Below are 112,491 nucleotides of genomic sequence, written 5' to 3'. Positions count from 1 at the left end.
GGTGCTCGGTGCCACCCAGCGATGACGTGGTGCTACGGGTCGAGAACCTGGTCAAGCACTTCCCCGTCAAGGGACGGGTCCCCTTCGTCTCCGGCGGGGTGGTCAAGGCCGTCGACGGGGTCTCCTTCGACCTGCGCCGGGGCGAGACCCTCGGTGTGGTCGGGGAGTCCGGCTGCGGCAAGAGCACCCTGGCCCGGATGCTCGTCGGGCTGGAGCAGCCCACCTCCGGGGCGGTGCGCTTCGGCAAGTCCGTGGTGCACCAGGCCAAGGGGCGGGAGCTGCGGGCCCTGCGCCGCCGGATCCAGATCGTGCTCCAGGACCCGTACACCTCGCTGAACCCCCGGCGCACCATCCGGGAGATCCTGCTCCAGCCCTTCGAGATCCACCCCGACGTGCTGGACCGGCGTCGCCGCATCGAGCGGATCAAGGAGCTGTTGGAGCTGGTCGGTCTGGACGCCAGCCTGCACCTGGACCGCTACCCGCACCAGTTCTCCGGCGGGCAGCGTCAACGGATCGGCATCGCCCGGGCCCTGGCCCTGAACCCGGACGTGATCGTCTGCGACGAGCCGGTCTCCGCACTGGACGTCTCCGTCCAGGCCCAGGTGGTCAACCTGCTGGAACGCATCCAGGAGGAACTGGGTGTGGCGTACGTCTTCATCGCCCACGACCTGTCGGTGGTGCGGCACATCTCCGACCGGGTCGCCGTGATGTACCTCGGCAAGCTGGTGGAGACCGGTCCGGAGATCGACCTGTACGACTCGCCCCGGCACCCGTACACCAGGGCCCTGCTCTCCGCGGTGCCGGTGCCCGACCCGGCCGGTCGTCAGCAGCGCCAGCGGATCCTGCTGGCCGGCGATCCGCCCAGCCCGGTCAACCCGCCCTCGGGCTGCCGGTTCCGGACCCGTTGCTGGCAGGCGACCGACACCTGCGCCACCACCGAACCCCCGCTGGCCGCCGGTAACCACCCGGTCGCCTGTCACTATCCGCTGGCCGCGTGACGGCCGGCCATCCGTCCTGACAAGGAGAAGGTCTTGCTGCTAGATCCCGCCCCCCGATACCAGGGCCACAGGTCGTACTCCTACCTGGAGCCGCACTCGGACTACCGGGTGTTCACACTGGCCAAGGAAGTCGGTCGGGTGCCGGAGCACGACCTCGGCCTGACCGACACCCAGCGTGCCCGGGTGACCCGGCTGCTCACCGAGCACACCGCCATCTCGCTGCACGAGCACCCGGTGATCCTGCCCGAGGACGTCCGCGAGCTGCGGGCCTACAACCGGACCGCCCGCCAGCGCACCGGCTACGAGGGCCTGGCCCGGTCCGGCCTGACCGCGGTCTTCGACAACTTCATGGCCGGTGCCTCCTGCGTGACCAGCGAGAACGGCTGGAAGTGGAACGACCTCATCTACGCCCTCGGGATGCGGATGAGTGACCTCTACAAGCAGGACCACGTCTTCCTGGCCACCTCGCTGGCCGACATCCACGCGGCCAAGCGGGACGGCCGGTTGGCCCTGGTCGCCGGGCTGGAGTGCAGCAGCCCGATCGAGAACGAACTGGACCGCATCGACATCCTGTACGGCTTCGGGGTCCGCCAGCTCGGCATCGCCTACAGCCAGGCGAACATGCTCGGCGGGGGCCTGTCGGAGAAGCACGACGGCGGCCTGACCCACTTCGGGCGGCGCGCGGTGGACCGGATGAACAAGCTCGGTATCGCCATCGACATCTCGCACTCCGGCGACCAGACCTGCCTGGACGTCATCGAGGCCAGCCGGGTGCCGGTGTTCATCACCCACGCCGGTGCCCGGGCGGTGTGGGACACCTCCCGGATGAAGCCGGACGAGGTGATCCGGGCCTGCGCCGAGCGGGGTGGGGTGATCGGCATCGAGGCCGCCCCGCACACCACCCTGTCCGAGGCGCACAAGCACCACTCGATCGAGTCCGTGATGGACCACTTCACCTACTGCGTCGACCTGGTCGGCATCGACCATGTCACCTTCGGCCCGGACACCATGTTCGGCGACCACGTAGGGGTGCACAACACCTACGCCGGCAACTACGCCCACGACGCCGGCAACCGGCCGGAACACCCGCGGGTGGAGTACGTGTCCGGACTGGAGAACCCCGGTGAGGCCTTCGGCAACATCGTCGGCTGGCTGGTCAAGCACGACTACTCCGACGACGAGATCGCCAAGGTGATCGGTGGCAACACCATGCGGGTGCTCGAACAGGTCTGGTGACCTGTCGGCCGATCGGCCCGGCGGGCCCGGACGAACTACACTCCCTAGGCCGTTGACGGCGAAACGATGAGGTGAGGGCGGATGGCTCGGCGCGAGACCGCGCTACAGGCTGCGCACGGCCGACTCCGGGAGTTGATCGGCAGCGAGTTCCACTCGGGCGACAAACTGCCCAACGAGCGGGACCTGGCCGAACGGTTGGAGGTCAGCCGGGCCACCGTGCGCGAGGTGCTGGGCCAGCTAGCCGCCGAGGGAGTGGTGACCCGTACCTGGGGGATCGGCACCTTCGTGCACGACGGTGCCGACCGGGTGCCGGTGTCCATCAGCGACGTCACCGCCCTGCGGGACCGGATCACCGCCTCCGGCCACCGACCCACCCTGCAGGATGCCGCAGTCAGCCGGGCCACCTGCCCGGCTGACTGCGCGAAGGTGCTCGGGTTGGCGCCGGAGGCACCGGTGTGGCGGGTCGACCGCCTCTTCGCGGTGGACGGCGCACCGGCCGCCTGGATCCGCGACCACCTGCCGCTGAGCTTCGACGGCCGGGACCTGGACCCCTCCGGCCTGGTCAGCATCGACCTGGACATGTTCGAGTTCCTGGCCAGCGCCACCGGCATGCCGGTGTGCCGGGCCGAGATCGAACTAGCCGCCGTCCTGGCCGACGAGGAGGCGACCGCCCGGCTCGGCGTGGCGCTCGGCCATCCGCTGATCACCGCCACCCAGATCGGGTACGGCAGCAACGGCGCCGCCCTCTTCCACGGGCACTTCACGGTCCGCACGGACGTGCTGACCCTCAAGATCAGCCGAGGCGGAGACCCGCAGCCCAACCGGTGACCGGCCGACCGCCCCCTGGCAGGCTCAGGGGGCGGTGCTGGTCGAGACCTCCGGGTCGGGCTCCTCGGTCGGCACGTCCGCTGCCGGCTCGTACGGCAGGGCACTGCCCTTGACGTACTCCTCCCAGCTGACGTTCCAGTCCGTCCAGCCGTTGCCGAGCTGAAGCTTGCGCTCGGTGCCCTTGACGACGATCGGGTCGCCGACCCTGGTGTTGTTGAACAGCCAGGCACCGTTGGTCATCGAGACGTTCACGCAGCCGTGGGAGACGTTCGTGGTGCCCTGCTGCCCCTCCGACCAGGGTGCGGCGTGGATGAACTCGCCACCCCAGGTCAACCGCTGGGCGTAGTCGATCTTCGTGCGGTACCCGTCCTCCGGGCCCAACTCGTCGAAGGTGTCGAAGACCGTCTTGCGCAGCTTCTCCATCACCACCATGGTGCCGCTGGAGGAGGGGGTGCTCTTCTTGCCCAGGCTCACCGGGATCGTCTTGATCTTCTCGCCGTCGCGGGTCACCACCATCCGCTTGGTGCTGTTGTCCACCGTCATCACCAGCTTGGGGCCGATCTTGATGTCGACGGTCAGGTCAGCCCGGCCGTACCAGCCGTCGCCCAGGGGCAACCCACCGGCCTGCACCCGGTACGACACCTTGCTCCCGGCCTGCCAGAACTCCTTGGGCCGGTAGCGGACCTCGGTGGGGCTGACCCAGTGCCAGATGCCCTCCTGGGCCGGCGTCGAGGTCACCGTCATCCGCCGCTGCAACTCGGCCCGGTGCTTCTCCGGGATGGCCCGACCGAACTTCACGATCAGGGGCATGGCCACCCCGACGGTCTGGTCGTCACCGAGGAAACTGGTGATCCGGACCTGCTTGCTCGGCTGCTTCATCACCGTGAAGGCGCTGGTGGCGGTCACTGGCACCCCGTCGTCCCCGGTCGCGGTGACCGTGGCGGTGTACGACTCGCCGTACGACAACGCCTTCGACGGCAGCCAGCTCCTACCGTCCTGCGCCAGGGTGCCCTTGACCTTCTTCCCGGCGGAGTCGGTCAACTCCACCGAGGTCTCCTCGGCCTGCTCGGCGGCGAAGGTGATGGCCGTCGAGGCCGGCACGTTCTTCGCCTCGGCGGCCGGGGCGCTGATGGTCACCGACGCCTTGGCGGCCGGCTGATCGGCCCCGCCCTGCCAGCCCGGCGCCGTGCCGCCGCCCTTACCGCCGCCCGTGCAGGCGGAGGTCAGCGCCAACGCCACGGCGAGCATCCCCGCAGCGAGGCTCGCCCGTCGCCGGTTGCGTTGGTCCCGAACTCGCATGGTGTCCTCACAGTCGTGGTCCGCTGCCCGTCCCCTTCACTGACGCATCAGCTCACGTACCCGTTGCAGAGGGTGAACCGAAACACGTGAAGCGGGATGTCCGGATAGTGACACATCTGGCCCGGTCACACCGCCGGACCAGCACCACCCTCCGGCACCGGCAGGGCGCTGCCCTTGACGAACTCCGCCCAGCTCAGGTCCCACGCGGTCCACCCGTTGCCGGGCGCCAACTGACGCTCGGTGCCGGTGATGGTGATCGGATCGCCGATCTTCGTACGCTCGAAAAGCCACCTGGCGTTCGCCAAGGAGACGTTCACGCAGCCGTGGGAGACATTCTGCCGTCCCTGCACGTGCTCCGACCAGGGGGCGGCGTGGATGTACTCGCCACCCCAGGTCAGCCGCTGGGCGAACTGGATGTCGGTGACGTAGCGGTTCTCCGGGTCGGGGTCGTCCATGGTGTCGAAGACCGTGGCCTCCTTCTTCTCCATCACCACCAGGGTGCCGCTGGAGGAGGGAGTCTTCTTCTTGCCGAGACTCACCGGCAGGGTCTTGATCAGCTTGCCGTTCTCGTACACCCGCATCTGCTTGTCGGAGTTCGTCACCTTCATCTCGAAGGCAGAGCCGATCTTCGCGGTGGCGGTGCGGTCGACATTGCCGTACCGGCCGTTGCTCAGGGGGATGCCGGCCAGCGCGATGCGTACGGAGATCTTCGTGCCCGGCTTCCAGAACTCCGGCGCCCGGTAGTACGCCTGGGTGCCGTTGCCCACCCAGTGCCAGGCACCCGGCTGCGGCGGATCCGTCTGCACGAACATCCGCTTCTGCACCTTCGCCCGGTCCTTCTTGGCGATCCCCGGGTGGAACTCCGCCACCACCGGCATCGCCACCCCGTAGGTCCGGTCGTCGAACAGGTACAACCCGGAATTGATCACCGAGGCGGGCTTGGCCATCGTGGTGAAGGTGCTGGTGCCCTCGCTGACCGAGCCGTCCGGCTGGGTGGCGGTGACCGCGGCGGTGTAGCGGGTGGACCACTTCAACGGCGCCGACGGCACCCAGGAGGAGCCGTCCGTACGCAGCTTGCCCTTGACCTTCTTACCGTTCTCCGTGGTCAAGGTCACCTGCGTGACCTTGCCCCCCTCCGGCAGCTTCGCCCCGATCTCCGCGCTGACCGGACGGTCCTTCGCGCCGTCGGCCGGGCTCACCGTCAACGGCGGCCCACTGGACACCTCCGGGGTGCCCGGCGCCGCCGAACCGGTAGCTGTCGGCTGACCGCCCTCCACGAACTGGGCACCACCGGAATCGCCACTACAACCCGACAGCGCCAGCGACGCCACCAGGCCAAGAGCACCCAGTAACCCCCCGGCCCGCGCGAACCTGCCCATCCCCACCCCTGTCTCACGCACCTGGCGGACATCGTGCCGTACCCGAGCCATCCGGCATCAGCCCGTCCCAAGCCTTGTGCGTGGTTGGCACCAAATGTCCGCAGGAAGTCGGCCGAAGGGACGACCCGGGGATCGGATTGGAACCCCGCTCACGGGCCATGCTAGTGTTCTCCCCGTTGCCAACGAGCGCCGCTAGCTCAACTGGCAGAGCAGCGGACTCTTAATCCGCGGGTTCGGGGTTCGAGTCCCTGGCGGCGCACCAACGAGCAAGGCCCTGACCTGGCAGATCTCTGCCGGTCAGGGCCTTCTTCGTGTACGCCGGTGGTGGGTGGTCGCTCGGTGGGTGCTCGGGAGCCGTTGGACCGGGGCGGTGTCGGTGGGACGCGGTGTGATGTCAGCGGTCAGGCTCGAAGATCGAATGGGTGTTGCCGCCAGTGCATCCCGTCGGGTGTGGATAGGGGTCGGTCGTGCGTCGGATCGTGCGTAGGTCGGTGCGGGCCATTCCTGTGGACGAGAACGACCGCCTCGTGCTGATCAAGCGGATCAAGCCCGGTCAGGCGCCGTACTGGACAACGCCGGGCGGCGGCGTGGAGTCGACCGATGTCTCCCTGGAGGCTGCGCTTCGTCGGGAGTTGCACGAAGAACTCGGTGCCTCGGCCGATCGGTTCGCCCAGGTGTTCCTGTTCACCGCTCCCGTTGGGGATGGTGTTTCCGTGCAGCACTTCTACGTCTGTCGGCTACTTGAGCTGCGGGAGGATGCTCGAACCGGGCCGGAGTTCGATGATCCGTCGCGTGGTGACTACCAGCTAGACCGAGTGACGATCGAGAAGCTGCCTGCAGTGGATCTCAAGCCGGCAGGGCTGACCGAGTTCATCGCTTCCAACAAGGAGGCACTGCTCTCGGTGTAGGGCATTTTGGCCAGACCATCGCTGGGCCGAGTCTGAACTTGATCGGCTACGGCAAGGTGCGGGTCTGGCCGCCGCTTTGGGCGGCCAGCCGCAGGACGCGGGGAGCAAGGGTCGCGCGCTGGTCCAGGCGCCGCCCGGCCAAGTCATCGGGCCTCGTCGCCCCCGACTGGGGCGTCAGGCGAGTGCTTCCGGAGCGCGCCGCCGCCACCAGGCGCTGAAGAGGGTTATGACGTGCTCGTTGATTTCGTTCGTGATGATCTCGTGCGCGTCACCCATGAGCGGCCTGACGGCGTGCTTGTAGACCTCCGGGTGGTGTTCGACAGAGGGGCAGGTGAAGATGGCCAGCATCCGAAGGGCGCGCAGGGTGTCTGTTCCCAAGAGGGGAAAGTGAGCTTCCAGCAGCCTCACCAGGGCTGACCATACTTTGTCTACGACGATGCGGATGACGGCGTCGGTCACCAGCCGGGGCAGCCCTGAATCGAACCGCCGCGACAACGCGTCCTTGATGAACTGCTTGGCGGTATCTGTGAGCAGGTCGAGGGTCTTGTTGATCTTCTCGATCAACTGGATCAAGGCCACCAGTAGACTGCACCAGGTGTGATCGGCCAAGCGCTTCTTGACCTCCCTGGCGTCAGACTCATTCCGGACGAGGCTGTCCACGTCGGCTGAGATCTCGGACCACGTGTCCTTCATGACGGTTCGGCCGAGGATGTCGATCCGGCCAAGATCGGATGACACCGATGCTGGTTCAGCGTCGCGTGGCAGTCGGCCGTTGGCCTTCGGCCGACTGTCGGTGGCCCACAAGAAATTGGCAATGTCCAGGCGTGCGAGGTCGAAGTAGATTTGCCGGTTGTTGGCGTTGAATTTCTGGCGTCCGGTTCGTTGGTCTGCTTCTACTTCGTCCTTGAGTTCGCGCCGCCGGTCGTCGCGTCTCTCTGGCCGGTCGGCGGCGAGGTCCGTCCATCCTTGCCAGCCGTGTTGCGAGCCCCCGCAGCCGGAGCATGTACAGCCCGGCCGTTGGGCGTTGGCGCAGTTAGCCCTGTGGGTGTTGGTCATCATCCGCAAGTCGCCGCCCGGTCCGTTGCGCTTAACGTGACTGAACGATCACTCTACGTTGGGCGATGATGGGTGCCAATGGTTGTACGACAGGACCTGGTGGTTCAACTTCCGGCAATCCGGGCTCCGTGGGGGCGCAGTTCCTGGTGAGCGCCCATCGGTTCACTTTGACGCTAAGCCCTGTCGGATGGCTGATAGACGTACCTTCTCGCTTCTGCGGTCACCTCGACCAAGCGGGTTGTGGCAGGGCGTGTCAGAGCTTCCTTGCGATTTAACCGCAGCTGCCGGTCTGGAGTCTGAGTCAGGTCTGTGTCAGCTTGGATCGCAGCAACGTGCCTGTTTGGTGCATTATTCATGCCGCGCGGTTCTCCGGCATTTCGACTCGGAACGGGTGCGGGTACTCAATGCCGCAGTCGGAGCACCAAGCGCGGAACAGGGGCTGGTGGGTGTGAGGGCCAGCGCTGGAACGACCTTGTAGCGGATGCCGGACATGACGGTGAACAACTTTTCCAGGAATGTCTAAATTGGCATGCTGCCGGTTCTGGGTTCATTTTGCGGCCCGGTCAGTTGCGGCCGGGCGCGCCACTCGCGGGGCTTGGCACCGGTCGTCTCCGCTACGGCGGCGACGTCTTGGTGGTCGTACACCGTGCGAGTGCCGGAGATCGACATCCCGGCGGCGTTAGCGAGGTCGCCGAGTGTGTACGGGCGGGGTTGCACGAACTCGCGGCCGTAGGCGACGAGCTGGCGGATCTGTTCTTCAGCCTGCTCCTTGGCGCGGCGGGCGGTGTTCAGTGCTCCGATCAGTGGGTCCTGGTCGCCGTGCTCCCACGACAGGCGCAGGTTTTCGGCGGTTCGCTGCTGAGCATCGAACGCCTCGGCCGCGGCCGCTTGGAAGCCATCGTCGTGCTCGTCGCCTGGGCGAGTAGGCCGCGGGAGGGGGTGCAGGATCGCGGCCACGTCTTCGAAGATGTCTCGTCGATTCATGCCTACCTTTGTCGCACATCTTTGCGATGATCGCAAGCCTATGCCCCGATCGCAAACCGGGTCGGTGGCGGTGACCGGGACAGGCAGGCCGTGTCTCCGGAGTCTGGTGCTTGATCTCATGCGGGACATCATGAGGGTCCATCGTGGGTGTTCCGGATGCTGCTGCGTTCGCCGACTCTGGGGTGGGTGCCGTCAACTCGACCGCCTTTGACTTGATGTGACGGCGTGGATGCGCTGTGCTGACAAGCGGTCGTCGTTCGATCGGGGGTGATCGTGGCCGCGCAGGTGGATCCCGAGTGGTGGAACTCGGGACTTTGGAACGGCCGCCCGATCAGTGAGTTTCTACGGCGGCGCGATATCACTGCGGTTTTCCGCTTCCTTCACGCGCGAGGCGTGTCGTACGGCGGGATCGCAGGTCTTGTCGGTGTCTCGGCCAACCGCGCTGCTGAAATAGCCAAGGGCGCCCGGCAGGTCACGGCCTACGAGGTGTTGGAACGGATCGCGGACGGTCTGAACATTCCGCGTCCGGCTATGGGGCTCGGCCGCGACGAGGATGCCATTGCGTCTCGCGCCCCCGGCACCGTGGCCGTTGAGGGCGGAGGGGACCGATCGCTCGCCGGCGTGGAGGCCAGCAATCTGGTGAGACTCCGTCTGGGATTGGACGAGGCTCTGGCGGCGTCGAGTGTTGCTCCTCGGCAACTTGAGTTGATCGAGGAGGCCGCCAGCGAGCACATGAGGGTCTATCCCTCGGCTTCGCCCCAGGTCATGCTGTCGTTGTTGGCTGCCGACTGCCGGGAGGTCCAGGTGCTGTCGCTGCGGCGGCAGCCGGCGGCGGTCCAGGCCCGGCTTTCCGGGGTGGCGGCGTTGCTGGCGACGATGTGCGCTGACGCGTTGATGCGGCTCGGGGACGTGGCCGAGGCTCGACGGTGGTACGGCACGGCGATCCACGCGGCGGACGACAGCGGGGAGCCTCGTTTCAGGGTGCTCGTGCGGGCCCAAGCGGCGATGCTGCCGTACTACTTCGGCGATCCCGCCCAAACTGTGGCCTTGGCTGATGCGGCTCTGGCGGTCACATCGATCGCATCGTCGCCGGCCGCCCTGGCAGCCGCAGGCCGGGCGCGTGCCCTGGCCCGAATCGGCGCCGCCGAGCAGGCACGGTCGGCCATCGATCGGGCGCGTCGGCTGTTCGATCAGGCTGGCGACGAGGACAGCGACGTCGCCTTCAGGTTTCCGGCGAAACGGCTGCTGTTCTACCTCTCCGGCGCGTACACCTGGCTCGGTGACACGGGTGAGGCGTACCGGGTCCAGGACGAGGCGTTGCGGCTCTACGGCGCGGCTCCGGCCGTACCGATCGATGCGGCGCTCATCGCCCTGGACCGGTCGATGTGCCTCGCCCGGGAGCGGCGGGCGACCGAAGCGGCAGCGACCGCGCGTGATGCTGTCGCGGACCTGCCCGAGACGCAACGGACGGAGATCATCCTGACCAGGGCCACCGACGTGGCAACGGCGATCCCTGACGAGAGCCAGCGTGGTGAGGTTGCCGTCTTGACGGACTACGTGCGAGCGTGCCGCGAGAGCGCCCGTAGGCTTGGGACCACAGCCGCACTCGGTCCCTAGGAGCCCCATGTTCGTCGAGGCGCGCACCCGGCCGGTGCTCGCCGAGGTATGTCGTCTCCTCGGCTACCCCGACTCGAACGCGATGCTGCTGCGGCACCACACCAACGCCGTCTACGCACTAGGTGACGTGGTCATCAAGATCGCCCCCGGCGACCATGACCTGGAACGGGTGCGCGGGATGGTGGCCGTGGTCGACTGGCTGGGGGCCCATGATTTCCCCACGGTGGGCCTTTACCCAGGACTGTCCCAACCCTTGCGGGTGGGCGGGCACGCCGTCACGGTCTGGCAGCGTCTGGACCCGGCACACGACAACCCCATCACCGTCTCCGAGCTCGGTACGCTTCTCCGAGGCCTGCACGCCCTGTCGGCTCCGCCGGTGCCGCTGCCGGTCCTGCGACCGCTCCACAGCATCGAGCGGTCCGTCGCCCGTGCGGAGATCCTGAGTGACAAGGAACAGGATCTGTTGATGGGCCGGCTCGAAACACTGGCGGCCACATGGGAAGCGATGCGGTTTCCCCGCGGTACCAGCCTGATCCAGTCTGATCCGCAGATCCGCAACGCACTGCGGCGTTTCGACGGCAGGCCCGTACTTTCCGATTGGGACGGTGCCGCTCTCGGGCCCCGGGAGTGGGACATCGCCACGGTCGCTGTCCACTGCCGCCGCTTTGACCCGCCCGGCCCGGGAGCCTTCGCCGATTTCACCGCCGCCTACGGCTGGGATGCCACCTCCTGGTCCCAGTTCGAGGAACTGTGCCAGCTACGCGAGCTGCAGATGATCGCGACCAACGCCCGAAAGTCCCGACCTGGGACCGAGGCCGCCGACGAGGTGCACCACCGGATCGCGGGCCTCGTTGACGACGGGGCCGAACTCCGCCGCTGGCACATCCTCTGAACCGAGTTTCGTAGCGACAGGCGCCGCCTGTTCTCTTCGCATCGACCCAGCCAGCCATGGTGAGACCCACCGTGGCCCACCACGCTGGGTCTACTTCCGGCCGGTGCCGACAGCGATCGTGGACGTCAGGAACACGTCGGCGGACCGGTCCAGGACCATCCTGACCCTCATGGCGCGTCGGCGGGCCAGCGGCAATGTCACGCCAGGGAGACCAAGATGGATGTGCCTCACGGCGGCAGGTCGGATCGCGACCCGACGCACCGGCAAGTGCTCGCGCCGGGCACTCCGTCGACCGTACGGATGACTCCTCGTTCGCGTACCGCCATCGGGGCTGCGTGGGCGGGCGACCGGTGGTCTGTTTCCTGCCGTTGGCCGACGGCGGTGGGCTTGCCGGCAGGTCGGCAAGCCCACCGCGTACAAGCAGTGGGTCCAAGTGGGGGTCGGCGGTGACTGTGTACATCTCGCGTAACGCGAAGATGGGCGATCTGCCGCGAGACCGGTCGACATCGGCTTCGCCGATACAGCCGGGACCGGCCGATCCGCCGTTGCTGACGTACGTCTGGCGGATCGTGTTCGAGCGGCAGGAACGGGAGCGCGATCCCCGATGAACAGCGACGAAGACCGCCTCGCGGACGGTGAGTCGCCCGCACCATCGGAGCATCTGCCGTTACGGCCGCTTGCGCTGCCAGGGCGGCCGGTCGAGGCAGTCCGCGCCGAACCGCCCCGACCGCACTTGCCCATGCGGCCGCTGTGGCTGTGTCGCCGATGCGGCCAGCCGTGGCCCTGCGGCGCGGCGAAGGTCGCCCTTCTGGCGGAGTACCGGGACAGCCGGGTCAGCCTCTTTCTCTACCTGGCCAGCTGCCTGCACGACGCGATCGATGATCTGCACCAGCTCCACCCCAACAACACCGGTAGCACCGCCAGCGTCTTCGACCGATTCCTCGGCTGGCCCACCCAGCACCGCAGCCGACGCCCGCCTACGGCCGTCCCGCAGACCCCAGAGGGGCCTCGTCCGGCAAGACACACCGACTGCGCCTCAACCGAGGAGGCGATCGTCAGGCCAACGCCGCGCTGTACCGCGCGGTGCTAATCCGCCTGAGATGGCACCTTCCGACGAGGGCCTACCTACAACGACGCACCGCTGAGGGTCGAACCAAGCGTGAAGTCATCCGCTGCTTGAAGCGATACCTCGCCCGCACGATCTACAAGATCATCGCTGCCGCTCAGTCCCCTCAACGAGTTGACATTCATAGGGCATCAAACACAAGCGGCACGGCGTGAACGTGCAGGTCATCGCCGACGCGGCCGGGCGTCTCGTCTGGGCCTCGGCCGCGCTGCCCGGCTCGACGCACGACCTGACCGCCGCCCGCACCCACGGCATCATCGACGCCCTGACCAGCGCCGACGTGATGACCTTCGCGGACAAGGGCTATCAAGGTGCCCCCAGCGGCACGCGCACCCCGTTCAAGCGGCGCCGCTTCCGGCCGAAGCTGTCACGCCGGCAGAAGGCCGTCAACCGGGCCCACGCGAAGATCCGCGCCCGCGGCGAACGCGCGATCGCCACACCAAGACCTGGAAAGTCCTGGTCAAGCTGCGCTGCTGCCCATGCCGAGCGACCGCGATCGTGCAGGCCATCCTCGTCCTGCACCACGTCGAGAACCCGACCTACGGAGGATGAAAATGGCTGTCATAGTCAGCCTCCTTTGTCCGGCGGAGCACCAAAATCGGCCCGCAGAGCGTGTGCTCTGCGGGCCGATCGCGTCGCCTTATCGGGAATAAGGCAGGGAAAGGCCCCCTGTCGAACAACGGGGACCCCGGGTAGGGGCCTCGTCTGTGAGTCGGAACGGATAGCCGGTGACCATGGTTCGCAGCTCCGCCCAGGGTGACATTTCAAACTTCATTGACACCATTGCATGAAATCTGGCGATTCGGCCGGAAGGGTTGTGAACCCGCAGCCTTCCCGCCTTCGCTGCCGAGGAACCTGCCCTGCCTGCTACGGGTCGAGGCGGAGTTCGGTCAAAGTGGCGGTGTTGCGGGTGCGCCGACAGCGTTGAGGCATTGACATTGATCACGCTGTCCGGCAAACTTTCCGCAGTCGCCTCGGTGCAGGCGCTGGACCCCTTGTTGCAAGTTCGTTTCCGAGTAGTAAACGTAGACGGGTCCGCGTCCCCACAATGATGGAGGGGATTGCGTAGATCCTCGTAACAGTTTTGGGACGTCGATGGCTCCGTCGCACTGCCGGGGTTCTCGCGTGCCTGCGGGCGGATTTATGCCGCTCGTACGTCGCGGTGCCGACTCGTCTTCGAAGGCCGGGTGTCGTAATCGTGCCCAATATGGTCGATCCCGGCCCAGATCTGAGTCGGCTTGTTCGTTTTCCCATGGATCGGAGACCTAGTGCGCATCGTCTTTCTCACCACCACTCAGCATGGTCACCTCAACCCGTACATTCCGGTGGTCAATGCGCTCCAAGCCACCGGCAATGAGGTTGTGCTGCTGTTGTTGTCAGCGGACGGTGGCGCGCTCGGCGAACAGCGTCGCCAGGCCCTGGGTCCGGCGGAGGTCCATATGGTCGGGCAGGTCCAGATGGCGCCGTGGAGCGACGATCCGGCAAAGATCGGTCCGATGCTCGAATCGTCACCGCTGGCGGACCAGGTGGCTGATGCGCTGCGGGCGACGGCGCCGGACTTCGCGCTGCTCGATTCGCTGCCGGTATTGGCGGCGGCGATGGCCGGGGCGCAGGCGTCCGGTGTGCCGTACGGGATGATCTGGGCAAACCTAGGCGGAGTATGCCCAAAGGAACGTCGGCGAGGTCGCTGGCTGTACGACGAACAGGTTGGCGACTATCTGACCAGGCACGGGGTGTTGTGGTCGACCCGAACTCATTCGGCGCGTTCGCCGATTCTCAATCTGATGCCGACGATTCCCTCGCTCGTCGGGGATGAAGCGGTCACCGACGACGGTGTGCAACTGGTCGGGTTGCCGGGAGCGGCCGGAAAGCGCGGCGACGAGGTCGCCTTTCCCGGCCTGGAGGAGATCGACCCCGGTCGTCCGCTGGTGTTCGTCTCCTTCGGCACGATCTTCTTCCGGCGGCCCGACCTCCTCCGCACGGTGATCATGGGGGCGGTGAAGACCGGTGCACAGGTGATCGCCGCGGTGGGAGATCTCGCTGAGGAACTCGCGCTGCCCGCCGACGTGCTCACCGCCCCGTACGTGCCACAACGTGAGGTCCTTGCGCGCGCCGATGTGTTCATCACCCATGGCGGCTACAACTCGGTGGCGGAGTCGATCCGGGCGGCGACACCGATGCTGGTGATCCCGCTGGCGGTGGATCAGCCTATCCAGGCGTACTTCGTGGAAACCGCGGGCTTCGGGACGGCAATTGAGCCGGCCGACGTCACAGAACGGGCGGTCGCTGACGCGGTCACCGATCTGCTTGATCCCGGCCGGGACTACCGGGCGCGGCTGCGCGCGGCGCAGCCCGAGTGCGGCGATTCCGCCGCGCGCACGGCGGAAATGGTTCTCAGCATGGGCGAGAAGCTACCGCGAAAGGGGGAGCAGTGACGATAGAACTACAGCGGCCGGTGGGCGACCGGATCGTGTTCGATGATCTTGAGAATTTCTCATTCCGGGTCGACCACCGGGCCTACACCGACGAGGACGTGGCCGCACAGGAGATGACCAAGATCTTCGATCGCTGCTGGTTGTACGTCGGGCACGAGTCGGAGGTACCCGCGCCGGGCTCCTACGTGTCACGAGACGTCGGAGGGCGCCCGGTGGTCATGGCGCGCGGCTCCGACGGGGTGATTCGAGTGTTCGCCAACAGCTGCCCGCACCGGGGGGCCCTGATCTGCTCGCAGCCAGCCGGGCAGGCCAGATCGTTCCGGTGCCCGTACCACGACTGGACATTCTCCAACCAGGGTGACCTGGTCGGAGTTCCGCTCCCGGACGGGTACGGTCCAGGCTTCCGCAAATCCGACTTCGGCCTGGCGCGGCACCGCAGCGACAGTTACCGGGGTTTCGTGTTCGCGACCTTCGATCCTGAGCAGCCACGCACCTTGACCGAGTATCTGGCGGGCGCGACGGAGTACCTCGATCTGATCGCCGATCAGTCCGAAGTGGGAATGGAGGTGATCCAAGGTGCGCAATTGCACGGGGCCCGGGCCAACTGGAAGCTCATGATGGAGAACAGCGTCGACATCTACCACTTCCGCGCCCTGCACAAGCGTTACGTCAGCTACATCGAGTCGCTCGGCACAACGGCACCGCGACGACGAGGCGGCTTCGCCCGCGCTCTCGGGCGGGGGCATGGCGCCAACGAGCTGGTACCGGCGGCAGCCCGACCGCTCGCCTACTGGACGCCGATGTTCCCCCCCGAGGTCAGGTCACGGATGGAGGCGACGGCCGCACGGTTCGTCGAACGGTTCGGCGCCGAACGCGCCCAACGGATCACCGGTGCCAATCGGGCGTTGATGATCTTCCCCAATCTGATGATCATCGACGCGATCGGAATCACCATCCGCAAGATCGACCCGGTCAGCGCCGGCCAGATGTCCATCACCTCGGTCGCACTGGCCCCCAAGGACGAGGATCCGGACATCCGGGAACTGCGTAAGAGTCACTACCTGACCTTCCTCGGTCCCGCCGGTTTCGCCACCCCCGACGACATCGAGATCGTCGAGTCCTGTCAACGGGGCTACCTCAATCGCACGCTCCGCTTCTCGGACCTGTCACGCGGAATGGCCAAAGAGGTCCCCGAGACCACCGACGAGCTCCCCGCCCGCGAGTTCTGGCGGCAGTGGGACCGGCTGATGCACGACGGCGACGACGACCACGAGGAAGCTCAAGACGTCACTCAGCGGGCCGAGAGGCAAGGGGCGCAACGGCGATGACCACCGACACGATAAACACCGATCCGGCGGTCGACGAGACGGCCCAGCTGCGGTTGTGGCACCGGGTGAGCCAGTTCCTCTTCCGTGAGGCGCGACTGCTCGACGAGTGGCGCCTGCGCGAGTGGTACGACGAGATGCTGACCGACGACATCCGCTACCTGGTGCCGGCCACCGACGTCCGGAGCGAGTCGGCCACCGCGCTCGGGCTGATCGACGACAACGCCGCCCGACTACGCCAGCGGATCGAGCAACTCCTCAACGGCGAGGTGTGGTGCGAGAATCCCCTGTCGCGAACGAATCGGATGATCACCAACGTGGAGATCCTGGCTGATCGGGGCACGCACATCGAGGTGGCGGCGAATGTCGTCGTGTACCGGTTCGGACACGGGCGCTCTGACTCATACGTCGGAAAATATCGGCTCGAACTCGCCGTCGAGGGCGAGTCGTTCCGGGTCCGGAGACGTCTCGTGGTGCTCGACCACGAGAGTCTTCGCGAACACGGAAAGCTCAGCATCATCCTCTGAGATCTGACCGAGACACGGCCCTCCGCACAGCTCCGGCGCAGGGGTGGGTCTGGTTCAGGCTGCCCCGCGCCGCTGCTCGCCGCCTTCGTGGCGTCGTAGGAATTCACCACTGTCCGACAGGCCACCTGGCAACACGAAGGAGTGATCGATGAACCAGCCGCTTGCCCGACATGAGCGGGGTGAGGCCATGTTCAAGCACGTCTTCGGCCGCGAACCCCGCCCAGGCTCCTACCCCGATTTCCTCCAGCTCACCATCGACCACTTGTTCGGTGAGATCTGGACCCGCCCGCACCTGAGCGTCGAGGAGCGCGAATTGATCGCGCTGACCGCGGTCACCCTGGCCCGGACCGACTGGGAGCTGCGTGGCCACATCGGCGCCGCCCTGCACCTGGGGATGTCACAAGAGAAGATCGTCGAAATCATCATCCAGCTCGCCTACTACGGGGGATGGCCGGTCGCCAACAACGGGCTGCGCATCGCCCAGGAGGTATTCGCCGAGCTCGCCACCGGCAAGGACGCCGACCATGACCAATGACCCTGCTGCCCTCGACCCCGCCGTCAAGGTCGATCTCTGGCGCCAGCGGTTCTTCGAGGCCCAGGCGGCGGCCGAAGAGTTCATTCTGGGCGTGCACGGCGATGAGGGCTTGTCCGCGTGGATCCAGGCGAACTCACGCATCACCGCGGACCTGCTGCAGTCGCAGCGACCCGCCGGAGAGTCAGCCACCGTGCACTTCATGAATCGGCTGCAGCGCCAACTGCTGCTTTACGACTCGGCGGTGACCAGCACGCCCCAGCCTTCTGGCACCGTCCTGCGCAACGCGGAGTGCGGGATCCTGCGGTACCGCAAACAGGCCGCCGGTGCCGGCGTCAAACTGACTTTCGCGTCACCATGTCCGTACTGTCAGGAACTCAACACGGCCATCGCCGCCCGCTACGTCGAATCGGACGTCACGGTGTCGTGCGAACAGGCAGGCGACGGATGCACCTGGCGCGCGGAATCCCGTCACGCCTCAGAGGGCGATGCGGCCGGGCCACCTGACCGCGGCGGAACCGTAGATTAACCGACAGTGGGGCGTCGGTCGTCGGCTGTCGGTTCGACATCGAACTTGCAAGAACGTGATGCGGGGCTTCCCACGTCGGGAACCCGGCTTCTGCTCTGGAACGGAGACCGTCCGTCGATGAAGGCATCAGTGGTTGTGCCGACATTCAACTCGTTCGTGTTGCTGGACAGATGCCTTCGCACGTTCCGTGCACAGAATCTGGCTGTCTCCGATTCTCTCGAAGTGCTTGTCGTCGATGATGGATCGACCGACCCGACAGCGGAGACCGTGCGGCGTCACGTGATGGCGGACTCCCGGTTCCGCTACCTGTATCTGCCTCGGTCTGCAACGTCGTCCAGAAGCGCCGCAAGAAATCGCGGTGCAGAAGAAGCGACCGGCGACATCCTGATCTTCGTCGATGGTGATCAACTGGTTCCGCCCACTTTTGTCGAACAGCATCTTCGGCACTACCAAGGCATTTCCGCGAAGAAGGCCGTCATCGGCTTCAGAAAATATCTGCGGACTCCGGAGGCGTTCGACGACCGCTTCATGGAGTACGGCGGCGAGGAATTCCTCGGCGGCGTGATCAAGAGCGACATCAGGCTGGACCTGCTGAGTCGCCTGAGCGATATCGGCGGTGATCTGAAGACATCGTGGCATCTGTTTTTCACCTGCAACGTATCTGTTCCACGCGTCGACTTCACGCGCGTCGGTGGATTCAACGAGGAATTCCGGGGATGGGGCCTGGAGGATTCCGAGTTGGGGTACAGACTGGAGCGCTCCGGCACGCAGCTCGTCTTCGACGAAGATAGCTTCGCCTATCATCAAGGGCCGCCGCTGAGCCCCGACAAGACTGTCTACGAGGGCTGGCTGAAGAACCTGAGCCTATTCATCGCGCTACACGAGGGAGCTCCCGAGGTGATCCTGCAGGCCATGCTTGCGCCGATATTCAACCCTGCGGTCGGCGCCAACTGGGTCGCTCTCTACGAGCAGTTCGAAATGTGCGCAAGGTCCACCCCCACGGCCTCTCCTGGGTCACCTGCCGAGGTTGAGGAAAGCGGATTTTCCGTTCCTGTCGCGTAGGCAGAGTTGGGGGACGGCACGCCCATATCTCCCTACCTCATTCACGGCCGCACGGGAGGCGCCTGGTGGTGACGACGCACGAAAGGTCTGTGTGGGCGGAACTTGTTCGCGGCCACAGATCGCGCCTCGACGGGCGAATGAGAATCCTGCACCTGGTGCCCAACGCCGGCTGGTCGCTGGTTTCGTCTGCCGTGATGATCCAGATCGCCGCGGGGATCCTGCCGGTCGCGTTCATCCTCGCCACCTCAGCCGTGGTCGCCCGAGTGCCGGACGCGGTAGCCGGCGGGCTCGGGTCGGCGGCCTGGAGCGATCTTCGGACCAACTTGATCCTCGCGGCGGCCGCGTTCTTCGGAGTGCAGCTGCTGCTGCCGGTACAGGAACTGCTCGGCAACCTGATCCGCCGTCGCCTCGACGATCTCGTCCGTGACCGGTTGATGGCGGCCTCCCAAGCGAGCGGCGGCGTGGCCGTGATGGAGGATCCGGAGCTGCTCGATCACGTCGCCGACGCCAAGGACCGGCTGCGGACCGAGATGTGGTCGCCTGGTGCCGCGGGTGCCGGTCAGATCGCGCTGATCTCGCGGTACCTGCAGACCGTTCTCGCTGCCGGGGTCACGTCGGTTGCCTTCGTGTGGTGGGCGGGGCCGGCTCTGCTCCTCGCGGCCTTGACGATCCGCTTCGGCTACCGGCTCGGCCTGTCGGTGTTCACCGAGGTCTTTCGCAGCACCGCCCGGCTGCGGCGCCGCAGCGAATATCTCCGCACCATGCTGCTCCAGCCCGCGGCGGCGAAGGAGTTGCGGGTCTTCGGCCTTCTACCTTGGTTGAAGCAGGAGTACACGACGGCCGCCATGGACGCCGTGCTCCCGGTCTGGCGGGCCCGACGCAGGCTGTTCTACGGCCCCTACATACTCTATGTTCTTGTCGCCTTCGTGCTGCTGGGCGCGCTGCTGACGGGAGCGGCTCAGGCAACGGCGTCCGGACTGCTCGGCTTGGGCGGGTTGATACTCGTATTCCAGGCGTCCCTGGCCGCCATGAGGATCGGCGGTTTCATCGCCGAGTCCGATGTGGCGACCGAGCAGGGCCTCAATGCCTACCGGTCGGTGGAGCGGATCGAGAGGATGAGCGAAGCCGACGCCCGCACCACCGAGAACGGCAGGGGCGATCCGGCGGGACTGCCCAGGACGCTGTTGCGATTCGACAAGGTGTCCTTCGCCTACCCGGGCGGGCTACCGGTGCTGAACGACCTCGACCTCACCATCGAGGCGGGCCGGTCGCTGGCGATCGTCGGCCTTAACGGCGCAGGCAAGACGACCCTGGTGAAACTGCTGGCCCGGCTCTACGAACCGACGGCCGGGACGATCACCGCTGACGGCGTCGACATTCGGACCTTCCCGGCCACGGCGTGGCAGCGCCGGGTTGCCGCCATCTTCCAGGACTTCACCCACTTCGAGCTGCCGGTGCGCGACAACGTCGCTTTCGGCGCGATCGAGTTGCTCGCCGAGCCGGAGCGTGCCGACAAGGTGGTCCGGGCCGCCCTGGAAAAGGCCGGCGCGGCGGATTTCGTCAACCAGCTCCCCCGCGGCCTGGAGACTCCACTGTCACGGCGATACGCCGGCGGCGCCGAACTGTCCGGTGGGCAGTGGCAGCGCATCGCGATCGCCCGTGCTCTGGTCGCCGTCGAGGGTGGCGCGAGCATTCTCGTCCTCGACGAGCCGACCGCCAACCTGGACGTGCGGTCGGAGGTGGCGTTCTTCGAGCGGTTCCTCGACCTCACCCGAGGAGTCACCAGCGTGGTCATCTCGCACCGGTTCTCCACGGTGCGCCGTGCCGACCGGATCGTCGTGTTGGAACACGGTCGCGTCGTCGAGGAGGGCACCCACGAAGAGCTGCTCGCCCTCGACGGCCGCTATGCGGAGCTGTTTCGGCTGCAGGCCGCGCGGTTCACCGAGGAAGAGGTGGAAGGCTGTGCATAGAGTCCTGCGCAGTGTCCGCGCGACCCTGGCGTCGGCGTGGCGGCTCAGCCCGGGAAGGCTGATCACCGCCGCCCTGTTGATGATGCTCGGCGCGGTGAGTGGACCCCTGCTGGCGCTCTTTCTGGGTGTGGCGGTCGATGCGGCCCTCGACCGGCGGACCGATGTCGCGGTCTGGACGGCGACGGCCGCCGCCGTGAGTATCCTGCTCAGCTTGACGATGGAGCACTTCGCCCACATCTTCTTCTTCGAGCTCGGTGATCTGCACAAGCAGGACACCGAACGCCAACTCGGCGACCTGGCGCACGGGCCGGTCGGACTGGCGCTGCACGAACGGGGGGACGCCGCGGATCGCTTCGAGTTGCTCCGACAGCAGTCGTGGACGCTGGGTCAGAGCGTGCAGACCGTCCTGACGATCGGGGTGCTGGTCACCCAGTTCACCCTGACCGCCGTGCTCCTCGCCCGCATCGAGCCGTGGCTGCTCCTGTTGCCGATCTTCGGTGTCCCCCCGTTGATCGCCGGGCGGCTGGCCGAGAAGCGGCTGGAACGTGCCGAACTCGTGACCGCCGAGTCGACCCGCATGAGCTGGCACCTGTTCGATCTGGCCCTCAGCTCGATCGCCGCCAAGGAGATTCGGCTCTTCGGGCTCGGCGGAGAGCTCCGCCGCCGCCATGGGACGGTCCGCCGCGAGGTGGACAGCCGATTGCGCCGGGCTGAATGTGCTGGCGCGGCCCTGCGGTTCACCGGTCAGCTGATCTTCGCGCTCGGATACATCGGCTCCATCGTCCTGGTCGTCCGCGCCGCCATCAGCGGCGAGCGCACCGTCGGCGACGTTGTCCTCGCCATCACGCTGGCCGTGCAAACCAACGCGCAGGCCGCCGGAGCCGTCGCGCTCGCCCAGGCGCTGCAACGCAACGCCCGCGCCATCGGCTGGTTGAGCTGGATCCGCGACGCCACGCCGTCGGAACCCGGTCCGCCGGCTGACCAGGCGCCGCCCGCCGTCCTCGCCGACGGCATCGAGCTGCGTGACGTCGCGTTCCGCTACCCGGGCACCGATACCGACGTGCTGCAAGGCCTCAGCCTGCGCATCCCTTCCGGCACGATCGTCGCCATCGTCGGCGACAACGGCTCCGGCAAGTCCACCCTGGTCAAGCTGCTCTGCCAGTTCTACCGGCCCACCGCGGGTGAGATCACCATCGATGGCGCCGACCTGCGGCGGCTCGACCCGCTGGGATGGCGCCAGCGGATCTCCGCCAGCTTCCAGGACTACCTCCGGCTGGAACTGCGGGCCAGAAGCAGTATCGGCCTCGGTGACCTGCCGCGACTCGATGCACCGGGCGCGGTGGAGCGGGCAATCCGGCGTGCAGATGCTGAGGAGGTGATCGACCGGCTGCCGATCGGCCTGGAGACCTACCTTGGCAAGTCCTACGACAACGGCGCTGAACTGTCGGGCGGGCAGTGGCAGCGCATCGCGTTGAGCCGGTCGATGATGCGCAACGATCCGCTGCTGCTGTTGCTCGACGAGCCCGCCGCCGCCTTGGACCCGCTGACCGAGCACGCCTTGTTCGACCGGTACTCCGACGCGGCGCGTGACGTGGGGATCCGTACCGGCGGCGTCACCGTCTTCGTGTCACACCGGTTCTCGACCGTCCGGATGGCGGACTTGATCCTGGTCGTGTCGGACGGGCGGATCGCAGAGTCCGGCAGCCACGAAGAGCTTCTGGCGCTCAACGGGATGTACGCCGAGTTCTTCAGCCTGCAGGCGGCCGCGTATCGCTGATCACCAGGGCAATGAGCAAGGCCTGACCTGGAGTTCACTACCGTGTCCGCCCGGCCGGGCCGCTCAACGGCACCGCCGTCGTCCAAGGCGCGACGAACGCCGCACTGCCTATGATCGGCGCCGCGCTGCTCGCCCGACGCGGTCAGACGGTGCTGCGTAACGTCCCCGCGATCACCGACGTCCAGCGTGCCGTCGACCTCGCCCGGCTCCTCGGCGCCCACGTCGAGTACCACCCGAACGACCGACTGCTCGTCATCGACGCCACCGACATCACCAGCTCACGACTACTGGCCGATCTCACCCGCCTGTTCCGGTGACCAGGCAACGCATGATCAGCGCAGGACTGGGATGTCGTCGAGCTGATCCGCACGGAGGCTTTCCCTGAGGATGCCGGAAGGGCGCCCCCGGTCAGGTGTGCATGCGACCACCTCGTCGGGGGTGATCGCGTAGTCGACGCTGAAGTCGTGATCGGCGTCAGGTAGTTCCTCGTCAAGAAGTTGGCTCTGGTGGATCGTGGTGGCGATGACGGTGTCCATGGTCACGAGCCCAGCTTCGGTCAGGAGCGCGATCTCCAGGTCGGAGTAGCCGGCTCCCTTGCCGACCCGTACGCCGTTGCGTCGGCTGACCGCGACGCTGCCGCACACGATCATGTCCACCGGTCGCATGTCGTCGGGGCCGACTCTGGGGGCGATCTCGGCCGCACCCGTGCTCGTGGCCGCAGTCTCGAAGGGGACTTCCAAGTCATCCGGGTCTAGCAGGTAGAAGGGCTTCGGTGTGGCGAGTCGTGGGACCGCCATGTAAAGCAGTTTGCCCTCCTGAAGGGCGCGGACCCGGACGGGCAGTTGGGCCCGGTCGGGATTGCATTTGATGACCCGTGCCTGCTTCCAGGCATCCAGTTCTGTGAGCCGGGCTGCTGCGGCTTCCTTGCCCACGAAGTCGGGAATGTGGCCGTGCACCCCGGGCGGTGCGGCACCTTCGCGTTCGAGAAGGTCCCAGACCCGTCGCCGGACAGACTGCTTGGCGTCGTCGATGCTTGTCACGCTGTTGCTCCTATGGAGTGATGAGGGTGAGGAGTCGGTCGTGGACATCCTGAACCGGCGGCTGATCGCTCCAGGGACGCAGTTGGCGGGCGGCGGAGAAGGCGAGAGTAAGGCCACCTCCAGCGCGGGTCCGCTCGATGACATCGATGTTCAGATGCAGGTAGGAGACGGCGGCCTCGAGGTCGCGGTGGCGGATGTTGGCCAGGGCGAGATTGCCGAGGATGACGGCGGTCGACTTGCGGCGTGCGGCGACGAGTTGATGAGCCTCTTCCAACGCCTTGACTGCCGCAGTCGGCTTGTTCAACGACAACCAGCAGGAGCCCGCGAGTCGCGCGTGATGGCTGGGAACAGTAGAGGGCTGAGGCCGGATCTTGCGGGCTCACCGAAGCGAAGTGATCCTCGGCGACGCCAAGGGCCTCAGCGCACTCTCGTACCTGGCCGAGCATCGCGTGTGCCTCGGCGCGGTGTAGTTGGGCGAGGCCAGCGAGCACGCGGCTGTCGCGGCGGCTCACCGCAGCGGCCTGCGCGGTCAGTGCGACGGCAGCGGTTGGCTGCCTGGTGCCGTAGAGCGCTAGGAAACTCTTGCGAAGTATGGCGTTGGCCTCGGTGACGGTGTCGCGGGCTTCTCTCGCGGCCTTGATCGCCTGGTCGAAGTAGGCGGCGCTGGCGGCGTGGTCGTGTCGCTGGGTGGCGTCCCATACCAGTTGGCCCATCAGGGTGGCCGCTTCGGCGACCGCCGCAGCCAGTTCACGCTGAACGGAGCCGGCGTCGGCGTACTGACGGAGGAAGACCGCCTGAGCGTGCAACTGTGCCGCTTCGGCGAGCAGGAGGGTCGAAGGGGTCCGGTCGTAGCGCTCGTCGAGATGCCGTACGCGATCCCGCAGGTATGCCGCGGCTACCAGGTCGACGCGACCGGGCTGCCGCAGCGCGTGGTTGAGACGTCCATCGGGCGGGGCGGGCGGCCGACGAGTGTCGGCCAACAGGTCGGCCAGTTCCTCTACGGACACGTTGAGCGCCGTGGCCAGGTGTGGGCGGTGCCAGGGCTGCGGGTCGGTCTCTGCCCGTTCCCACCGCACGACGGTGGAGCGATCGACGCCGAGGACTTCGGCTAGGCGCTCCTGGCTGAGGCCGATCGCCTTGCGGCGCTGCGCCAGCCGATACCGGCGCGAGCCTCGCCGTCCATTGCCGCCACTGTGCGTCACAGCTCCATTCATCCAGTTCACGGCATTCATCGCAATAGGGATGCATCGGTTCTGCGTCATTGCCGCCCTGGGATCTGCCGGTCGACAGCGGTTGGCTGGAAGGCGGGGCGATCAAGCCGACCTACTGAGCTGGGGGTTCGAGGTGCGTTGTCCGAAGCGGAGTAGACCCGGGGATGGGTATCGGCTGCTGTCACCAGGTACTTCCGCTCACGGACGGAGGACTCCCCGCCCGCGTACCGCCAACGGGGCTGCGTGGGTGGGTGATCGGCGGCATTCCCCAGGCCGCCGTGCGGCGGCGGTGGGCTCGTCATTCCCCCGGTGGGCCCACCGCCGACCGTCTCGACTGTTCGAGCAGCAGGCCAGAGAAGGCGATCGGCGGTGACCGGTCAGTCAGGTCGTCTCTCGGGAGGTCGGAACCTCTCAGGTGAAGGTGAGCATCTGCCGGTACGTCCGCTGTGGATCTGCCGTCGATGTGGGCAACCGTGGCCGTGTGGGGCGGCGAAGCTGGCTCTCGTGACCGAGTACCGGGAAATGCCGGTGAACCTGTTCCTCTATCTGGCCAGTTGCCTGCACGACGCCATCGAGGACCTGCACCGGCTCAGCCCCAGCGTGACGGGCGACGCGGCTGACATGTTCGATCGCTTCCTCGGCTGGCCGGTCCGGAAAGCCGGCCGTCGCCCCTCAGGGAAGGCATGAGCATTCGCCTTGGACCGCGGCTATCACGTCGTGTTAGAGGGCATTCTGCATACCGGCCGGCACCGGAGCATGTTGACCTCCCTGCGGGAGGGGTACCGCAGCCGGCCCTGGCCGCCGCCGGGAGTCGGCGGCGGCCAGCATCTCTGGTGGGTCGTCGTGCTCAGCCGTTGTCGATCAGGCTGGCGATCTCGTTGTAGATCAGGTGGGCCTTGGCGCCCTGGTTGGACGGGCAGCCGCCGAGGTGGTGCAGGGCGATCACCCGGTGGCTGCTGTTCAGCACCGGCGAGCCGGAGTTGCCGCCGGAGGTGTCGCAGCTGTAGCTGATGTTCCAGGTGTTGTAGTTCGCGCTCCGTACGGTGCAGCGGGCGCCGTTCTGGGCGTTCTCGAAGATCGACAGGCGCTTGGGGCTGCCGTCGCCGTGGCCCGGGATGTACATCTGGGTGCCGTTGGTGGTGGCGGTCGTCGCCAGGTACAGGGTGCCGAAGCCCTGGATGGCGGCGAAGTTGTTGACCGAGAACAGGGCGTAGTCCAGTTGGCTGGAGCCGCCGCTGCTGACCCGGTAGAGGGTGGCGCCGCTGACCTTGGTGCCGGGGCCGGGGTTCGAGCCGCCGCAGGTGGCGCACTGGTAGTTGAACTGCATCTCGCTGCCACTGACCGCGGCCTGGGTGGAGAAGCAGTGCTTGTTGGTCAGCATGCGGTTGGTGTTGCCCACCCGCCAGGTGGTGCACATGCCGCCGCCGCTGATCAGTAGTCGTGCCACCGCGTTGCTGCGGGCGAACTCGGTGGGGTGGCTGTTCTGGTAGCAGACCACGTCGCGGCGGGCGTCGGTGCTGCACACGGACTGGGTGGAGAAGTTGTACTGCGCGACTTCCGTGCGGTCGTAGCCGCGCCAGAACCGGTCGATGGTGGCGGCGGTGGCACGCGAGGTTCGGTTGCTGTGCAGGGTGACCACCGCGGTGTCGCCCTCCACGGACATGGCCCAGAAGCCCGGTCGGCCGTCGGTGGTGTAGTCCGAGCCGGTCGCTCGGTTCAGGTTGCGGTCGTACCGGTAGCTTTCCCGCCCGTCCGGGCTGGACACGGTGACGTACTCGCCGGGGGCCAGGCGCAGCGAGCTGAAGTGCACCTTGACGTAGGTGGCGCCGGGGTGCCGGATGACCTGGGTGCGGCCGTCGCGGAGGTACGACAGGGCGCTGTCGACCGTGCGCAGTTCACCGACGGTCGTGACCCCCTCGGCCTCGAACTGCTCCGATTCGGGTGCCCGCTCGGAATGTGGAGCGAGAACGGAAACTGAGGACGCTTCGGCGGGTGCCGACAGCAGGCTCAGCCCGAGTGTGCAGGCGCCGAGTGCGGCCACCAACCTACGTAGATGGCGCGAGGCGTTCTTCATCGCCGCTCCTCCCAGGAACCGGGCCTTAACGAGTGTTAAGCATTCATACCGGAGCTCCGTTAATGCATGCAAGGATGTCAATATTCTGCCCTCGAATTGCCCGGCGGGTGAAGGGGTGTTCGGGGCGATGGTGGGCCGCTCTCCGATGGGCGCGGTGTGGATCAACGGCCCTCGTAGAGTTATCGCTCACCAGCGTGGTGGGCCCCGCTCCGGTGGGGCAGGCAAGGCGTTCAGAAGTTGACGATCATGATTGGATGCATCGCCCTGGGCTGGGCTTCTTGAGCCAGGGGAAACTTTATGGCAATCTCAGCTTCATCGACGTGTGACGTTCTCTTGCCCCTGTGTCGCCCCCGCGCGCAGCCCGACTTGGCCGGTGATGTTAGCGCTCACTCGTCTAGGTGATTCCACTCGAAGAAGGGTTGCGGGCACATGAAGACACTCCTACCACGGCGGCGACTGTGGTCCTCCACGGCGATCCTGCGCACGCTGGCGGCCGGGGCGCTGGCGGCCGGCTTTGTCCTGGCACCGGTCAGTGCCGCCAACGCGGCCAGCACCCTCGGTGCCTCGGCGGCCGAGAAGGGCCGGTACTTCGGCGCGGCCGTCGGGACGTACAAGTTCAACGACAGCACCTACATGTCGGTGCTGAACCGCGAGTTCAACAGCCTGGTCGCCGAGAACGAGATGAAGTGGGACGCCACCGAGCCCCAGCGCGGCGTGTTCAACTACAGCGCCGGTGACCGCATCGTCAACCACGCCCGATCCCAGGGCATGAAGGTACGCGGACACACCCTGCTGTGGCACGCCCAGCAGCCCGGCTGGGCACAGGGCCTGTCCGGCGGTGACCTGCGCAACGCCGCGATCAACCATGTCACCCAGGTGGCCAGCCACTTCCGGGGGCAGATCTACTCCTGGGACGTGGTGAACGAGGCGTTCGCCGACGGCGGCAGTGGCGCCCGACGGGACTCCAACCTCCAGCGCACCGGCAACGACTGGATCGAGGCGGCGTTCCGTGCCGCCCGGGCGGCCGATCCCAACGCCAAGCTCTGCTACAACGACTACAACACCGACGGGATCAACGCGAAGTCCACCGGCATCTACAACATGGTGCGCGACTTCAAGTCCCGCGGGGTGCCGATCGACTGCGTGGGCTTCCAGTCCCACCTGGGCACCACCCTCCCCGGTGACTACCAGGCCAACCTCCAGCGCTTCGCCGACCTGGGCGTCGACGTGGAGATCACCGAACTGGACATCACCCAGGGGGGCAACCAGGCCAACATGTACGGCGCCGTCACCCGCGCCTGCCTGGCGATCTCGCGCTGCACCGGCATCACCGTGTGGGGGGTACGGGACTGCGACTCCTGGCGTGGTGGGGACAACGCGCTGCTGTTCGACTGCGCCGGTAACAAGAAGCCCGCGTACACGGCCGTCCTCGACGCCCTCAACAGCGGCTCGAACCCCAACCCGAACCCGACCGGCAACCGGCTGCGCAACGAGGCCTCCGGCCGATGCCTGGACGTCAACGGGGCAAGCTCCGCCAACGGGTCACAAATGATCATCTGGGATTGCCACAACAACGCCAACCAGCAGTTCACCCAGAACGGGCGGGCCCTCCAGGTGATGGGCAAGTGCCTGGACGTGCCCAGCAACGCCGGCACCGGGACCCGGGTGCAGATCTGGGACTGCAATGGTGCCGCGAACCAGCAGTGGGTCTTCAACGGCAACGGCACGATCAGCAGCGCGCAGACCGGGTTGTGCCTGGACGTCAACGGCGCTGCCACCGCCAACGGCACGGCGGTGATCGTGTGGAGCTGCCACGGCGGCGGCAACCAGCGTTGGGCCAGGGCCTGATATGCGGAGTGTCGGCAGGAGCTCGTTGCTGGCGGTCGCGGTGCTCGTCTCCGGCGTGCTGCCGGCCCTGGTCGCCGATCAGCAACCGGCTTCGGCCGCAGCCCAGGCGACGTACTACGTGGCTCCGGACGGCAGCGACAGCAACCCGGGCACGATCACCGCACCGTTCCGGAGCCTGCAACGGGCCCGGGACGTCGTACGGACGACGAATGCGAGCATGACCGGCGACATCCAGGTCTACCTGCGCGGCGGAACCTATCCGGTGGGCAGCACGATCGAGTTCGGGGCGAGCGACTCCGGCACCAACGGTTACCGGATCAGCTATGCCGCCTACCCGGGTGAGACCCCGGTGCTTCAGGGCGGTGTGCAGGTCACTGGCTGGACCCAGCACAGCGGCAACATCTGGAAGGCCCCGCTGGACCGGGCCAACAAGCTGCGGTCGCTCTACGTCAACGGCAAGCGGGCCTTCATGGCCGCCAAGACCATCAACTCGGCCGGATGCCACGGGTCGTACACCATCAATGCCGGACAGGCCGACTGGGCCTGGGAATCCGGATCACAGTGCGCCGGCGCCAGATACAGCCTTTCTGACTTTCCGGCCGTGGCCGGAAACCAGGAGGACATCGAGATCGAGACGGCGACCACCTGGACCACCGCCATCGTGGGGGTCCGACAGGTGATCACCGAGGGGTCGAACCGGGTGGCCCTGTTCCAGCAACCCGGGGCGGCCATCGCCCAGGGGGCCTTCAACGGCAACGCCCAGATCAACGGCAGCCACAAGGTCATGAACGCGTACGAGTTCCTGGACGCGCCGGGCGAGTTCTATTTCGACAAGTCCAGCCGGACGGTCTACTACTACAAGGCCGGCAGCGAGAACATGGCCACCGCCTCGGTCTTCGCGCCGAACAACGTGGCCACCGTGCTGCGGATCGCCGGCACCTCGACCAGCAACCGGGCCCGCAATCTCACCTTCTCCGGGCTGACCGTGGAGCATTCCGACTGGAACCTGGTCAATGTCGCCGGGTCGGTGTTCAAGCAGGCGCAGCAGGGCAACCTCAGTGCCTTCGCGTACGCCCGGGGCAACTTCCACGTCTACCACTACCGCAATGTCGACCTGACCCCCGGCATGGTCCACCTCCAGAACGCCGACGGCATCCTGCTGGAACGCAACCGGGTCCAGCACACCGGTGCCGACGGGATCACCCTGGTCAACGATGTGATCAACACCCGGCTGATCGGCAACTACACGAACGACATCGCGGGGACCGCGGTCAGTGTGGGGCATCCGCAGCACGTCTACATCGGGGACCACACGTCGAACAACCGGGAGAAGTATCCGCCCCAGGTCGAGGGGGCACCGAGGAACATCGAGATCAAGAACAACTACATCCATGACAGTGCGGTGTTGTTCAACGGGCACGGCGCGGTCGCGGCCTACTTCGTCGATGCCCTGACGGTGCAGCACAACCGCATCGAGAAGGCCCCCTGGGCGGGCATCACCATGGGGTGGGGGTGGTGGAACTTCGACGGCTCATCGGGCTCGATCGTGCCGAACCGGCCCACCACGACGGCGAAGAACAACACCATCAGCCACAACCACATCATCGACACCGTCCAGCGGCTGAGCGACACCGCCCCGATCTACACCCTGGGCAGTCAGCCGGGCACGGTCGTCAGCGACAACTACCTCCAGGGGGTTCCGGCCGGTCACAAGTACGGGCTCCACCCGGACGAGGGCTCGGCGTACATGACCTTCCGGGACAACGTGCTGAGCGTCGACAAGAACATCACCTGGATGATCAACTCGGATGACTTCGGGCGTAAGCACGACCTGACCATCACCCGCACCTACGGCCCGATCAACAAGGTCTCCCAGAAGAACCTGCCCAACAGCACCATCGACGACATCATCGTCTCCTCCGACTACGTGTGGCCGGCCGCGGCGTACCAGATCGCGGTGAACTCCGGGCCGCAGGAGTCCTTCCGGGACGTCGTTCAGGCCGGTGGGGTTCCGATGCAGGACCACGTCCTGCCGGCCAGCACGACCGCCGCGAGCGGCGTGACCTCGATTCCGATCCGTAGCACCGGGGACCCGGCCAGAAGCCTCTGGCTGGCCCCCTCCGGCACCACCACCTTCGCCGTCGGACCGACGATGACCAGGGCGGACGGCACCGCCACCAGCATCGCCGTACCCACGACATCGGGTGACTACCGGCTCTACGTCCTGGACGCCCAGGGCAACCGGTCGGCCGAATCCGCGTCGATCGTCCGGCGACAGGGCACCAGCAGCGGGCAGGGCGTACAACTCGTGGGCGGCCAGTCGGGTCGGTGCATCGAGGTCCCCGGCGCGGCCACCGCCAACGGCACCCAGCTGCAACTCTGGGACTGCGGCGGCGGCACCCACCAACGGTGGACCTACACCGCGAGCAAGCAGCTGACGGTGTACGGCAACAAGTGCCTGGACGCCTCCGGTAACGGCACGACCAACGGCACGGCAGTCATCATCTGGGACTGTCACGGTGGTCTCAACCAGCAGTGGAACCTCAACGCCAACGGCACCATCACCAGCGTCCAGTCCGGGCTGTGTGTGGATGCCAACGGTGCCGCCACCGCCAACGGCACGAAGATCATTCTTTGGTCCTGCAACGGCGGCACCAACCAGCAGTGGAGCCGACGCAACTGAGAGAACGGCTCCGGGGCCAGGCATCCTCGCCTGGCCCCGGGGCCTGGGTCGGCGGGCCGGCGATCTGCGCCGGCCCGCCGAATCGGGGCTACTCGGACTTGCCGAAGGCGTCGACGCCGGTCAACTCGGCCGAGAGGGCCCAGAGCCGCTCGGCGGCCTCCCGGTCCTCGGGGCCGTCGAAGGTCTTGGCGACCTTGCAGGCCTGGAGGTAACTGCCGCCCTCGGTCTCCAGACCGGGTGCGGTCGCGGCCCAGACCTGGGTGGCGGCACCCTGCTCGGGAGCCCGGAACTCCGGCAGCAGGGCGTTGCCCTCCTCGTCGATCCAGCCGGCACCGACCATCTCCTCCTTGGCGAGGTGCCGCTGCAACGGAGTGAGGATGTAGCCGGGGTTCACCGAGAAGGCCCGCACCCCCGCGTCCCGACCCAACCGGTCCAACTCGGCGGCGAAGAGGATGTTCGCCGACTTCGACTGGCTGTACGCCGCCCACTTGTCGTAGCCCTCGGCGAAGTGCACGTCGTCCCAGTTGATCCGGGGGGTCTCCCCGGCACCGGACGACAGCACGACGACCCGCGCGCCACCCTCGGCGGTCAGGGCCGGCCAGAGCCGGTTGACCAGGGCGTAGTGCCCCAGGTGGTTGGTGGCGAACTGGGCCTCCCAGCCCGGGCCCACCCGGGTCAGGGGAGTGGCCATGATGCCGGCGTTGTTGATCAGGATGTCGATGCTGCGGCCGGAGGCGAGGAACCGGTCGGCGAAGGCCCGTACGCTGTCGAGGTCGGCCAGGTCGAGCTCCTCGACCTCCACCCCCTCGATCCCGGCGACAGCCTCCCGGGCGACATCCGTACGCCGGGCCGGGACGACGACCCGGGCGCCGGCGGCGGCCAGGGCGCGGGTGGCCGCCAGACCCAGGCCGGAGTAGCCGCCGGTGACGATGGCTAGCTTGCCGGTGAGGTCGATGCCGGCGAGCACCTCGGTGGCCGTGCTGTCGATCCCGAAGCCCAGGTCGTCGGACTGGTCAGAAAGAGTCATCTTCAACTTCCGGTCAGGCACCACTGCTAATGCTGGCGCGTGGGAGGGGTCAGGCGGGCGTCTCGACGCGGTAGAGCCGCTGGGTCATGCTCGGGTACAGCAGGCCCTGCAGGATGCCGATGCTGGCTGCCACCGCAGACGTGAGCGTCACCAACAGATGGAGCACCGTGAATTGTAGGCCAAAGATGACCCCGTGGTGACGGAAGGCGTACGCGTAGGTGCGCTTGTCCAGGGCGATGCCGATCCCGGTGAACACCGCGGCGGCCAGCAGCGCCCAGGGGCCCAGCAGCACCGTCGAGATCAGCGCGAACACCGCCGCGAGGATGAAGGCGCTGCCCAGCGCCCGGTAGCCGGTGCCCGCGCCGCCGGGGAGCTTGTTCAGCCGCAGCCAGTTCGGGGCGCCGAGCCGGGTGCGGTTGAACACCTTGGTCAGCATCACCCGCATGGTGCCGTCGTGGTCGTGGCGTCCCCGGATGGTCGGGACGGCCTTGACCTCGTAGCGGGCGTTGAGCCGGAAGCCGTAGTCCTGCTCCTCGGTCCACCGGAGCCGGTCGTTGAACTCGCCGATCTCCAGGAAGGTCTCCTTCTTCATCGCGAACAGCGCCGAGTGCAGACCGGGGATGGCCCCCTCGACCTCGCAGAACCAGACGTACTGCTGGATGGCGCGGTAGCGCTTGACCAGGCTGTCGGGGAACATCGGCTCGGCCCGGTACATGCCGCAGATCGCGCCGAGCCCCGGCTCGGTCTGGAGGTACTCGACCGCGCGGGCGACCGCGTCCGGGTCGAGGGCCACATCGGAGTCGACGAAGAACAACACCTCACCCTTGGCGTGCCGGGCACCCAGGTTCCGGGCGGTGGAGACCCCACTGTTGACCGGCACCTGCAACACGGTGACGTCCAGGGCTCGGGCGATCGCCACGGAGTCGTCCGTGCTGGCGTCGTCGGCCACGATCACCTCGACGGACGGGTAGGTCTGGTTCTTCGCCGCCTTGATGCACTCGCCGATGGTGCTGGCGTAGTTGTAGTTCGGAATGATCACTGAGACCAGCGGTTGTTCGTTCATCGGACTCCAACCTCTCCCTTGTTTCATCGGTATTGCCGTGCTGCCGTACGCCCGCGAAGGGTGCTGAAGAGAACCTCGTGCGCGTCCAGTGAGGTGGCCACGGAGAAGCGGGCCCGGGCCGCCCGGGCCTTGCGCTCCCGCCAGTCCCGCGGCACGGTCGCCATTTCGGAGATGGCCTGTTCCAGCGCCTGCGGGTCCCGGGGCGGCACCACCAGGCCGAACCCGGTAGCGGTGACCGGGTACCGGCTGCCGGGCAGATCGGTGGTCACCGACGGAATCCCGCTCATCATCGCCTCGGCCAGCACGGTGCCGAAGGATCCGGCGACCGCCGGGAGCGCGAACACGTCGACGGAGGCGTAGAAGTCGTTGACCTCCCGGCCGCGCAACTCGCCGAGGATCCGGACCCGACTGTCGCGGTCGATCTCCGCCTGCACGGCGGCCAGATTGCTGCCCCCGGCGATGGTGTGGTAGTTGCCCGCGATCAGCAGCCGGGCGTCGGGGTCGGGGATCCGGTGGAACGCCCGTACCAGGTAGGCGATGCCCTTGTCCGCCACGATCCTTCCGAGGAATCCGACATGCAGGCCACGGGTCTCCCGGTATCGGGGCTCGCCGCCGCGCCGATCCAGGCAGGGTGGCGCGATCGGGGTGAAGGTGCGGTCCTGGATGTCCGGCCAGAACCGGGAGGCGTGGGCCTGGTCCCGGCTGGAGGCCACGACGACGGCGGAGCGGCGGATGACCGCTCGGGAGGCGGCGTCCGAGGCCGCCATGACCGCCCGGCAGAACCACTTCGACGGCGGCTGGGGGTCGCTGTGCAGCATGCTCACCACCGGTACCCGCGGCGCCGGGGGCATCAGCAGTCCCGCTGCCGGCATCGGCAGGTTGAGGTGCAGCACCGAGGACTGCCGCGCCAGCTGCCCGACCAGCATCGGATAGCGGGGGGCGAGTGGCGATCGGCTGGCTCGCGTCAGCATGGGGGAGCGGTAGACGTCCACCCCACCGACGGCGTCGCGCAGCGGCAGCTCGGCATCGTGCTGGGCGGTGACGACCGCGACCCGCCAACCCCGATTGGCCATGCCCTCGGCAATGCTGCGCGCGGTCTGCGCGTGGCCACTGACGTACGGCTCGTAGTGGGGGGCCGCAATCGTCAGATCGTATTTCCTGTCCGGCATCAGTACCGCATTCTCTGAGGTAGCTCTACGGCAGAATTTCCTGATCCCTGAACACATTAGCGGTCCGCCTGTGGCAGGCTTCTTGGTGAATTCTTGGAGGCCGGTGGGATGGAATTCCCATCGACACCCTCCGTTGCTGCGGCAGGCGATCCGGCCGTAGCGCGTCGCATGATCGCCGCAGTGACGAGCAGGCCGATTCCGGCGGTAGCAAGCTCACTGACCGTGACGACCACTCGGCTGACCAGTGCCACCACTCCGGCCACCGGCACCGGCAGGATGACACTGAGTGCGGCCGTCACCACCACCTCCCGGACCCCGATGCCGTCCGGGGCGAAGACGGCGATCACCCCGGCCACCGCGCCGAGTCCGAAGGCGCCGAGGCAGAGCGGCAGCGCCTGCAGTGGCGGAGCACCCATCGCCACGGCCAGCAGCCACAGGTGGGCCCCGCCGATCAGCCAGGCCAGCAGTTGGGCGACGACCGCCTGCCGGATGCCGGTCCCGGACATCGCCGTCGTCGGCTCCGGGCGCCGGCGCAACCGGGCCACCAGGGTCGCGGCCCAGCCGACCAGCTCGGGGCGGACCAGGACCGCAGCCACCGGCAGGACGGCCAGCAGCAGCCAGGCGGAGGAGGCCCCGAAGACCTCCGGGCCGGCCGCCAGCCCCACGGTGGCGCCGGTCAGCAGGCTCACCACGAGGGCCAGCAGCCAGGCCGCCCCCATCCGGGCCGCCGGCACCCCGATGCGCCGGCCCATCTCGACGCTGACCAGGAAGCCGGCCACCTTGCCGGGCACGTACTTGACGAACTGGCCCAGGTAGAAGATCCGGGCCGCGTCCACGGCGGCCACCCGTTCGCCGACGCCGACCAACATGGCCCGCCAGGAGATCATCGTGGCGACCAGACCGAGGGCGTTGGCCAGTACGGCCAGCGCCACCATGGTCGCGACGAAACCGGGCCGTTGGCCACGCAGGGTGGCGGCCACGGTGGACCAGTCCTGACCACGGAGGGTGATCACTATGAAGAACGCGGTCACCACCAGCAGGAGACCCATGGCGACCTTGCGGGCTACCCCCCACCATCGCTTCCGGGGCGCCGTGGTGATTGTTTCGGCGATTTCCGGGAAGGTCTGCTCGGCGTCCAGTTCTTTTGTCGACACGGGCCACCTTCTCCGATCATGGAAAGGAATCGACCTGGGTGACCAACGCTAACCGTGAACCGCTTGCTTCTTCCTTGTCAGACCGTCTCGCCGGTCATTTCTCCTGGAGCCCGGCGAAGCGTTCCCGGGCGTACAGCCGCAGGAGTTCGCCCATCCGGTAACTGCCCGGCGCCGAGGTCTCCAGAAGCTGCACGTCGACCAGCCGCTCCAGGATGCGTTCGGTGTGTGCCTCGGAACGGGCGAGCAGCCGGGCGGCCGTGGACCGGCTGAGTTCCGTCATCGTCGAGGTCCCCAGCAGCTTGAAGGCCTCGGCGATGGCCCGCTCCGAGCGGTCCGCGCTGCCGCAGAGCCGGTCGTAGGAGCCGGCCATGCTGGCTCGCAGGCCGACCCCGTCGAACTCCAGATTGTCCAGCCGGCGCCGCTCGTCGGCGAGCCGGTCGCGCAGCTCGGCCAGCGGCCAGCCGGGGCGGGCCACCAGGCGGGCCCCGACGATGCGCAGCGCCAGTGGCAGGCATTCGCACCACTCGGCGATCGCGGCCGCGGCCTCCGGCTCGGCGGCCACCCGTTCCGCTCCCACCCAGTGGCTGAGCAGCGCGATGGCGTCGGCGATGGTCAGCGGCCCGACCCGCAGCTGGCTGACGTCACCGAGACCCGCCAGCGGCTGGCGGCTGGTCACCAGGGTTCCGCAGCCGGCGCCGCTGGGCAGCAGGGGTCGCACCTGGGCGGCGTCGACGGCATTGTCCAGCACCAGCAGCAGCCGCCGTCCGGCCACCACCGACCGGAACTGGGCGGCGGCCTCGTCGACCTGCTCCGGGGCGCAGGTGAAGCTGCTGACCCCGAGGGTGCGCAGCAGCCGGGCGAGGGCGTCGACCGGGGTCAGCGGCTCCGCGTCCACGCTGGTGCCGCGCAGGTCGATGTAGAGCTGGCCGTCCGGGTACCGGTTGGCCAGCTTGTGCGCGGCGTGGATGGCCAGGGTGGACTTGCCCACCCCGGCGGCTCCGTAGATCGACACCACCGGGGCGGAGTCGGTCGTGCCGGCGGGGTTCAGACAGTTCAGCAGGGGGGCCAGGTCGTCGTGACGGCCGGAGAAGCGGGCGATGTCGGCGGGCAGTTGCCGTGGCACCTGCCGTACCGGCGCGGAGACCGTCGCGACCGTGCCGGAGTGCGGCTCATCGAGTTCGCCGCGCAGGATGGCGACATGCAGGTTCCGCAGTTCCGGCCCGGGTTCGGCGCCGAACTGATCGACGATCTGGGCCCGGATGTCGACATAGGACTGCAAGGCCTCCGGGGTACGCCCCATCGAGCACAGGGCCCGCATCTGCAAGGCCACCAGCGGTTCGGCCAGGGGGTACGAGCCGAGGATCCGACCCAGCCGGTCGACCACCGCCTCCGGGTTGCCCAGTCGCAGTTCCTCCATGCTCCAGGCGGCGGCCAGGCTGATCAATTGGGAGGCCACGCTGCGCCGGACCCGGTTGGCCCAGTCGCCGGCGAGGGTGGCCAGTGGGTCCCCCCGCCACAGGTCCATCGCCTCCCGCAGGGCGCCGATCCGTTCGACGTCGCTGGTGCGTACTCCGGCCCGACCGGTGTCGATGAGCTGGTTCAGTCGATGCAGGTCGACCTGCTGGCGGTCGACGTTGAGGACGTACCCGTCCCCGTGGCGGCTCAGGCTGACCGGTCGACCGGAGTCGTCCTGGACCTGGGCGAGAGCCCGGCGCAGCCGCGCGACATGCGCGTAGAGCGCGCTACGGGGCGCATCCGGAGCCGCCGGGCCCCACACTCGCTCGGTCAGGGTGTCGATGGACACCGGGGTGCCGGCGTCCATGGCCAGGGCCGCCAGGACGGCACGCCGTTGACGTGGTCCCACGTCCAACGGGCCGTCGGCCGCCTCCACCTCGACGGGCCCCAGTAGTCGGATCCTCACACGCTCTCCCCCTGATCACGCCGAACCCGACCGCAGTCCCTAATGGACTTCGGCCGGTGTCCGGTACCTCTGTCGAAAGCGCGCGTCGAGCACGTAGCGCAGGCCACCGCTCAACGCACCCGCGGAAATCGCGAGACTGTACAGAAAGCTGAGAAACGCGCTGGGCGGAACCATCCGCCAGCCCGCAGTGCGCCGCACGTAGTTGAAGAGCGGCAGGTCGACGCTGATGAACCAGGCCAGAAAAGCGAGAGGTACGGCCGCCAGGTAGGGAGAGACCAACACCAGGGGGAGGCTGGCGGTGGCCAGAGAGGCGGCTGCGACCTCGGCGGGCCGGTGGGTTGCTTCCCGCTCGGGCTTGAGCTCGCGTTGCTTGAGCACGAGGGGGACCAGCGAGCCGGCTCGCCGGTAGAGCTTGCGCAGAATCGAGGAGAGCTGGTCGTCGTCGTCGTGGTAACCGATCACGGACAAGGTACGGATGACCGGGTAATGCTCGGCGATGCGGAGGCTGAACTCGTGGTCCTCGTTGGCGTACTGGCCCAGCAGGCGCTCGTCGAAGGCCCCGATCTCATCGATGACCCAGCGGGGGATGGCCCCGCTGGCGAAGTGGCCGGTGCGGGCCGCCCCCAGCTTGCGGGTGGCCCGGTAGTGGCCGTACAACACCTGCACCCACTCCACCACCCCGTCGTCGACCAGGGGACGGTCGCCGTAGACGCCCCACACCGCGCCGTAGGAGGGGTTCTCCTGGAAGATCTTCACGGCGTTGGCGACCGCCTCGGGGGCCAGGGCGACGTCGGAGTCGAGGAAGAACAGGATGTCGCCCCGGCTCGCCGCTATGCCACGGTTGCGAGCCGGACCCGCGCCCACATTCTCGGTCAGCGCGATCAGGGTGCAATCGAGTTTTCCGACAATATCCCGGGTGTTGTCGGTGCTTGCGTCGTCAACGACAATGACCTCGACCGACGGGTGGGTCTGGTGCAATGCCGAGAGCACACTCAGAGCTATGGTCTTGGCGCTGTTGTGGCAGGGTATTACCACCGACACCAGTGGCGTATTTCCGGAATTCATTGATGCTCCTCGGGCAGGATTTCGACTGCGCTGGGAGGTGGGCGACGCGCCTACTCATCGGTAATCTCTCGTCGCTGAGAAGACCCGTCGATCACCCTAGTACACAACCAACAGCCGTTGACAGTCGTAGATCACCTGGTGGGCGCTAAAACGTCCGGAATTGGTGTCTTCGCCTGCTCGGCGTCAATGTGACGATCATCTCTATTTGGGGGCAGAGATGACAAACTGTTGCGCCTTGTGGTCGGACAACCCCCGGGGCATGGTCAACTCGTAACGGTGCACGGTGATGTCCGGGGTGGTGAACAGCCAGTCGATGCGCCACAGCCGCGGCTTGTCGCCCACCGGCCAGGTGACCGGGTAGAGCGAGGTGAGCACCTTGGTCTGGTCGACCAGCCGGTCGGAGACCATGTCGAGCAGGTTCATCGAGGGCGAGGTGTTCAGGTCGCCGGCCATCACCGCCCGGTTCGGGTTGTTCTCCAGATCGGCCGCGATGGCTTGGTAGCTGGCCTGGCGGATCTCGAAGTTGAACCGGTCGATCTCGAACATGTTCCGGTCCTCGTCGCTGCGCAGCAGCAGGATCCGCACCGGCGGCTGGAAGATGTGCGCGTTGTAGAAGGAGACGACCTGACCGTTGACCTCGATGTCGGTGCGCAGCCCCTGCGAGGTGTAGAACAGCGGCCGGTCGATCAGGGCCGACGGCACCGGCTTCAGGTCGTCCGGCAGGTACGGCGTCGAGTCCAGCCAGGCGTGCCCGACCACCGGCAACCGGGTGATCGTCATGTTGCGACCCTCGCGGACGATCGTGTACCCGGGGAAGGCGGCCGCCAGCTCCGCCGCCTGATCGATCTCGTACGCCTGGGCGAAGATGTCCACCAGGGAGTCGTCGACATGGGCGTACTCGTGCAGCATGTAGACGTCGGCGTCCATGTCCCGCAGGAAGCTGTAGAACTGCTCCGTGGTGGTGCGCTGCTCACCGCCGTTGCGCCGGTCCTGGTCCCAGTACTCGGTGTTCCAGGTGACCACCTTGATGGCGTCGGCCGGTGCCGGCGGCGGGGTGTGGAAGATCGTCGCGAAGTTGATCCCGCTGTAGCCGACCCCCAGGACCAGGGCCAGCAGCGCCGCCCCGACCAGCTTCCAGCGCATCGAGCGGGCCAGCCAGGCCACCGGCAGCAGCACCACCGGGACCGCCGCCCAGACGATCGGCGGCAGGAGGTCGATCGGACCCCACACGTAGGTCCGGGCGCTGAGCAGGTGGTGCAGCGCGACGACGACCAGCCAGCCGAAGCAGGCCACGGCGGCGAGACGTAGCCCCCACCGACGCCCACGGGAACGGGTACGGGGTTCCGGCGACGGCGCTGGTTCCTTTTCGTCCATTGTCGCGGTCGTGCTTGCCGCCGCTTCCGTCATGGCAACTCCTTTACGTCACCCCGGTTCCTGCCGAGAGCGGTACCGGCCTCGGAAAAGGTATCGACGTAGACCTTGCTGGAAGCTTGTTCCGCACACCAAGGAGGGGGCAATCGTCGGTCGCTAGCGTCACGAGTGCCAATACCGGATTCTGTCGACCTGGAAGGAGCGCGGATGGCGTACGCCCAGCTTATCGGTGCCGACCGGGTGTGGTGTCGGGCCTGGCCCGATGTGCGAATTGCACGGTATCCGGTGGCCGGTCCCGATTGGTCGGCGCGGCTCGCCGCGTATGACTCACCGGTGAATTACTTGATAGCGCGAATGTTTGAAACCTGGTCGTCGTTGAGACGTCACATCGTCGTCAAGAAAACGGCATTTTTCGACACGGGAGGCGGAAGTGCACGCAGTGGTGACCGGAGCCGCCGGCATGTTGGGCACCGCGTTGTTGGCCAGACCCTGGCCGGGAGTGACCTGGACCGGGGTGGACATCCGGCCGCTGGCGCCGAGGGTCGAGGGCAAGGCCGCCTTCATCCGGGCCGACGTCCGTGACGTGGACGCGCTGACCCGCGCCTTCCGCTCCGCCGACGTGGTCATCCACTCCGCGGCGGCCCTGCCCAGCCACCGGTCGGCGGACATCCGCTCGGTCGACGTGGACGGCACCGAGGCGGCCCTGGAGGCGGCCCGCCGGGCCGGGGTGGACCGCTTCGTGCACATCTCCTCCACCGCGGTCTACGGACTGCCCAGGGACTGCCCCACCCCGGAGGACTACCCCTGCGAGCCGGTCGACCCGTACTCGGCGGCCAAGCTCGGTGCCGAGACCGCCGTGCTGCGGCAACGTGAACGAGGGCTCTGCGCCCCGATCGTGCGGCCCAAGACCTTCCTCGGCGAGGAGCGTCTCGGCCTGTTCGCCATGCTCTTCGAGTGGGCCGACGAAGGCCGGCACTTTCCGCTGATCGGCGGCGGCGACGTCGCCACCCAGATGCTCGACGTCGAGGATCTCTGCACGGCCATCCAGTTGATCTGCGAGGCCCCCGACGACGTCGCCAACGACACCTTCAACATCGGCGCCCGGGAGTTCCGCACCCTGCGGGAGGACTTCCAGGCGGTGCTCGACGCCGCCGACCACGGCAAGCGGGTGCTGGCCATGCCGGTGGGGCCCGCCGTCGCCGTGCTGCGGGTCCTGGCCGCCACCGGGCTGTCCCCGGTCTACAAGCGACTGGTGCACAAGCTGACCCGGGACTCGTACGTCTCGATCGACCGGGCCACCCAGCAGCTCGGATTCGATCCGAAGTTCAGCAACGAGCAGGCCCTGCTGAAGACGTACCACTGGTGGCGGGCCAACGCCGCCGGAACGCGGCGCAGCGCCGGACGTACCCACCGCGACCCCTGGAAGCAGGGCGCCCTGAGCCTGGCGAAGGCGCTGTTCTGACACTCCCCGGAGCAAGGAGAGGTCCGCCATGAAGCACGCCCTGGAAGCCCCGAGCGCCGCGTCACCGGAGGTGCCCGTGGTCACCGTCGACCCGGTGGCCGCGGTGCAGGCGCTCAGACCCCTGGCCCGCCTCGGCGGGATGTTCGCCCTGCTGCGCCCCCGCCAGTGGCTCAAGGGCGTGCTGGTGCTGATGGCGCCGCTGGTGGCGTCCCCGGAAGCCGCGGTGACCCAGGTGATGCCGCTGCTCGGCACCCTGCTGGCCTTCCTGGCCGCCTCCTCGGCCGTCTACATCTTCAACGATCTGCGTGACCGGGAGCGGGACCGCCTGCATCCGGTCAAACGCAACCGTCCCCTGGCCAGTGGACTGGTGAGCACCAGCGCCGCGCTGACCCTGCTGTTCCTCCTGCTGGCCGGCACCGCTGCCCTGTTGATGCTGCTCCCGATCCTGGTCGGGGTCATCGTCGCCGGCTACCTGGCCATCAACCTGTGGTACTGCCTGGCGCTCAAGCACCAGCCCCTGGTCGACGTGTCCGTGGTCTCCGTGGGCTTCGTGCTGCGGGTGCTGGCCGGCACGATCGCGGTCGGCATCGCCGTCCAACCGGCTCTGCTGATCGGGGTCTACTGCGCCTGCCTGGCGCTCTCCCTCGGCAAGCGGCGCCACGAACTCGCCGCCCTGTCGGCCGCCGGTGGCGAGGCGGGCGACCATCGTCCGGCGCTGCGGTCGTACTCGGTGCCCTTCCTGGACCAGGTCGTGCTGGTGAACCTGGTGGCGGCCCTGGTCGGCTATGTGGCCTTCATCTGGGCCCAGACCCCGCCGTACGGGCCGGTCACCGCCGGGCTGACCTTCCCGTTCGCGGCCTTCGCGGTGCATCGTTACCTACAGATGATCGCCATGGGCGGTTCCGGCGGGGACCCGGTCGAGGACCTCTTCCGGGACCGCGCGATGGTGGTCAACGTCGGTCTGTGGGCCGCGGTGCTGGCGCAGGCGATGCTGACCAGCTTCTGGCACCCCTGGTAACCGAACGACATCCTGGAGAAGCCCGTGAGCAGCAAAGACTCCCCTGAATACGACCTCTGTGTCGCGGTCAACTACTACTCGCCCTACGTCAGCGGGTTGACCGAGGTGGCCAGGGTGCTCGCCGAAGGTCTGGCCGAGCGGGGCTGGCGGGTGGCCGTGGTCGCCGTCCGGCACGACCCGTCCCTGCCACTGCGGGAGAGCCGCAACGGCGTGGACGTCTACCGCAGCCCGGTGGTCGCCTCCATCAGCCGAGGCCCGGTCAGTCCCGGCTTCGCGCCTCTGGTGCGCCGGATCGCCCGCCGCTCGCAGGTGGTCAACCTGCACCTGCCGATGCTGGAGGGGGCGCTGATCACCGCCCTGCCCCTGGGGGTGCCGGTGGTCAGCACGTACCACATCGATCTGTGGTTGCCGCCCACCCTGGTGACCCGGGCGGCGATGGCGGCCGTGCGGGTGTCGTCGCGGATCACCCTGCGCCGTTCGAACGCCGTCGTGGTCAACAGCGACGACCAGGCCCAGTACTCCGAACTCTGGTCGATCCTGCGGGCCAGCCAACGCTCGGCGATCCCCGCCCCCTGCCTGGACCGCCGGGGCGGCCGGCCGAACTTCCGGGAGACCGAGGGCCCGCACATCGGCTTCCTCGGCCGGATCGTGCCGGACAAGGGCCTGGACTACCTGGTCGCCGCCTTCGCCGAGATCACCGACCCGCAGGCGCGGCTGCTGCTCGGTGGGGACTACCTGACGGTCGCCGGCGGCAGTGTGATCGACCGGATCCGGGCCGCCGCCCAACGGGATCCCCGGATCCGGATCCTGGGGCTGCTGCGCGGTCAGCAGATCAATGACTTCTACGCCTCGATCGACGCCTTCGCCCTGCCCTCCGTAGCGGAGTCCTTCGGCATCGCCCAGGCTGAGGCGATGATGTGCGGCATCCCCTCGGTCACCACCGACCTGCCCGGCGGGCGGTACCCGGTGCTGGCGACCGGGATGGGCCGGATCGTCCAGCCACGCGACCCGGTCGAGTTGCGTGCGGCGCTGCTGGACGTGCTCGGCTGGGACGCCGACACCCGGCGCGAGGGCGCGAAGCGGGCCATCGAGGAGTTCAGCGTCCAGGGCTGTCTGGACCGGTATGCGACCCTGTTCCGGGCTCAGGGTGCACGGGCCAGCGCATTGATGTAGACCATCGTCCCGTCCGGACGCCGGGCGGGAATCTGTCGCGGAGGTAGGCATGCAGAGCAGGGATTTCGGTCGTCTCGGCAGCGTCAGCGCGCTGACCCTGGGTGGGGGCGGGATCGGCGGGGTCTGGGGGCAGACCGATCACGCCGAGGCGGTGGCGACCGTGCAGGCCGCCATCGAGGGTGGGATCACCATGCTCGACCTGGCGCCGACCTACGGTGACGGCTACGCGTCCGAGCAGGTGGCCGGCGCCGCCCTGCGCGCCATGCCGGCCTCCGACGTCCTGGTCACCAGCAAGATCGAGCTACCCGAGCAGGACGGGGGCGATCTGCCGGAGAAGATGATCCGCAGCCTGCACGCGACCCTGGACCGCATCGGTCGCGAGCACCTGGACCTGTTCCTGCTCCACTCTCAACTGCATCCGCACGGCTGGGCCGGCCCCACCCCCCGGACCCTGGGCTGGGATCTGTACCTGGATCAGGTGGTCCCGACCTTCGAACGACTGCGGGAAGAGGGCAGGATCCGGGCCTGGGGGCTGACCGGGGTGGGTCACCCCCAGACCGTCATCGAGGCCATGCAGCGGCAGCCCCGCCCGGACGCGGTCCAGGCGGTGGTGAACGCCCTGGACCTCAGCGGCGACATGTGGCTGCTCGGCTCCTCGGCCGAGCCCTGCAACGACGAGATCCGGCAGGCCGCAGTCGACACCGGGGTCTCCGTGATCGGGATCCGGGCCGTGGCGGCCGGGGCCCTCACCGAGGGCATCGACCGGCCGGTGGACGACGACTCCCCGGTCGCCCTCGACTTCGCCCGGGCGCAGCGGTTCCGGGCCCTGGCGGCGGAGTTCGGTGAGTCCCCGGCCTCCCTGGCCCACCGGTACGCCCTGAGCGTCCCCGGGGTGGCGACCGTGGTGCTCGGCGTGAAGAACCGCATCGAGCTGGCCGAGTGCCTGGCCGCCGAGGCCCGTGGTCCACTGACCGAACAGGAGCGAAAGGCCCTGCACGACCTGCGGGCCTGACCCCAGCGGCCCTTGGCTCGGCCTCACGATCAGGAGTGGACAGCATGACTTCGCGCTTCGGCTATGGCCCCGAGCACGACTCCGGCCTGGGTTTCGGTCTGCACCACGTCCAGTTAGCCATCGCCCCCGGCAGCGAGGACGCCTGCCGGGGGTTCTACTGCGGCGTACTGGGCCTGGTCGAGGTGCAGAAGCCGCCGGTGCTCGCCGCCCGTGGTGGCCTGTGGGTACGGGGCGATCGGTTGGAGATCCACCTCGGGGTGGAGCAGGACTTCCAGCCGGCCCGTAAGGCCCACCCGGGCATCGTGGTGGGTGACCTGGACGCCTTGGCCGCCCGGCTGGAGGCGCACGGGGTCGAGGTGACCTGGGACGACAACTTCCCCGGACACCGTCGTCTGTACGCGTACGACAATCTCGGCAACCGGCTGGAGTTTCTCCAGCCGGATCCGGAGAACCCAGCGCAGTGGTGATCTCGGCGCGGTGACCTGGTGGTGACGACCGGCGGGCGCGGCCAGCAACGACCCGGTCCGGGCCAGCCCCGGGCCGGGTCGTCTTTGTTCAACTTATTCATGACGGGCGTCAGAATTTCTTGACTTCCGGTGCTGGGTGACTGACCATGGCCAACACAGCGAAGTGACCTCTCCCACAGTGGAAGGTCACCGGCAACTCCGTGGCATCCGCCGATTTCTGACGCACCCCACCACCCCCGCCCAGGAAGGGCCCCGTCCATGAAGAAGGTCATCGCCCTCGGGCTGATCGCCGCCACCGCGATCGCCCTCACCGGATGTACTGATTCCGATGCCTCCTCCCCGTCCGACTCCACCGACGGCGACCTGCGCCAGGTCCGGGTCGCGGCGCTGCCCATCACCGAGACCGCCGCGCTGTGGGGCGGCATCAAGGCGGGCATCTTCGCCAAGCGCGGCCTCAATGTGGAGGTGCTGCCCGCCCAGGGTGGCGCGCAGGCCATTCCGGCGCTGCTCAACGGCGACATCGACTTCGCGATCGGCCAGCCCTTCGGCCCCTTCCGCGCCGACCTCCAGGACCTCGGGGTCGTCGTGATCGGCAACTACGCCTCCTCGTACGCCGAGGGCGACGACATCAACGCCGTGGTGGCCTCGGCCAAGTCCGGCATCACCCGCCCGGCCGAGCTGGCGGGCCGCCGGGTGGCGGTGAACAGCCTGGGTGCCGCCGGCGACGTGACGATCATGGCGGCGGTCGAGAAGGACGGCGGTGACCCCTCCACCATCAAGTTCGTCGAGGTGGCCTTCCCGGACGCCCCGGCGCAACTGGAGGCCGGCAACATCGACGCCGCCTGGGTGCCGGAGCCCTTCGTCACCCAGCTGCGCAGCCGGGGGGACACCTTCATCGTGGCGCCCTACCAGGCCGTCGTGCCGGGTCTGACCACCCTGACCACGATCACCACCAAGGAGCGTACGGAGTCCGACGCCAAGCTGGTCGACGACTTCGCGGCGGCGATGAAGGAGACCCTCCAGTGGGCCCAGGACCCCGCCAACGAGGCGGCCGTCCGGCAGGCCATCAAGGACAACCTCCAGCTGCCGGAGCCCGTGGCGGATTCGGTGAAGCTGCCGGAGTTCGGCTGGGACCTGGACCGCACCAGCCTCCAGACCCTGGCCGAGCTGGCCCAGAAGTACAAGGTGCTCGACAAGCAGCCGAACCTCGACCGGCTCATCCAGCAGAAGTAGCTGTCGCCGCCAGGCCCTCCCCGGCACCCGAGGCCGGGGAGGGCCTGACCGGGCGTCCCCGATTCCGGGAGTGACATGGCCGTCCCCTCCACCCGACGCCTGCGCGGGCTGCGCAAGGCGCTGCTGGGCCTCGTCGGCCTGGCCGGATTCCTCGTCGTCTGGCAGTTGGTCCCGACCCTGGGTCTGATCAATCCGCAGTACCTGCCGTACGTGACGGACGTGTTCGCCCGGTTGGCCGAGGAGTCCGTCGACCTGGCCTTCTGGCGCCGGTTGGGCGCCACCATGAAGTCCTGGGCGATCGGTCTGACGGTGGCCACGGTCGCCGCCGTGGTCCTCGGCACGATCGTCGGCCTGGTGTCCTTCCTGCGCCGGGCCACCCACACGGTGGTCGAGTTCCTGCGGCCGATCCCTTCGGTGGCGCTGATTCCGCTGGCCGTGCTGATGTTCGGCATCCAGATGGAAGCCGCCCTGGTCATCATCATCTACGCCTCCTTCTGGCAGGTGTTCGTGCAGGTGATCTACGGGGTGGCCGATGTCGACGCGGTGGCCCGGGACACCGCCCGCAGCTTCGGTTTGACCCGTCGCGAGCAGTTGACCCGCCTGGTACTGCCGACCGCCCTGCCGTACCTGATGACCGGGGTGCGGCTGGCGGCGGCGGTCGCCCTGATCCTGGCCATCACCGCGGAGATGGTGATCGGCAACCCCGGCCTGGGCACCCTGATCGAGTTGTCCCGCTCCGCCGGGGACTCCGTCGGCCTGTACGCCTTCGTGGTGGTCACCGGTCTGCTGGGGTTGGCGGTCAACCTGGTCTTCCGGTTCGTCGAGCGGCGCACCCTGTTCTGGCACCAGTCCATCCGAGGGGAACAGGCCCGGTGATCAAGCAATCCGACCAGACCCCGGTCGTCGTCGGCGAGCCGGCGACCAGACCCGCAGTCGTACGCAGACGGGGTGTCGGCACCCGGATCGCGGCCGGCTTCGGGTACTCCCTGGGGTTGCCGATGCTGCTGCTGGTGATCTGGGGCCTGGTGGCCACCCGGTCGACCAACCGGTTCTTCCCCGGCCCGCTGACCATCTACGACGCCTTCGTGGAGACCTGGGTCGGTTCCGCCTTCATCGAGGACGTGCTGCCCAGCCTGTACCGCCTGGGTCTCGGCATCACCGCCTCGGTGCTGATCGGCATCGCCGCCGGCACCATCATCGGTCTGGTCCAGTGGCTGCGTGAGCTGCTCGAACCCCTGCTGGAGTTCTTCCGGGCCATCCCGCCGCCGGTGCTGATCCCGGTGGTGATGCTGCTGCTCGGCATCACGGACACCATGAAGGTGGTCGTGATCGTCTCCGGGGCGATCTGGCCCATCCTGTTGAACACCATCGAGGGGGTCCGGTCCACCGACAGCGTGATGACCGAGACTGCGGACTCCTTCCAGATCACCTGGTGGGAGCGGCTGTGGTTCCTGGTGCTGCCGGCGGCCAGCCCGCGCATCATGGCCGGGGTCCGGCAGGGCCTGTCGGTGGCCCTCATCCTGATGGTGATCTCGGAGATGTTCGCCTCCTCCGCCGGCCTCGGCTACCGCATCTCCTACTTCCAGCGCAACTACCTCATCGCCGAGATGTGGAGCGGAATCCTCCTGCTCGGTCTCGTCGGCGTCTTCCTCGCCGTCGTCTTCGGAATCGTCGAGCGGCGCGTGCTGCGCTGGTACCACGGAATCAGGGAGGTCAACCGTGTCTGACCGGAGCACCCTGCTGCGGGTGGAGCATCTGCGCAAGGTCTACGAATCGGCCACCGGCAACGTCGAGGCGATCGGGGACATCAGCTTCACGATGGCGGCCGGTGAACTGGTCTGCATCGTCGGGCCCTCCGGCTGCGGCAAGACCACCCTGCTGAAGTGCCTGGCCGGTCTGCTGCGCCCGACCAGCGGGTTGGTGGAGATGGAGGGCGCCCCGGTCACCGGACCCAGCCCGGCCATGGCGGTGGTGTTCCAGGAGTACGGCCGCAGTCTCTACCCCTGGCTGACCGTACGGGGCAATGTCGAACTGCCCTTGCGGCACAAGAAGCTCAGCCGCGCCGAGCGGAACAAACTGGTCACGGACGCCCTGACCGTGGTGGGCCTGGATCATGCCGCCCGCAGCCACCCCTGGCAGTTGTCCGGGGGGATGCAGCAGCGGGTGGCGATCGCCCGGGCCATCGCGTACCAGCCCGAGGTCATGATCATGGACGAGCCCTTCGCCGCGGTCGACGCCCAGACCCGGGCGGACCTGGAGGACCTGGTGCGGGAGCTGCACACCAGCCGCAACATGTCCATCCTGTTCGTCACCCACGACATCGACGAGTCGGTTTACCTGGGAGAACGGGTACTAGTATTGTCCAAGTCGCCGACCTGGGTACAAGAGGATCTCGCGATCGATCTGCCGCCTGTGCGTGATCAGATCACCACCCGCGCCCTGCCCCGGTTCACGGAACTGCGGACCCACGTCTACGACCAGATCCAGCGGGCCAAGCGCGGGCAGGTCGTCGCCCCACAAGCGGTGCGGTGACCGCCGCTGCCGCGACGAGGGATACGCCGAAAGGGAGGGCTGTGCGCAGTCGTCAGCCGAAGCAACTGCTGCTCGCCTTCTTCGGCGAGCACGTGGTCGACGCCGCCACCGGGCCGATCCGGGCCAGTGCTCTGATCAGTGTGCTGGAGCCGGCCGGTGTAGCCGCGCCGGCCACCCGCGCCACCCTCGACCGCCTGGTGGGCAGCGGCATCCTGGCCCGGACCAGAAACGGCCGGGAGACCCTGTTCTCGCTGACCGAGCACGGGGCGGCGGTGCTGCGTGAGGCCACCGACCGGGTCCGGGGCCCTAGGCCCTTCGACCCGCAGGGCCACGGGTGGACCCTGGTCACCTTCTCCATCCCGGAGGGGCAGCGGATGCTGCGGCACCGGCTGCGCTCGACCCTGACCTGGGAGGGCTTCGCGCCGCTGCGCGACGGGCTGTGGCTGGCCCCCGGTGAGGTCGACCTGGCCGGGTCGTTGGAGCCGTTGCGGCAGGATCTGCCACCGCACACCGTGATCGCCTTCCACGCCCGGGAGCTGGCGGGCTTCCCGATCGGGGAGAGCGTGCGCGCCGCCTGGGACATCGAGGCGATCCGCCGTGAGCACCTGGCCTTCATCGAGATGTGGGAGGATCCGGCCGCGGTGGATCTGGCGCCGAGCGCCCTGACCGTACGGACCATGCTGGTGGCGGACTGGCTGGCGTTGCTGCGGGCCGATCCCCGGCTGCCGGCCGAGTTCATGGACGCCCAGTGGCCGGCCACCCGGTCGGCGGAGACCTATCGCCGGATGCACGAGAAGTTGGCCGAGGCCTCCGCCGCCGAGTTCGCCGACCTCATCGAGACCCCGGTCAGGCGCCGAAGCGGGCGCGCAGCTCCGCCTTCCGCACCTTCCCCGACGCGGTCCGGGGCAGGTCGTCCACGATGACCACGTTCTTCGGCAGCTTGTAGCGGGCCAGCCTGCCGTCCAGATGCGCCCGTACGGCCTCCACATCCACGGCCGCCCCCTCCCGTACGGTCACGATCGCCCAGGGCACCTCGCCCCACCGCTCGTCCGGTACCCCGATGACGGCCGCCGCGGTGACCCCCTCCAACTCGCCGAGCAACTGCTCGATCTCGGCGGGGTAGATGTTCTCCCCACCGGAGATGATCATGTCCTTCAGTCGGCCGGAGATGTACAGGTAGCCCTCGGCATCCAGGTAGCCGAGGTCGCCGGAGCGGAACCAGCCGTCCGGGGTGAAGGCGTCCGAGGTCGCCTCGGGCAGCCCGTGGTAGCCCGGGAAGACGTTCGGCCCGGCGATCTGGATCTCCCCGACGCTGCCGGTGGGTGCCGGCTGCCCGGTCACGTCCGTGATCCGGACCTGGGTGAAGAAGTGCGGCAGCCCTACGCTGCCCTGCTTGGCGCGGGTCATGTCCGGGGGCAGCGAGGTGGCCCCCGGTGAGGCCTCGGTCATGCCGTAACCCTGGGAGAAGGACAACCCCCGGGCCTCGTACGCGTTGAGGATGCGCGGCGGCACCGCCGAACCCCCACAGGTCAGCTTCGCCAGGGTGGACAGGTCGGTCGATGCCCAGTGGGGGTGGTCGGCCATCAGTTGATAGGTGGTGGGCACCCCGCTGAGCATGGTCACCCCGTGCCGCTCGATCTGCGCCAGGGCGCGTCCCGGCTCGAAGCCCTTCTCCAGCACCATGGTGGCGCCCTTGAGGATGACCGGGAGGGCACCCATGCCCAGCGAGGCGACATGGAACAGCGGGGAGATCATCAGCGCCACGTCGGTAGAGACGACGTCGTAGTCGACCACGCAGTTGAGCGCCACCCAGGTCAGGTTGCCGTGGGTCAGCACGGCCCCCTTGGCGCGGCCGGTGGTGCCGGAGGTGTAGATGATCGCCGCCGGGTCCTCCGGCCCGGTGGCGACCGGGCCGGCGGGGTCGGGGGCGGTGTCGCGGACCAGTGCCGCGAGCCCCGGGCGCTGCGCCTCGCCCTCACCGGTGACCACGATGTGCGGCGTCTGCTCGGCCGTGCCGGCCGCGGCCACCCGGGGGGCGAACTCGGGGTCGTGGATCAGCACCCGGGCACCGCAGTCGGTGAGCACATGGGCGATCTCCGGCGGCGCCAGGCGGGTGTTGACCGGGACGAAGACCGCACCCAGTTGCGCCGCGCCGAACATCACCTGGAGGAACTCGGGACTGTTCTCACCCAGGTACGCCACGGTGTCGCCCTTGCCGACCCCCAGCCGGCGCAGCACCGCGGAGATCCGGTCGGCGGCGTCGGCGAACTGGGCGTACGTCACCGTGGCCCCCTCGCCGTGGACCAGGGCTACCTTGTCGGGGGACTTGAGTCGGCGCTTGGACATCCAGGCGCCGATTCCGTGCTGGTGCATCAGCAGTCTCCTGGTGGTGGAGGTGGTGTGCCGACAGCGGGTGCTCAGGCGTAGAAGCGGTACAACCCTCGGGCGACGACGGCGGGCTTGCTGCCCCCCTCGACCTCGATGGTCTGGTCGACCGCGATCTGGTAGCCGCCCCGGACCTCGGTGACCTCGGCGATGGTGGCCCGCATCCGGACCCGGGCGCCGACCGGGACCGGGGCCGGGAAGCGCACCTTGTCCAGGCCGTAGTTCACCTTTGTGGTCACCCCCTTGACCTCCAGCAGCTCGGTCCAGAAGGGAACGGCGAGGGAGAGGGTGAGGAAGCCGTGGGCGATCGGCGCGCCGAAGGGCCCGGCCTTGGCCCGCTCCGGGTCGACATGGATCCACTGGTGGTCGTCGGTGGCGTCGGCGAACAGGTTCACCTGGTCCTGGGTGACCGTGCGGTACTCGGTGTGACCGAGGTCGGTGCCGGCCAGGTCGGGCAGCTGCTCGTACGCGATGGTGGTGGTCATGGCGGTTCCTCTCGTCGTCACCGGGCTAGGCGTAGCAGTCGGGCCGCGTTGTCCTTGAGGATGCCCGGGAGCACCTCGGGTTTGAGGTCGGTGGCCGCCACGTCGCGCAGCCAGCGATCGGGGGTGATCAGTGGATAGTCGGTGCCGAACAGCACCCGGTGCTTGAGCATCGAGTTGGCGTAGCGCACCAACTCGGCCGGGAAGTACCTGGGACTCCAGCCGGACAGGTCGATCCAGGTGTTGTGTTTGTGGGTGGCCACCGACAGGGCCTCGTCCTGCCACGGCACCGAGGGGTGGGCCATGATGATCTGAAGGTCGGGGAAGTCGGCGGCGATCGGGTCGAGCAGCATCGGGTTGGACAACCCCAGCCGCAGGCCGTAGCCCCCCGGGGTGCCCGCACCGATCCCGGTCTGTCCGGTGTGGAAGATCGCCGGCACCCCGGCCCGCTCAATCAGCGCCCACAGCGGGGCGTACTGCTCCTGGCTGGGGTCGAAGCCCTGCACGGTGGGGTGGAACTTGAAGCCGCGTACCCCTTCGTCCTCGATCAGCCGGGTGGCCAGTTCCAGGGCGGCCTCGCCGGTGCGCGGGTCCACCGAGCCGAAGGGGATCAGCACGTCGGGGTGCTCCGCCGCGGCCCGGGCGATGTCGGCGCTGGACAGCGGCGGGTGCTTCAGCTGGGTCCGGGCGTCGACCGTGAACACGACCGCGGCCATGTTCCGTTCCCGGTAGTACTGCGCCACCGCCTCGACGGCGGGCCGGGGCCCGTCGGTCCGGAAGTACTTCGACACCGCGGCCACGAGTGGCTCCGGCAGCGAGGCGTGACCGTGGTCGTCGACCTCGATGTGGACATGCATGTCGATCGCCGTGACGGCGGCCAGGTCGATCGCGGGCTGGTACATCAGCGCAAACCTTCCTCGGGTGGGTCAGGAGGCCGCGGGCTTGAACTCCTCGGGGAGTTCGGGGAAGCGTTCGCCGACGCTCTGCATGGCCGGGGCGAACTCGGTGGGCCAGGACTGCACCAGGGCCTCGTAGGTCCAGCCGCCCTCGCAGTAGGCGGAGAGCGCCGCCTCCGGGTGGGTCCAGATCTGGAGCCGGTCACCACCGACGCCGATCACCTGGCCGGTCACCGAGGCGGCCGCGTCGGAGCCGAGGAAGGCGATCAGACCGGCCACGTCGTCGGCCGTGCCGAAGCCCAGGTCGTGCCGGAAGAAGGCCGGCATCGGCTCACCGTTCGCCTCGGCCTGCACCGCCGCGGCGAAGTAGGGCACGGTCGCGGTCATCGCGGTCGCCGCCACCGGTACGACCGTGTTGGCGGTGATGCCGGCCCGCTTGAGTTCCAGGGCCCAGGTGCGGACCATGCCCACGATGCCGGCCTTGGCGGCGGCGTAGTTGGTCTGGCCGAAGGTGCCCCGCTGCCCGGTGGGGGAGCCGATGCAGATGATCCGGCCACCCTCGCCGGCCTGCCGCATGTGCCGCACGGCCTCCCGCACGGTGGTGAAGGTGCCGCGCAGGTGCACGTTGATCACCGTGTCGAAGTCCTCGTCGCTCATCTTCCACAGCACGGTGTCGCGCAGGATCCCCGCGTTGGTGACCAGGATGTCCAGCCGCCCGAACTGTGCGACCGCGGTGCTGACCAGTTCCTGAGCGGTCTCGGTGGGGCCGACCGGGGCGGTCACCGCGACGGCCTTCCCGCCGGAGGCATGGATCGCCGCGACCGCCTCGGCCGTGACCGTGGCGTCGACGTCGTTGACCACGACGGATGCCCCCCGGCGGGCCAGCTCCTTGGCGTAGGCGAGGCCGAGACCCCGACCGGATCCGGTGACGATCGCGACTTTGCCGTCCAGTGACATGGGTGCTGCTCCTTTGCGTCCATCCGATGTGAGCACAAACCATTGAAAAAGTCAATTATTTGTGAAGCTTGCTACCATCGTCGTCATGTCCCCTATCGGAAGGACCCGGCCGACCGGACGCGACCGGCTGCGGGACAGCGTGCTTGCCGGGGACCTGAGCTTTCTGCTGGCCCGCGCCAACGCCCTGACCCTCGCGGCGGCCAACGCGGCCCTGGCCGAACACGGGCTCAAGGCCCGCTCCTACTCGGTGCTCGCCCTCGCCGCCGACGACGTCCGTCCCACCCAGCGGGAGCTGGCCGAATTTCTGCGGCTGGATCCGAGTCAGGTGGTGGCGTTGGTCGACGGGCTGGAGAAGCGGCAGCTCGTCGAGCGCCAGACCGATCCCGCCGACCGCCGGGCCAACGTCCTCGTCGCCACCGAGGCCGGTCGGGCCCTGTTCGCCCGGGCCCAGGAATCCGCCCGGGCGGTGGAGCTGGGCCTGCTGTCGGCCGTGACCCCGCAGGACCATGAGCGGCTGGCCCAACTGCTGCGGCTGCTGGCCTTCCCCGACTGATGCCGTGAACCGGGCGGTGCCCTGCTGGCACCGCCCGGCCCCGGTCATCCGAGCTGCGACTACGGTCCGGCGCAGTCGACGGCCGGGTAGCCCCGGATCTGGGCGGTGGTCACCGCCTGGCCGTCGAGCGAGCCGGTAACCCGGACCGTCGCCGACCCGGTCGGCACCGCCGTCACCCGCGTGGCGAACTGCTGGAAGGCGTTGCCCCCGGCCGCCACCCCGGCGAAGGACCGCTGGCCGTACGCGCTCTCCAGGGTGATGTCCACCGGCGCGTCGTGGTCGTTGCGGACCTGCACCACCAGGTATCCCCGACCGGCGATGCACCGGGCCTGCACCGTGGTCGTCACCGGCAGCACCGGTCGCACCGCGGGCTCGGCAGACCAGCGGATCCAGGTGTCCGCCAGCGGCACCTGCCCGACCCCGGGCCTGGACCAGTCGCAGACCCCGCCGGGGAAGACCGCCTGGAGGCGCTGCCACTGCTCCTCGGTGAAGCTCACCCCGTAGGCGGCCCGGTCCAGCGGCGCCAGCTGGCACTTGAGTACGGCGGAAGTGGTCGGACCGCCGGCGACCACCCGGGGATTGCGGTGGAAGGGGAACAACTGGTTGCACTGGGCGGCCGGATCCAGGGTCAGGGCCTCCACTATCCGGTCACCGTCGGCCGCGATGCAGCCGTCGGCCAGGCCCGCCGGCCGGGACAGTCGGGTCAGGGCCACCTCGTCCAACTCCGGCCGGGCCGCCGCCAGCGCCGTGCGGGCGGTCAGCCAGGCCTCCATCTGCTCCAGCGCCAGGGTCGAGGCGGTGTTGGCGGCGGCCCCCGGGGCGGCGGTGATGCTGATGTGGTTGTCGGCGTTGCCGTTGGCCGCGACGATCCGCTCCCGCATGCTCCAGGACCGGAACCGGTCGTGGAAGTCGCCGGAGGGGTCGGTGTAGCCCCGGGTCTCGATGATCGGGGTCCAGCGCAGTCCGCCGTCGAACTGGTTGATCCGGCCGGTCTCGTAGGCCACCTTGATCGCGTCCACGTCCGCCGAGGTGCGCTGGGGGGTGCGGTTGCCCTGCACGTCCAGGCCGCCGATGCCCTCGTTGAGCCGGACGAACTGCTCCGGGGTGATCGTGCCGGACTCCAGGGTCTGCAGGCCGTACTGCACCCCCACCGTGTCCGGGATGATCGGCCTGCCGAAGCCGGTGGCAGGGTCGACGCCGTACACGTTGGAGATGAAGTCGGCCATCGCGCACCGCAGGCCGGTCGGGTTGGTGACCGGGTGGTACCGCTGCGCGGCCGGGACGTGGCCCGGGCAGTTGGCGGGCCAGTCGACCCCGTCGAAGAACTGGTAGCCGAAGCAGGTGTTCGGGCTGGCGAAGCCGGTCACCGCGGTGTGCTGGGCGGTGGACAGCCCGGCGGCGGAGGCGGCCTGGGAGATGAAGCGGCACTCGTGGCCGCTGACGGTCGTGGACCGCTCGTCCGGGTAGCCGATCTGGCCGATCACCCCGTCGATGATGCCGGGGTACGCGTTGGAGATCAGCAACTGCTGCATGGTGCCGGCCGAACCGCCCCAGCCCATGGTGAAGGCGGGCACCCCGTACGTCTCGATGAAGTGTTCCTTGACCATCAGGGCGGTCTCGGCCGAGGTCACGTCATTGCAGTTGTTGGCGAACACGTTGAAGGTCGAGCTGGCCACCGCGTAGCCCCGGCTGAGCAGGCCGTGGTCCATCACCCCGCCGGTGCTGGTGGCCTGGGTGTAGCCGATGCCACAGGCCCCACCGAAGGTGTAGACCAGCCGCTCGTTCCAACCCTCCGTGCCCGTCCAGGGGTCCGGCACCGGGGTGCCCGGCTCGTGCAGCAGGGCGATCTCGTAGACCGCCCGGTTGATGGTGCCCCGCTCTACCCGCACGATGTACGGGACCGTCCGGCCCTCGATGGTGGTGGTCGTGGCCAGGTTGCCGGGCAGCGGACCTTCGGGCAGGGCGGCGAAGCTGCCGGCGGTGGTGCGGTACTGGTACGTCACCCGGGGGGCGGCCACATGGCAGTTCTCGTCGACCGGCCCCAGGTTCCAGGGGCTGCCGGAGGCGGTGCAGACCAGTGGGATGTGCGGGCCGGAGAGGACCGGGCCCTGCGCGGGGTGGTTGACCAGGGTCAACTCGGCCGTGGGACGGCCGTTGCCGTTGCCGTTGGCGCGGATCTGGAGGGTGTTCTCACCCAGCGGCAGCTCATCGACCAGGCCGAGCAGGGTACGACCGTCGCCGACCGGGCGGAACTGGCTGCTCAGGTTGCGGCCGTCCAGGTGCACCCGCACCTGGTGCGGCGGAACGTTGCGGGGCACCTCGATGCGGACCAGGGCGTCACCGCCGCTGACCAGGTCGGCGCGGGTCGAGACGACCGCCACCTCGAAGGAACGGTCGATACCCGCACCGGGCGGCGGGGCGGCCAGGGCCGGCACCGCTGAGCTGCCGACCAGTGTGGTGGCGGCGAACGCCGTCAGGGCGACTTTCCAGGATCGGTGCGGTTTTCCCCAGGGTCGACGTAGGTGCATGGCAGGGCCCCTTTCAGCCGGGAACGGGCGGCTGGACCTCCTGGTCACATGTGCACGGGGAACCTAATGCGAAATCTGATCGTGCGTCAACGAATCTGCAATCTATCTACTTCAGACGCTACTTCCCGGCCTCCGCGGCCCGCAGGATCTGCTCGAAACGCTGTTGCGCCGGCCGGGCCAGGGCCTGGGAGATGTCCAGGAACAGGGTCCGCGCCTGGGCCCGGGGGAAGGAGGCCGGCAGGAAGGTGGCCGGCAGGTCGGGATCCTCACCCACCAGGGCCCGCCAGTCGTTGACCATCTCGGTCCGCCGCACCAGCGCCTGCGCCGGTGCCACACTGCCCGCGGTGGCCTTCCAGGCCAGCTCCCGGTGTCGCTCCAGAAAGGACTGGTACCCGGCGGCCAGCTCGTCGATCCGCCAGGCAGCCTCCAGCCGGGCCCGGCCACTGGGCAGCAGATCCAGGTCGGTGGCGCGCAGCACCACGGCGTCACTGATGCCGAGTTCGCTCAACTGCTCCCGTACCTCGTCGAAGCGGTCGTGCGGGGTGACCCAGGTGGCGTCGTACAACGGCGAGAAGGTCAACCAGCGCAGCCGGGCCCGCAGTAGTCGGCGCAGGTTGGCGTCGTCGAGCGGCAGGGTGAAGGCGATCAGGGTCCACCGGCCGTCCCAGGTGCTCTCGTCCGTGCCGGCGAAGATCCGCCGGGCCCCCCGCTGGAGCAGGTGCCAGGCCGACTCGGTCAGCCGGTAGCTGGTCCGGCGGCCCTCCTTGGTCCGCTCCAGCACCCCCCGCTGGGTCAACCGGCTCAGGGTCGCCCGGGCGTTGGCGGGTGCGATGTCGAATTCGGCCAGCACGGCGACCAGCCCGCCGGAGGGCAGGGGGGCGTGCCCGGCGTGCCAGTAGTCCCCGAACAGCGTGACCAGCAGCCGTTGAGCGCGGGCCCGTCCGATCGCCGCCGCGCTCTCCGACGGTGTCTCCAGCGCGTGATGGAGCTCGGACATCCAGTTAAATTACTGCGTCTCCGGGCGGGGTGGTGACGGCACCCGGCCCGAGGGCTGCCGGTACGAGGCGCCCAGGGCCCGGGACAGGGTCCGCCCGGCGGCCTGCACCAGCGGCGCCAGGGCCAGGGAGTCGGCCCGGTCGTGGGCGACCACCAGGGAGATCGCGGCCACCACCTGTTCGGGGGTACGGATCGGTGCGGCGACCGAGAGGGCGTCCATGGTGACCTGCCGGTCGCTGACCGCGTACCCGACCCGGCGCACCTCGGCCAGGCAGCGGCGCAGCCGCCGGGGGTCGGTGATGGTCAGCTCGGTGTAGCGCTCCAGGGGTGCGGCCAGCACCTGCTCCTGGACCTCGTTCGGGGCGTAGGCGAGCAGGACCAGCCCGACCCCGGTGGCGTGCAGCGCGAACCGACCCCCGACCCGGGTGAGTACGGGCACCGCGTGCCGTCCGGCGATCCGCTCGATGAAGACGAGTTCCAGCCCCTGCCGGACGGCCAGTTGGACGTTCTCGTGGGTCACCTCGTAGAGGTCTTCCATGATCGGTAGGGCCAGCTCCCGCAGCCCCAGACCCCGGGGGGCCAGCGAGCCCACCTCCCACAGCCGCAGACCGATCCGGTACCGCCCGTCCTCACCCCGCTCCAGCGCCCCCCAGGCGACCAGCTCCGCGGCCCGACGGTGGGCGGTCGGCAACGGCAACCCGGCGCGGCGGGCCAACTCGGTGAGGGTCAGCGCCGGAGCGGCCGGGGTGAAGGCGTCCAGCAGCGCCAGCACCTTGCTGGTGACCGACCGGCCGGGCTGCGCCTGCATCCCGCCATCATCGCGCCTGCGCCGGTCACAGCTCCAGGACCAGCCGGGGGGTACGGGCCCGGGACACACAGATCATCATGGTGTCCCCGGCCGCCCGCTCCTGCTCGGTGAGCAGGCTGTCCCGGTGATCCGGCACTCCGGCCAGCACGGGCGTCTCGCAGGTGCCGCAGGTGCCCTCCCGGCAGGAGGAGAGCACCTGCACCCCGGCCTCCTCCACAGCCTGCAGGATCGGCACCCCCGCCGGCACGGTGAGGGTCCGGCCGGAGAGGGTCAGCTCGACCTCCACGGCGGTGTCGACCTCCCCGACCTTCCCGGCGGAGGTGGCCGGGGTGAACCGCTCGACGTGCAGACTGCCCGGCGGCCAGCCGGAACAGTGCTCCTCCACCGCCTTGATCAGCGTCTCCGGCCCGCAGCAGTAGACCAGCCCGGCCTCCGGAGGACCCAGCAGCCCGGGCAGGTCCAGCAGGCCGGTCTCGTCCTGCGGACACAGGCGTACCCGGTCGCCGTACTTCTCCCGTAGGGAGTCGGCGAAGGCCATGGTGGCGCGGCTGCGTCCCCCGTACACCAGTTGCCAGTCGGCACCGGCGGCGTCGGCGGCGGCGACCATCGGGCCGATCGGGGTGATGCCGATGCCCCCGGCGATGAAGAGGTACCGTCCCGCCGCCACCAGCGGAAAGTTGTTCCGGGGGCCGCGCACCGCGACCGTGGCCCCGGGAGTCAGCCGGTCGTGCACGAGCAGGGACCCGCCCCGCCCCTGAAGCTCCCGCTGCACCGCGATCCGTAGCCCGGACCGGTCCGCCGGATCACCGCAGAGGGAGTACTGGCGGACCAGGTCCGGGCCGAGCAGCAGATCGAGGTGAGCCCCGGGGGTCCACTGCGGCACCGGGCCGCCGTCCGGGCGGGCCAGGGTGATCGCCACGACCTCGTCGGCCACCTGCTCCCGGGCGGTGACCATCAGATACATCTCGGTCATGCCGGCACCGCCATCCGGGTAGGCACCTCGGGCGGAGGCGTCACCGCCTGGTGGCCCTGCGGGTGGGCGAGCAGCCACTCCCACAGCTCCACCGGCTCCTCGGCCACCCGCTCGGCACCGCAGTGGCAGACCCCGCGCAGGATGTCCGTGCCCGGCATCCAGTGGATCCGGTAGACCCGGTCGCCGGTCAGCATGCCAGCCGGGCCGCTCACCGGGTCGCCTCCACCCTCCCCGCGTCGACCAGGCGGGCCAGCAGCCGCCGGGCCGCCAGGCCGCCGGTGTCGATGTTGATGCTCAGCTCCTGGTACTTCTCCGGTTCGGCGGCGATCACCTGCTCCAGGATGTTGAGGGCGGTGACGTCCTGCATGACCACGGTGTGGTTGCTCTGGTGCAGGTACTCGCTGACGGACTCGTCGTCGATCGCGAAGTCCCGGGCCACCGCCCAGAAGTCGTAGGTGGTGTTCTCCGTCGAGGGGGTGATGGCGTACACGATCTCGGCGTGGAAGGCCTCGCTGTCCTCGCCCTGCGCCGGCGGGTACACCCCCTGCGGGGCGATCCGGCTGTGCAGCAGGTAGAGGCAGGGCGGGTGGTACTCGATGTCCTGCCAGCGGGTGATCCGGCCCTGGATGCCGGTAGAGCGGGCGTAGAAGGGCGGGCACTCCGCGTCGTCCATGTGCCGACTGACGTAGACGATGCCGCGCTCGTCGTCCACCTCGGTGGTGATCGGGGTGTTCGCCACCTCCGGGGTGCCGATGTAGCCACCGTGCAGATAGGTCTCGTGGGACAGGTCCAGCAGGTTGTCCACCAGCAGGCCGTACCGGGCGTTCAGCGGGGCCATCCCACGGACCACCGCGTACCGGGGGTCGACCAGCCAGGGGGCCCGGGGAATCGTGGTGGGATCGGCCCGCTCCCGGTCACCGATGAACACCCAGATGAAGGAGTCCTGCTCCACCACCGGATACGCGGCGACCCGGGCGGTACGCGGAATCCGCTGCTGCCCCGGCACGAAGACACAGGAGCCGGTCTGGTCGTAGGTGAAGCCGTGGTAGCCGCAGACGATGGTGTCGCCGTCGAGCCGGCTCTCCGACAACGGGTAGCGCCGGTGCACACACCGGTCGGCCAGCGCCACCGCCTCCCCGGCCTCGGTGCGGTACAGCACCAGCGGCTCACCGAGCACCGTACGGGCCAGCAGGTCGCGCCCTACCTCGCTGCCGTAGGCCGCCACGTACCACTGGTTGCGTGCGAACGCCATGGGGATCCCTCCTCCTCGTCCCGCCAGCCGGATCATGCCGGGGGACAACGGTGATCGGGACCACGTCTTTCATTGAATGAAAGGGGAGGGCCACTCGATCACCGGGCGCGTTCTGGTTAGGGTGTGACGTCGTGCTCGGCGGGGGACTCCACATTGGGGCGGTGCTGGATGGCGATCACTGCGAATGACGTGGAACTCGTCACCGCAGCGCAGTCGGGCGACGGTTCGGCTCGTGACCGACTCATCGCCGCCCATCTGCCGTTGCTCTACAACATCGTCGGTCGGGCCCTGCACGGTCACCCCGACATCGACGACGTGGTCCAGGAGACCCTGATCCGGGTCATCCGGGACCTGCCCGCCCTGCGCGCCCCGGAGAGTTTCCGGTCCTGGCTGGTGGCGATCGCGGTGCGGCAGATCGCCACCCACCGGCAGCGGCTGCGTACCGCCACCCACCGGACCACCATGGTCGACCCGGCCGACCTGTTGTCGGCCGCCGGTGATGTCGAGGACGAGGCGATCCTGCGGCTGCACCTGGCCGACCAGCGCCGTCAGGTGGTGGCCGCGACCCGCTGGCTGGACCCCAACCACCGTCCGATGCTGTCCCTGTGGTGGCAGGAGTGCGCCGGCCAGTTGACCCGCCGGGAGATCGCCGCTGCCTGCGACACCCGGGTGGCACAGGTCGGGGTACGCCTGCAACGGATGCGGGAGCAACTCGAACTGAGCCGGGTCATCGTCGCGGCGCTGGCCGTGCTGCCACGCTGTGCCGGGCTGACCGAGACCCTGGACGGCTGGGACGGGGTCCCCACCTCGGTGTGGCGCAAGCGGATCGCCCGGCACACCCGGGACTGTCCCACCTGCTCCACTCTCACCCAGGGTCAGGTGCCCACGGAACGGCTGCTGCTGAGCATCGCCCCGCTGGTGGTGCCGGCCGGTCTGGCCGCCGCGTTGGCCGCCAAGGGGCTGTTGACCACGACCACCCTGGCCACCCCCGCCCTGGCGGCCTCGGCCACCACGACGGTCACGACCACGGCCACGACGACGGTCGGCGGCGGCACCCCGGGCACCCTGTTCGGCAAGCTGGCCCAGATGGTCAGTGCCCACCCGGTGGCCGGCCTGGCCGCCGGGGCGGCCCTGCTCGTCGCCCCGGTGACCCTGGTGGTGCTGCAACCCGGATCGGCATCGAACCCACCGGCCGCCATCGCGGCACCCACCACGGCGGCCCCGGTGGCGGCCACCCGGACGCCCTCCGCCGAGACCTCGCCGGCCCAACCCTCCCTGGCCCGGCGGTCCCCGGCCCCCTCGCCCTCCTTCGCCACCCCGCCGCCGGTCGCGCCTCCGCCGACCGCGGCCCCCCCGCCGACGAACGGACCGACCATCCCGCCGGGGACCATTGCGCCGGGCACCTGGTCGCTGGAATCGGTGAAGGTGGCCGGTCGCTACCTCAGCCATGACGGCAAGTACGCCCAACTCGCCGAGGTCGACGCGGCCAGCCCTCGGCCGGACCGGCAGCGGGCCACCTTCACGGTCGGTCGCGGACTGGCCGACTCCGACTGCGTCACCCTGCGCCTGGCCGACGGGCGATACCTGCGGCACTGGGGGATGCGGGTGCAGCTGAGCAGCAGGGAGGACACCACCATCTTCCGGGAGGACGCCACCTTCTGCCCGGGCCCGGGCGGCGGCACCGGATCGGTGATCCTCCGGTCGTACAACTACCCCTCGCATGTGGTGCACTACCGCGACGGCGGCTTCTGGTTGGACGTTCCGGACGGCAGCCCGGCCTTCACGGCCGCCAGCTCCTTCGTCGTACGCGATCCCTGGGCCTGACCCGATTTCCGTTATTCACCGGGCGGTCCGGCGGTCTCCTACTGTGTGAGGCACCGACGCATCACCGTTCCGGAGTGGACCTGCCCGGCCGGCATCCCCGCGCATGGAGGACGGGGCGGTCATGGCTGAGGAGGACCAGGCTCCGCTCCCGCATCTGCTGGCCACCGAACCGGTGGAGCATCCGCCGATGCGTCCGCTGTGGATGTGCCGCCAGTGCGGTCAACCCTGGCCGTGTACCCGGGCCAAGCTGGCCCTGCTGGCCGACTACGCGACCGATCCCGTGGGCCTGCGGCTCTATCTGGCCGGCTGCCTGTGCGACGCCATCGACGATCTGCACCGGCTGAGCCCCAGTCTCACCGGCAGCGCCACCGACATCTTCGACCGTTTCCTGGGCTGGCCGGGCCAGCTGGCCCGCGCCTACCGGGTGACCCGGCGTTCCGGCCGATCCCGGGGCGGCGACTCGGCGCCGACCCCCCGGCCGCAAGGGTCAGAAGAGGGTTGTGGGCTCGACCGGGATCGGACTAGGTAGGGGCGCCAGTTCGGGTACCCGGGCGCGTACCTCGTCGTGGAACCGGCGGGCCAGGGTAGGTGCCTGCGCGTTGTCCGGGGTGTGGATGAACAGGGTGGGGGAGCGTCCCTCGCGCAGCCAACCCACGGTGATGTCTATCCACCGCTGCCACCCCTCGACCGTACGGTCCGGGTCGTCGCGGCCCAGATAGCGGACGATCGGCCGGTCGGTCAGCGCCCGGGTACGCAGCGGGGTGCGGGGTTTCTTGGTCCAGGCGTCCCGCTCGGCGTCGCTGGTCGGCGGCTCGGCGAATAAGGTCGTGGTGTCGAAGGGCACCCACTCGGCGTCGGTCTGGGCGAGCACCGCCTCCAGTTTGCGGGCCGCCGAGGGGTCGGTGAAGAACTCGGGGTGGCGAACCTCCACCGCACACCGGTGGGCGGCCGGCATCCGGCGCAGGAACCGGGCCAGGGTGGGCAGGTCCGAGGGGGCGAAGGAACGGGGGAGCTGCACCCAGAGGGCGTGGGCCCGCGGACCCAGGGGCTCGATCGCGTCCAGGAAGGCACGCATCGGCTCGGTCACCTCGGTCAGCCGTCGCTCGTGCGTCACCACCTTGGGCACCTTCGGCACGAACCGGAAGTCCGGGTCGGTCTGCCGGGCCCAGGAGGCCACCGTCTCCCGGGCCGGGGTGGCGTAGAAGGTGGTGTTGCCCTCGACGGCGTCACACCACCCGGCGTAGTGCCGCAGCCGCTCCTCAGCCGGCAGGGGATGTGCCAGCAGCCGTCCCTGCCACGCCTTGTGCGTCCACATGGCGCAGCCGACGTGTAGCCGCATGCTCTCGGTCCCTTCACCACCACCGGCGTACCGCCCGATGGTGCGTACGCCTGCGGCACATACCGTATCCGCGTTCGATCAGCGGTCGGCCTCGGTGCGCTCGACGGTCAGGCCGGAGACTCCGGCGGTGGCGTCGATGTCGTAGCGGTCCGCCGCCTCCGCCCACTGCGGGGCGGTGAAGGTGGTGCCCCCGGCCACCCCGGAGTGGGTGGTGCCGTCGACCGTGACCGTGCCGGCGCCGCCGCCCGCGCGGACCTGGACGGGTGCATCGCCGGCCAGGCGGACGAGGACCTGACTGGCGCCGCCGCCGAGCACGGTGCGCTGGGTTCCGGTGGGGGTGGGCAGGGTCAGCTCGATCCGGTTGGCTCCCGCGGTGAACTCGATCTCGCCCACCTGGGCGTTGCTTAGGTCCAGGTGCTGCTCCTTGGCCCCGCCGTTGAGCCGGATGTGCCAGCGTACGGACTCGTGCAGGGCCACCTCGACGATCGCCGGGCCGGCCTTGCCGGTGTCCCGCAGGCTGGTCATCACCCTTCCCTCAGTGAGTGAGGCGGCCGGGCGCAGCGCGGCGTCGCCCGGGGTGGACACCCGGTAGGCCTCCTCGCCCAGGTCGGCGGTGCGCACCCGGATCACGTCGGCGCCGTCGAGCAGCACGAAGGTGGCCTCCCGCAGGTCACCGACGGCACCGGTGACGACATGCCCGGATCGGCCCTCGCCGCGCACGGTCACCCAGGTCCAGCTGGCCACCAGGACCACCACCACGACCAGCAGGGCCCCGCCGAGCCACCACCAGAGCCGTCGCCCGCCGACCGTCTGCGCGTCGCCCATCTCGCCTCCCGTATCGGTGATTCCGCTGGGCTACTACCCACCGGGGTCCTCACCGACTCTTACGCACCACCGGGCCCCGCGGCTCACCGCTTGATCGTCAACCTGGGGTTGACGGGTGGGCCATCGTCAACCTACGGTTGACGCATGACGAACCCTGTGCAGATGAACAACCCGATCCGGCTCGACGACCTGATCGAGACCATCAAGCAGACCCACACCAACGCCCTCGATCAACTCTCCGGGGCGGTCATGGTCGCCGATCACATCGGTGAAGTGGCCGACCACCTGATCGGCCACTTCGTCGACCAGGCCCGCCGCTCCGGGGCCTCGTGGACCGAGATCGGCCGCAGCATGGGGGTGAGCAAGCAGGCCGCCCAGAAGCGCTTCGTCGCCGGGACCATGGACCCCCGGGAGGGCTTCCAACGCTTCACCCCGCGCGCCCGCAACGTGGTCGCCGCCGCGCACAACGAGGCCAAGGCCGCCGGCAGCGCCCACACCACCCCGGCCCACCTGGTGCTCGGGCTGCTAGCCGAGCCGGAGGCGCTGGCCGCCAGGGCACTGACCGCCGCCGGGGTGTCGGCCGAGGCGGTGCGCCAGGCCGCCACGGCCGCGCTGCCGCCGGCGGCCGAGGAGGTGCCCGACCTGATCCCGTACGACGCCGCCGCCAAGAAGGCCCTTGAGTTGACCTTCCGCGAGGCGCTGCGGCTGGGGCACAACTACATCGGTACGGAGCACATCCTGCTGGCGCTGCTGGAGCAGGAGGACGGCCAGGGGGTGCTGACCGGGCTGGGCCTGGACAAGGCCACCACGGAGGCGCAGATCGTGGCGACCCTGGCCAAGGTCCGGGCCTTCGAATAGCTGATCAGGCGGTGGGGAAGCCGTACCGGGCGGCGTGCTCCGGGTCGGCCGGGTCGATCTGGCGCAGGCCGGCGTCGGCCAGGCGCTTGTTCACCTCGTCGAGGTGTTCGCGGACCAGCCGGGCCTCCTCCTCGGTGACCCGTCCCCGGTGGGGCTTGCCGGCGTGCTCGATGGTGCCGTAGTCGATCTTCTCGGTGGCCCGGCGGGCCTTCGGCGGGCGGACCCGCTCGGCGGTCCTGAGCAGTTGGGCCATCGGCATCTCCGTGGCCAGGGCGTCGAACTCGCTGGCGGTCAGCACCACCCGACGGGGTTCGCCGTCACCATGCCGGTCATGGATCTCCACCACGGCCACATCCAGCGCCGCGTCGTCCAGGCTCTCCACCTCGAGCGCTGTCGCGTCCAGCTGCACGGGCCCGGCCACCAGATCAGGGTGCTCGAGGACGACGACGCGGACCGCCTCGTCGTCGGCGCCCAGCACCGTGCCGCTGAAGTCGGAGACGCGGATCGTCTTCTTGCCCATGAGTGCGCTAGCTCCCGTCGTAACCCGGTCGAAGGACCAGCAGACGTTACCCGACAGGTGTGCGAACGGCGGCGCTGGCTCGCCGTCGGAGTCGGCCCGGACACCCGGCCGGTGACGGGGGAGATCCGGCGGATCAGTGGGTGTTGAGGTGGCAGGCCGAGCCCCCGACCGAGGACCGGTTCAGCGTCTCCCAGGACAGTCGGCCGGTCCGCCGGCTGTGGTGCCGAGGCTGGCCGGGAAGGCGACTCGCCGCCCGGTCGTACGGCCAGATCCGGGTGGGATCCTGCTGGTGACGGTCGTCCGGGTGCATCGGCATGAGCCCACCATTCCAGAGAAAGTTGTACATGTATGGAATTGGCTATGACGCCGGAACGATGACCTTGGTTCCGACGGGGCGCGAAGATCACCTCACCGGGTCCTTCCGGAGGGTCGGCGTCGTGACCCTGGTCCGTCGTAGGGTGGGCGGGCGGCAGCGAGGGCGCGGGAGGTGGACGGTGCGCGACCGGCGACTCCACCTGCACCTGGCCACCTGGCTGGGGCAGTGGCCGGCGGGCAAGGGGCTGCACGTCGTGGGTTCCTGGCGACGCAGCCACCCGGCCTGGGACGGCCGCCTGCGTCCGGCGATCGCGGTCACCACCGGCGAGAGCACGGTGCTGTCCGTGCCACCCGACCGGGTCGCCGGGGTTCGCGAACTGGCCCGGCGGTCCACGGCCCTACTGCCCGCGCTGCCGGCAGCGGTCGGTCGACCCTCGGGGTGGGTGGTGCACGACGACGTGTTCCGGTGGAGCATGGCCCCCGCGCCGCTGCCGGAGATCGGTGAGTGGGTCGCGCCGACCACCCTCGGCCTGCCCTCCTGGCTGCGACTCTTCGACCGGCCCGTGCTGGTGGTCCGCGACGACCAGGGGCGCTACCTGGCCGGAGTCGGGATCAAGCGGCACGACCCGTTCGGGCAGGAACTGGCCGTGGGCACGGTGCCGACCGCCCGGGGGCGGGGACTGGCCCGGTGCCTGGTGGCGCAGGCGGCCCGCCGGGTGCTCGACGAGGGTGCCGTGCCGACCTATCTGCACGACCGAGCCAACGCGGCCTCGGCCCGGGTGGCCGAGGCGGCCGGTTTCCCGGATCGGGGTTGGGGGTCCTACGGGGTCTATCCCGGTTGACCGCCTCGGCAGGGCGCGGACCGTGAATCCCGGGCCGGATCCACGGTCCGCAGCCTCCCCCCAGGTCCGCGTACGACGTCTGCCGATCACGCTACGTATCGGGTCGTCGGCAGGGCAAGCCTCCACCGGCTCCTTCTGCTGTCCAATAGTGGACTTGACCAGGAGAAACGTGTCCCAGTGGAGATCACTGGCGGAGCATGCGCAGCAGGTCGACGATCTGCCGGGTGACCGGGCGCAGGACCCGCAGCCGGGAGAGGGAGACCAGTCGGTCGATCAACGGCACCGCCCCGTTGATGAGCATCCGGGTCCGGGCCTGCCCCGGCGAGCGGTCGTAGACCCAGAAGAGCACTATCCCCATGTACGCCAGCCAGAGCAGTTCGGGCAGGTGGGGACGCAGTTCCGGGTCGACCTTGGTGGTGGAGCCGCTCAGCACCTCGTCGAACAGTTCGATGGATGCCTGGCGCGGGCCGCTCGACTCGGGCGAGAAGGGGCTCAGCGGTGAAGTGGGCTCCGCGGCGAACTTGAAGACGCTCGCCGCGAAGTCGTGCGCGGGGGTCGACACGTCGATGGCCGCGTGCAGCACCCCGGCCAGCCGGGCGGCGAAGGTCGTCTCCCGCGCCAACACCGGTCGCGCCGCGGCCCGGTGCTCCTCCTCGGTCCGGGTGTAGAACTCCTGGATCAGGCGTTCCTTGGAGTCGAAGTAGTAGTAGGCGTTGCCGACCGCCACTCCGGCCTCCTGGGCGATGGCGCGCATGGTGGTGCGGGCGTACCCGCGCTCGCGGAACAGCCGCAGCGCGGTTTCCAGGATCAACTGCCGGGTCTGCTCGCCCCGGGCGGTCGTCGCCTCACCCGCAGCGGTCGTCGGCACAGACTGGTCGGTCATCCGGGCCACCGTATCCGGTCGACCCTCCGGGCGGCACCGACCCCGGTTCCCGGACCATCTCCCTGACCGCCGAGGCGGCGGCCACCACCCCTCGCGCCAGCGGCAGCAGGTGGGGACGGGACAGGCGCTCGGCCGTGGCCCGGTACTCGGCCAGCGCCCACAGGCAGGCGATCCAGGCGCCGTCGCCGATGTAGAGCGCCCCGTCGTCGGCCACCACGGTGATGTCGCGCAGGGTGGCCTCGTGGTCCAGGCCGGGGAAGCGCTGCCGGGCCTCGGCCGAGCCGGCCGGCACGAACTCCAGGGGTACGAGTTGCGCCTGCGAGGCCAGCCACTCGCGGGCCGTCCGGCAGATCGGGCAGTGCGCGTCGTAGAGGACGGTGAGGTACCGGATGCCAGCACCCCCGTGCGTGCTGGCATCCGGTGGCCCACCAGTCGGCTGGCGGGTGTTCATCGGGGCGGTGCCGGCGGCTGCGCGGGGCCCTGGGCCGAGCCCTGGGTGGGGCCGCCCTGAACCGGGCCCTGCGCGGGGCCTTGGGTCGGGGCCTGGGCGGGGGCGGCGGCCGGGTGAGGGTGCTGCCTGGGCAGGTGCCCGGCGGGCGGTGCGGCGGCCGGGTGGGGCTGCTGCCTGGGCAGGTACCCGGCCGGCGGCAGCGGGGGTGCGGTGGCCAGTTGGCGGAGCCGGCTCTTGCGGTAGCGGTTGAGGGTGAAGACGTTGAAGAAGTGCAGGGCACCGAGCACCAGCAGCACCAGCCCGATCTTCCAGGACAGTTCCTCCATGGCCTCGCTCGTCGACTCGATCAGCCCGGAGTGCCGCATCGCCACGGTCACATAGCCGAGGTTCAGCAGGTAGAACCCGACCACCAGCAGGTTGTTCACCGCGTTGGCCAGTCGCTCGTCGGCGAACACCTCCTGAAGGAAGACCAATCCGTTGCGGGCCAGGGTCCGGGCCACCCAGATGGTCAGACCGATGCTGACCACCAGATAGACCAGGTACATCCAGACTTTGATGTCCATGCCGCCACACCTCGATTTGAACGTGTTCAAGTATCGACATCGCTAGTGTAGGAGGCGAGTTGAACGTGTTCAACAGTGGACGGTCGAAGTGGCGTACGCCTCAGCGGATCAGGCCCAGCACCTCGGCGGCGGCCCGGCCGTTGGCGTGGCTGGCGCCGTAGGTGAGCACGAAGGCCCGGCTGCCCACCGGCCGCCACCCGCTCGGCCAACCCATCTCCACCACGGTCACCGGATGGGCGGCGGTCAGCGCGTCGACCAGCTCCGGCCCGCCGGGCAGCCGGTGCAGCCGTCGGCCGACCAGCACGATCGGACGGTCACCGGCCCGCCGCCGAAGCTCATCCGGGTCGGCCTCGGCGGCCACCACCTCGACCAGCTCCGGGCCGTCCAGATGCGGGCCGAGGCCCCACGGCACATGCCCCTGCACGATGGTGGACCGGGCATGCACCTGCACCACCAACGGATCGACCGAGCGGGTCGGCACACCTTCCACCCGAAGGGCTCGGCGGGCCGCCGCGTACCCCAGGTCGGGGGAGGGGACCGGGGTCGGGCCGGTGTGGCGGGTCCACTCGGCCAGTTTCGCAGCACGTCCGGCGGCCTGCTCCACCCGTTCCCGGGCCAGCCGACCATCGCCCACCGCCGCTACGACCTCGGCAACCACCCCTTCGACCAGGGCAGCGTCCACCTTGGCCCCGATGCAGAGCAGATCCGCACCGGCGGCCAGGGCCCGTACCGCCCCGGGGGCGATGCCGCCGGCCGCCAGGGCGGCACCCTTCATCTCCAAGGCGTCGGTGATCACCGCGCCGGTGAAGCCGTACTCCCGGCGCAGCAGGTCGACCAGGACGGCGCGGCTGAAGGTGGCGGGCTGGGTGCCGGTCAGGGCCGGTACCCGGATGTGGGCGGTCATCACCGCCCTGGCCCCGGCCGCGATCGCCGCGGCGAAGGGCGGCAGGTCCCGGCGGCGCAACACCTGCGGGGACACCTCCACGGTGGGCAGTTCGTGGTGGGAGTCGGTCACCGTGGCGCCGTGCCCGGGAAAATGCTTGGCGCAGGCGGCCACCCCGGCGGCCTGAAGACCGCCGACCGCGGCGGCGGAGTGTGCGCCCACCCGCACCGGATCGGTCCCGAAGGACCGGGTGCCGATCACCGGGTTCTCCTCGGTGCTGTTGACGTCGACCGCGGGCGCCAGATTCACGGTGACCCCGACGGCGGCCAACTCCCCGCCGATGGCCCGGTAGACCTCCCGGGTCAACCCCTCGTCGTCGATCGCCCCGAGCGCCGCGTTGCCCGGGTACGGGCTGCCGGTGGCGTGCGCCAACCGGGTGACGTCCCCACCCTCCTCGTCGATCGCCACCAGGACCTCGGCCCGGCCGGTACGCAGGGCGGCCGTGCTGGCCGCCACCTGCGCGGGTGTGTCGATGTTGGTCCCGAACAGGGTGTGCCCGGCCAACCCCTCGGCTACCAGTTCGACCGCCCAGTCCGGCGGGACCGGCCCCGGGTACGCGGCCAGCAGGGTGCCCAGGGCCAGTCGGCGAAGTCCCGGATCCTGGCGCACGCACCCTCCTCTCGATGCCGAGATGTTGATCGTGATGTCGGATCGGCTGAGCGATCCGCTCACCTGCTGCGGATACGCTACGGCTACCCGTTCGAGGCGAAGCTATGGTTAGCGACGCTTACTAAAAATCAAGGACATGGCATGAGCGCGACCCGGCTTCCCGGCACACCACGGCTGTTGCGGGCCCTCAACGACCGCGCGGCGTTGGAACTGCTGCTGGAGCAGGGGCCGTTGACCCGGGCCCGGATCGGTGAGTTGACCGGCCTGTCCAAGGTCACCGCCTCCCAGTTGGTGGAACGGCTGGAGGAGCGGGGCCTGGTGGCCCGGGTGGGTGAGCAGGCCGGCGGGCGGGGGCCGAACGCGCAGCTCTACGCCGTGCGGCCGGGCAGCGCGTACGTCGTCGGGGTGGACGTCGGGGCGGAACGGGTGGTGGCCGCCTGCGCGGACATCACCGGCGCGGTGGTCGGGCGGGTGGAACAGTCCACCAAGGACACCGACGACCCGGTGGGGGTGGTGCACAACGCCGTGGTCCAGGCCGCCAGCAGCGCCGGGGCGCAGTTGGACAGCGTACGCCGGATCGTGCTCGGCACCCCCGGCCTGGTCGATCCGGGCACCGGCGACATCACCTTCGCCTTCGACCTGCCCCGCTGGCACCGTGGCCTGCTGGCCGCCCTCCGCGAGGACCTGGACACCCCGGTGGTCTTCGAGAACGACGTCAACCTGGCCGCGGTGGCCGAGGCCCAGTCCGGCGCGGCCCAGGGGGTGGAGGATTTCGTCCTGGTCTGGATCGGCGCCGGGGTCGGCCTGGCGATCATGCTGAACGGCCGGTTGCACCACGGCAGCAGCGGCGCGGCCGGGGAGATCGGCTACCTGCCGGTGCCCGGGGCGCCGATCCCGCGCGACGTGTCCCGCCGGGCCAAGCCGGCCTTCCAGCAGGTGGCCGGGGCGGACGCGATCCGCGCCCTGGCCCGCGAGCACGGCTACCCCGACGGTGGCGCCGCCGAGGCGGTCAAGGCCGCCATCGTCGCCGGTACGGCCGGCGGGCCGATGCTCGACGAGGTGGCGCGCCGGTTGGCCCTGGGGGTGGCCAGCACCTGCGTGGTGCTGGACCCCCCGCTGGTGGTGCTGGCCGGGGAGGTCGGCCAGGCCGGAGGGGCCGCGCTGGCCGAGCGGGTGCAGCACGAGGTGGCCGCCATCACCCTGGTCCGCCCCCGGGTGGTGCCCACCGGGCTGACCGAGGAACCGATCCTGCACGGCGCGCTGCGCACCGCCCTGAACGCCGTCCGGGACGAGGTCTTCGGCTCCACGGTCGGTTGAGGACCCCGCCGGGTCAGGCCAGGTCCCGCCGGGTCAGGCCAGGTCCCGCCGCCGGAACACCGCGAACGCGGCGATGGTGAGACCGGCGGTGAGCAGCAGCAGTACGACCAGGGCCGGTCGCCAGGTCAGCAGGTAGCTGCCGTCGCAGTAGCCGTAGTAGTCGCTGGTGCAGACACTGTTGTCGTAGAGCCGGACCTCCTTGGTGAGCCAGGCGGCCACATGGGTGCTGAGCATGAGCTGATCCGGCCGGGCCACCTCCAGGATCTGCAGCACGATCCGGCCGCCCAACTCCCACACCACCAGGTACGCCATCACCGCGCCGAGGGCCGCCGCGGTGTGCCGACCGATGGTGGCCAGGGCGAAGCCGACCCCGGTGGCCAGCAGCACCAGCCCGATCCCCCGACCCCACAACTGGGCCAGGGCGGCCCAGAAGGTTGGGTCGGTGGGGCCGGGATAGCCGTCCAGGTGGGCGACGACCCAGAAGGTGACCAGGTACGCCACCGAGGCGAGCACGGACAGCACCACGACCGCGCCGAGCAGGGTGCCCAGTTTCGTACCGAGCACCATCAGTCGGCGGGGCCGCCACAGCAGGAGGTTGACCACCCCGCCGGAGTTCAGGTCGGCGCCGATGTAGGAGGCCCCGACCAGGAAACCGAACATCAGCAGGAAGGCGATCAGGAAGTACAGCAGCGACTCGGCCTGCTGGGTGAAGGTGAAGACCCCCTCCAGAAAGTCGGCCGTGACCGGCAACCGGTCCAACCGGGCGGGATCGACCTCGGCGCAGTCGTGCGGCAGGTAGGCGCCGTCTCGTTGGGCCCACTCCTCACCCCGATCGCGGGCCAGGCAGCGGGCATGTTCCGCCTCCAGGGCCTGTCGACTGGCCGCGGCCTCCTGCTGGGCGGTGGCGAGTTCGTCCCGGGTGGGCGAGTGGGAACCGGCCAGGGTGGTCCCCGCGGTCACCATGAACGCCGCCAGCAGCAACAGGACCATCAGCTGCACGAAGCGGCGGGCGGTCAGCCGCTCCACCTCGGCGCGGAACAGGTTCACCGATCCACCCCCCGGAACTCGTCCAGGTCGATCATCCGGCCGGCGGCGGGGGTCGCCCCACCGGAGCCGGGCCCGGGCCCGGGCCGGGGTCCGCCGTCGGCCTGCCGGGGGAGAGTCGGCTGCGGCCCGGCCCCGGTCAACTCCAGGAAGACGCTCTCCAGATCCGGCCGCACCGGGGTCAGCTCGCGTACCCAGAGGCCCTGCTCGCCCAGGGTCCGGCTGATCAGGGTCGGATCGGTCACCCGGCCGACGATCAGATGGTCGGGGTGCCCGGTGACGGTCAACCCGGCGCCGCGTAGCAGCTCCTCGGCCCGGACCAGGTCGTCGGCGCGTACCAGACACTCGTTGCGGTCGAACCCGGCCAGCACCTCGGCCACCGGCCCGGCCGTCACCCGCCGCCCCCGGGAGATGATCGTGACGTGGTCGCAGATCAGCTGGATCTCGGCCAGGATGTGACTGGAGACCAGCACGGTCACCCCGTTGCCGGCCAGGGTCCGCATCAGGTCCCGCATCTCCCGGATGCCCGCCGGGTCCAGCCCGTTGGCCGGCTCGTCCAGAATCAGCAGCTCGGGCCGTTTGAGCAGAGCCGAGGCCACCGCCAGGCGCTGCTTCATGCCGAGTGAGTACCCCTTGACCCGGTCGTGGCCCCGATCGCGCAGCCCGACCTGCTCCAGCACCTCGTCGACCCGGCTGACCGGCAGACCCCCGGCCACGGCCAGCAGCCGCAGGGTGCGGTGGCCGGTGAAGTTACCGAAGAACTGCGGACTCTCCACGATCGCGCCGACCCGGGCGGCGACCCGGGGCAGAGATTCCGGTGCGTCCGCACCGAGCACCCGCAGGTGTCCCGCGTCGGCGCGGACCAGCCCGAGCAAGGCCCGCAGGGTGGTGGTCTTGCCCGACCCGTTGGGCCCCAGGAACCCGTGCACCTGACCGGCCTCGACCAGCAGGTCGAAGCCGTCCACGGCGACCCGGGAACCCTTACGCAGACTGCGGAAGGTCTTCCGCAGTCCCTCGATCTCGATGACCGCGCTCACGCGGAAGACCCCGGACCACTACTGGGCATGACCGCCGACTCGGCTGAGGTGAGCAACGACACGGCGCTCACCCTACGGCCACCACGCCCGCCCATGGGGGCGGCACGCGTTGCGTGGTTGGATGGGCGGGTGACTGGTGACCTGATCCCTGGCGCCGGTGGCGCCTCGACCGCCCCCGCACCCGTGGACGCGGATCTGGTGGTCAGCCTCGACGGCGTCGGCGTACGCCGATCCGGCACCGCCCTGCTGCACGACGTCGACTGGCGGGTGGAGCTGGACGAACGCTGGGTGGTGCTGGGCCCCAACGGTGCCGGCAAGACCACCCTGCTCAACCTGGCCTCGGGGCGGCTGCACCCGACCGTCGGCACCGCCCACGTGCTGGGGGAGCGGATCGGCCGCACGGACCTCAACGAGCTGCGTACCCGCATCGGCCTGACCACCGCGGCCCTGGCCGCCAGCCTGCCGGCCGACGAGCGGGTCACCGATGTGGTGATGACCGCCGCCTGGTCGGTGGTCGGCCGCTGGCGGGAGAGCTACGACCCGGCCGACGAGGCCCGGGCGCGGGCCCTGCTGAGTCAGCTCGGGGTCGGCGGGCTGGCCGACCGCAGGTTCGGCACCCTGTCGGAGGGCGAACGCAAGCGGACCCAGATCGCCCGGGCGCTGATGACCGACCCGGAGCTGCTGCTGCTCGACGAGCCGGCGGCCGGGCTGGACCTGGGCGGCCGGGAGGACCTGGTGGCCCGGCTGGCCGAGCTGGCCCAGGATCCGGACGCCCCGGCGATGGTCCTGGTCACCCACCACGTGGAGGAGATCCCGCCCGGGTTCACCCACGCCCTGCTGCTGCGCGACGGCGGGGTGGTGGCCCAGGGCCTGCTGGCGGAGACCCTCACCGCGGACAACCTCACCAAGACCTTCGGCCTGCCGCTGCTGGTCGAACGCAACGGCGACCGCTACACCGCCCGCGCCGCCTGAGGTGTAAGGAAGGGCCCCCTCTTAACGCCTGAGGTATAGGAAGGGTCCCTTTCTAACAAGTCGCAAACCCCGCAGGGAGGCTCCCGTGCGTCAGCCTCGCGTCGTCGTGGTGGGCAGCGCGAACATGGATCTGGTCGCCACCGCGGAGGCCCTGCCCCGGCCGGGTGAGACCCGGCTCGGCACGGACTTCGTCATGGTGCCCGGCGGCAAGGGGGCCAACCAGGCCATCGCCGCGACCCGGGCGGGCGCCGACTGCGCCTTCCTCGGTGCGATCGGCTCGGACTCGTTCGGCGTCACCCTGAAGGCCCGGATCACCGCCGCCGGTGTCGACACCGGCCCGCTACGGGTCACCTACGGTCCCTCCGGGGTGGCCCTGGTGATGGTGAACGCCGCGGGCGAGAACGCGATCCTGGTGACCCCGGGGGCCAACGCCTCGCTCACCGACCTGACCGAGGCCGAACTCGACCTGGTACGCGAGGCCGACGTGCTCGTCGCCCAGTTGGAGATCCCGGTAGAGACGGTGACCCAGGCTGCCGTGGCCGCCCGGGAGGCGGGCAGACGGGTGGTGCTCAACGCGGCACCCGCCCTCCCGATGCCGCCGGAACTGCTGGCCGCCGTGGACCTGCTGGTGGTCAACGAGAACGAGGCCCAGGCCTACACCGGCCGGGGCCGGGAGGACCCGCACGCCCTGCTGGATCTGGTGCCGCGAGCGGTGCTGACCCTCGGCGCGGCGGGTGCCTGGTACGGCGATCGGGAGGGCACCGCCGTGCACCTGCCCGCCGTGCCGGTGGCGGCCGTCGACTCCACGGCCGCCGGGGACGCCTTCACCGGTGCCCTGGCGGTCGCCTGGGGCGAGGGCCGGGACCTGGTCGACGCGGTGCGCTGGGCGGTGGCGGCCGGGGCGGCCTGCGTCCGGCGCCTCGGCGCCAGCGTGTCCCTGCCCCACCGGGCCGAGATCGACGAGTTGTACCCGACCCCCTGAACCGGCCCCGCGGACCCGGCCCGGTCAGCTGGCGTCGTCGTTGAGTTTCTCGCCGCGCCGACGCAGCATCGCCAGGCCGGGGATGCCGGCCACGGCTAGCTTGAGGTCCCGGGTGACGTCCAGCAGGTCGTGCAGGTCCGGGCCGACCCGGTCCAGGGTGGCCAGGATCGGCATGACGTCGGCGGTGAGATGCTGCCGCAGCTTCGGCAACTCGTCGATTAGGCGTACCGCCGCGGCCACCTCCTCGTGGCTGAGCTGCTCGATGAAGTGGGTGGCCATCGGCGCGGCCCGGCGCAGCGCCGGCTCGTACGCGGTCAGCAGTTCGGCCGCCGTCGCCGCGGCCTCGGCCGCCACCCCTACCGCCTCGGCTGCCCGGCCGGACACCGTCTGCGCCCGCGTCACCACCTCGGCGGCGGCAGCGGCGACCGTACCGGCGTTGTCCACCGCGGCGGTCGCGGCGGCGCTGATCACGGCTACCTCCCGGACGGCGACCTCGGCGTCGGCCAGCACCTGGTCGGTGCGGTCCAGGGTCTCCTCGATCCGGTCGACCACCCCGTTGATCCGGGTCAGCAGCGCCTCCACCCCGTCGAGGACCGCGAAGGCGCGGCCCGGGATCGCGGCGAAGGAGGCGGCCGAGTCGAGGGCGGTACGGGTCAGGCCGACGACGGCGGTCGGCCGGGGCAGGGGGATCACCATGAACTCCAGTGTGCGCCGGGCGGGCCACCGTCGCCGCGCGGGTGGTCACCAGCGGTCACTCTGCTCCACGGCCCGCTGCACCGCCCGGTAGATCTGCCCGAAGCGCAGGGCGTCCGGGGTGCGCAGCACCATGGCCTCCTGCCCCCGGTACTGCACCCACAGCTCGTGCACCCGGTTGCCGCGTTCGTAGGAGCGGTCCAGCCAGCCCAGCGGGATCTCCAGGAAGGGCACCAGGGCCAGGGCGATGACCAGGCAGGCCACCAGTGCCACCAGGGCCGGCACCCAGCCCCGGTCCTGGGCCGAGAAGAGCAGCGACAGTACGCAGACCACCCCGATGAGCGGGGGCAGGGACAGCAGCAGCACCAGTACGCCCCGCCCGAGCACCCGGCCCCGGACCGCCAGGGTGGTCTGCCCCTTCTGATGCCAGACATAGGTGACCTCGGAGATCGGGATGACGTGTCCGGCGACCCGGATCGACTCTGAGGAGACCTGCACCGCATCGTCCCGGTAATAGAGCGCCATCACTAAGCCTAACCATCTTCCGGCAACTGATGGCGATGGCGCGGTCACCCTGGTGTGGTTAAGCGGGGACCCCTGCTCTACCGGAGGCGTTAACGGGGGGCCCTTCCTTGCATCTGGGCTTCCATGGCGCGTTGGACGGCGCGGTAGATCTGTCCGAAGCGCAGCGCGTCCGGGGTGCGCAGCAGCCGTACCGGGTGGCCCCGCCAGCGGATCCAGACCTCACGGGGGCGGCTGCCTCGGGCGTACGAGCGGTCGAAGTACTCGAAGAGCTGGTCGGCGATCGGCCCGGCGGCCAGTCCGATCAGGATGGAGACCCCGATGATGGCGACCGTGACGGTGGCCGACCCGTCCAGCCAGACGGCCAGCGCGATGCCGAGCACGGCGGCCACCAGTGGGCCGATCATCGCCGCGCCGAGGGCACCCCGGCCGATCAGCACCCGCCAGGACCGGCTGCCCTGGTGGTGCCAGACCTCGCTGATCTCGGCCAGCGGGTAGGCGTCGCCGTTGACGGTGACGGCGGTGGAGGTGACCTGTACGGACTTGTCGTCGTAGTACGTGACCATGGGAACTCCGGGGCGCGGGACTGGCAGCCAGACTACGTGCCGGTGGCGGCTGGTCGTAAGGTTGGCACGCGACTTCGACGAGGAAGTGAGGCTCAGCGTGGGCGAGTTCGTGCGGCTGGAGACCGGGGACGGCATCGGCACCATTCGGCTGGAACGGCCGCCGATGAACGCCCTGAACACCCAGGTCCAGGAGGAGTTGCGGGCCGCGGCGACGGCGGCCACCGCCGACCCCGGAGTCCGCGCGGTCATCGTGTACGGCGGGGAGAAGGTCTTCGCGGCCGGGGCGGACATCAAGGAGATGGCCGACATGTCCTATGTGGACATGGCGGACCGGGCCGCCGACCTGTCCAGCGCCCTCGGCGCGATCGCCCGGATCCCCAAGCCGGTGGTCGCCGCGATCACCGGGTACGCCCTGGGTGGGGGTTGTGAGCTGGCGCTGGCCTGTGACTGGCGGGTGGTGGCCGAGGACGCCAAGCTGGGCCAGCCCGAGATCAAGCTGGGCATCATCCCCGGTGCCGGGGGCACCCAGCGACTGGCCCGGCTGGTCGGCCCGGCCCGCGCCAAGGACCTGATCATGTCGGGTCGGATGGTCGACGCCCAGGAGGCGCTGCGCATCGGCCTGGCCGACCGGGTGGTCCCGGCGGCCGAGGTCTACGCGGCGGCCGTGGCGCTGGTGAAGCCGTACCTCAGCGGGCCGGTGCAGGCGCTGCGGGCGGCCAAGCTGGCGGTCGACGGCGGCCTGGACATGGACCTGAACTCGGGCCTGGCCTGGGAGAGTCAGCTCTTCGCGGCGCTGTTCGCCACGGAGGACCGGCGGGAGGGCATGCGGGCCTTCGTCGAGAAGCGCAAGCCGGACTTCACCGGTCGATGAGGGTGGTTCACATTCCCCCTACCGGCCAGTAGCGTGTGACTCCGGTCAGGCTAGGCGAAGGAGCGGCGATGACGGAGCGGATCGAAGGCCACGGCGGAGACCTGGCCCTGGCGGCGCTGCGGGCGTACGGGGTGCGGGAGATGTTCACCCTCTCCGGCGGTCACGTGTTCCCGCTCTACGACGCCGCCCACAAGGCCGGATTCCCGCTGTACGACGTGCGGCACGAGCAGTCCGCCGTCTTCGCCGCCGAGGCGGTGGCCAAGTTGCAGCGCCGCCCCGGCCTGGCCGTGCTCACCGCCGGTCCCGGGGTGACCAACGGCATCTCCGGCCTGACCAGCGCCTACTTCAACGCCTCCCCGGTGCTGGTGCTGGGCGGGCGGGCCCCGCAGTTCCGGTGGGGTTCCGGCAGCCTCCAGGAGATGGACCACCTGCCGCTGGTCGCCCCGGTCACCAAGCACGCCGAGACGGTGTTCAGCGCCGACGACATCCCCCGGGCGGTCGCCGCGGCGCTGACCACCGCCCTCACCCCGCACCGGGGCCCGGTCTTCCTGGACTTCCCCCTGGAGGCGGTCTTCTCCACCGGCGACGCCGACCTGCCGGCCGGACCGGCCATCGCCGGAATCGAGGCCGACCCCGAGGAGGTCGCCAAGGCCGCCGGCCTGATCGCCTCCGCGCAGCGGCCGGTCATCATCGCCGGGTCGGACGTCTACGCCGGGGACGCCGTGGCGGCCCTGCGCGCCGCCGCCGAGGCCCTGGAAGTGCCGGTCTTCACCAACGGCATGGGCCGGGGGGCCCTGCCCCCGCAGCACCCGCTGGCCTTCGCCAAGGCCCGGCGGGTGGCGCTCAAGGGCGCCGACGTGGTCGTGGTGGTGGGCACCCCGTTGGACTTCCGGCTCTCCTTCGGCGACTTCGGCGACGCCACCGTGGTGCACATCGTCGACGCCCCCAGCCAGCGGGCCACCCATGTGCAGCCCGCCGTGGCCCCCGCCGGTGACCTGCGCGCCATCCTCACCACCCTGGCCGAGTACCCCGGCGACCGGGTCGACCACACCGACTGGGTGGCGCAGTTGCGTACCGCCGAGGACGCCGCCAAGGCCCGCGACGCCGAGGAGATGGCCGCCGAGACGGACCCGATCCGTCCCGCCCGGGTCTACGGCGAGTTGCGTCGGGTGCTGGCCGCGGACGCGATCACCATCGGTGACGGCGGGGACTTCGTCTCGTACGCCGGCCGGTACCTGGAGCCGGCCCAGCCGGGCACCTGGCTGGACCCGGGCCCGTACGGCTGCCTGGGCACCGGCATGGGCTACGCGATGGGGGCCCGGGTGACCCATCCCGACCGGCAGATCTGTGTGCTGATGGGCGACGGGGCGGCCGGCTTCTCGCTGATGGATGTGGAGTCCCTGGTCCGGCAGAAGCTGCCGGTGGTCATCGTGGTCGGCAACAACGGCATCTGGGGGCTGGAGAAGCACCCCATGCGGGCCATGTACGGCTACGACGTGGCCGCCGACCTCCAGCCGGAACTGCGCTACGACCAGGTGGTCACCGCCCTGGGCGGTGCGGGGGAGACGGTCGCCAAGGCCGCCGATCTGGGCCCGGCCCTGCACCGGGCCTTCGAATCCGGGGTGCCCTACCTGGTCAATGTCATCACCGACCCGGCCGACGCCTACCCCCGCTCGTCCAACCTGGCCTGATCCCGGGGCGACCTGCCCCGGGGGTCACACCTCGGGGCGGGGCTCCTCGCGGGGCGGGTCCCCCTCGCGGCGGCGCAGGTCGTCCTCGCGCTTGCGCAGGTCGTCCTCCCAGCGGCGGAAGAGTTCCTGGTCCTCCTGGCGCGAGCGCTCCTCGATCGAGCGCAGGAACTCGGGGTCGTCGTCCGGCGCGAGCGGCCGGGCCGGACGGCGTACCGGGGACTGGACTCCGCCGGAGAACATGCCCCCACCGGCGGCCTTGCGCTTGCGGCCGGCCAGGAACCAGGCGATCGAGCCGATCAGGGGGAAGAACAGGATCATCAGCACCCAGGCGATCCGGGGCAGATGACGAACGTCGTCCTCCTCGGCCGAGAGGCAACTGATCAGGGCGCAGACGGCGAGGACGACCTGTACCAGGAAGAGGAGGATATAGAGCCGGGCCATGCACCCATCATGTCCTACTCTCGGTCGATGCTCACACCCCGTACGCGACCAGCACGACCCCGATCAGGGCGAACCCGGTGATGCACAGCCCGACGGCACCGTAGGTACGACCGCCGGTGCGGGGCACCCCGGTGCCCACGGCCCGGCGCCAGCACAGCTTGATCGCGACGCCCCAGCAGAGGATGGCCAGGACGGCCAGCACCGCCCCGAACCGGTCGGCGAGCAGCGCCAGTCGGACGGTCAGGATCGCCACCACGGTCACCGCCAGCGCGGCACGCCGCCAGGCCAGCCGGGTCCGCTCGGGTTGAAGCCCCGGGTCGCGGGCGGCCGTCATCCGTCGATCGCCCCGGCCACGACCGCGACCACCAGCAGCAGCGCGCCGAGGCCCACCACGACGGCCAGCACCGCCGGGAAGCGGGAGGCCGGCAGCTCCTCGTCCAGCCGGATGGCCCGTTCCACCCGCGCCCAGTGGTCGATGGCGCGGATCGCCACCGCGCCGCCGAGCAGCAGCAGCGCCACGGAGATCGCCTCACGCAGGTGCCGGGGGGACAGGGTGGGCAGGAACTGGGCGGCGGCCAGGCCACCGGCGATCAGCGCCAACCCGGTACGCAGCCAGGCCAGGAAGGTCCGCTCGTTGGCCAGGGAGAAGCGGTAGTCGGGGGTGGTGCCGACCGAACGCATCTCCTGCGGGTCGAACCAGTTCCTGATCCTCTGCCACACGGTGGTGATTATCCGGCGTTAACTGGGCATAACCTGGAAACATGACGGATCTTGACGTGACGACTTTGCGCGCGGCGTACGACGCCCAGCTGCGGCCGGGCCTGCCCGACCCGGTCCCGGAGGGCGCGAGCATCGAGCCGGACGGTCCGTTGTTCCGGATCTGGGGTCTCGACTCTGGTGGTCTGGTGACCTACCGGGACCTCGGTGGGCTGGTCGACGCCGAACTCGACGCCCTGATCGCCCGTCAGGCGGCGGCGTCCCGGGAGCGGGGCGAGCCGGTGGAGTGGAAGCTGCACGGCCACGACGAGCCGGCGGACCTGCCGCAGCGGCTGCAAGCGGCCGGTTTCCTGCCGCAGGCCCAGGAGAGCGTCCTGGTCGGCCCGGTCGCGCCGCTGGCCTCCGCGCTGCCGGTGGTGCCCGAGGGGGTACGCCTGCGGGAGGTCACCACCGGGGCGGACCTGGACCGGATCGCGGCCCTGGAGACCGAGCTGTGGGGCCGTGACCTGGCCGGCCTAGCCGACGGGCTGGAACGCGAGATCGCCGCCGATCCGCAGGCGATCACCGTCGTGGTGGCCGAGGCCGGTGACACCCTGGTCAGCGCGGGCTGGGTCCGCTATCCCGCAGGCACGACCTTCGCCACCCTGTGGGGTGGGTCCACCCGGCCGCAGTGGCGTCGGCAGGGCATCTACCGGGCGCTGGTCACCTACCGGGCCCGGCTGGCCGGCCAACGGGACCGGACCCTGTTGCAGGTCGATGCCGCCGAGGAGAGTCGTGCGCTGCTGGAGAGTCTCGGTCTCGTCCCGGTCACCAGCACCACCCCCTACGTCTACACTCCGTGATCATGGAGCGTCGACTGACGGACGAGGAGATGTCGACCCTCAAGACGGGGGCCTTCGGGGCGGTGTTCCTGGTGTCCGACGCCGACCCGGGGGTGCTGGCGCTGTTCCGGGAGAGCTTCGCCGCCTCCGCGGCCATCGTCAACGCCAGCGGGGTGGTCGAGACGGCCCTGAGCAGCGGGCCCCTGCCTAAGCTGCCCCGCCGCTCGGCGGCGGAAATCGAGGGGGTCGTGCTGCCCGCCCTGCGGGAGGCGGTCCGGATCCTGGCGGAGAAGTCGCCGGAGGATGTCGCGGTCTACCGCTCGGTGGTGCTGGCCGCCGCCGATCGGACGGCGCGGGCCCACAACGGGATCAGTGCGGCGGAGGCGCAGGTCATCGAGCGGATCGCCGAGGCGCTGGCCTGACCGCGCCGGCACCCTCCGGCCGTCGGCGCGTGCCGGTTGGCCGCAGGTGGCCCCGAGCGGGGAGAATGCCGGTGAGCTGAGTCACTCGGGGCGCGTCCGGAAGGTAAGCTACTGGCAGGTAACATTGCCGCGTGGGCAACTGCACCGCAGCCTGAAGTTGACCTAACGGTGGCTAAGGAGCAAGGCTGCGCCCAGCACAGGGCAAGTGATCACACCACCACAGCAGGAGGGTCGTCGAAGCGCGATGAATATCGTCGTACTCGTCAAGCAGGTGCCTGATTCGGGCGCGGACCGCAACCTGCGTCCTGACGACAACACAGTCGACCGCGGTTCGGCGAACAACGTCATCAACGAGATGGACGAATACGCCATCGAAGAGGCGTTGAAGATCAAGGAAGCGCACGGCGGCGAGGTGACCATCCTGACCATGGGTCCGGACCGGGCGACCGAGTCGATCCGTAAGGCGCTGTCGATGGGCCCGGACAAGGCGGTGCACGTGGTGGACGACGCCCTGCACGGGTCGTGCGCCGTGGCCACCTCCAAGGTGCTCGCCGCCGCCCTCGGTCAGCTCAACGCCGACCTGGTGCTCTGCGGGTCGGAGTCGACCGACGGCCGGGTGCAGGTGATGCCGCACATGCTGGCCGAGCGGCTCGGGGTGGCGGCCCTGACCGGGGCCCGCAAGCTCACCGTCGAGGGCGCCACCCTGACGGTGGAGCGGCAGACCGAGGAGGGCTACGAGGTGGTCACCGCCTCGACCCCGGCCATCGTGTCGGTCTGGGACACCATCAACGAGCCCCGGTACCCGTCCTTCAAGGGCATCATGGCCGCCAAGAAGAAGCCGGTGCAGACCCTGTCCCTGGCCGACCTGGGGGTGGCCGCGGACGAGGTCGGCCTCGCCGGGGCGACCAGCGTGGTCGTCGAGCACAGCAAGCGTCCGCCGCGCTCCGGTGGCGCGAAGGTCACCGACGAGGGTTCCGGCGGCGTGCAGCTGGTCGAGTTCCTCGCCACCGAGAAGTTCGTGTGAGGGGTGTGGGACATGTCTGAGGTTCTCGTCGTCGTCGAAGCCACTGGCGAGTTCGGCGTCAAGAAGGTCACCCTGGAAATGCTCACCCTGGCCCGTGAGCTGGGCAGCCCCTCGGCCGTGGTGCTCGGTGGCACCGGTGCCGCCGAGGCGCTGTCGGCCAAGCTGGGCGAGTACGGCGCGGAGAAGATCTACGCCGCCGAGGGTGAGCAGATCGACGGTTACCTGGTGGCCCCGAAAGCCACCGTGGTCGCCGATCTGGTCAAGCGGGTACAGCCGGCCGCCGTCCTGCTCGCCTCCTCCCAGGAGGGCAAGGAGATCGCCGCCCGACTGGCGGTCAAGCTGGACAACGGCATCCTGACCGACGTGGTCGCCCTGGCCGCCGACGGCACCGCCACCCAGGTGGCCTTCGCCGGCTCCACCATCGTCACCGCCAAGGTGACCCGGGGCCTGCCGCTGGTCACCGTCCGGCCGAACTCGGTGACCCCGACCCCGGCCGCCGCCACCCCGGCGGTCGAGCAGCTCACCGTCGCCGTCAGCGACACCGACAAGCTGGCCAAGGTGGTCGACCGGGTGGCCGAGCAGAAGGGCTCCCGGCCCGAGCTCACCGAGGCCGGCGTGGTCGTGGCCGGTGGCCGTGGGGTCGGCAACGCGGACAACTTCAAGCTGGTCGAGGAGATCGCCGACCTGCTCGGCGGCGCCGTCGGCGCCTCCCGGGCGGCGGTGGACTCCGGCTTCTACCCCCACCAGTACCAGATCGGGCAGACCGGCAAGACGGTCTCCCCGCAGCTGTACATCGCGCTGGGCATCTCCGGTGCGATCCAGCACCGGGCCGGTATGCAGACCTCGAAGACCATCGTCGCGGTCAACAAGGACGGCGAGGCGCCGATCTTCGAGCTGGCCGACTTCGGTGTGGTCGGTGACCTGTTCAAGGTGGTCCCGCAGGCCGCCGAGGAGATCCGCAAGCGCAAGTGAGCCGTACCGCGACAGCCGCCGCCCGGAATCCCGGACGGCGGCTGTCGCGTGAACAAGGGAGCTGATCGGCGGGCCGGGGAGCTGAACCGGCCCGCCGATCAGCCCGTCAGAGCGCCCCTCAACAGGCTGTCGCCGGAGTGGGCGGTGTCGTTGTCGAACTGCTCGGCGGAGACGTCCACGACAGAGTATTGCCGCAGGTCCACGTTCGGCGGCAGCGGCAGCAGCACCTCAGAGCCAGTGCCCAGCACCCCGACCGAGAACATCTCCATGTTCTGCGGGTTGATCAGCCACACCTCGTAATACCCCGGTACGGGCGGGAGATTCGCCACGTGCAGGTGCAGTTCTCCGCTGCCGAGCACCCGGGCGTCACCCCGGGCCTGTGGCGGGGTCGAGCCGTACGCGGCCAGTTGGGCACTGGCCGTCACGGACGGCTGCGGCGGAGTGCCCTCCCGCAGCACCGCAGCCGTGCCGACCACCCCCAGGGCGGCGGCGGCAACCGCGGTGACCGCGTACCGGACCCAACGGCGGGGCCGGCGGGACACCGGCGGTACGGCCGGGTCCGGGTGATCCTCCGGCCGTGGCCGGGTCAGGGTGGGCAGCTGTTGGGCCGCCGCGATCTCGGCGGTGATGTTCTGCCAGAGGTGCTCCGGCGGATCGGGCAGGTCGCGCAGGGACTGGGTGGCCTTGCCCAGGCCGGCGACCTCGCGCAGACCCGCCAACTCGGTGCGGCAGTGCGAGCAGGCGTCCAGATGGCTGCGGTCGGCATTGTCCGCCTCGGTCTCACCGAGCGCCAGAAATATCAGCCGGTCGTGCTCCAGATGCTGCACCGTCCACCTCCCATCTGCGCTTGAGACTCGCCATGCCCCGCCGGATGTGACTCTTCACCGTGCCCAGCGGCACTCCGGTGACCGCCGCGATCTGCTGGTGGGTCAGATCGTCGAAGAAGGCCAATTCCAACATCCGTCGCTGCTCGTCCGGCAGCCGCGCCAACTCCTCGGCCACCACCAGCCGGTCGACCACGGTGTCCGGGTCGTCGCCAGGGGGCACCGGTTCGGGCAGTTGGCGTACGGTCTCGACCACCCGGTTCTCCCGGGCGAAGGAGCGCAGCCGGTCGATCACCTTGCGTCGGCCGATCCCCAGCAGCCAGCCGACCAGCGACCCCTTGGTCGGATCGAAGGTGTCCCGGCCCAGCCAGGCGGCGACGAAGGTGGCCTGGGTCGCGTCCTCCGCGTCGCTGCGGTTGATCAGGGTGCTGGTGGCCAGGTGGAGCACGGCCCGTCCGTAGCGGTCGTACGCCTCGCGTAGCGCCCGCTCGTCACCGGCCCGGAAGCGTCGGGCCAACTCGTCGTCGGAGGTCTCCGGCTCCTGCCGGATCTCCGTCACGAGACGGCTCGCCTGGTTGGAGGCATACCCGACTGTAGCGCGCACCGGTGCCGTCCTCTCTGTCCGTCCGACGTGGCCTGGCGATCCGTTCGCCCCAGGGGCTCCTCGACCTCTCTTCGTCCGGGCGGTGCTGGTCGGATGCGCTTTCGGCGAAGAAAAGAAAGTCGCCTCCGGCCGCATCCGGATGGCGTGGACCCGGCGTAACTCGGGGTGCACAGCAAGCCTGACGAACCAGTACGAAACAGCAGGAGGCAGACATGCAGTTCGCGTACCTTCGCCGGGTCGCCGCGGGTGGCGCGGTCGCCGCGCTGACCTTCGTCGGCGCCGGCCTCGCGACGGCGACCCCGGCCTACGCCGCCGACTCGAAGGTCTCCGTCGTGCACGGGATCCCGGACACCCCGGTCGACGTCTACGTCAACGGGGAGAAGACCCTGGAGAACTTCAAGCCCGGCGACGTGGCCGGCCCGCTGGACCTGCCGGAGGGGTCGTACGACATCGCCCTGACCAAGCCCGGTGAGCCCATCGGACAGGCGATCCTGACCGCGGACGACGCCGAGGTGCCCGGCGGGGCGAACATCAGCATCGCCGCCCACCTGAACGCCGAGGGGGAGCCCACCATCACCCCCTTCGTCAACGACACCGCCAAGGTCGACGCCGGCAAGGCCCGGCTGATCGTCCGGCACACCGCCGCCGCCCCGGGGGTGGACGTACGGGCCGGTGGCAGCCCGGTCTTCGAGGGGCTGACCAATCCGAACGAGGCCAAGGCCGATGTGGACGCCGGCAGTGTCTCCGCCGACGTGGTGCTCGCCGGCACCGACACGGTGGTGATCGGGCCGGCCGATCTGAACCTGCGCGAGGGCACGGCCACGGTCGTCTACGCCATCGGCTCCGCGGAGGCGGAGAACCTGACCGTGGTGGCGCAGACCATCACCGGCCTGCACTCGGCCCCCTCCGGGGTGCCCAGCGGCACCGGCGGCCAGGCCGACACCGGCCTGGGATCGTGGTGGTACGCCCTGGCGGGCACCGGGCTCCTGCTGCTGGTAGCCGGTGGGGCGCGGGTGGCCGTACTCCGGTCGGGTCGCCGGTGACCGTGGTCAACCGTGGGGCGCTGGCGGCGGTGGCCGCCGGCGCCGCCGCGCTGACCGTGGCGGCCGTGCTGGCCGTGCTGTCCCGACCGGACGGGCCGGTCGGCGCCGAGCAGGCCGCGGCCCTGGCCGACCCGACCCCCTCGGCCGCCCGGTCGTCGACCGGTGGCCCCCCGGTGGTCCCGGGGGCCCTGCCGGACGATCCCGCGGTGGTGCCCCCGGTCCGCCTGCGGATCCCGGCGATCGAGGTCACCGCCCGGGTCAACCCCGTAGGGGTCGACAAGGGCACCGGGGAGTTCGACGTGCCGCCCAGTGTCGACCGGGTCGGCTGGTACCGCTACGGACCCGGGTTGGCGGCCGAGACCGGTTCGGTGGTGATCGCCGGGCATGTCGACAGCGCCGAGCAGGGCCGGGGGGCCTTCTACCGACTGCGCGACCTGGCACCGGGCGACACCCTGACGGCCACCGGTGAGGACGGGATCGAGCGGACCTACCGGGTGGTGGCCCGGGAGGAGTACGACAAGACGAAGATCCCGCTGGAGCGTTACTTCGCCCGCGACGGTCGGCCCCGCCTGACCCTGATCACCTGCGGCGGGCCCTTCGACGCCGAGGCCCGCCGGTACCGCGACAACATCGTGGTGACCGCGGTGCCGGTCTGATGTCCAGGTCGGGTCATCCAGCCTGCGGTCGGGGCGCACCCGGTCGTTAGGCTGAGTCGTGATGGCTTACCTGGATCATGCTGCGACGACCCCGGTGCTCCCCGAGGCACTTGAGGCGTACGTCGCGGCCGCCCGCGAGGTCGGCAACGCGTCCTCACTGCACGCCTCCGGTCGGCGTGCCCGGCGGCAGGTGGAGGAGTCGCGGGAGCGGGTGGCCGCCGCACTGGGTGCCCGGCCCTCCGAGGTGATCTTCACCGGTGGCGGTACGGAGAGCGACAACCTGGCGGTCAAGGGCATCTTCTGGGCCCGCCGGGACGCCGACCCGGCCCGCCGCCGGGTGGTCTCCAGCGCGGTCGAGCACCACGCCGTACTGGACGCGGTGGACTGGCTGGGCCGACACGAGCAGGCACAGTTGGGGTTGCTGCCGGTCGACGAGGTCGGCCGGCTGCACCCCGACGCGTTGCGCGCGGAGCTGGCCGAGCACGGCGACCAGGTGGCCCTGATCACCGCGATGTGGGCGAACAACGAGGTCGGTACGGTGCAGCGGATCAGCGAGCTGGCCGCCGTGGCGACGGAGTTCGGGGTGCCGATCCACACGGACGCGATCCAGGCGGTCGGCCAGATACCGGTCGACTTCGCCGCCAGCGGGGTCGCCGCCCTCACCGTGACCGGGCACAAGCTGGGCGGCCCGGTCGGGGTGGGTGCCCTGCTGCTGGCCCGGGAGGTGGCCGCCGTCCCCCTGCTGCACGGGGGTGGGCAGGAACGGGACGTACGCTCCGGCACCCTGGACACCGCCGGCATCGTCGCCTTCGCCGTCGCGGTCGAGGCCGCCGTCAAGGGCCAGCAGGAGTACGCCGTCCGGGTGGCCGCCCTCCGCGACGACCTGGTGCGGCGGGTCCGGCAGGCGGTGCCCGAGGTGGTCTACAACGGCGACCCGGCCGACCGGCTGCCCGGCAACGCGCACTTCTCCTTCCCCGGCTGTGAGGGGGACGCCCTGCTGCTGCTGCTGGACGCCCAGGGCATCTACTGCTCGACCGGTTCGGCCTGCTCGGCGGGGGTGGCCCAGCCCTCGCACGTGCTGCTGGCGATGGGCGCGGACGACGACCGGGCCCGCTCCTCGCTGCGCTTCTCCCTCGGCCACACCAGCACCTCCGCCGACGTGGACGCCCTGATCGCCGCGCTGCCCGGTGCGGTCGAACGGGCCCGCCGCGCCGCCCAACGCAGCCCCCGCTGACGGCGAAGGAAGGGCCCCTTCTTAACGCCTGCGGTAGAGCAGGGGCCCCCGGTTAACACCTGCCCCACCGAGCGCCGACCGGCGCCGGGGCGGGGGATAGGCTCGACGGGAAGGGAGCGTGGTCCGGGTGAGGGTGTTGGCGGCGATGTCCGGCGGCGTGGATTCCGCCGTGGCGGCGGCGCGGGCGGTGCAGGCCGGTCACGACGTCACCGGCGTACACCTGGCTCTGGCGCGCAACCCGCAGACCTACCGCACCGGCGCCCGGGGCTGCTGCACCCTGGAGGACTCCCGGGACGCCCGGCGCGCGGCCGACGTGCTCGGCATCCCGTTCTACGTGTGGGACATGGCCGACCGCTTCCACGCCGACGTGGTCGACGACTTCGTCGCCGAGTACGCGGCCGGGCGTACCCCCAATCCCTGCCTGCGCTGCAACGAGAAGATCAAGTTCGCCGCGGTGCTGGACCGGGCGGTAGCCCTGGGGTTCGACGCGGTGGTCACCGGCCATCACGCCCGGCTGGGTCCGGACGGTCTGCTGCGCCGCAGTGTCGACCTGGCCAAGGACCAGTCCTACGTGCTGGCCGTGCTCACCCGGGAGCAGTTGGACCGGTCGATGTTCCCGCTCGGCGACTCGACCAAGGCCCAGGTGCGGCAGGAGGCCGCCGACCGTGGTCTGGCCGTCGCCGACAAGCCGGATTCGCACGACATCTGCTTCATCGCCGACGGCGACACCCGGGGTTTCCTGGCCCAGCGGCTCGGCGAGTCGCCCGGCGACGTGGTCGACGCCACCACCGGCTCCGTGGTCGGCCGGCACACCGGGGCGTACGCGTACACCGTCGGGCAGCGGCGTGGTCTGCACCTGGACCGGCCGGCCCCGGACGGTCGGCCCCGGTACGTGCTCTCCATCACCCCCAAGACCAACACGGTGACGGTGGGCCCGGCCGAGGCCTTGGAGGTGTCCACCGTCTCCGCCACCCGTCCGGTCTGGACCGGCGGCCCGATTCCGGATCAGCCGATCGAGTGCGAGGTGCAGTTGCGGGCGCACGGTGACGTCGTACCTGCCGCCGTCACGGTCGACGGCGACCGGCTGCGTGCCGACCTGCGTCGTCCGCTGCGGGGGGTGGCGGCCGGTCAGGCCATCGTCGCCTACCGCCCGGACCGGGCCGGGGACATCGTCCTGGGCTCGGCCACCATCACCGACTGATCGCCCACCCCTGGCGCTAGCCCGGCTGCCTGGCCGGGGCCGAGGGGTCCGGTGCCGGGCCGGGGGAGCGGTGGTTGGGGCGGGTCGGGGTACGCCAGCGGGTAGGGTGCTGCCGTGACTGATCGGGATTGGCCCTGGCCGGTGGGCGCGGCGACCGGGATCGGGTCGCTGCCCGGCACTGACATCGCCGAGGCACAGCGGATCGTGCTCGGTGAACTTCCCGCCCTGCCACATCTGCCCGAGTTGCCGGCCCGGGGGCCGGGCGCCGACCTGATCGGGCGCACCGCCGGCCTGCTGGCCGAATTGCCGGTGGAGCTGTACGCCGCCCGCTGGCGAATCGCCTCCCGCCCCGGCAAGGACCTGCGCCGGGCCCGTGACCTGATGGAACGGGACCTGGACCAGTTGGCCGAGCAGGCCGAGGAGTACGCCGGCACGATCAAGATCCAGGCGGGCGGTCCACTGACCCTGGCCGCCTCCCTGGAGTTGCCGATCGGCGGCCGGATGCTGCGCGACCCCGGTGCGGTACGCGATCTCGCCGGTTCCCTGGCCGAAGGGCTGCGCAATCACGTCGAGGCGGTGGCCCGCCGGGTGCCCAGGGCCAGGGTGCTGCTCCAGTTGGACGAGCCATCGTTGCCGACCGTGCTGGCCGGTCGGGTACCTACCGAGAGTGGCCTCGGTACCTACCGGGTCATGGAGTCGGAGGTGGCCCGGGCCCTGCTGGGCGGGGTGATCGAGGCGGCGGGGGTACCGACCGTGGTGCACTGCTGCGCCCCGGAGGTGCCGCTGGAGTTGATCCGGTCCGCCGGTGCGGTCGGGGTGGCCCTCAACCTGAGCCTGGTGACCGACCTGGACCCGTTGGGTGAGGCGCTGGACGCCGGCCTGGGCCTGCTGGCCGGGGCCGCCCCGAGCGCGCCGCCCTCATCGCCGTCCGGCGCTGCGGCGGCGTCCCCGACAGGTGGGGCGCCGACCTCGGCCCAGGTGGCCGATCGGGTACGCGGACTCTGGGACCGCCTGGGCTTCCCCCGGGCCCACCTCGCCGAGCAGGTGGTGGTCACTCCCACCTGCGGGCTGGCCGGGGCGACCCCGGCGTACCTCCGGGGGGTCCTGGCCGCCTGCCGGGACGCGGGTCGTCGGCTCGCCGAGGTGTGAGTTTCCTGTCGTACCCGGTGGGCAGGATGACCGACATGATTGGACGACTACGCTCCACGGTCATCGACTGCCCCGACCCTCGGGCCCTGGCGGGCTTCTACGCAGAGCTGCTAGGCCTGCCGCTGGTGGAGGACGACTCCGAGGGCAACGACTGGGTGGTGCTCGGGGGTCCACCCGGCCATCAGCCCCGGTTGGCCTTCCAACGGGCACCGGATCTGCGTCCGCCGGCCTGGCCCGATCCGGACCGCCCCCAACAGCTCCATCTGGATGTGACGGTCGAGGACATCGAGACCGCGGAGCAGGCGGTGCTGGCGCTGGGCGCCCGGCGACTGCCCGGTGGGGGTGAGGGGTTCCGGGTCTACGCCGACCCGTTCGGGCATCCCTTCTGTCTCTGCTGGCCCTGACCGCCTCCGGCGGGCCGGGGCTTGCCGACTGACGGCATGATCTTCTCCATGACCACCGCCGTGTCACATCGAGTCGCCGGTTCGCTCTTCGGGCTCGCCTACGGCGACGCCCTGGGCAAGCCCACCGAGTTCCTCAGCGTCGCCGAGATCGAGAATCGGTACGGGCCGACCGGCCCTAGGGACCTGGTCGGCGACCCCGCGCTGGTCACCGACGACACCCAGATGGCGCTGGCGGTGGCCTGGGCGCTGCACGACGCCCCGGAGTTCACCCCCGAGGCGGTGCAGCCCCTGCTGCGGCAACGCTTCCTGACCTGGGCCGGCAGCCCGGACAACAACCGGGCACCGGGAATGACCTGCCTGCGGGCCTGTGCCGAGCTGTCCCGGGGACTGCCCTGGCAGCAGGCCACCGTGATCGACTCCAAGGGCTGCGGGGCCAACATGCGGGTGACCCCGGTCGGGCTGCTGGACATCGACCCGGACACCCTGGCCGGGCTGGCCCAACTCCAGGCCGGCCTGACCCACGGTCACCCGACCGGCCTGGCCGCCAGCGAGCTGACCGCGTACGCCGTCTGGTTGTTGCGGGCCGGGGTGGCCCTGGCGGAGCTGCCCGGTCTGCTCACCGAGCGGGTGGACGAGCAGCGGAAGGTCTATCGGGACGACTGGCTCGGCGACCTGTGGCGGCGAGCCGGGGCCGCGACGGCGCAGGAGTTCATCGCGGCCGGTTGGGACGAATGCGGTGCCGCGCTGGGTCGGCTGGACGCGGCCCTGTCCGCACCGGACGAGGGTGGCGACCCGTGCCGGCTGACCGGTGCGGGGTGGATCGCGGAGGAGGCCCTGGCCACCGCCCTCTACTGCGCCCTGCGGCACGCCGAGGACCCGGTCGGCGCCCTGGCCCGGGGTGCCCGGACCGCCGGTGACTCCGATTCCATCGCCGCGCTCGCCGGTGCCTTCGTGGGCGCGGCCCAGGGCATGGCCGCCTGGCCGACCCGGTGGGCCGAGCAAATCGAGTACGCCGACCAGCTGGCCGCCCTCTCCGCCGACCGCGACTGAACGGTTGGGGCCCGGCGTAACGGCTGGTGGCCGCCCTGGTGGGCCGGGTTGTCCGACCCGGGGACTACGGTTCGGAGGTAGCACGATCACGGGAGGTCCGGTGGCCGGAGGCGGCAGCGTGTCCGAAGAAGCGAGCGGTCAGCAGGTCAGCGCGGCGCAGGAGGCGGCGGCGGGAGCCGAGCCGACCCCACAGGCGCGGGAACGTCACGCCACCCTGAGTCAGGAGCTGACCGAGCATCAGTACCGCTACTACGTGCTCGACTCGCCGACCGTCTCCGACGCGGAGTTCGACCGGCAACTGCGTGAGCTGACCGCCCTGGAGGAGGAGTTCCCGGCCCTGCGTACGCCGGACTCGCCGACCCAGCGGGTAGGTGGCACCTTTTCCACGGACTTCACCCCGGTGGACCACGCCGAGCGGATGATGTCGCTGGACAATGCCTTCGCCGACGAGGAACTGGCCGCCTGGGCGGAGCGGGTGGAGCGGGACGCCGGTGGGCCGGTGCCCTACCTGTGCGAGCTGAAGGTCGACGGGCTGGCGATCAACCTGACCTACCAGGGGGGCCGGCTGATCCGGGCGGCCACCCGGGGGGACGGGCGCACCGGCGAGGACGTCACCGCCAACGTACGCAGCATCCGGGACGTGCCCAGCCGGCTGACCGACTCGGAGCAGTACGGCCCGGTCCCCGAGTTCATCGAGGTGCGAGGCGAGATCTACTTCCCGGTCGAGGCCTTCGCCGACCTCAACGCCGGCCTGGTCGAGCAGGGCAAGGCGCCCTTCGCCAACCCCCGCAACGCGGCCGCCGGCAGCCTGCGGCAGAAGGACCCGCGGATCACCGCCTCCCGGCCGTTGCGGCTGGTGGTGCACGGCATCGGGGCCCGGCGTGGTTTCCAGCCGAGCACCCAGTCCGAGTCGTACTCGGCGTTGAAGGCGTGGGGGCTGCCGACCAGTGACCGCTGGCGGGTGCTGCCGGATCTGGCCGGGGTCCGCGACTACATCGCCCACTACGCCGCGCACCGGCACGACGTCGAGCACGAGATCGACGGGGTGGTCGTGAAGGTCGACCCGGTGCCGATCCAGGGACGACTGGGCTCGACCAGCCGGGCACCCCGTTGGGCGATCGCCTTCAAGTACCCCCCGGAGGAGGTCAACACCAAGCTCCTCGACATCGAGGTAGAGGTCGGCCGTACCGGGCGGGCCACCCCCCGGGCCGTGCTGCAACCGGTGAAGGTGGCCGGCTCCACAGTGACGTACGCGACCCTGCACAACGCCCGCGAGGTGCAGCGCAAGGGGGTGCTGATCGGCGACACGGTGGTGATCCGCAAGGCCGGCGACGTGATCCCGGAGGTGCTGGGCCCGGTGGTCGATCTGCGCCCGCCGGACGCCCGGCCCTTCGTCATGCCCACCACCTGCCCGGCCTGCGGCACCCCGCTGGCCCCGGCCAAGGAGGGCGACGTCGACATCCGCTGCCCGAATGCCCGCAGCTGCCCGGCGCAGCTGCGGGAGCGGGTGTTCCACCTGGCCGGGCGCGGCGCCTTCGACATCGAGGCGCTCGGCTACAAGAGCGGGGCCGCCCTGCTCGACGCGCAGATCATCACCGACGAGGGGGACCTGTTCTCCCTGGACGCGGAGCAGTTGGCCCGTTCGCCCTTCTTCGTCAACAAGGACGGCAGCCTGGGCACCAACGCCACGAAGCTGCTCGACAACCTGGCCGTGGCCAGGGAACGTGACCTGTGGCGGGTGCTGGTGGCGCTCTCCATCCGGCATGTCGGGCCGACGGCCGCACAGGCCCTGGCCCGGCACTTCCGCTCGATCGAGGCGATCGACGCCGCCTCCGAGGAGGAACTCTCCTCCGTCGACGGGGTGGGTCCGACCATCGCGGCGAGCATCCGGGAGTGGTTCGCCGTCGACTGGCACCGCGAGGTGGTCCGCAAATGGGCCGAGGCCGGGGTACGGATGGCCGAGGAGGCCGTGGCGGAGGGGCCCCGCCCCCTGGAGGGGACCACCGTGGTGGTCACCGGCACCCTCAGCGGATACTCCCGCGATCAGGCCGCCGAGGCGATCCAGTCCCGGGGCGGCAAGGTCTCCGGCTCGGTCTCCAAGAAGACCGGCTTCGTGGTCGTCGGGGACAATCCCGGGTCCAAGGCGGACAAGGCGGCGACCCTCAAGGTGCCGATCCTCGACGAGGAGGGTTTCCAGGTCCTGCTCGATGCAGGGGTCGAGGCGGCCCGCGAGGTGGCACGAATCGACGCCTGACCCCTTCGGGGCACTCGCGAAGGATACCAACTTAATCACGACTACGCCCGATTCGTGACTGTCGTGGCGGGGAAACCGGCACCGGGGGCGTTTCATTGGGTCACGGCACGTGAGAGCACGTGCCGGGTTCCGTACCGGGAGGTGTGATGGAGCCGCCCGACCCGCGCAACCTGGTCCCGCCCGAACGGGCGGCGCAGTTCACCGCCTTCGTGGCCGGTGTGCTCGCGGTGGCCGTGCTGGTCTCGGCCGGCCCCCTGGTGTCACTGGGCACGTCGGTGTCCACGTTGCCGGTGGCCTTCTGGACGATGGCGGTGCTCGCGGTGGCCTGCGACGCGCGCCCGTTCGTCGCGCCCGGGCGGCGGCAGTCCTCCGCGGTCTACCCCTCCAGCTGCTTCACCTTCGCCATCCTGCTCGGCTGGGGGCTCGGGCCTGCGGTCGCCGTGCAGGCGGTGGCCGTGCTGGTCTCCGGGGTCCGGTCGGGTCACGCCCCCTGGCGTACCGCCTTCAACGCCGCCCAGTACGCCTGCTCCCTGGCCGCCGCGTACGCCATCAGTCGGCTGGCGCCCGGCGCGGCCTTCGACGGCGGGCCCCTGACCTGGGCGGACGTCGCGGCGATCGGCGGCGCCGGGGTGGCCTGGTTCCTGGTCAACTACGGGCTGGTCACCGCCGCCGTCCGGCTGCGTTTCGGCGAGCGGTGGTGGCCGAACGCCTGGCGGGGGCTGCCCTTCGAGTTGCTCTCCACCGGTTCCCTGCTGCTGCTGGCGCCGATCCTGGTGACCGCGGCCCGGGCCAGCGCGGCCCTGGTCCCGCTGGTGCTGGTGCCGCTGTTCGCGGTGTACCGGATGGCGCGGCTCACCGTGGAGCAGCGTCAACTGGCCGCGCTCGACCCGCTGACCGGGCTCCCCAACCGCAAGGCCCTGCTGGCCGAGGTCAACGAGCAGGTGCACCGGCACGCCGAGCGCGCCGCGCGGGGGGAGCCGGACGCCCAGCTGGCCCTGCTGCTGATCGACCTGGACCGCTTCAAGAACGTCAACGACGCCCTGGGACACGCCGTGGGGGACCGGCTGCTGGTCGAGGTTAGTGCCCGGCTGACCGAGGTGGTCGAACCGCCCGGCCTGGTCGCCCGGCTGGGCGGCGACGAGTTCGCCATCGTGATGACCGGGCTGACCGAGGTAGGGCAGGCCCGGGCCTTCGCCGACCAGGTGGTGCAGGTGCTGGCCGAGCCGGTGCAGTTGGACGGGTTGCCGCTGGATGTCGGAGGCTCCATCGGCATCGCCCTCTATCCCGACCACGGCGAGGACTTCGCCACCCTGATGCGGCACGCCGACGTGGCGATGTATGACGCCAAGCACCGCAACGACACCGTGGCCGTCTACACCCCGGAGTCCGACCACAACTCGGCCGAGCGGCTGAGCCTCCTGGCCGACCTGCGTCGGGTGCTGGAGGCGGGACCGACCGGACAGCCCCCGCCGGCCACCTCCCCGGTACGCGGCGGGGACGGCGCCACCCTGCCGGTGGCCGGGGCGGCCGGTGGGCGTACCGGCCAGCGGTGGTGGCCCCGGCGTCGCCGTCGGCTGCCCACCGAGGTCCACCACGACGAGCTGATCAACCACATCGTGACGGCCGCGGACCCGATCCTGCGGCGCAGCACCCAGCCCACCCCACCGGCATCGGACGGCGAACCGGTGTGGGTCGGACCGACCCCCTCCGAGGAGCCGCCGGAGCCGGCTTCGGAGGTGGGCGAGATCATGCTCTATTACCAGCCGCAGATCGAGATCGCCACCGGCGCGGTGGTCGGGGTGGAGGCGCTGCTGCGGTGGCGCCACCCCCGCCGGGGCATGGTCGACCCGGAGGAACTGATCCGGGTGGCCGAGCAGAGCGCGGTGATGCGGTTGCTGACCCGCCGGGTCGTCGACGACGTGGTGGAGCAGCTCGCCAAATGGTCCTCGGCCGGGGTCGGGCTGCGGGCCGCCCTCAACGTCAGCGTGCGGGACCTGCACACCGGTGAGATCGCCGAGCAGATAGCCGACCGGCTGACCCGCTACGGGGTGGCCCCCGAGCGACTGCAACTGGAGATCACCGAAGGCGCCCTGATGGCCGATCCCCGTCGGGTGCTGACCACCATCACCCGGCTGCACCGGATCGGGGTGGGCATCGCCCTGGACGACTTCGGCACCGGCTACTCGTCCCTGCAACACCTGCGTCGGCTACCCCTGTCGGAGGTGAAGGTCGACCGGTCCTTCGTCCTGGGCATGGTCGAGGACAGCGACGACGCGGCGATCGTACGGTCGACCATCGAACTGGCCAAGGCGCTCGGGCTGCGGGTGGTGGCCGAGGGGGTGGAGGACGAGCGGACCTGGCGGATGCTGCACGCGGCCGGCTGCGACGCCGCCCAGGGCTGGTTCTACGCCCGGCCGATGCCGGCCGAGGAACTGGTCGCCTGGCTGGCCCGCTACCGTCCGGTCCGCCCCCTGGCCACCTCCGAGGAGGCCGAGCTGCCCCGGCGGCACCCCCGCTGACCCGCCCGGCCCGGCGGGCGGGAGGCCAGGGCAGGCGATCGGGTGTGTGAACCGGGGGCCGGGGAGCCCCCAGCGGTCGGCCGGGCACGGAACAATAGACTCGCTGGACGTCACCACGGGTCGCAGGACCGGGTGGGCGTTAGGCAGACGCAGGGACAGCCACGAAGGGGGCACTGATGGCCGCCATCTCCCGCGAGGAGGTCGCGCACCTGGCGCGACTGTCGCGGCTCGCCGTGACGGAGGAGGAACTCGACACCTTCGCCGGCCAGCTCGACGTGATCCTCCAGGCGGTAGCCCAGGTGGGCGAGGTCGCCGCCGCCGACATCCCGCCCACCTCGCACTCGGTGCCGCTGACCAACGTGTTCCGCGAGGACGTGGTGACGCCGTGCCTGACCCCGCAGGAGGCGCTGTCGGGCGCACCGGACGCGGAGGAGCAGCGGTTCCGCGTACCGCGGATCCTGGACGAGGATGTGGCATCGTGAGCGAGCGGATCAACGTGCTCGGTGACGGCACGGGTCGAAGCGGAGTGGCGGCATGAGTGACCTGACGAAGTTGAGCGCCGTCGAGATCGCCGGCCTGGTGGCCTCGGGGCAGACCTCCGCGGTCGAGGTGACCCAGGCGCACCTGGACCGGATCGCCGCAGTCGACGGGCGGGTCAACGCCTTCCTGCATGTCGACACCGAGGGCGCTCTGGCCGCCGCCCGGCAGGTGGACGCCCAGCGGGCCGAGGGCGCGCAGTTGGGCCCGCTGGCCGGGGTGCCGGTGGCGGTCAAGGACGTGCTGACCACCAAGGGAGTGCCGACCACGGTCGGCTCGAAGATCCTCGAGGGCTGGCGTCCGCCGTACGACTCGACGATCGTGCAGCGGCTGCGGGCCGCCGGCACGGTGATGCTCGGCAAGACCAACATGGACGAGTTCGCGATGGGCTCCTCCACGGAATACTCCGCGTACGGACCGACCCGCAACCCCTGGGACACCGACCGCATCCCGGGTGGTTCCGGTGGGGGCAGCGCCGCCGCCCTGGCCGCGTACGAGGCACCCCTGGCGATCGGCTCGGACACCGGCGGCTCGATCCGCCAGCCGGGTGCGGTCACCGGCACCGTCGGCGCCAAGCCGACCTACGGCGGCACCTCCCGCTACGGCCTGGTGGCCTTCTCCTCCTCGCTGGACACCCCCGGCCCCTGCGCGCGTACGGTGCTGGACGCCGCGCTGCTGCACGAGGCCATCGGCGGGCACGACCCCCGCGACTCGACCTCCATCGCCGCGCCGGTGCCGGACGTGGTGGCGGCGGCGAAGCTCGGTGCCACCGGCGACCTGACCGGGGTACGGCTGGGCATCGTCACCGAGTTCGCCGGTGAGGGGGCCGAGCCGGGGGTGATGGCCGCCTTCCACGAGGCGGTCGACACCCTGACCAAGCTCGGTGCGGAGATCGTCGAGGTCTCCTGCCCGCACTTCAAGTACGCCCTGCCGGCGTACTACCTGATCGCCCCGAGCGAGTGCTCCTCCAACCTGGCCCGCTTCGACGGGGTCCGGTTCGGGCTGCGGGTCGGCGACGACGGCAACCGGTCGCTGGAGGAGGTCATGTCGCTGACCCGGGAGGCCGGCTTCGGCCCCGAGGTCAAGCGACGGATCATGATCGGCACGTACGCCCTCTCCTCGGGCTACTACGACGCCTACTACGGGCAGGCCCAGAAGGTCCGTACCCTGATCACCCGGGACTTCACGGCCGCCTTCGAGCAGGTCGACGCGCTGATCTCGCCGACCACCCCGTTCGTGGCCTTCCCGCTGGGTGCCCGCACCTCCGACCCGTACCAGATGTACCTGGCCGACCTGTACACCATCCCGACCAACCTGTACGGCGGGCCGGGCATCTCGGTGCCGTGTGGTCTGGCCGACGGGCTGCCGGTGGGTCTCCAGGTGATGGCCCCGACCATGGCCGACGACCGGATGTACCGGGTGGCTGCCGCGCTGGAGAGCGCCGTCGGCACCCTCACCCCGCCGGCCCTGTGACCGAAGGTGCGCGGGCGGTCGACCGCCCGCGCACCTCATCGCCGTACGCACGCCTGTGGTCATCACGACCGCACCGGGCGCGGTCGTTGTGGAATCGACACCCTGGCCACCGCGTGGATGATTGCTCAGCGTCACGCTTGCTGATTGGATTGGTACGAGTCTGCCGGACTCTGGTCGCCGGCCAGACCCGAGCCGTTCTGATCGACGAGTCGTTCTGACCGACCTGGATGTGCGATGAAGACACTGCGCCCGGTCATGGCCCTGACGATGGTGGTCGCCCTGCTGCTGGTCGGCGCTCCACCGGCCGCAGCGGCGACCGTCACCATCACCTCCGGCGCGCCCCAATCGCCGAGGTATCTGGGCCAGACGTACGCGGTCCACACGGTCGAGGCCACCGGTGGTACGGCCCCGTACGCGTTGTCGGTGAGTGCGGGGAGTCTGCCGCCGGGCATGCTCGTGGTCGGCAACTCCCTGGGCGGCTCGCCGACCACGGCCGGCAGCTACACCTTCACCCTGCGGATGACGGACGCGGAGGGTGAGTTCGCCGAGCAGACCGCGACCATCGAGGTACGCGAACCGCAGATCGACATCACCTCGGGTGCGCCCCGGTCGCCGAGGTATCTGGGTCGGACGTACGCGATCCACACGGTCGAGGCCACCGGTGGTACGGCGCCGTATGCGTTGTCGGTGAGTGGGAGTCTGCCGCCGGGCATGTTGGTGGTCGGCAACTCCCTGGGCGGCTCGCCGAACACGGCCGGCACCTACCGCGCCACCCTGCGGATGACCGACAAGAACGGCTTCTTCGGCGAGCAGGACATCACCATCGTCGTGGCTCAGGCGGCGACCGCCTTCACCTCCGGCAACCCGCCCTCCGGCACGGTGGGCCAGCCGTACTCCTTCCCGTTCACCGCCGAGGGCGACGAGAACATCACCTTCTCCCTGGCCGCCGGTGACCTGCCGAACGGGCTGACCCTGGCCACCAACGGCCTGCTCAGCGGCACCCCCAGCAGCGTCGGCACCTTCGACTTCATGGTCCGGGCGGCCGGCGCACAGACCAGCGCCACCACCGAGGTGGCCATGGTCGTCGTCGCGAGGTCGACCCCCACGGCCACCCCTACCGGTCCGACGGCCACCCCTACCGGTCCCACCGTCACCCCCTCTCCGGTCGACCCCACCGCCACCCCGTCCGAGAGTCCGGCGGCACCAGTTCCCTCGCCGTCGAAGACCAGTGGGGCCTGGCTGCCGGTCACCGGATCGAACTCGACGATCGTGCTGCTGCTGCTGAGCGTCCTGGCCTTCTCCATCGGCGGGATCCTGCTGGTGTTGACCGTCAACCACCGTCGACGCTTCAGCGCACCCGAGTGACCCCCCGCCTGGGCCCGCCGCAATGGCACCCCGCCTAGGCCCGCAGGAGTGATGCCCGGCCGAGGCGGGCCAGGTGGAACGGTTAGGCTTGGCGGCGTTGTGTCCGGATGCCGCCGTGGGCCGGCTACCGCCTGCAAAGCTGGAGTTCTCATGACCACGACGCTGCCCGCGTACGACGAGGTCGTCGCGCGATACGAGCCGGTGATCGGCCTGGAGACCCACGTCGAGCTGGGCACGAACACCAAGATGTGGTGCGGCTGCCCGACCGACTTCGGCGGCGAGCCGAACACCCGGGTCTGCCCGGTCTGCCTGGGCCTGCCCGGCTCCCTGCCGGTGGCCAACAAGGCCGCCATCGAGGCGACCATCCGGATCGGCCTGGCGCTGAACTGCTCGATTGCGCAGTGGTGCCGGTTCGCCCGGAAGAACTACTTCTACCCGGACATGCCGAAGAACTTCCAGATCAGCCAGTACGACGAGCCCCTCTGCTTCGACGGCTACCTGGACGTCGAGGTCAACGGCGAGCTGGTGCGCATCGGCATCGAGCGGGTGCACCTGGAGGAGGACACCGGCAAGACGCTGCACGTCGGCGGCGCCACCGGCCGCATCCACGGCGCCACCGAGTCCCTCGTCGACTACAACCGGGCCGGCATCCCCCTGGTCGAGATCGTCACCAAGCCGATCCCCGGCACCGGTGCCCTCGCCCCCGAGGTGGCCCGCGCGTACGTCGCCGAGCTGCGTGACGTGATCCGCTCCCTGGGGGTCTCCGACGTCCGCATGGAGGAAGGTTCGCTGCGGTGTGATGTCAACACCTCGCTGAACCTGCCCGGCGAGGAGTGGGGCACCCGTACCGAGACCAAGAACGTCAACTCGCTGCGCTCGGTCGAGCGGGCGGTCCGCTCGGAGATGCTGCGCCAGGCCTCCGTACTGGATGCCGGCGGTCGGATCACCCAGGAGACCCGGCACTTCCACGAGGACACCGGGGACACCACCCCGGGCCGGTCCAAGGAGACCGCCACCGACTACCGCTACTTCCCGGAGCCGGACCTGGTCCCCATCGCCCCCGACCCGGCCTGGGTGGCCGAGCTGAAGGCCGCCCTGCCGGAGCTGCCCCGGCTGCACCGCCGTCGCCTCCAGGAGGCGTGGGGCCTGTCGGACACGGACATGCAGTCGGTGCTCAACGCCGGTGCGGTCGAGCTGATCGAGCAGACGGTCGCCGCCGGTGCCTCCCCGGCCGCCGCCCGCAAGTGGTGGCTGGGTGAGCTGTCCCGGCGGGCCAACGAGACCGGTGTGGAACTGGCCGACATCGGGGCCACCCCGGCGCAGGTCGCCGAGCTGCAGAGCCTGGTCGACGCCGGCAAGCTCAACGACAAGCTGGCCCGTGCCGTGCTGGAAGGCGTGGTCGCCGGTGAGGGATCGCCCACCGAGATCATGACCGCCCGGAGCCTGGAGGTCGTCTCCGACACCAGCGCCCTCACCGCCGCCGTGGACGAGGCGATCGCCGCCAACCCCGACATCGCCGACAAGATCCGCAGCGGCAAGGTAGCCGCCGCCGGAGCCCTGGTAGGCGCCGTAATGAAGACCACCCGAGGCCAAGCCGACGCCAAAACCGTCCGCGACCTGATCCTCACCCGCCTAACCCCCACCCCCTAACCCCCACCCCCACCCCCACCCCCACCCCCTAACCCCCACCCCACCCCCACCCCCACCCCCGTCTCGCCCCGTTGATCATGAGGTTGGCGGCACCTTGGAGATCAACGGCTGCCGCCAACCTCATGATCAACGGGGGCAGATGGGGGAGTGGGGGAGAGGGGAGAGGGGGGAGGGGGTGGGTCCTGTAGGGCGTCAATGGTGACGTTCGGATGGAGTTCAGCTGTGCAGCAGCACGATGTTGGTGTTCTCGATGAGATTCAGCGGCGGGTGTTGTGGTTGGCCACCCGGATCGTGGATGCGGCCAATCGGGAACGGGTGACCGGGGACGGGGTCAAGGTCGGGGGGCATCAGGCCTCCAGTGCATCGCTGGTCAGTGCGATGACGGCGTTGTGGTTCGCGCATCTGGATGGCGAGGACCGGGTCGCGGTCAAGCCGCACGCCTCCCCGGTTTTCCATGCCATTCAGTACCTGCTGGGCAACCTGGACCGGTCCTACCTGACTCGGCTGCGGGCCCGGGGTGGTCTCCAGTCGTACCCTTCGCGGACGAAGGACCCCGACGGGGTGGACTTCTCCACCGGGTCGGTCGGCCTGGGTGCGGCCGCGCCGCTGTTCGCCGCGGTGACCCGCCGCTACGTGGACGCGCACTTCGGGGCCCGCCCGCACTCGCGGTTCGTCGCGTTGATCGGTGACGCCGAGCTGGACGAGGGCAACATCTGGGAGGCGGTCGCCGACCCGGCCACCACCGGGCTCGGCAACGTGATGTGGGTGGTCGACTTCAACCGGCAGTCGCTGGACCGGGTGGTGCCGGGGGTACGCATCGACCAGTGGCGGGGGCAGTTCGAAGCGGCCGGCTGGCACGTGGTCGAGGTCAAGTACGGCCGCAAGCTGGCCGAGGCGTACGCCCAGCCCGGTGGGGAGGCGCTGCGCGACTGGATCGACGCGATGCCCAACGAGCAGTACCAGTCGCTGTTCGGGCTGACCGGACCGGAGCTGCGCAAGCAGTTCCTCGACGGCGCGCCGAACGCGGTGGCCACCTTCGTCGAGGACATTCCGGACGCCGAACTGGGCCCCCTGGTCACCGACCTGGGCGGGCACGACCTGGCGGCGCTGCTCGACGCGTACGCCCAGTGTGACGCGGTGACCGACCGGCCGAGTGTCGTGTTCGCGTACACCGTCAAGGGTTGGGGTCTGCCGATCGCCGGCAATCCGCGCAACCATTCCGCGCTACTCACCGGCGACCAGATCGAGGCCCTGCGGGCCGCGCACGGCCTGACCCCGGACACCGAGTGGGACCGCCTCGACCCGGCCTCGCCCGCGGGCATCCGGGCCGGGCAGCGTCGGGAGGCGCTGTCCCGCGCGCCCCGTCGGCGGGCGCTGGGAGTCACCGTCCCCCAGACCACGAAGGTACGCGCCACCAAGCCGATCTCCACCCAGGAGGTCTTCGGTCGGGTGCTGGTCGACCTGGCCCGGGATCCGCAGGTGGGCAGGTACCTCGTCACCACCGCGCCGGACGTGGCGACCTCGACCAACCTGGCCGGGTTCATCAACAAGACCGGGGTGTTCGCGCCGACCGCCCAGCGGTCCTGGTCGGAAGACCGGATGCTGCGCTGGACGGAGAGCCCCGAGGGGCAGCACATCGAGCTGGGCATCTCCGAGATGAACCTGTTCCTGCTGCTCGGCCAGCTCGGCCTGGCCTGGGACCTGTCCGGGCAGCCGCTGCTGCCGGTCGGCACGGTGTACGACCCCTTCGTGCTGCGGGGCCTGGACGCCTTCCTCTACGGCACCTACTCCGGCTCCCGGTTCGTGGTCGCCGGAACCCCGTCGGGCATCACCCTGGCTCCGGAGGGCGGCGCCCACCAGTCCACCATCACCGCGAGCGTGGGCCTGGAACTGCCCGGGGTGACCTTCATCGAGCCGGCGTACGCGACCAGCCTGGACTGGCTGCTCTGCGACGCCCTGGGGCAGATCGCCGGCCCGGACCAGCCCGCGGCGACCGCGGCACCGACCGAGGACGGGGCGTACTACTTCCGGCTGAGTACCCGACCGATGGACCAGGCACCCTTCGAGGCGGCCCGCGCCCGCCTCGGTGACGCGGTGCTGCGGCGGCAGGTGCTGGCCGGGGCGTACCGGCTGGTCGACGCCCACCAGGCGTACCCGCACCTGGCCGGGGCCCCGACGGTGCAGCTGGCCGCCTCGGGTGCGGTACTGCCCGAGGTGCTGACCGCCGCGGCGGAACTGGCCGAGGAGGGGGTGGCCGCCCACGTCGTGGACGTCACCAGCCTCGACCGCCTCTACCGGGCCTGGCAGCGCACCCTGCGGCAGGGGGTACGCACGGCGACCGTGCCCAGTGTGCCGGGGGCCCTGCGGTCGGCCTTCGCCGACCGGACCCCGGTGGTCACCGTGCACGACGCCGCCTCGCACGCGATGGCCTGGCTGGGCTCGGCCCTGGCCGCCCCGGCGGTGCCGCTGGGGGTGGACGAGTTCGGCCAGTCCGGCAGCGTCCACGAGCTCTACGACCTGCACGACCTGCTCCCCGGCAGCATCGTCAACGCCGCCCTGGCCGCCCTCTCCCTCCACTGACCCCCTCCCCCTCACCCCCCCACCCCCCACCCACCCCAGCGCCCACCCGCCGCCACCCCTGCACCTCGGCGATCTTGCACTTTTTGACGCCATAAACCTCGCAAACCACCCAAATCAGCGACCAAAAGTGCAAGATCGCCGGGGCGGGGCGGGGCGGGGCGGGGCGGGGCGGGGCGGGGCGGGGTGAGGTGAGGTGAGGTGAGGTGAGAGGGGGGCGGGGTTAGCGGGTGGGGGTGGGGGTTGGGGTGGTGGGGGGAGTGGGGGTGACGGGGGGAGTTATGACGGTGCGTTCCAGGTTGACCTGGGCTTGGCCGGTGCCTCCGACGGTGATGGTGTCGTAGGCCTGGAGCTGCTTGTCCTGGTCGAAGTAGAGCACCGTCATGGTCAGCGGGGTCGGCTCCTCGCCCTCCAGGCCGCGTAGTCCGGCGCCGCCGGTGGAACCCTGCACCATCAGGGTGGTGGGCTGCTGGCCCGGTACCTCCGGCAGCTGTTCGATCTGCCGCCGGTGAGTGTGACCGGCGAGCACCAGCGGGGTGGTGCCGGACAGGGGGCCGGCGATGACGGGGTCGTGCACCAGGGCGAGGTTCACCGGCTTGGGGGAGCTGCGGATGGTGGCGGCCAGGGTCTGACCGGTGGTGACCAGTTCGTCCGCGGTGGGCGGGACCGGGCTGCCGGCGGCCGGGGAGGTGCTCTTGTCCGGGGTGAAGCGGGGGTCGCCGATGCCGGCGATGGTCAGTCCGGCGACCGTGGTGGTCGCGTTGTCCAGCACGATCGCGTTCGGTTGGCGGGCCACCGCCGCCGCCGTACGACCGGAGTCGTGGTTGCCCCGGATGTAGACGTACGGCTTGCGCAGCAGGCTGATCGAGCCGACGTAGGAGGCCTCCGGCTCGCTGCCCCAGTCGGTGATGTCCCCGGTGTCGATGACCACGTCGATGCCGAACTGCTCCACCACGGTGCGGATGAGCTGCCAGGCGGCCGGGTTGAGGTGCATGTCGGAGATGTGCAGGACCCGGGTGGTGCCGGGATCCTGCTCGTACACCGGCAGCGCCGACACGGTGGTGTAGAGCTGGGTGACGTTGCCGATGAGGCGTTGGAGCTGCTCGGCGTACCGGGTGTAGTCGTTGGCGATCTTGCGTACGTCGCCGACGATCGCGGGGGCGTTGACCAGCAGCCCCTCGTAGGTCGGCTCCTCGATGGCCTGGGGTCGCAGGGTGCTCGCGGCGGTGCCCAGGCTGCCCGCGGCGATCAGCAGGGCCAGCCCGCCCGCCCAGGCGGCCCGGCGGGTGTCCCGGAACACCAGCAGGGCCAGCAGCACGGTGGCCAGCACGGTGGCCCCGAGGGTACGCAGCCCTAGCCGCAGTACCCCGTCGTGGACCTCGTCGACCGCCGACTGGGTGGCCCGGTTGAGACTCGCCGGGTCGTCCAGCAAGGCCTCGACCCGGCTCTGGTCCAGCGCACCCAGCTCCACGGTCAACTGGGTGGGCCCGTCATGGCTGTTGAGCAGGAGAGCGCCCAGCGGCGGGATCTTGATGGTGGTGCCGCCGACCGTGGTCGGTGAGATGGACAGCTTGGCGCGGAAGGGACCGATGTCCGTCTCGACCTGCCCGCCGGCCAGGGTGCCGAGCAGCACCCCGGCCAGGGTGACGACCAGCACGGCCAGAGCCGTCCCTATTCGGCGTAGGCCGGTGGACCGCCCACGGCGGGGGGACGCCGCATTGCCCCGCCGCAGCGCGGGGAAGCGGCGGGTGCGACGGGTCGGCTCCGCGCCGTGGGGCGGCTGCCCGTGTTCCTGATCGCCCATATCGAGACTCTGACCTGCCCGCCGAAGGATCTTGACAAACCTGAGGGTGCTGTACTAGAGCCTGCCTCAGCTTCGCCCAGCTCCGCCACCTGCGAAAACAAGTCGCAACAGTCGGTCGTCCTCGGCGGCGGGACGGCCCCGCCCGTCATGGTTGGAGGTGCCCACCCAGATCGAGCCGTCCGGGGCGGTGGCCACCGCGCGCAGCCGCCCGTACCGCTCGGTCAGCAGGGCCTGGGGCTGCCCGAGCACCGTCCCGGCGTCGGTCAGCTCGACCAGCCAGAGACGCTGGCCGCGCAGGCAGGCGGTGGCCAGGGTGCGTTCGGTGGCCGCCAGCCCGGAGCAGGAGGCCTCGTCGGTAGACCACTGCACGATCGGGTCGACGTACTTGTCGTCGTCCCCTCGGCCCTCCACCTCGGGCCAGCCGTAGTTCTTGCCCTTGGTGATCTGGTTGATCTCGTCCCAGGTGTTCTGACCGAACTCGACGGCGTACATCCGGTCGCCGTCCCAGGCGATGCCCTGCACGTTGCGGTGGCCCAGGGACCAGACCGGGGAGTCCGGGAAGGGGTTGCCGGGCGCGGGCTTGCCCTCCGGGGTGATCCGCAGGATCTTGCCGCCGAGCTGCTCGGCGTCCTGGGACTGGTCGGTGTCCCCGGCGTCGCCGGTGCTGGCGTAGAGGTGCCCGTCGGGGCCGAAGGCCAGGCCGCCGCCGTTGTGGATGCCGGCCTTGGGGATGCCGGTCAGGATCGGGGTGGGTTTCTCGCCGATCCGCAACCGGGCGATCCGGTTGTCCTGTTCGGCGGTGTAGTAGACGAAGACCGTCCTGTCCTGCGCGTACTGCGGTGACACCGCGATGCCCAGCAGGCCACCCTCGCCCGAGGCGACCACCTCGTCGATGGTCTGCACCTCGGTGACCCGCAGACCGTCCGTGGTCGACTCCGGGCCGACCTGGACTATCCGGCCGCTGTCCCGTTCGGTGACCAGGGCCCCGCCGTCGGGCAGGAAGGCGATGCCCCACGGCACCCGCAGCCCCTGGGCGAGCACGGTGGCGACGACCTCCCGGTCGCCCTCGCCCGCCCCGGCGGAGGGGGTGGGCAGGTTCGGCGGTTCACCGGCGGGATCCGGCTCCGGTTCGCCGAGGCTGCAACCGGTGGCGACCAGCAGGAGTGTCGCGCAGGACACCCCCAGGAGGGTACGGAGCTTACGGGCACGGGGGAGTGGCAGACGGGCGCTCACGCGGCCCAGGGTAGCCCGCCGTGGACGCCCGCGCCGGTGCCCGCATCCGCCGACCCGCCGTGGCGCTGGCCGTCGCCGGGGCTATCGTCAGCCAGCGTGAAGGTATGGATTCCGCACGAGACCGGTCACGACCTGCTGGGTGAGCTGCCGCCGGAGGTCATCGTCGAGACGATGAGCGATCCGGACCGGCTGCCCTCCTCGACCGCCGGTGTCCGGTTCTGGGTGCCGCCCTTCCTGGCCCCGGCGGCGGCCACCACCCTGCTGCGGGAACTGCCCGACCTGGCGGTGGTCCAGCTGCTCTCGGCCGGGGCGGATCCGTGGATCGGGCGGATCCCGCCGGGGGTCCTGCTCTGCGATGCCCGGGGGGTGCACGATCCCTCGACCGCCGAGTGGGTGGTCACCGCCATCCTGTCCCAGCTGCGTGGCTTCCCGGCCCTGGCCCGCGCCCAGCCCCAGCGTCGGTGGGCGTACGACGAGGTGGCCCCGACCGACGAGCTGACCGGCAAACGTGTGCTGATCGTCGGTGCCGGTTCGATCGGTACCGCCGTGCGGAACCGGCTGGCCCCCTTCGAGGTGCAGTTCGACCTGGTGGCCCGGACGGCGCGACCGGGGGTGCACGAGGTGGAGGCCCTGCCCACCCTGCTGCCGCAGGCCGACATCGTGGTGCTGCTGGTGCCGCTGACCGAGCAGACCCGGGGCCTGGTCGACGAAGCCTTCCTGGCCGCGATGCCGGACGGCGCCCTGCTGGTGAACGCCGCCCGGGGACCGGTCGTGGACACGAAGGCGCTGGTGGCCGAGGTGACGACCGGCCGGATCAGCGCGGCCCTGGACGTCACCGACCCGGAACCCCTGCCCGCCGACCATCCGCTCTGGGAGCTGCCGAACGTGCTGATCACCCCGCATGTGGCCGGGTCGGTACGCGGGCTGCTGCCTCGGGCGTACGACCTGGTGGGGCGACAGATCCGGCGCTTCGTCGCCGGGGAGCAGCCCGACAACGTGGTGGTGGACGGCTACTGAGCCGCCTGGACCTCGCCCTGTCCGGCCGCGGCGACCAGCAGCGGCAGGTCCCGCTGGCGTACCGCGGGCAGGACGAGTCGAGAGCCGTCGTCGAGTTGGGCCACCGCCCGGCCGCGGGCGTCGCCGCCCAGCTCGACGATCTGGTCCCAGCGGATCCGGCGGTCGCCGACCAGGGCCCGTAGCCGCAGCCCGTCGCGGTCCGCGTCCGTACCGGCCCGCCAGGCCCAGACCCCCACGGCCAGGGGCACCAGCAACACCGGCAGCAGGTACGCGCTGGCGCTGGCCAGGGGCAGGGCACCGATGGTGCCGATGATCGCCCCCACCAGGAGGGCCTGATGGTGTCGGAATCGGGTGCTCTCGGTGCGGCTCACCCCTCGATGATTCCACCCGCAGGGCGGCGGACGGCACCGGGTGGCGGACGAGGGCCCTGCTGCGTGTGCTCAACCGAGCGCGTACAGTGATCTGGCTCACCGGGCGTCACTGCTTGCGCGCTGGCTCGTTTACGGGGACGAGTGGCCGACTAGCTGTTCGCCCCTCGCACCGCCGCACCGCCCCCGTGCCCCCTCACGAAGGCGAATGTCGTGCCCGTCGCGTCCGTGTTCCGCGCCACCCTCCGACGTACCCCCCTGCCGGAGCTCTGCGTTGTCGCGGTGGCGGCCGTTCTCGTCCTGGTCAGCGCCGCCGGAGCGATGCCGGGGCTGGCGGTGGTGGCGCTGGCCGGCGCGGCCGGTTCGACCCTGGCCGGGGTGCGGCTGTCCCGCCTGGCCGCCGGCCCCGAGGTGCCGACCGCCGGTCCGGGTGGCGGGCGGCTGGCCCGTCGCCGTGCGGCCCGCCCCCGTCGGGCCGCCGCCCTGCTGCACGCGGCCGTGGTGATCGCCGGGCTGTCCGTGGCGGTGCTGCCGCTGGTCTCCGTCGGTGGCCGCCCGGCGGCCGCCCTCGCCGGACTGGCCGGTACCGCCGGACTGCTGGCCGGTGGCCTGTTCAGCCTGCCCCGCCGGGCGGAACCCTCCGCCCGGATGCCCCGTCGTCGGCTGCTCGACGGGGTGGCGGCCGGAGCCGCCCTGGTGCTCACCGCCTGGTTGCTGCTGCCGTACGCCGGGGTGTCCGCCCAGGTGCGGCTGGTCGCCGCAGTGGCCGTCGGGGTGCTGGCGGTAGCCGTGCTCGCCGCGCTGACCGGGCCGCACCGGCACTCCGGGATAACCCGGTGTCGGGCCGGGGCAGGACTGACCCTGCTGGCCCTGACCCTGCTGGTGGCGCTGCCGACCGAGGTGGGGCGGGCGGCCCTGGTGGCGGTGGCCCCCCTGGTGATCGGGGTGCTGCTGACCGCCGCCGGGGTGCGGCGGGTGGTGGAGACGGACTCGGAGCCGACACCGGCGGCCACGGCGCTCTGGCCACGGGTGGTGGTGCCGGCGGCCGGGGTGGTGCTGGCCACCGTCCACCACCTCCAGTCCGGGCGGCTGCCGGACCGCACCACCGTGCTGCTGGCCCTCGCCGTGGTGCCCGCCCTGGTGGCCCGCGAACTGCTCGACCCCGTCCCGGAGACCACCCCGACCCCGGCAGCGCAGACCACTACGAGCCCGGGAGCCCCGACCCCCGGCGACCCGCAGACCACCCCGGCCTCGGTGACGCCGACCCCCGCCGGCCCGGAGAGCACCCCGGCGACCCTGGCCGTCGAGGAGTCCGTACTCCGTGGCCGTGCCGCCCTGCTGCGGGCCCTGGTGGCCCGGTCGGAGTCGGCGGGCGGCACCCTGCTGGTGGTCGACCTGCACCTCGCGGAGTTGCCCGGGATGACCGTGCGGGACGACATGGTCGCCGAGGCCCTCCGCCGGGCCCGGGCCGTGACCACCCCCGAGGACGAGGTGGTAGACCTGACCGGCAGCGGTTTCGCGGTGGTCACCGGCGCCGCCTCGTTGCTGGCCTACGCCCTGGGCGCCCGGCTGCTGGCCACGTTGAACCGGCCGTACGAGGTGTCCGGGGCGGTGCTGCGCTCACGGGCCAGTATCGGGCTGGCCGAACTGGCCCACGGTCGCCCGGAGGACGTGTTGCGCCAGGCGGAACTGGCCCGCCGACGCGCCACCCAGCTGGGTCGGGACCGGATCGAGTGGTACGACGCGTACCTGGAAGAGCAACTGGTCCGCCGACTGGACCTGGAACGGGAACTGCCCGGCGCGGTCGCCCGAGGCGAGTTGGACCTGGTCTACCAGCCGGTGGTCGGGCTCGGCGACCGGCTGCCGGTCGGTACGGAGGCCCTGCTTCGTTGGCGCAGTCCGGTGCTCGGCACGGTCTTCCCCGCCGAGTTGCTGCCGGTGGCCGAGGATCTCGACATCACCGGCGAGTTGGACGCCTGGGTGTTGGACCGGGCCTGCCGGCAGGTGGCGGAGTGGTCCCTCGGGGGACGACGGCTGCGGATGGGGGTCAATGTCACCGTCCGGGAGCTGACCTCGCCGGATTTCGTGCCCCGGACGGCGGCGGTCCTGGCGGCGTACGGGGTGGCGCCGGATCAGCTGGTGGTCGAGGTGGCCGAGCCACGGGTGGGTGCGGAGTTGTCGACCGTGGTGGCCCGGTTGGCCGGGCTGCGGTCGATGGGCATCCGGACCGCTCTGGACGACTTCCGGGTCGAGCAGGCCTCCCTGGCCCAGCTCCGGCGACTGCCGATCGACCTGCTGAAAGTGGGACCGGAGGTGGCCGGGGCCGACGGGGAGCGCCCTCTGCTGGACGTGGTGGTCACGGTCGCCGACCGGTTGGGGGTGGAGGTGGTCGCCGACAAGCTGGAATCCGCCCACCAGGTCGAGGCGGCCCGCCGGGCCGGGTTCCGCTACGGCCAGGGGTACGAGCTGGCCCGGCCCGCCACGGCCGAGCGGGTGGAGGCGTACTTCGAGGACTTCCCGTACACCTTCCGGTGATCGCTTAACCGGTTCATGCCGCCGGACCGGTGCTGCCACGGGGGCTCAGGTGTGCCTGTTCGTCCTGCAGGTCGGTCGCGGGAGCACCCTCGATGAG

General features: G+C 70.2%; 106 protein-coding genes, 1 tRNA gene and 7 pseudogenes (2 of these 114 only partly in view). 67 read left to right on the top strand and 47 right to left on the bottom strand.

Annotation, left to right across the window (positions count from 1 at the left end):
- The 4 genes from ACGFIK_RS02715 to ACGFIK_RS02700 all read left to right on the top strand — a co-directional run.
- Nucleotides 1-25, top strand: partial view of an ABC transporter ATP-binding protein gene (locus ACGFIK_RS02715; protein WP_327022436.1) — the end only. Its footprint begins 959 nt before the window's first position; only the last 25 of its 984 coding nucleotides appear in the window; the start codon falls outside the window, past its left edge; it ends in the stop codon at nt 23-25.
- The gene (locus ACGFIK_RS02710) at nt 9-998 is read left to right on the top strand and encodes a dipeptide ABC transporter ATP-binding protein (RefSeq protein ID WP_327022435.1); all 990 of its coding nucleotides are present in this window, start codon (nt 9-11) and stop codon (nt 996-998) included. Before ACGFIK_RS02715 ends, ACGFIK_RS02710 begins: the two co-directional genes overlap by 17 nt.
- A gap of 33 nt (nt 999-1,031) precedes the next feature.
- Entirely contained in the window at nt 1,032-2,234 is a 1,203-nt protein-coding gene (locus ACGFIK_RS02705; protein ID WP_327022434.1) for a membrane dipeptidase, read from the top strand.
- Nucleotides 2,235-2,315: 81 nt separating this feature from the next.
- Nucleotides 2,316-3,062, top strand: a complete 747-nt coding sequence (locus ACGFIK_RS02700) for a GntR family transcriptional regulator (RefSeq protein WP_327022433.1) — start codon at nt 2,316-2,318, stop codon at nt 3,060-3,062.
- Between the two features lie 24 nt (nt 3,063-3,086).
- On the opposite strand, the gene ACGFIK_RS02695 is transcribed toward ACGFIK_RS02700, so the two are convergent.
- Together ACGFIK_RS02695 and ACGFIK_RS02690 are read right to left on the bottom strand one after the other, a co-directional pair.
- Complete coding sequence (locus ACGFIK_RS02695) at nt 3,087-4,361, bottom strand: Ig-like domain-containing protein (RefSeq protein WP_393337292.1); 1,275 nt, start codon at nt 4,359-4,361, stop codon at nt 3,087-3,089.
- 125 nt (nt 4,362-4,486) lie between these two features.
- Entirely contained in the window at nt 4,487-5,503 is a 1,017-nt protein-coding gene (locus ACGFIK_RS02690; protein WP_327027243.1) for an Ig-like domain-containing protein, read from the bottom strand.
- Here ACGFIK_RS02690 and ACGFIK_RS02685 point away from each other — a divergent pair.
- The 3 genes from ACGFIK_RS02685 to ACGFIK_RS02675 all read left to right on the top strand — a co-directional run bounded on the left by ACGFIK_RS02685 (nt 5,481) and on the right by ACGFIK_RS02675 (nt 6,648).
- On the top strand, nt 5,481-5,627 hold the full coding sequence (locus ACGFIK_RS02685; protein WP_327027477.1) for a hypothetical protein: 147 nt from the start codon (nt 5,481-5,483) through the stop codon (nt 5,625-5,627). The genes ACGFIK_RS02690 and ACGFIK_RS02685 overlap by 23 nt on opposite strands.
- 299 nt (nt 5,628-5,926) lie before the next feature.
- Nucleotides 5,927-6,002: transfer RNA gene (locus ACGFIK_RS02680), tRNA-Lys, on the top strand.
- Between the two features lie 205 nt (nt 6,003-6,207).
- The gene (locus ACGFIK_RS02675; RefSeq protein ID WP_327022431.1) at nt 6,208-6,648 is read left to right on the top strand and encodes an NUDIX hydrolase; all 441 of its coding nucleotides are present in this window, start codon (nt 6,208-6,210) and stop codon (nt 6,646-6,648) included.
- Nucleotides 6,649-6,822: 174 nt separating this feature from the next.
- Here ACGFIK_RS02675 and ACGFIK_RS02670 read toward each other — a convergent pair whose 3' ends face one another.
- Both ACGFIK_RS02670 and ACGFIK_RS02665 read right to left on the bottom strand, forming a co-directional pair.
- Entirely contained in the window at nt 6,823-7,707 is an 885-nt protein-coding gene (locus tag ACGFIK_RS02670; protein ID WP_327022430.1) for a hypothetical protein, read from the bottom strand.
- Nucleotides 7,708-8,223: 516 nt separating this feature from the next.
- Complete coding sequence (locus ACGFIK_RS02665) at nt 8,224-8,688, bottom strand: hypothetical protein (RefSeq protein WP_327022429.1); 465 nt, start codon at nt 8,686-8,688, stop codon at nt 8,224-8,226.
- Between the two features lie 267 nt (nt 8,689-8,955).
- Between ACGFIK_RS02665 and ACGFIK_RS02660 the strand changes: the two genes are divergently transcribed.
- The 15 genes and pseudogenes from ACGFIK_RS02660 to ACGFIK_RS02590 all read left to right on the top strand — a co-directional run.
- Nucleotides 8,956-10,305: a hypothetical protein gene (locus tag ACGFIK_RS02660; RefSeq protein WP_327022428.1), complete on the top strand. Its 1,350-nt coding sequence runs from the start codon at nt 8,956-8,958 to the stop codon at nt 10,303-10,305.
- 7 nt (nt 10,306-10,312) lie between these two features.
- On the top strand, nt 10,313-11,197 hold the full coding sequence (locus tag ACGFIK_RS02655) for a phosphotransferase (protein WP_327022427.1): 885 nt from the start codon (nt 10,313-10,315) through the stop codon (nt 11,195-11,197).
- 194 nt (nt 11,198-11,391) lie between these two features.
- On the top strand, nt 11,392-11,805 hold the full coding sequence (gene amcA / locus ACGFIK_RS02650) for a multiple cyclophane-containing RiPP AmcA (RefSeq protein ID WP_393337288.1): 414 nt from the start codon (nt 11,392-11,394) through the stop codon (nt 11,803-11,805).
- A 131-nt stretch (nt 11,806-11,936) separates the two neighbouring features.
- Nucleotides 11,937-12,158: pseudogene (locus ACGFIK_RS02645) on the top strand (hypothetical protein); the annotation flags it as partial.
- Between the two features lie 35 nt (nt 12,159-12,193).
- A pseudogene (locus ACGFIK_RS02640) lies at nt 12,194-12,478 on the top strand (transposase); the annotation flags it as partial.
- A pseudogene (locus tag ACGFIK_RS02635) lies at nt 12,457-12,875 on the top strand (transposase family protein); the annotation flags it as partial. The pseudogenes ACGFIK_RS02640 and ACGFIK_RS02635, both read left to right, overlap by 22 nt.
- Nucleotides 12,876-13,591: 716 nt before the next feature.
- Complete coding sequence (locus ACGFIK_RS02630) at nt 13,592-14,758, top strand: glycosyltransferase (RefSeq protein ID WP_327022425.1); 1,167 nt, start codon at nt 13,592-13,594, stop codon at nt 14,756-14,758.
- On the top strand, nt 14,755-16,086 hold the full coding sequence (locus ACGFIK_RS02625; RefSeq protein WP_393337285.1) for an aromatic ring-hydroxylating dioxygenase subunit alpha: 1,332 nt from the start codon (nt 14,755-14,757) through the stop codon (nt 16,084-16,086). The genes ACGFIK_RS02630 and ACGFIK_RS02625 overlap by 4 nt, the downstream gene beginning before the upstream one ends.
- Nucleotides 16,083-16,610, top strand: a complete 528-nt coding sequence (locus ACGFIK_RS02620; RefSeq protein WP_327022423.1) for an aromatic-ring-hydroxylating dioxygenase subunit beta — start codon at nt 16,083-16,085, stop codon at nt 16,608-16,610. Before ACGFIK_RS02625 ends, ACGFIK_RS02620 begins: the two co-directional genes overlap by 4 nt.
- 148 nt (nt 16,611-16,758) lie before the next feature.
- Nucleotides 16,759-17,145: a carboxymuconolactone decarboxylase family protein gene (locus ACGFIK_RS02615; protein ID WP_013731917.1), complete on the top strand. Its 387-nt coding sequence runs from the start codon at nt 16,759-16,761 to the stop codon at nt 17,143-17,145.
- On the top strand, nt 17,135-17,671 hold the full coding sequence (locus ACGFIK_RS02610) for a hypothetical protein (protein ID WP_327022422.1): 537 nt from the start codon (nt 17,135-17,137) through the stop codon (nt 17,669-17,671). Before ACGFIK_RS02615 ends, ACGFIK_RS02610 begins: the two co-directional genes overlap by 11 nt.
- A gap of 117 nt (nt 17,672-17,788) precedes the next feature.
- On the top strand, nt 17,789-18,733 hold the full coding sequence (locus tag ACGFIK_RS02605) for a glycosyltransferase (protein ID WP_327022421.1): 945 nt from the start codon (nt 17,789-17,791) through the stop codon (nt 18,731-18,733).
- 155 nt (nt 18,734-18,888) lie between these two features.
- On the top strand, nt 18,889-20,703 hold the full coding sequence (locus ACGFIK_RS02600) for an ABC transporter ATP-binding protein (protein ID WP_327022420.1): 1,815 nt from the start codon (nt 18,889-18,891) through the stop codon (nt 20,701-20,703).
- Between the two features lie 82 nt (nt 20,704-20,785).
- Nucleotides 20,786-22,480, top strand: coding sequence for an ABC transporter ATP-binding protein (locus ACGFIK_RS02595; protein ID WP_327022419.1), 1,695 nt, complete (start codon nt 20,786-20,788; stop codon nt 22,478-22,480).
- A 59-nt stretch (nt 22,481-22,539) separates the two neighbouring features.
- Nucleotides 22,540-22,797, top strand: a pseudogene (locus ACGFIK_RS02590) (UDP-N-acetylglucosamine 1-carboxyvinyltransferase); the annotation flags it as partial.
- A gap of 15 nt (nt 22,798-22,812) precedes the next feature.
- Here the strand turns inward: ACGFIK_RS02590 and ACGFIK_RS02585 are convergent.
- Nucleotides 22,813-23,520 carry a 5-formyltetrahydrofolate cyclo-ligase gene (locus ACGFIK_RS02585; protein WP_393337280.1) on the bottom strand — a complete coding sequence of 236 codons (708 nt, stop codon included), beginning with the start codon at nt 23,518-23,520 and terminating at the stop codon, nt 22,813-22,815.
- A 10-nt stretch (nt 23,521-23,530) separates the two neighbouring features.
- On the bottom strand, nt 23,531-23,824 hold the full coding sequence (locus ACGFIK_RS02580; RefSeq protein WP_327027475.1) for a hypothetical protein: 294 nt from the start codon (nt 23,822-23,824) through the stop codon (nt 23,531-23,533).
- Nucleotides 23,825-24,191: 367 nt separating this feature from the next.
- Between ACGFIK_RS02580 and ACGFIK_RS02575 the strand changes: the two genes are divergently transcribed.
- Nucleotides 24,192-24,632 carry a hypothetical protein gene (locus tag ACGFIK_RS02575; protein ID WP_327027474.1) on the top strand — a complete coding sequence of 147 codons (441 nt, stop codon included), beginning with the start codon at nt 24,192-24,194 and terminating at the stop codon, nt 24,630-24,632.
- Here ACGFIK_RS02575 and ACGFIK_RS02570 read toward each other — a convergent pair.
- Nucleotides 24,561-24,734 (bottom strand): annotated as a pseudogene (locus ACGFIK_RS02570) (helix-turn-helix transcriptional regulator); the annotation flags it as partial. The gene ACGFIK_RS02575 and the pseudogene ACGFIK_RS02570 overlap by 72 nt on opposite strands.
- A 366-nt stretch (nt 24,735-25,100) precedes the next feature.
- Between ACGFIK_RS02570 and ACGFIK_RS02565 the strand changes: the two are divergent.
- Nucleotides 25,101-25,418, top strand: a complete 318-nt coding sequence (locus ACGFIK_RS02565) for a hypothetical protein (RefSeq protein WP_327022417.1) — start codon at nt 25,101-25,103, stop codon at nt 25,416-25,418.
- A gap of 3 nt (nt 25,419-25,421) precedes the next feature.
- Nucleotides 25,422-25,523 (top strand): annotated as a pseudogene (locus ACGFIK_RS02560) (kinase); the annotation flags it as partial.
- A gap of 55 nt (nt 25,524-25,578) precedes the next feature.
- Here ACGFIK_RS02560 and ACGFIK_RS02555 read toward each other — a convergent pair.
- Complete coding sequence (locus tag ACGFIK_RS02555) at nt 25,579-26,805, bottom strand: serine protease (RefSeq protein WP_327022416.1); 1,227 nt, start codon at nt 26,803-26,805, stop codon at nt 25,579-25,581.
- Nucleotides 26,806-27,234: 429 nt separating this feature from the next.
- Here ACGFIK_RS02555 and ACGFIK_RS02550 point away from each other — a divergent pair, with 429 nt between their 5' ends.
- Together ACGFIK_RS02550 and ACGFIK_RS02545 are read left to right on the top strand one after the other, a co-directional pair.
- Nucleotides 27,235-28,653, top strand: coding sequence for an endo-1,4-beta-xylanase (locus ACGFIK_RS02550; RefSeq protein WP_327022415.1), 1,419 nt, complete (start codon nt 27,235-27,237; stop codon nt 28,651-28,653).
- Nucleotide 28,654: 1 nt separating this feature from the next.
- A complete protein-coding gene (locus ACGFIK_RS02545; RefSeq protein WP_327022414.1) occupies nt 28,655-31,336 on the top strand; it encodes an RICIN domain-containing protein in 2,682 nt (893 codons plus the stop codon).
- An 88-nt stretch (nt 31,337-31,424) separates the two neighbouring features.
- Here ACGFIK_RS02545 and ACGFIK_RS02540 read toward each other — a convergent pair whose 3' ends face one another.
- The 7 genes from ACGFIK_RS02540 to ACGFIK_RS02510 all read right to left on the bottom strand — a co-directional run bounded on the left by ACGFIK_RS02540 (nt 31,425) and on the right by ACGFIK_RS02510 (nt 40,142).
- Entirely contained in the window at nt 31,425-32,363 is a 939-nt protein-coding gene (locus ACGFIK_RS02540; RefSeq protein ID WP_327022413.1) for an oxidoreductase, read from the bottom strand.
- 49 nt (nt 32,364-32,412) lie between these two features.
- On the bottom strand, nt 32,413-33,426 hold the full coding sequence (locus tag ACGFIK_RS02535; RefSeq protein ID WP_327022412.1) for a glycosyltransferase family 2 protein: 1,014 nt from the start codon (nt 33,424-33,426) through the stop codon (nt 32,413-32,415).
- A 23-nt stretch (nt 33,427-33,449) separates the two neighbouring features.
- Nucleotides 33,450-34,595, bottom strand: a complete 1,146-nt coding sequence (locus tag ACGFIK_RS02530) for a glycosyltransferase family 4 protein (RefSeq protein WP_327022411.1) — start codon at nt 34,593-34,595, stop codon at nt 33,450-33,452.
- A gap of 56 nt (nt 34,596-34,651) precedes the next feature.
- On the bottom strand, nt 34,652-35,749 hold the full coding sequence (locus ACGFIK_RS02525) for a lysylphosphatidylglycerol synthase transmembrane domain-containing protein (protein WP_327022410.1): 1,098 nt from the start codon (nt 35,747-35,749) through the stop codon (nt 34,652-34,654).
- A 94-nt stretch (nt 35,750-35,843) separates the two neighbouring features.
- Nucleotides 35,844-37,670 carry a BTAD domain-containing putative transcriptional regulator gene (locus tag ACGFIK_RS02520; protein ID WP_327022409.1) on the bottom strand — a complete coding sequence of 609 codons (1,827 nt, stop codon included), beginning with the start codon at nt 37,668-37,670 and terminating at the stop codon, nt 35,844-35,846.
- Between the two features lie 39 nt (nt 37,671-37,709).
- Nucleotides 37,710-38,735 carry a glycosyltransferase family 2 protein gene (locus ACGFIK_RS02515; RefSeq protein ID WP_327022408.1) on the bottom strand — a complete coding sequence of 342 codons (1,026 nt, stop codon included), beginning with the start codon at nt 38,733-38,735 and terminating at the stop codon, nt 37,710-37,712.
- Nucleotides 38,736-38,936: 201 nt separating this feature from the next.
- Nucleotides 38,937-40,142 carry an endonuclease/exonuclease/phosphatase family protein gene (locus tag ACGFIK_RS02510; protein WP_327022407.1) on the bottom strand — a complete coding sequence of 402 codons (1,206 nt, stop codon included), beginning with the start codon at nt 40,140-40,142 and terminating at the stop codon, nt 38,937-38,939.
- 394 nt (nt 40,143-40,536) lie between these two features.
- On the opposite strand from ACGFIK_RS02510, the gene ACGFIK_RS02505 reads away from it, so the two are divergent.
- The 10 genes from ACGFIK_RS02505 to ACGFIK_RS02460 all read left to right on the top strand — a co-directional run bounded on the left by ACGFIK_RS02505 (nt 40,537) and on the right by ACGFIK_RS02460 (nt 49,926).
- Nucleotides 40,537-41,568, top strand: coding sequence for an NAD-dependent epimerase/dehydratase family protein (locus ACGFIK_RS02505; RefSeq protein WP_327022406.1), 1,032 nt, complete (start codon nt 40,537-40,539; stop codon nt 41,566-41,568).
- Between the two features lie 28 nt (nt 41,569-41,596).
- The gene (locus ACGFIK_RS02500) at nt 41,597-42,586 is read left to right on the top strand and encodes a UbiA prenyltransferase family protein (RefSeq protein ID WP_327022405.1); all 990 of its coding nucleotides are present in this window, start codon (nt 41,597-41,599) and stop codon (nt 42,584-42,586) included.
- Between the two features lie 24 nt (nt 42,587-42,610).
- Nucleotides 42,611-43,759 carry a glycosyltransferase family 4 protein gene (locus tag ACGFIK_RS02495; protein ID WP_327022404.1) on the top strand — a complete coding sequence of 383 codons (1,149 nt, stop codon included), beginning with the start codon at nt 42,611-42,613 and terminating at the stop codon, nt 43,757-43,759.
- Between the two features lie 49 nt (nt 43,760-43,808).
- Entirely contained in the window at nt 43,809-44,771 is a 963-nt protein-coding gene (locus tag ACGFIK_RS02490; RefSeq protein ID WP_327022403.1) for an aldo/keto reductase, read from the top strand.
- Between the two features lie 44 nt (nt 44,772-44,815).
- Complete coding sequence (locus ACGFIK_RS02485) at nt 44,816-45,238, top strand: VOC family protein (RefSeq protein WP_327022402.1); 423 nt, start codon at nt 44,816-44,818, stop codon at nt 45,236-45,238.
- 258 nt (nt 45,239-45,496) lie between these two features.
- Nucleotides 45,497-46,471 carry an ABC transporter substrate-binding protein gene (locus tag ACGFIK_RS02480; protein WP_327022401.1) on the top strand — a complete coding sequence of 325 codons (975 nt, stop codon included), beginning with the start codon at nt 45,497-45,499 and terminating at the stop codon, nt 46,469-46,471.
- Between the two features lie 75 nt (nt 46,472-46,546).
- Nucleotides 46,547-47,347 carry an ABC transporter permease gene (locus tag ACGFIK_RS02475; RefSeq protein WP_327022400.1) on the top strand — a complete coding sequence of 267 codons (801 nt, stop codon included), beginning with the start codon at nt 46,547-46,549 and terminating at the stop codon, nt 47,345-47,347.
- Entirely contained in the window at nt 47,344-48,198 is an 855-nt protein-coding gene (locus ACGFIK_RS02470) for an ABC transporter permease (RefSeq protein WP_327022399.1), read from the top strand. Before ACGFIK_RS02475 ends, ACGFIK_RS02470 begins: the two co-directional genes overlap by 4 nt.
- On the top strand, nt 48,191-49,003 hold the full coding sequence (locus ACGFIK_RS02465) for an ABC transporter ATP-binding protein (protein ID WP_327022398.1): 813 nt from the start codon (nt 48,191-48,193) through the stop codon (nt 49,001-49,003). The genes ACGFIK_RS02470 and ACGFIK_RS02465 overlap by 8 nt, the downstream gene beginning before the upstream one ends.
- A gap of 41 nt (nt 49,004-49,044) precedes the next feature.
- Nucleotides 49,045-49,926 (top strand): PaaX family transcriptional regulator C-terminal domain-containing protein, encoded by an 882-nt coding sequence (locus tag ACGFIK_RS02460; protein WP_327022397.1) that lies wholly within the window; start codon nt 49,045-49,047, stop codon nt 49,924-49,926.
- Here the strand turns inward: ACGFIK_RS02460 and ACGFIK_RS02455 are convergent.
- The 4 genes from ACGFIK_RS02455 to ACGFIK_RS02440 are packed head-to-tail and all read right to left on the bottom strand — an operon-like array spanning nt 49,850 to nt 53,723.
- Nucleotides 49,850-51,376 (bottom strand): long-chain fatty acid--CoA ligase, encoded by a 1,527-nt coding sequence (locus ACGFIK_RS02455; protein ID WP_327022396.1) that lies wholly within the window; start codon nt 51,374-51,376, stop codon nt 49,850-49,852. The genes ACGFIK_RS02460 and ACGFIK_RS02455 overlap by 77 nt on opposite strands.
- Nucleotides 51,377-51,420: 44 nt before the next feature.
- Nucleotides 51,421-51,873: a MaoC family dehydratase gene (locus tag ACGFIK_RS02450; RefSeq protein WP_327022395.1), complete on the bottom strand. Its 453-nt coding sequence runs from the start codon at nt 51,871-51,873 to the stop codon at nt 51,421-51,423.
- 17 nt (nt 51,874-51,890) lie between these two features.
- Complete coding sequence (locus ACGFIK_RS02445; protein ID WP_327022394.1) at nt 51,891-52,772, bottom strand: amidohydrolase family protein; 882 nt, start codon at nt 52,770-52,772, stop codon at nt 51,891-51,893.
- Nucleotides 52,773-52,796: 24 nt separating this feature from the next.
- Complete coding sequence (locus ACGFIK_RS02440) at nt 52,797-53,723, bottom strand: SDR family NAD(P)-dependent oxidoreductase (protein ID WP_357528910.1); 927 nt, start codon at nt 53,721-53,723, stop codon at nt 52,797-52,799.
- Nucleotides 53,724-53,808: 85 nt separating this feature from the next.
- Between ACGFIK_RS02440 and ACGFIK_RS02435 the strand changes: the two genes are divergently transcribed.
- Nucleotides 53,809-54,276, top strand: a complete 468-nt coding sequence (locus ACGFIK_RS02435; RefSeq protein WP_327022392.1) for a MarR family winged helix-turn-helix transcriptional regulator — start codon at nt 53,809-53,811, stop codon at nt 54,274-54,276.
- 59 nt (nt 54,277-54,335) lie between these two features.
- Here ACGFIK_RS02435 and ACGFIK_RS02430 read toward each other — a convergent pair whose 3' ends face one another.
- The 6 genes from ACGFIK_RS02430 to ACGFIK_RS02405 form a co-directional block, all read right to left on the bottom strand.
- The gene (locus ACGFIK_RS02430; protein WP_393337264.1) at nt 54,336-56,804 is read right to left on the bottom strand and encodes a DUF6351 family protein; all 2,469 of its coding nucleotides are present in this window, start codon (nt 56,802-56,804) and stop codon (nt 54,336-54,338) included.
- 118 nt (nt 56,805-56,922) lie between these two features.
- Nucleotides 56,923-57,801: a PaaX family transcriptional regulator C-terminal domain-containing protein gene (locus ACGFIK_RS02425; protein ID WP_393337261.1), complete on the bottom strand. Its 879-nt coding sequence runs from the start codon at nt 57,799-57,801 to the stop codon at nt 56,923-56,925.
- A 9-nt stretch (nt 57,802-57,810) separates the two neighbouring features.
- Entirely contained in the window at nt 57,811-58,608 is a 798-nt protein-coding gene (locus ACGFIK_RS02420) for an IclR family transcriptional regulator (RefSeq protein ID WP_327022389.1), read from the bottom strand.
- A gap of 25 nt (nt 58,609-58,633) precedes the next feature.
- The gene (locus tag ACGFIK_RS02415; protein ID WP_327022388.1) at nt 58,634-59,581 is read right to left on the bottom strand and encodes a PDR/VanB family oxidoreductase; all 948 of its coding nucleotides are present in this window, start codon (nt 59,579-59,581) and stop codon (nt 58,634-58,636) included.
- Entirely contained in the window at nt 59,578-59,793 is a 216-nt protein-coding gene (locus ACGFIK_RS02410) for a hypothetical protein (protein ID WP_327022387.1), read from the bottom strand. Before ACGFIK_RS02410 ends, ACGFIK_RS02415 begins: the two co-directional genes overlap by 4 nt.
- Nucleotides 59,790-60,833 carry an aromatic ring-hydroxylating dioxygenase subunit alpha gene (locus tag ACGFIK_RS02405; protein ID WP_327022386.1) on the bottom strand — a complete coding sequence of 348 codons (1,044 nt, stop codon included), beginning with the start codon at nt 60,831-60,833 and terminating at the stop codon, nt 59,790-59,792. Before ACGFIK_RS02405 ends, ACGFIK_RS02410 begins: the two co-directional genes overlap by 4 nt.
- A gap of 168 nt (nt 60,834-61,001) precedes the next feature.
- Between ACGFIK_RS02405 and ACGFIK_RS02400 the strand changes: the two genes are divergently transcribed.
- Entirely contained in the window at nt 61,002-62,657 is a 1,656-nt protein-coding gene (locus ACGFIK_RS02400) for a sigma-70 family RNA polymerase sigma factor (RefSeq protein WP_393337258.1), read from the top strand.
- 121 nt (nt 62,658-62,778) lie between these two features.
- Nucleotides 62,779-63,087, top strand: a pseudogene (locus ACGFIK_RS02395) (hypothetical protein); the annotation flags it as partial.
- A gap of 57 nt (nt 63,088-63,144) precedes the next feature.
- Here ACGFIK_RS02395 and ACGFIK_RS02390 read toward each other — a convergent pair.
- On the bottom strand, nt 63,145-63,972 hold the full coding sequence (locus ACGFIK_RS02390) for a DUF72 domain-containing protein (protein ID WP_327027241.1): 828 nt from the start codon (nt 63,970-63,972) through the stop codon (nt 63,145-63,147).
- A gap of 102 nt (nt 63,973-64,074) precedes the next feature.
- Nucleotides 64,075-64,821 (bottom strand): hypothetical protein, encoded by a 747-nt coding sequence (locus ACGFIK_RS02385; protein ID WP_327022384.1) that lies wholly within the window; start codon nt 64,819-64,821, stop codon nt 64,075-64,077.
- Nucleotides 64,822-64,965: 144 nt separating this feature from the next.
- Here ACGFIK_RS02385 and ACGFIK_RS02380 point away from each other — a divergent pair, with 144 nt between their 5' ends.
- Nucleotides 64,966-65,679: a Clp protease N-terminal domain-containing protein gene (locus ACGFIK_RS02380; protein ID WP_327022383.1), complete on the top strand. Its 714-nt coding sequence runs from the start codon at nt 64,966-64,968 to the stop codon at nt 65,677-65,679.
- Nucleotides 65,680-65,683: 4 nt separating this feature from the next.
- Here ACGFIK_RS02380 and ACGFIK_RS02375 read toward each other — a convergent pair whose 3' ends face one another.
- Nucleotides 65,684-66,199: a hypothetical protein gene (locus ACGFIK_RS02375; RefSeq protein WP_327022382.1), complete on the bottom strand. Its 516-nt coding sequence runs from the start codon at nt 66,197-66,199 to the stop codon at nt 65,684-65,686.
- 133 nt (nt 66,200-66,332) lie between these two features.
- Complete coding sequence (locus ACGFIK_RS02370) at nt 66,333-66,515, bottom strand: hypothetical protein (RefSeq protein WP_327022381.1); 183 nt, start codon at nt 66,513-66,515, stop codon at nt 66,333-66,335.
- Nucleotides 66,516-66,693: 178 nt separating this feature from the next.
- Here ACGFIK_RS02370 and ACGFIK_RS02365 point away from each other — a divergent pair, with 178 nt between their 5' ends.
- Nucleotides 66,694-67,356 carry a GNAT family N-acetyltransferase gene (locus ACGFIK_RS02365; protein ID WP_327022380.1) on the top strand — a complete coding sequence of 221 codons (663 nt, stop codon included), beginning with the start codon at nt 66,694-66,696 and terminating at the stop codon, nt 67,354-67,356.
- Between the two features lie 184 nt (nt 67,357-67,540).
- On the opposite strand, the gene ACGFIK_RS02360 is transcribed toward ACGFIK_RS02365, so the two are convergent.
- The 4 genes from ACGFIK_RS02360 to ACGFIK_RS02345 form a co-directional block, all read right to left on the bottom strand.
- On the bottom strand, nt 67,541-68,239 hold the full coding sequence (locus ACGFIK_RS02360; protein ID WP_327022379.1) for a TetR family transcriptional regulator: 699 nt from the start codon (nt 68,237-68,239) through the stop codon (nt 67,541-67,543).
- Nucleotides 68,202-68,690, bottom strand: a complete 489-nt coding sequence (locus tag ACGFIK_RS02355; RefSeq protein ID WP_327022378.1) for a DCC1-like thiol-disulfide oxidoreductase family protein — start codon at nt 68,688-68,690, stop codon at nt 68,202-68,204. Before ACGFIK_RS02355 ends, ACGFIK_RS02360 begins: the two co-directional genes overlap by 38 nt.
- Complete coding sequence (locus ACGFIK_RS02350) at nt 68,687-69,253, bottom strand: hypothetical protein (protein ID WP_327022377.1); 567 nt, start codon at nt 69,251-69,253, stop codon at nt 68,687-68,689. The genes ACGFIK_RS02355 and ACGFIK_RS02350 overlap by 4 nt, the downstream gene beginning before the upstream one ends.
- Nucleotides 69,254-69,353: 100 nt before the next feature.
- A complete protein-coding gene (locus ACGFIK_RS02345) occupies nt 69,354-70,805 on the bottom strand; it encodes a glycoside hydrolase family 3 N-terminal domain-containing protein (protein ID WP_327022376.1) in 1,452 nt (483 codons plus the stop codon).
- Between the two features lie 141 nt (nt 70,806-70,946).
- Between ACGFIK_RS02345 and ACGFIK_RS02340 the strand changes: the two genes are divergently transcribed.
- Complete coding sequence (locus ACGFIK_RS02340; protein WP_327022375.1) at nt 70,947-72,122, top strand: ROK family transcriptional regulator; 1,176 nt, start codon at nt 70,947-70,949, stop codon at nt 72,120-72,122.
- Between the two features lie 33 nt (nt 72,123-72,155).
- On the opposite strand, the gene ACGFIK_RS02335 is transcribed toward ACGFIK_RS02340, so the two are convergent.
- Both ACGFIK_RS02335 and ACGFIK_RS02330 read right to left on the bottom strand, forming a co-directional pair.
- Entirely contained in the window at nt 72,156-73,169 is a 1,014-nt protein-coding gene (locus tag ACGFIK_RS02335; RefSeq protein WP_327022374.1) for an ABC transporter permease subunit, read from the bottom strand.
- Nucleotides 73,166-74,203, bottom strand: coding sequence for an ABC transporter ATP-binding protein (locus ACGFIK_RS02330; protein WP_327022373.1), 1,038 nt, complete (start codon nt 74,201-74,203; stop codon nt 73,166-73,168). The genes ACGFIK_RS02335 and ACGFIK_RS02330 overlap by 4 nt, the downstream gene beginning before the upstream one ends.
- A gap of 93 nt (nt 74,204-74,296) precedes the next feature.
- Here ACGFIK_RS02330 and ACGFIK_RS02325 point away from each other — a divergent pair, with 93 nt between their 5' ends.
- Both ACGFIK_RS02325 and ACGFIK_RS02320 read left to right on the top strand, forming a co-directional pair.
- The gene (locus ACGFIK_RS02325) at nt 74,297-75,175 is read left to right on the top strand and encodes an ABC transporter ATP-binding protein (protein ID WP_327027240.1); all 879 of its coding nucleotides are present in this window, start codon (nt 74,297-74,299) and stop codon (nt 75,173-75,175) included.
- An 85-nt stretch (nt 75,176-75,260) separates the two neighbouring features.
- Nucleotides 75,261-76,157, top strand: a complete 897-nt coding sequence (locus ACGFIK_RS02320) for a ribokinase (RefSeq protein WP_327022372.1) — start codon at nt 75,261-75,263, stop codon at nt 76,155-76,157.
- Nucleotides 76,158-76,181: 24 nt separating this feature from the next.
- Here the strand turns inward: ACGFIK_RS02320 and ACGFIK_RS02315 are convergent, their stop codons facing one another.
- The 3 genes from ACGFIK_RS02315 to ACGFIK_RS02305 form a co-directional block, all read right to left on the bottom strand.
- The gene (locus ACGFIK_RS02315; RefSeq protein WP_327022371.1) at nt 76,182-76,853 is read right to left on the bottom strand and encodes a hypothetical protein; all 672 of its coding nucleotides are present in this window, start codon (nt 76,851-76,853) and stop codon (nt 76,182-76,184) included.
- A 45-nt stretch (nt 76,854-76,898) separates the two neighbouring features.
- A complete protein-coding gene (locus ACGFIK_RS02310; RefSeq protein ID WP_327022370.1) occupies nt 76,899-77,375 on the bottom strand; it encodes a DUF6232 family protein in 477 nt (158 codons plus the stop codon).
- Nucleotides 77,376-77,464: 89 nt separating this feature from the next.
- On the bottom strand, nt 77,465-77,938 hold the full coding sequence (locus ACGFIK_RS02305; RefSeq protein ID WP_327022369.1) for a DUF6232 family protein: 474 nt from the start codon (nt 77,936-77,938) through the stop codon (nt 77,465-77,467).
- Nucleotides 77,939-78,035: 97 nt separating this feature from the next.
- Here ACGFIK_RS02305 and ACGFIK_RS02300 point away from each other — a divergent pair, with 97 nt between their 5' ends.
- Both ACGFIK_RS02300 and ACGFIK_RS02295 read left to right on the top strand, forming a co-directional pair.
- The gene (locus tag ACGFIK_RS02300) at nt 78,036-78,809 is read left to right on the top strand and encodes an enoyl-CoA hydratase-related protein (RefSeq protein ID WP_327022368.1); all 774 of its coding nucleotides are present in this window, start codon (nt 78,036-78,038) and stop codon (nt 78,807-78,809) included.
- A 68-nt stretch (nt 78,810-78,877) separates the two neighbouring features.
- Nucleotides 78,878-80,500, top strand: a complete 1,623-nt coding sequence (locus tag ACGFIK_RS02295; protein ID WP_357528953.1) for an acetolactate synthase — start codon at nt 78,878-78,880, stop codon at nt 80,498-80,500.
- Nucleotides 80,501-80,524: 24 nt separating this feature from the next.
- On the opposite strand, the gene ACGFIK_RS02290 is transcribed toward ACGFIK_RS02295, so the two are convergent.
- From ACGFIK_RS02290 to ACGFIK_RS02280, 3 genes are read right to left on the bottom strand one after another with little or no spacing between them, the layout of a single operon-like run.
- Complete coding sequence (locus ACGFIK_RS02290; protein ID WP_327022366.1) at nt 80,525-80,941, bottom strand: PLD nuclease N-terminal domain-containing protein; 417 nt, start codon at nt 80,939-80,941, stop codon at nt 80,525-80,527.
- Between the two features lie 31 nt (nt 80,942-80,972).
- A complete protein-coding gene (locus ACGFIK_RS02285; protein WP_327022365.1) occupies nt 80,973-81,275 on the bottom strand; it encodes a DUF202 domain-containing protein in 303 nt (100 codons plus the stop codon).
- On the bottom strand, nt 81,272-81,661 hold the full coding sequence (locus ACGFIK_RS02280; protein ID WP_327022364.1) for a DUF202 domain-containing protein: 390 nt from the start codon (nt 81,659-81,661) through the stop codon (nt 81,272-81,274). Before ACGFIK_RS02280 ends, ACGFIK_RS02285 begins: the two co-directional genes overlap by 4 nt.
- Nucleotides 81,662-81,702: 41 nt before the next feature.
- Here ACGFIK_RS02280 and ACGFIK_RS02275 point away from each other — a divergent pair, with 41 nt between their 5' ends.
- From ACGFIK_RS02275 to ACGFIK_RS02260, 4 genes are all read left to right on the top strand, one after another.
- Nucleotides 81,703-82,500, top strand: a complete 798-nt coding sequence (locus ACGFIK_RS02275) for a GNAT family N-acetyltransferase (RefSeq protein ID WP_327022363.1) — start codon at nt 81,703-81,705, stop codon at nt 82,498-82,500.
- Nucleotides 82,501-82,502: 2 nt separating this feature from the next.
- Entirely contained in the window at nt 82,503-82,901 is a 399-nt protein-coding gene (locus tag ACGFIK_RS02270; protein ID WP_327022362.1) for a hypothetical protein, read from the top strand.
- Between the two features lie 244 nt (nt 82,902-83,145).
- Entirely contained in the window at nt 83,146-83,925 is a 780-nt protein-coding gene (locus ACGFIK_RS02265) for an electron transfer flavoprotein subunit beta/FixA family protein (protein WP_327022361.1), read from the top strand.
- Nucleotides 83,926-83,937: 12 nt separating this feature from the next.
- The gene (locus ACGFIK_RS02260) at nt 83,938-84,897 is read left to right on the top strand and encodes an electron transfer flavoprotein subunit alpha/FixB family protein (protein WP_327022360.1); all 960 of its coding nucleotides are present in this window, start codon (nt 83,938-83,940) and stop codon (nt 84,895-84,897) included.
- Between the two features lie 98 nt (nt 84,898-84,995).
- On the opposite strand, the gene ACGFIK_RS02255 is transcribed toward ACGFIK_RS02260, so the two are convergent.
- Together ACGFIK_RS02255 and ACGFIK_RS02250 are read right to left on the bottom strand one after the other, a co-directional pair.
- Nucleotides 84,996-85,724, bottom strand: coding sequence for an anti-sigma factor (locus ACGFIK_RS02255; RefSeq protein WP_327022359.1), 729 nt, complete (start codon nt 85,722-85,724; stop codon nt 84,996-84,998).
- Nucleotides 85,678-86,280, bottom strand: a complete 603-nt coding sequence (locus tag ACGFIK_RS02250) for a sigma-70 family RNA polymerase sigma factor (protein WP_327022358.1) — start codon at nt 86,278-86,280, stop codon at nt 85,678-85,680. Before ACGFIK_RS02250 ends, ACGFIK_RS02255 begins: the two co-directional genes overlap by 47 nt.
- A gap of 257 nt (nt 86,281-86,537) precedes the next feature.
- Here ACGFIK_RS02250 and ACGFIK_RS02245 point away from each other — a divergent pair, with 257 nt between their 5' ends.
- From ACGFIK_RS02245 to ACGFIK_RS02180, 14 genes are all read left to right on the top strand, one after another.
- Nucleotides 86,538-87,368 (top strand): DUF4397 domain-containing protein, encoded by an 831-nt coding sequence (locus tag ACGFIK_RS02245; RefSeq protein ID WP_327022357.1) that lies wholly within the window; start codon nt 86,538-86,540, stop codon nt 87,366-87,368.
- Nucleotides 87,365-88,024, top strand: a complete 660-nt coding sequence (locus ACGFIK_RS02240) for a class F sortase (RefSeq protein ID WP_327022356.1) — start codon at nt 87,365-87,367, stop codon at nt 88,022-88,024. The genes ACGFIK_RS02245 and ACGFIK_RS02240 overlap by 4 nt, the downstream gene beginning before the upstream one ends.
- Nucleotides 88,025-88,085: 61 nt before the next feature.
- Nucleotides 88,086-89,258, top strand: a complete 1,173-nt coding sequence (locus ACGFIK_RS02235) for a cysteine desulfurase family protein (RefSeq protein WP_327022355.1) — start codon at nt 88,086-88,088, stop codon at nt 89,256-89,258.
- A 127-nt stretch (nt 89,259-89,385) separates the two neighbouring features.
- Nucleotides 89,386-90,459 carry a tRNA 2-thiouridine(34) synthase MnmA gene (gene mnmA / locus ACGFIK_RS02230; RefSeq protein ID WP_327022354.1) on the top strand — a complete coding sequence of 358 codons (1,074 nt, stop codon included), beginning with the start codon at nt 89,386-89,388 and terminating at the stop codon, nt 90,457-90,459.
- A 114-nt stretch (nt 90,460-90,573) separates the two neighbouring features.
- A complete protein-coding gene (locus ACGFIK_RS02225; RefSeq protein ID WP_327022353.1) occupies nt 90,574-91,608 on the top strand; it encodes a methionine synthase in 1,035 nt (344 codons plus the stop codon).
- A 35-nt stretch (nt 91,609-91,643) separates the two neighbouring features.
- Nucleotides 91,644-92,012 (top strand): VOC family protein, encoded by a 369-nt coding sequence (locus ACGFIK_RS02220; protein WP_327022352.1) that lies wholly within the window; start codon nt 91,644-91,646, stop codon nt 92,010-92,012.
- Between the two features lie 48 nt (nt 92,013-92,060).
- A complete protein-coding gene (locus ACGFIK_RS02215; protein WP_393337240.1) occupies nt 92,061-93,062 on the top strand; it encodes an ADP-ribosylglycohydrolase family protein in 1,002 nt (333 codons plus the stop codon).
- A 118-nt stretch (nt 93,063-93,180) separates the two neighbouring features.
- Nucleotides 93,181-95,316, top strand: a complete 2,136-nt coding sequence (gene ligA, locus ACGFIK_RS02210; RefSeq protein ID WP_327022350.1) for an NAD-dependent DNA ligase LigA — start codon at nt 93,181-93,183, stop codon at nt 95,314-95,316.
- Nucleotides 95,317-95,462: 146 nt separating this feature from the next.
- Nucleotides 95,463-97,835: an EAL domain-containing protein gene (locus ACGFIK_RS02205; RefSeq protein ID WP_327022349.1), complete on the top strand. Its 2,373-nt coding sequence runs from the start codon at nt 95,463-95,465 to the stop codon at nt 97,833-97,835.
- A gap of 176 nt (nt 97,836-98,011) precedes the next feature.
- Nucleotides 98,012-98,317 (top strand): Asp-tRNA(Asn)/Glu-tRNA(Gln) amidotransferase subunit GatC, encoded by a 306-nt coding sequence (gene gatC, locus ACGFIK_RS02200; RefSeq protein ID WP_013732007.1) that lies wholly within the window; start codon nt 98,012-98,014, stop codon nt 98,315-98,317.
- A 52-nt stretch (nt 98,318-98,369) separates the two neighbouring features.
- Nucleotides 98,370-99,845 (top strand): Asp-tRNA(Asn)/Glu-tRNA(Gln) amidotransferase subunit GatA, encoded by a 1,476-nt coding sequence (gene gatA / locus ACGFIK_RS02195; protein ID WP_327022348.1) that lies wholly within the window; start codon nt 98,370-98,372, stop codon nt 99,843-99,845.
- A 234-nt stretch (nt 99,846-100,079) separates the two neighbouring features.
- Complete coding sequence (locus tag ACGFIK_RS02190; RefSeq protein ID WP_327022347.1) at nt 100,080-101,210, top strand: Ig domain-containing protein; 1,131 nt, start codon at nt 100,080-100,082, stop codon at nt 101,208-101,210.
- 150 nt (nt 101,211-101,360) lie between these two features.
- Nucleotides 101,361-102,860, top strand: a complete 1,500-nt coding sequence (gene gatB, locus ACGFIK_RS02185; RefSeq protein ID WP_327022346.1) for an Asp-tRNA(Asn)/Glu-tRNA(Gln) amidotransferase subunit GatB — start codon at nt 101,361-101,363, stop codon at nt 102,858-102,860.
- Nucleotides 102,861-103,082: 222 nt separating this feature from the next.
- The gene (locus tag ACGFIK_RS02180; protein WP_327022345.1) at nt 103,083-105,440 is read left to right on the top strand and encodes a pyruvate dehydrogenase; all 2,358 of its coding nucleotides are present in this window, start codon (nt 103,083-103,085) and stop codon (nt 105,438-105,440) included.
- Between the two features lie 220 nt (nt 105,441-105,660).
- Here the strand turns inward: ACGFIK_RS02180 and ACGFIK_RS02175 are convergent, their stop codons facing one another.
- Both ACGFIK_RS02175 and ACGFIK_RS02170 read right to left on the bottom strand, forming a co-directional pair.
- Nucleotides 105,661-107,241, bottom strand: coding sequence for a metallophosphoesterase (locus tag ACGFIK_RS02175; RefSeq protein WP_327022344.1), 1,581 nt, complete (start codon nt 107,239-107,241; stop codon nt 105,661-105,663).
- Nucleotides 107,242-107,307: 66 nt separating this feature from the next.
- Nucleotides 107,308-108,474 (bottom strand): PQQ-dependent sugar dehydrogenase, encoded by a 1,167-nt coding sequence (locus ACGFIK_RS02170; RefSeq protein ID WP_327022343.1) that lies wholly within the window; start codon nt 108,472-108,474, stop codon nt 107,308-107,310.
- 96 nt (nt 108,475-108,570) lie between these two features.
- Here ACGFIK_RS02170 and ACGFIK_RS02165 point away from each other — a divergent pair, with 96 nt between their 5' ends.
- The gene (locus tag ACGFIK_RS02165; RefSeq protein ID WP_327022342.1) at nt 108,571-109,491 is read left to right on the top strand and encodes a 2-hydroxyacid dehydrogenase; all 921 of its coding nucleotides are present in this window, start codon (nt 108,571-108,573) and stop codon (nt 109,489-109,491) included.
- On the opposite strand, the gene ACGFIK_RS02160 is transcribed toward ACGFIK_RS02165, so the two are convergent.
- Nucleotides 109,485-109,862: a PH domain-containing protein gene (locus tag ACGFIK_RS02160; protein WP_327022341.1), complete on the bottom strand. Its 378-nt coding sequence runs from the start codon at nt 109,860-109,862 to the stop codon at nt 109,485-109,487. The genes ACGFIK_RS02165 and ACGFIK_RS02160 overlap by 7 nt on opposite strands.
- Nucleotides 109,863-110,072: 210 nt before the next feature.
- Here ACGFIK_RS02160 and ACGFIK_RS02155 point away from each other — a divergent pair, with 210 nt between their 5' ends.
- Nucleotides 110,073-112,394, top strand: coding sequence for an EAL domain-containing protein (locus ACGFIK_RS02155; RefSeq protein ID WP_327022340.1), 2,322 nt, complete (start codon nt 110,073-110,075; stop codon nt 112,392-112,394).
- 13 nt (nt 112,395-112,407) lie between these two features.
- On the opposite strand, the gene ACGFIK_RS02150 is transcribed toward ACGFIK_RS02155, so the two are convergent.
- On the bottom strand, nt 112,408-112,491 hold the 3' end of the coding sequence (locus ACGFIK_RS02150) for a LacI family DNA-binding transcriptional regulator (protein ID WP_327022339.1). Its footprint extends 930 nt past the window's final position; the window shows 84 of its 1,014 coding nt (coding positions 931-1,014); the start codon falls outside the window, past its right edge; it ends in the stop codon at nt 112,408-112,410.

This window comes from Micromonospora sp. NPDC048871, assembly GCF_043198155.1.
In the GTDB taxonomy this organism is placed as follows: Bacteria; Actinomycetota; Actinomycetes; order Mycobacteriales; family Micromonosporaceae; genus Micromonospora.
This window is presented reverse-complemented; position numbering and strand designations above follow the sequence as displayed.

What these genes read in the sequence shown, in the direction of transcription:
- ACGFIK_RS02220 (WP_327022352.1), top strand. Translation starts at nt 91,644, where the DNA reads ATGATTGGACGACTACGCTCCACGGTCATCGACTGCCCCGACCCTCGG.
- ACGFIK_RS02360 (WP_327022379.1), bottom strand. Translation starts at nt 68,239, where the DNA reads ATGACCGACCAGTCTGTGCCGACGACCGCTGCGGGTGAGGCGACGACC.
- ACGFIK_RS02245 (WP_327022357.1), top strand. Translation starts at nt 86,538, where the DNA reads ATGCAGTTCGCGTACCTTCGCCGGGTCGCCGCGGGTGGCGCGGTCGCC.
- ACGFIK_RS02615 (WP_013731917.1), top strand. Translation starts at nt 16,759, where the DNA reads ATGAACCAGCCGCTTGCCCGACATGAGCGGGGTGAGGCCATGTTCAAG.
- ACGFIK_RS02315 (WP_327022371.1), bottom strand. Translation starts at nt 76,853, where the DNA reads ATGGTGATCCCCCTGCCCCGGCCGACCGCCGTCGTCGGCCTGACCCGT.
- ACGFIK_RS02670 (WP_327022430.1), bottom strand. Translation starts at nt 7,707, where the DNA reads ATGATGACCAACACCCACAGGGCTAACTGCGCCAACGCCCAACGGCCG.
- ACGFIK_RS02190 (WP_327022347.1), top strand. Translation starts at nt 100,080, where the DNA reads ATGAAGACACTGCGCCCGGTCATGGCCCTGACGATGGTGGTCGCCCTG.
- ACGFIK_RS02535 (WP_327022412.1), bottom strand. Translation starts at nt 33,426, where the DNA reads ATGAACGAACAACCGCTGGTCTCAGTGATCATTCCGAACTACAACTAC.
- ACGFIK_RS02515 (WP_327022408.1), bottom strand. Translation starts at nt 38,735, where the DNA reads ATGAATTCCGGAAATACGCCACTGGTGTCGGTGGTAATACCCTGCCAC.
- ACGFIK_RS02485 (WP_327022402.1), top strand. Translation starts at nt 44,816, where the DNA reads ATGACTTCGCGCTTCGGCTATGGCCCCGAGCACGACTCCGGCCTGGGT.
- ACGFIK_RS02310 (WP_327022370.1), bottom strand. Translation starts at nt 77,375, where the DNA reads ATGGCGCTCTATTACCGGGACGATGCGGTGCAGGTCTCCTCAGAGTCG.
- ACGFIK_RS02430 (WP_393337264.1), bottom strand. Translation starts at nt 56,804, where the DNA reads ATGCACCTACGTCGACCCTGGGGAAAACCGCACCGATCCTGGAAAGTC.
- ACGFIK_RS02550 (WP_327022415.1), top strand. Translation starts at nt 27,235, where the DNA reads ATGAAGACACTCCTACCACGGCGGCGACTGTGGTCCTCCACGGCGATC.
- ACGFIK_RS02205 (WP_327022349.1), top strand. Translation starts at nt 95,463, where the DNA reads ATGGAGCCGCCCGACCCGCGCAACCTGGTCCCGCCCGAACGGGCGGCG.
- ACGFIK_RS02275 (WP_327022363.1), top strand. Translation starts at nt 81,703, where the DNA reads ATGACGGATCTTGACGTGACGACTTTGCGCGCGGCGTACGACGCCCAG.
- ACGFIK_RS02305 (WP_327022369.1), bottom strand. Translation starts at nt 77,938, where the DNA reads ATGGTCACGTACTACGACGACAAGTCCGTACAGGTCACCTCCACCGCC.
- ACGFIK_RS02440 (WP_357528910.1), bottom strand. Translation starts at nt 53,723, where the DNA reads ATGTCACTGGACGGCAAAGTCGCGATCGTCACCGGATCCGGTCGGGGT.
- ACGFIK_RS02340 (WP_327022375.1), top strand. Translation starts at nt 70,947, where the DNA reads ATGAGCGCGACCCGGCTTCCCGGCACACCACGGCTGTTGCGGGCCCTC.
- ACGFIK_RS02480 (WP_327022401.1), top strand. Translation starts at nt 45,497, where the DNA reads ATGAAGAAGGTCATCGCCCTCGGGCTGATCGCCGCCACCGCGATCGCC.
- ACGFIK_RS02290 (WP_327022366.1), bottom strand. Translation starts at nt 80,941, where the DNA reads ATGGCCCGGCTCTATATCCTCCTCTTCCTGGTACAGGTCGTCCTCGCC.
- ACGFIK_RS02265 (WP_327022361.1), top strand. Translation starts at nt 83,146, where the DNA reads ATGAATATCGTCGTACTCGTCAAGCAGGTGCCTGATTCGGGCGCGGAC.
- ACGFIK_RS02445 (WP_327022394.1), bottom strand. Translation starts at nt 52,772, where the DNA reads ATGTACCAGCCCGCGATCGACCTGGCCGCCGTCACGGCGATCGACATG.
- ACGFIK_RS02655 (WP_327022427.1), top strand. Translation starts at nt 10,313, where the DNA reads ATGTTCGTCGAGGCGCGCACCCGGCCGGTGCTCGCCGAGGTATGTCGT.
- ACGFIK_RS02215 (WP_393337240.1), top strand. Translation starts at nt 92,061, where the DNA reads ATGACCACCGCCGTGTCACATCGAGTCGCCGGTTCGCTCTTCGGGCTC.
- gatC (WP_013732007.1), top strand. Translation starts at nt 98,012, where the DNA reads ATGGCCGCCATCTCCCGCGAGGAGGTCGCGCACCTGGCGCGACTGTCG.
- ACGFIK_RS02475 (WP_327022400.1), top strand. Translation starts at nt 46,547, where the DNA reads ATGGCCGTCCCCTCCACCCGACGCCTGCGCGGGCTGCGCAAGGCGCTG.
- ACGFIK_RS02405 (WP_327022386.1), bottom strand. Translation starts at nt 60,833, where the DNA reads ATGGCGTTCGCACGCAACCAGTGGTACGTGGCGGCCTACGGCAGCGAG.
- ACGFIK_RS02450 (WP_327022395.1), bottom strand. Translation starts at nt 51,873, where the DNA reads ATGACCACCACCATCGCGTACGAGCAGCTGCCCGACCTGGCCGGCACC.
- ACGFIK_RS02595 (WP_327022419.1), top strand. Translation starts at nt 20,786, where the DNA reads ATGCTCGGCGCGGTGAGTGGACCCCTGCTGGCGCTCTTTCTGGGTGTG.
- ACGFIK_RS02175 (WP_327022344.1), bottom strand. Translation starts at nt 107,241, where the DNA reads ATGGGCGATCAGGAACACGGGCAGCCGCCCCACGGCGCGGAGCCGACC.
- ACGFIK_RS02490 (WP_327022403.1), top strand. Translation starts at nt 43,809, where the DNA reads ATGCAGAGCAGGGATTTCGGTCGTCTCGGCAGCGTCAGCGCGCTGACC.
- ACGFIK_RS02620 (WP_327022423.1), top strand. Translation starts at nt 16,083, where the DNA reads ATGACCACCGACACGATAAACACCGATCCGGCGGTCGACGAGACGGCC.
- ACGFIK_RS02605 (WP_327022421.1), top strand. Translation starts at nt 17,789, where the DNA reads ATGAAGGCATCAGTGGTTGTGCCGACATTCAACTCGTTCGTGTTGCTG.
- ACGFIK_RS02370 (WP_327022381.1), bottom strand. Translation starts at nt 66,515, where the DNA reads ATGCCGATGCACCCGGACGACCGTCACCAGCAGGATCCCACCCGGATC.
- ACGFIK_RS02350 (WP_327022377.1), bottom strand. Translation starts at nt 69,253, where the DNA reads ATGGACATCAAAGTCTGGATGTACCTGGTCTATCTGGTGGTCAGCATC.
- ACGFIK_RS02435 (WP_327022392.1), top strand. Translation starts at nt 53,809, where the DNA reads ATGTCCCCTATCGGAAGGACCCGGCCGACCGGACGCGACCGGCTGCGG.
- ACGFIK_RS02665 (WP_327022429.1), bottom strand. Translation starts at nt 8,688, where the DNA reads ATGAATCGACGAGACATCTTCGAAGACGTGGCCGCGATCCTGCACCCC.
- gatB (WP_327022346.1), top strand. Translation starts at nt 101,361, where the DNA reads ATGACCACGACGCTGCCCGCGTACGACGAGGTCGTCGCGCGATACGAG.
- ACGFIK_RS02530 (WP_327022411.1), bottom strand. Translation starts at nt 34,595, where the DNA reads ATGCCGGACAGGAAATACGATCTGACGATTGCGGCCCCCCACTACGAG.
- ACGFIK_RS02380 (WP_327022383.1), top strand. Translation starts at nt 64,966, where the DNA reads ATGACGAACCCTGTGCAGATGAACAACCCGATCCGGCTCGACGACCTG.
- ACGFIK_RS02555 (WP_327022416.1), bottom strand. Translation starts at nt 26,805, where the DNA reads ATGAAGAACGCCTCGCGCCATCTACGTAGGTTGGTGGCCGCACTCGGC.
- ACGFIK_RS02270 (WP_327022362.1), top strand. Translation starts at nt 82,503, where the DNA reads ATGGAGCGTCGACTGACGGACGAGGAGATGTCGACCCTCAAGACGGGG.
- ACGFIK_RS02260 (WP_327022360.1), top strand. Translation starts at nt 83,938, where the DNA reads ATGTCTGAGGTTCTCGTCGTCGTCGAAGCCACTGGCGAGTTCGGCGTC.
- ACGFIK_RS02455 (WP_327022396.1), bottom strand. Translation starts at nt 51,376, where the DNA reads ATGCACCAGCACGGAATCGGCGCCTGGATGTCCAAGCGCCGACTCAAG.
- ACGFIK_RS02545 (WP_327022414.1), top strand. Translation starts at nt 28,655, where the DNA reads ATGCGGAGTGTCGGCAGGAGCTCGTTGCTGGCGGTCGCGGTGCTCGTC.
- ACGFIK_RS02510 (WP_327022407.1), bottom strand. Translation starts at nt 40,142, where the DNA reads ATGACGGAAGCGGCGGCAAGCACGACCGCGACAATGGACGAAAAGGAA.
- gatA (WP_327022348.1), top strand. Translation starts at nt 98,370, where the DNA reads ATGAGTGACCTGACGAAGTTGAGCGCCGTCGAGATCGCCGGCCTGGTG.
- ACGFIK_RS02500 (WP_327022405.1), top strand. Translation starts at nt 41,597, where the DNA reads ATGAAGCACGCCCTGGAAGCCCCGAGCGCCGCGTCACCGGAGGTGCCC.
- ACGFIK_RS02325 (WP_327027240.1), top strand. Translation starts at nt 74,297, where the DNA reads ATGGGGGCGGCACGCGTTGCGTGGTTGGATGGGCGGGTGACTGGTGAC.
- ACGFIK_RS02695 (WP_393337292.1), bottom strand. Translation starts at nt 4,361, where the DNA reads ATGCGAGTTCGGGACCAACGCAACCGGCGACGGGCGAGCCTCGCTGCG.
- ACGFIK_RS02390 (WP_327027241.1), bottom strand. Translation starts at nt 63,972, where the DNA reads ATGTGGACGCACAAGGCGTGGCAGGGACGGCTGCTGGCACATCCCCTG.
- ACGFIK_RS02375 (WP_327022382.1), bottom strand. Translation starts at nt 66,199, where the DNA reads ATGGGCAAGAAGACGATCCGCGTCTCCGACTTCAGCGGCACGGTGCTG.
- ACGFIK_RS02700 (WP_327022433.1), top strand. Translation starts at nt 2,316, where the DNA reads ATGGCTCGGCGCGAGACCGCGCTACAGGCTGCGCACGGCCGACTCCGG.
- ACGFIK_RS02425 (WP_393337261.1), bottom strand. Translation starts at nt 57,801, where the DNA reads ATGTCCGAGCTCCATCACGCGCTGGAGACACCGTCGGAGAGCGCGGCG.
- ACGFIK_RS02295 (WP_357528953.1), top strand. Translation starts at nt 78,878, where the DNA reads ATGACGGAGCGGATCGAAGGCCACGGCGGAGACCTGGCCCTGGCGGCG.
- ACGFIK_RS02415 (WP_327022388.1), bottom strand. Translation starts at nt 59,581, where the DNA reads ATGACCGAGATGTATCTGATGGTCACCGCCCGGGAGCAGGTGGCCGAC.
- ACGFIK_RS02235 (WP_327022355.1), top strand. Translation starts at nt 88,086, where the DNA reads ATGGCTTACCTGGATCATGCTGCGACGACCCCGGTGCTCCCCGAGGCA.
- ACGFIK_RS02385 (WP_327022384.1), bottom strand. Translation starts at nt 64,821, where the DNA reads ATGGGCGACGCGCAGACGGTCGGCGGGCGACGGCTCTGGTGGTGGCTC.
- amcA (WP_393337288.1), top strand. Translation starts at nt 11,392, where the DNA reads ATGTCACGCCAGGGAGACCAAGATGGATGTGCCTCACGGCGGCAGGTC.
- ACGFIK_RS02285 (WP_327022365.1), bottom strand. Translation starts at nt 81,275, where the DNA reads ATGACGGCCGCCCGCGACCCGGGGCTTCAACCCGAGCGGACCCGGCTG.
- ACGFIK_RS02355 (WP_327022378.1), bottom strand. Translation starts at nt 68,690, where the DNA reads ATGAACACCCGCCAGCCGACTGGTGGGCCACCGGATGCCAGCACGCAC.
- ACGFIK_RS02400 (WP_393337258.1), top strand. Translation starts at nt 61,002, where the DNA reads ATGGCGATCACTGCGAATGACGTGGAACTCGTCACCGCAGCGCAGTCG.
- ACGFIK_RS02540 (WP_327022413.1), bottom strand. Translation starts at nt 32,363, where the DNA reads ATGACTCTTTCTGACCAGTCCGACGACCTGGGCTTCGGGATCGACAGC.
- ACGFIK_RS02610 (WP_327022422.1), top strand. Translation starts at nt 17,135, where the DNA reads ATGACCAATGACCCTGCTGCCCTCGACCCCGCCGTCAAGGTCGATCTC.
- ACGFIK_RS02420 (WP_327022389.1), bottom strand. Translation starts at nt 58,608, where the DNA reads ATGCAGGCGCAGCCCGGCCGGTCGGTCACCAGCAAGGTGCTGGCGCTG.